Source organism: Streptacidiphilus sp. ASG 303 (genome assembly GCF_020991365.1).
Lineage (GTDB): Bacteria > Actinomycetota > Actinomycetes > Streptomycetales > Streptomycetaceae > Peterkaempfera.
The window spans coordinates 92,154-204,066 of sequence record NZ_JAJLRA010000011.1 but is presented as its reverse complement, the minus strand read 5'-3'; the positions used below and the strand labels follow the sequence as shown (position 1 = coordinate 204,066).

The window sequence follows — 111,913 nt, the reverse complement described above, 5'->3', positions numbered from 1 at the left end:
GCGCCAACGACCTGGGCGGCACCCTCATGGAGGAGACCATCTCCCGGATGGCGGGCTCCGCCTACGGCTCCCACCGGTCCGTCCGCGACCTGGAGGCCATCGCGCAGGCCGCCGGCCGCCCGGCCCGGCAGCGCACCACCCTCTACGGCGAGGTGCCCGCCGAGCGCCGCGCCGCAGCCCTCGCCTCCGACGGGCACCTGCCGGAGCTGCTGCCGCTGCTGGAGGGCTGAACCGCCGGTCCGCGGCCCGGCCCCGCGCGCCCGGAGCCGGCCGCCGTCCGCATGCGTAGACCTGTACGGCCCCCGCACCGCTCTTCGCATACAGTTCCGCGGGGGCGGCGGCCGCCGGCGGGCCGCGCTGGACGAGGAGGCATCCGACCGTGCAGGCACTCTGGTCGCGCGCGCAGGAGCAGGACTTCCGCAGCAGGGTGCGCGGATGCCTGCTCGGCGGTGCGGTCGGCGACGCCCTGGGCGCGGGGATCGAGTTCGAGTCGCTGGCCGCGATCCGCGCGGCGCACGGCCCGGCGGGCGTCACCGGCTACGTGCCCGCCTACGGGCGGCGCGGCGCGGTCACCGACGACACCCAGATGAGCCTGTTCACCGTCGACGGCCTGATCCGGGCGCACGTGCGGCGCGACAGCGGGGTGTGGCACCCGCCGACCGACGTCCACCGGGCGTACCTGCGCTGGGCCGCCACCCAGCGCGACTGGGGGCCCGACGAGCGCCGCCCCGACCTGGGCTGGCTGGCCCGCGAGGAGTGGCTGTACGCGCGGCGGGCGCCCGGCCAGGCCTGCCTGTCGGGCCTGGAGGACGGCCGGATGGGCACCCTCCAGGACCCCCGCAACCCGCACTCCAAGGGCTGCGGCACGGTGATGCGCTCCGCGCCGTTCGGGCTGCTGGTCGGCTGGGACCCGGTCCTCGTCCTCCAGCTCGCCATGGAGTGCGCCGCCCTCACCCACGGCCACCCCACCGGCTACCTGTCGGCGGGCGCCCTCGCCGTCGTCGTCCACACGGCGGTGCGCGGCGGCACCCTGGAGGAGGGCGTCCACCTGGCGCTGGCGCTGCTCTCGGAGCGGCCCGGCCACGAGGAGACCACGGCGGCGCTGCGCGGCGCGCTGGACGCGGTGCGGGCCGGGCCGCCGTCGGCGGAGCGGGTGGAGTCGCTGGGGGAGGGCTGGGTCGCCGAGGAGGCGCTGGCGATCGCCCTGTACTGCGCCCTGGTGGCGGAGGACGTCCGCTCCGGCCTGCTGCTGGCGGTGAACCACTCCGGGGACAGCGACTCCACCGGGGCGGTCTGCGGCAACCTGCTGGGGGTGCTGCACGGGGAGACGGCGCTGCCGCCGGAGTGGCTGGGGGAGCTGGAGGGCCGCGGGACCCTGCTCACGCTGGCGGACGACTTCGCCCTGGAGATGACCCACGGGCCGGAGCTGCACGGGCCCGGCGGCGCGGACGGCTCCTGGGCGCGGCGGTACCCGGCGGCCTGAGCGCCCGGCCGGTGCGGCGGCGGGGCCCCGGGGGCCCCGGAGCCCTCACGCATAGCGGTGCTGCAGCGACTCCCGCTCGCTCTGCCGCACGTCCTCCAGCGTCAGCCCCGGCACGTCCAGCTGGGCCAGCGTCACCTCCGCGGAGCTCGGCGCCGCGTCCGCCGGCAGCCACTGCTCCGGCTTCCACGCCGCGCCCCGCAGGAAGGCCTTCGGGCAGTGCGGGTAGACCTCCTCCGCCTCCACCACGATCGCGCTGCGCGGCGGCTTCCCGACGGGGGTGAGCGCCGCGAGCAGCTCCGGGTCGGCGGAGACGCAGGCGCGGCCGTTGAGCCGCAGGGTGGTGTCGCGGCCGGGGACGACGAAGAGGAGGCCGGCGCGGCCGGTCCGCACGATGTTCTGCAGGGAGTCGATGCGCTTGTTCCCGGTGGCGTCGGGGATCGCGACGGTGCGCGCGTCGAGGACGGAGACGAAGCCGGGCGGGCCGCCCCGGGGGCTGACGTCGCAGCGGCCCTCGGCGTCGGCCGTCGCCACCAGGACCAGGGAGGCGCAGCCGACCAGCCGCCGGGCCGCGTCGGTGAGGAAGGAGGTCTCCTTGCGCCGGGCGGCGTCGCCGGGGGCCTCGTAGAGGGCGCGGAGGCCGTCGGCGTCCCGTACGGCACCCGCCTGCAACGCTTCGAAGGAGCCGCCGGACTCCGGTGTGATCGTCATGCCGGAGAACCTACCGGTGGGTGCGGACCCCTGACGCCCCGGCAGCAGTCAGCCCCTCCGGCCGCGGTCCGCTGCGGCCGGAGGGGCGTGCCGGCCCCGGTTGCTCAGGCGGCGTCGAAGGAGCCGCGGCCGACCGCCGCGACGAAGGCGGACCAGGCCTCGGGGGAGAAGGCCAGCGACGGTCCCTCGGGGTCCTTGGAGTCGCGTACGGCCACCGTGGAGACCTGCGGGACCGCGACCTCCACGCACTGGCCGTTGGCGCCGCTGTAGCTGCTCTTGCGCCACACCGGAGCGCTGCTGTTATCCGCGTTCATCTTGTGCGTACTCCCTCGCGTACCTGGCTATCAGCGACCGGGTATCCGTGACGCCGAGCGCCGCGGCCATCAGGTGGTCGTAGAGACCGGTATAGCGACGGACGTCGGCCTCCTTCTCCAGGTAGAGGTCGCTTGTCACTCCTTCGAGGTAAACAACAGCCGTATCTGCTGACTCAGGGAACTCAAGGATGGAGAATGCCCCGGTCATTCCGGGGTGGGCCCCCTTGGCGAACGGGATCACCTGCAGGTTGACGTGCGGCTCCTCGCACAGCTCGGCCAGCCGCTCCATCTGGGCGGCCATCACCTCCCGGCTGCCGACCACCCGGGCCAGGGCGGCCTCGTCGACCACCGCCCAGAAGTTGTCCAGCCGGTCCGGCCCCTGCACCCGCCGCTGACGCTCCATCCGCACCTCGACCCGGCGGCGCACCGCCTCGGCGTCGGTGTCCGGCTGGATCCCGGTCACCACCGCCTGGGCGTACTCCCGCGTCTGGAGCAGGCCGGGCACGAAGGACGACTCGTAGTTGCGGACCGCCGAGGCCTCCGCCTCCAGGCCGATGTAGACGCTGTAGGGGATGTCGCCGAAGGCGTGCCACCACCCCCGCTGCCGGGACTCCCGCGCCATCGCCATCAGGGACTCGCGCATCCGCTCGTCCTCGACCCCGTACACCTCGCACAGGTCGCGGACGTCGCGCTGGCTGATGCTGCGCCGCCCGTTCTCGAGCCGGCTGATCTTCGACTGGGAGACCATCAGCCGGCCCGCCACCTCCTCGGCGGTCATGCCCTTCTGCTCGCGGAGGCGGCGCAGCTCGGCGCCGAGCCTGCGGCGGCGCACGGTCGGATTGATGCTGGCGGACACGGCGACCTCCGGTGGGTCTCGGATTCGTTCCAACCACCTCGACGGGACGAGCATGCCACCGTGGATCATCCGGTGCCGGGGAATCGGTCCGGCTCATCGGATCGGGTGCGCCGCGGACATGCCGGAGGGCGGCCGACCGGCACACCGCACGCCGATCGGCCGCCCTCCGGACCGCTCCGGCCGTCCCGTTCCGGGACCGGCTCCCGCGGACGCCCCTTCCGGCGGGGCCCCGCCGCGCTAGCGCGCCACCGCGTGCGCCATGCCGGGGCCGACGGCGGCCGCCGCCCCGCGCCCGGGCCGCCCGACGGCCGTCCGCGACCCCGGGCGGCTCGGCCCGCCGGCACCGCGCTGCGCCTGCGCCGGAAGGCCGTTCTGCACGTCCATCACCGCGTGGGCCACCATCCCGCCCAGGGGGTCGTACCGGATCAGGTCGCGCAGCCGCGACCTGGACGACCGGCCCTCGTTGCCCGGGTAGAGGTGCTTGCCCAGGCCCACGGCGTGCGCCAGCGCGGCCAGCGCGGCCGTCCGCGGGTCCGGTGGCACGCCCGTCCTGATGGCCGTGTCCAGACGCTGCTTGATCGCACCGTTCGTGCACTCGTCGGACGCCTGGTAGCGCGTCGTCGGCAGCACCCCGCACACCTGGCCCGGCACCGCCGTCACCATGCCGCACCGTTCCAGGTGCGCCAGGTACGTCTGACGCAGCCCCAGCCGGGGCCCGCCGATCCAGTGCACGGCACGCACCGCGCTGCCGCGCCTGCGCAGCAGCTCCAGCGCGTGGTCCAGGGTCGGGTCACCCGTCGGCCGCGGCAGCACCACGGCGATACGATCTCCGTCCGGGACTATCCGTCCGGCCAGGGCCAGCTCGACGAGCTGTGCCCCGGCGAGTCCGAGGTCAAGGGTCTGCGGCTGCGCCGTGGTACCCGTGGCCGGGTCCAAAGCGAGCAGCAGCAGTTCCTCGGGAATTGTTCTGCGGCTCCTGCCCATCCAAGCCTCCCCGCGTGGATGAATGACAGAGTGACGCCTCTCACACCCTGCTGTCGAGACCGCCTCTGAATCGTGACCCGGGAACCGGTGTCCGCCCGGGGCTCGTCACCCACGTGTCCGGGGTGTCGGACCCGGGAGAAACGCCGGTCGGACGGGGCTTGGACGGGCGACATCATGTTCGTGGCGGAGACTGTCCGCTGTGGGGCGGGACGCCGGTGCGCAGGGCGTTCCGCCAGGTGTGTGAGGAGGTTGGGTCACGTGGGCGAGTCCCCCGGCACGGTCGAGCGCGACGAGGAGCGGCGGCGCGCCGATCCGGACGGTGAGTCTCCGGGCGGTTCCGCCGAGGGCGGTGCGTCACCGGCGGCGGACGCCCGGGACGGCGCCGGCGCGGAGCAGCAGGCGGACGGCGGGACGGCCGTCCGGGCCGAGTCCACCGTGCAGCTGCGGGTGCGGGGCACGGACAGCCCCACCACCATGCTGCGGCTTCCGGTCGACAGCCCCACCCGGACGCTGCGCCTCCCCGCCGGTGCGACGGCCGTCCCGGACCGGGAGGAGCCCGCGGAGGGTGCGGAGCCCGCCGAGGGCGCGGATCCCGCCGGGGGCGCCGCGGACGATGCCGGGGCCGGGACCGCGGGCGGCACTGCGGTGCCGGACGACCCGCGCCTCGCCCTGCGGGCCGGCGGGGCGCCGTCCCGTGCCGGCCGGTCGTCCGGTGCCGCCACCGCGAAGGGCGGGACCGGGAAGGCGGGATTCGGGAAGGCCGGCGCCGGGAAGGACGAGGAGGCCGGAACCGGAGCGGAGGCGCCGGAGGAGGCCGGAAAGGCCGAACGGCGCGTCGGCAGTGCCGTGGTGACGGCCGATCCGGAGGCCGGGACGGAAGAGGCGGGGACAGAGGCAGGAGCAGAGGCAGAGGCAGAGGCGGAAGAGGGGAGGACCGGCACCGGGACGGAGGTCGGCGCTGCACCTGCGGCCGCAGCCGCCGCGGGGACGGCGGACCGGCCCGCGACCCCGGCCGGACGGAAGGCCGCGGCCGGTGCCGAGGCGGACGGGGGCACCCCCGCACCCGGCGACGCACCCGGGACCGGGGACGCCCCGGTGACCGAGGTGCCGCTGCCGAAGGTTCCTCAGGCCGCCGCCGCCGGGACCACCCCCACCGTGACCGCCGCCACGGCCGCCGCCGGAGCCACGGCCGCCGGTGCCGTGCCCGCCGGCGCCACCGCCGCCGGTGCCGCACCCGCACCTGCACCCGCACCCGGGTCCGCGCCCTCCGCGCCCGTCTCCGGCGCCTCCGCGTCCTCCGCCGTCCGGCCGGTCTCCCGGCCCGTGACCCGGCCGCAGCCGCACCCCGTCTCCGCGTCCGGGCCCGGGCAGGGGCCGGACGGGGAGCCGGAGCCGCCGCGGACCCCGGAGACCACCTCCGAGGCCATGGAGGTCCTGGCCTCGCTCAGTGCGCGCCCCATGACGCCGCTGCGCCGCGCGGTCCGGCGGATCACGGTCTGGAGCGTCTTCCTGGCCTTCGTCCTCGCCGTCGTCTGCGTCGTCCAGCTGCTGCGTCCGCTGCCCGGTCCCGAGGTGAGGTCCACCGGACCGGCCTCCTACGCGTTCCCCGGGAGCAGGCCGGACCTGCCGTGGCCGACCGGCGGCCAGGCCGTGGCCGAGGTCTACGGCCTGGGCGGCCTCGGCGGGTCCGGGGCGGCCACCCCCGCGCCGATGGCGAGCGTCACGAAGGTGATGACCGCGTACGTGGTGCTCCAGGACCACCCCCTCAAGCCCGGCGAGGACGGCCCCGTGCTCACCGCCGACAAGCAGGCGGCGTCCGACTACTCCAAGGGCGTCACCGAGGGCGAGTCGGTGGTGAAGGTGACGGAGGGGCAGAAGATCAGCGAGTACGAGGCGCTGCAGATGCTGCTGATCCCGTCGGCGAACAACATCGCCCGGCTCCTCGGCCGCTGGGACGCGGGTTCCCAGGAGGCGTTCGTCAGGAGGATGAACGACACCGCGAAGCGCCTCGGCATGACGAGGACCGTCTACACCGACCCCAGCGGCCTGGAGGCGTCGACGAAGTCCACCGCTGCGGACCAGCTGAAGCTGGCGGAGCGGGTGATGCAGGACGAGGTCTTCCGGCAGGTCGTGAGCACGCAGAACGTGGTGCTGAGCGACGGCCAGCGGATCTTCAACAACAACCAGCTGCTCGCCACCGGCGACCACGTCATCGGCGTGAAGACCGGTTCCAGCACCCCCGCCGGCGGCTGCCTGATGTGGGCGGCCGAGAAGCAGGTCGGCGGCACCACCCAGCTGATCATCGGCGTGGTGATGGGCCAGCAGGGCGCGGGCATCCTGCAGAAGGCGCTGGACGTCAGCGGCGGCATCATCGCCGCCGCGCAGAAGAGCCTCACCGACCACACCGTGCTGCGGAAGGGCGACGTCGTCGGCTACGTGGACGACGGCCTGGGCGGCCGGGTCCCGGCGGTCGTCTCCCGGGACGTCACGGTCGTCGGCTGGTCCGGCCTGAAGGTGGGCATCGGCCTCGACCCGGTCGGCTCCCTCCCGCACACCGCCGGGGCGGGCACCCGGGTGGGCACCGTCACCGTCGGCAGCGGCCAGGGCGAGGTGAAGGTCCCGGTCGTGCTGCGGGACGCCCTCGCGCCGCCGTCGATCGGCTCGCGCCTGACGCGCCTGCTGTAGGGGCGGGGGCGCCCGGGCCGGAGCGCACGGGGCCGGACGGCACTGCCGTCCGGCCCCGTTTCTGTCTACATTCATGTAGTAGGTTGCCCGGGACCGGCCGCCAGGACCGGCTCACTCCCCGGAAGGACCGTCCCGTGAGTCTCGAGATCATCAACGGGCTGCCCGCCCACGTGCTCTTCGTGCACGCCGTCATCGTGCTCGTCCCGCTGACCGCGCTCGTCCTCGTCGTCGCCGCGCTGCTTCCCCGCGCCGCCCGCCGCATAGGCGTCGCGCTGCCCGTGCTCGCGCTGGTCACCCTGGGCTTCGTCCCGCTGTCCACCCACGCCGGAGAGTGGCTGGAGCGGCACGTCGACAGCGACCCGCTGGTCCGCCGCCACGCGGAGCTCGGCGACGGGATGCTCCCCTGGGCGGCCGGCCTCGTCGTCCTCGCGGCCGCCGTGTGGTGGACGACCCGCCGCTACGCCGCCGGTACCGCCGCCGCCCCGGCCGCCGGCGACGCCGCGGCCCGTCCCCGCACGGCCCCCGTCGCCCTGCGCGCTGTCGTCGCCGTGCTCTGCCTGGCGGTCGGCGCCGGCGCCGTGGTGGACGTCTACCGGATCGGCGACTCCGGGGCCAAGGCCGCATGGCACGACGGCTTCTCCCAGAAGGCCGCCAAGGGCGGCGAGGACGGGGAGGGCTGACGCCGCCGGCCGGCCGTGCCCGCGGCACGGCCGGCCTCTCCCGCCGCCCTCGCCTCCGGCGGAGGCGTCACAGGCGCCTGCGGCGCATCGCCCGGCGGGCCAGCAGCAGCGCCACCAGGATCGCCGCGAGCACCAGGACCAGCACGACCACGAGGACGACACCCGAGAAGAAGCCGTGGCTCCGGCGGCTGCGGTGCCGCTTCCTGATCTTCACCTTGGCGGGCAGGGCCGCCCGGACCGCCTGCGGGGCCCGGTCCGTCCGCACCGCGCCCGTCGGCACCGTGCCCGTCCGCGCCGCCGGGTCCGCGCCCGCGGCCGCCCCGCCCCCCGGCGCGGCGCTGCCGGCCACCGCCGCCCGGGCCGGCGCCGGCGCGGCGGAGGCGGCGGTCCCGGCCGCGACCCCTCCCGCGGCCAGCGCCAGCGACAGCAGGACTCCCGTGACAGCCGATCTCATGCTGCTCCCCCTCCGGCCGAGCCGCCCCCGGAACCTCCGGCGGGCGAACGGCTCCTGCCCGCCCTCTCCCGCCGCCGAAACCCGGGCGTCCGTTCCCGGCCACCGCCCGCGTACGCCCGCGGACGCCCGCCCTGCCTGTCCGCATCGCGGACGCCCCCTGGTCCACTCTGCGGACAGCCGCCACCATGGGCGCATGGCACACGTCCACGAGGGGATCGGCGAACGCCTGCGGGCCTTCGTCGAGGAGCAGTCCGTCTTCTTCGTCGGCACCGCCCCGCTGGCGCCGGACGGGCACGTGAACATCTCCCCCAAGGGCGCCAGGGGGTCGCTCGCCGTCCTCGACGAGCACACGGTGGCCTACCTGGACTTCACCGGCAGCGGCGCGGAGTCCCTCGCGCACCTGCGGGAGAACGGCCGGATCACCCTCATGTGGTGCTCGTTCGGCGCGACGCCCGACGTGGTGCGGGTCCACGGCCGCGGGGAGCCGGTGTTCCGCGACGACCCCCGGTGGGACGGTCTGATCGGGCACTTCCCGCAGGTGTCGGGGCACCCGGGGGCCCGCGCCGTGGTGCTCGTCCACGCCCTGCGCGTCAGCGACTCCTGCGGGTACGCCGTGCCGTTCCTGGAGTACCGCGGCGAGCGCGACCTCCTCGTCCGGTACTTCGGGCGCCGGGACGAGGCGTTCCACGCCGACTACGTGGAGCGGAAGAACGCGGTCTCCATCGACGGCCTGCCCGCGGTGCCGCTCCCGCTCCCCCCGCGCACCTCCTGACGCCACGTCCGGCCCGCGCCCGGCCCCGCGCCCGTGCCGCACGGTCCCTGCGCATCCTCCGGCCCCTCCGGGCCGCCCTCAGCGGACGCGGTGCAGCAGCGCCCGCTCGTCCATGCTCTCCGCCGCCGCGCGGCGGGGCGTGGCCGGCCCCTGGGGGCCGTAGCCGACGCGGACCAGCATCTGCGGGCTGCACACCGCGGCACCGGGGTCGCGGAGCAGCCAGCGCAGGTCCGGCCACTCCAGCGCCTGGTGCAGCAGGGAGGCGCGCAGGCCGTGGGCGGTCAGCAGCAGCAGGACGTGCTCCAGCGCCTGGCCGGCCCGGAGCCAGTCCACGGGGCGGTCCTGACGGGTGGTCAGCACCGTGAGGTGCGGGTGGGACTCGAAGTCGGCGGTGGGCAGGTGCCGCCGCAGCGGCCGCCCGGAGAAGTCCCGCATCGGCACCCGGGCCTCCGCGTCCTGCGGGCCCAGCGCCGTGGCGGGGATGCCGTACGGCCCCCCGTCCGGGCCGGTGATCCAGGAGCGGCTCTCCACCCGGCGGGCGGGCTCGCCGGTGTTGCGCTGCTCCGCCTCGGTGGTCAGCGCGAGCAGCCGCACCGACTCCTCCGCGCCGGGGAAGCGCAGGTCCGCGCCCTCGGTGCGGGCGGCGGCGGTCAGCGCCTCCGGCAGCCCCTCCGGCAGCGGCCGGTCGCTGAACGGCATCCGGCTGGAGTGCCGCTGCCAGATCGCCTCGTACAGGCCCTCCCAGCGGGGCCGCGCCGCGTCCGCGGGGCGGGCGGCCCGCGGCGGGCCGGCCAGTCGGACCGCGGCCAGCAGGGCCGGGTCGGCCGGGCGGGGCAGCAGGGCGAGGACCGGCTCCCAGCCGAAGTGGGCGGCGGCCACCCGCAGGTTGAACACCGCCCCGCCCACCGAGACGTGCAGCGCCCGCCCGGTGGGGTCGGCCAGCCGCAGCGCCCGCTCCGGCGCCGCGTACACCTCGACGGCACGGGAGGCGGGGTCCAGGCGGAACCGCCAGGGCTGGGTGTTGTGGATGGAGGGGGCGGCGACCGCGGCCGCGACCAGCGTCTCCAGGGTTCCGGCGTCGAGTACCGGCGTGGTCATGGCCATCCCCTCCTCGGGGCTGTCCGCGGCATCAGGTCACGCCACCAGCGTGCCTCCGGCCCCTCGCGCGGCGCAGGGCCCGGCGGTCCCGGGCGCCAGGGCCGAACGTCACCCCGGCGCCGCCGGCCGGTCGCACCCCGCCGGGCTGCGGACTGTCGGCCGGCGGGCGCGGGGCGCGGCGGACCGCGGGCCGGCGGGCGTACGGGGCGGCCTCCCCGGTCCCGGGCGGAGCGCCGCGCGTCCGGCGGCGGGCCGGTCCCCCGATTGCACTACGCAGTGACGTGACTACTCGAAGTTGTCGGTGCCGCGTGCCATCGTGATCCGGTCGGACCGCTGTCGACCGCGAGGGAGTGTCCCGGTGACCACGACGGACAGAGCGGGCCGCGTCGGCGCGGAACCACCGCGCGCGGAGCGGACCAGTACCGGAAAGGTGATCGTCAAGTGGGTGACGACCACCGACCACAAGACCATCGGCACGCTGTACCTCTTCACCTCGTTCGGCGCCTTCCTGATCGCCGGGGTCCTGGCCCTGGTGATGCGGGCCGAGCTGGCCCGTCCGGGCACCCAGATCCTCTCCAACGAGCAGTACAACCAGGCGTTCACGCTGCACGGCGGCGCCATGCTGCTGATCTTCGCCACGCCGCTCTTCGCGGGCTTCGCCAACTGGATCATGCCGCTGCAGATCGGCGCGCCCGACGTGGCGTTCCCTCGGCTGAACATGTTCGCCTACTGGCTCTACGTCTTCGGGTCGCTCATCGTCATCTGCAGCCTGCTCACCTCCCAGGGCGCGCCCGACTTCGGCTGGTTCTCCTACACGCCGCTGTCGGACGGCGTCCGCTCGCCGGGCGTCGGCGCCGACATGTGGATCATGGGCCTGGCCCTCTCCGGCTTCGGCACGATCCTCGGCTCGGTCAACTTCATCACCACGATCATCTGCATGCGCGCCCCCGGCATGACGCTCTTCCGGATGCCCATCTTCACCTGGAACGTGCTGCTCACCGCGGTGCTGGTCATCATGGTGTTCCCGGTGCTGGCGGCCATCTTCTTCGCGCTGGAGGCGGACCGGAAGTTCGGCGCCCACGTCTTCGACGCCGCCAACGGCGGGCCCATCCTGTGGCAGCACCTCTTCTGGTTCTTCGGCCACCCCGAGGTGTACATCATCGCGCTGCCGTTCTTCGGCATCATCACCGAGATCATCCCGGTCTTCGCCCGCAAGCCGATCTTCGGCTACTCCGGCCTGGTGGGCGCCACCATCGCCATCGCGGGCCTCTCCGCGACCGTCTGGGCGCACCACATGTTCGTCACCGGCCAGGTGCTGCTGCCGTTCTTCTCCTTCATGACCTTCCTCATCGCGATCCCGACGGGGGTGAAGTTCTTCAACTGGATCGGGACGATGTGGAGGGGCTCGCTGAGCTTCGAGACGCCCATGCTCTGGGTGGTGGGCTTCCTGGTCACCTTCCTCTTCGGCGGTCTGACCGGCGTGCTGCTGGCCTCCCCGCCGATCGACTTCCACGTCTCGGACTCCTACTTCGTGGTGGCCCACTTCCACTACGTGGTCTTCGGCACCGTCGTCTTCGCGATGTTCGCCGGCTTCCACTTCTGGTGGCCGAAGTTCACCGGCCGGATGCTCGACGAGCGCCTCGGCAAGATCACCTTCTGGACGCTCTTCGTCGGCTTCCACACCACCTTCCTGGTGCAGCACTGGCTCGGCGCCGAGGGCATGCCCCGCCGCTACGCCGACTACCTGGCCTCCGACGGCTTCACGACCCTGAACACCGTCTCGACCATCGGCTCGTTCCTGCTCGGCCTGTCGATCCTGCCGTTCCTCTACAACGTCTGGCACACCGCCCGGTACGGCGAGAGGGTCACCGTCGACGACCCGTGGGGCTACGGCCGCTCGCTGGAGTGGGCGACCTCCTGCCCGCCGCCGCGGCACAACTTCCTCACCCTGCCGCGGATCCGCTCCGAGTCCCCGGCGTTCGACCTGCACCACCCCGACATCGCCGCCCGGTCCTACTTCGCCGAGCACGGCCTGCCCCTGGAGACGGTCGGCAGCCGGCGGACGATCGGCGAGACGGAGGGCCCGGACCGGTGAGGCGGCCCGGTCCGCGGGGGGAGAGCGACCGGGGGATCCACCAGCTGGAGGGCTACCTGCTCTGGCAGGGCGAGACCGCGGCGGCCCGGGAGCAGGCGGAGGCCTTCGCCGACCGGCTGCCCTGGCTGACCGGGCCGCAGCGCGAGGACGTGGTGCGGGTCTACACGGCCGACCGGCTGGAGGTCTCCCGCGCCACCGTGCGCCGGATCGCCGACCGGGCCCGGGAGCTGCGGCACGAGTACACCGCCCGGTACCGGGCGCTGCGGCTCAGGCTGCTGGCGCTCTCCCTCCTCGGGGTCGCCTGCGCCGCCGGGGCCGCGGCCCTGCTGGGCCTCCTCGGAGACCCGGGCTGACCCGCGCGGCGGCCCGGGGCGCGGGGCGCCGTGCCGGGGTTCTGCCGCCCGACGCCGCCCGGCGTCACTCGGCGTCGGTCAGCAGCACGGCCAGGACGGCGGCCTGGCTGTGCTCGACGTCGCGGGTCGCCGTCAGCAGGGTCAGCCCGTCGTGCTCGGCGATCTCCCGCAGGTGCTCCAGGGCCTGCCGCCGCTCCGGGTCGCGCAGCTCGGCCTGGTAGCGGCGGCGGAACTCGGCGAAGCGGTCCGGCCGGTGGGCGTACCAGTGGCGCAGGTCCGCCGAGGGGGCCACGTCCTGCAGCCACTCGTCGAGGCGGGCGTCCTCCCGGCGCACCCCGCGCGGCCAGATCCGGTCCACCAGCACCCGCACCCCGTCGCCGGGCGCGGCCTCCTCGTAGATCCTCCGGCAGGTGATGCTCTTGGCCATGGCAGCGCTCCTCGGGCCGCCGGACATCGGACCCGTCCATCGTACGTTCGGCGGCCCGCCGGGGCTCAGCGGGACCACGGCGGTCCGGGGCCGCCGCAGGCCGCCCGGCGGGACGGGGGCGCCGCCCGCCCGGCCCCCGCCGTCCCGCCTGCCCGACCCCCGCGCTGCCCGACCCCCGCCGTCCCGCCCCGTACAGCCCCGCATGACCGGACCGTCCGCGGGTACCCCCGGCCCGCACGGCCCGCACGGGGGTGCCCGTACGGCCCTGGCGGCCCCGCCCGCGGACCACCAGGCTCGAGGCGGCGGCTGCCCCCGCGGGCGCCGACGAGCGACGCACTGCGACCGGTCCAGCGACCCCGCGAAGGAGCAGCCATGCACGACGTCCGACCCCCCGCCGGCCCCCCCGTCCTCGCCGACGAGGAACTGGCGGCCCTGGACGCCCACTGGCGCGCGGCGAACTACCTCTCCGCCGGCCAGATCTACCTGATGGCCAACCCCCTGCTCACCGAACCCCTCCGCCCCGAGCACGTGAAACCCCGCCTGCTCGGCCACTGGGGCACCTCGCCCGGCCTCAACCTGGTCCACACCCACCTCAACCGGGTGATCTCCGCCCGCGGCCTGGACGCCGTCTGCATCTGGGGCCCGGGCCACGGCGGCCCCGCGGTCGTGGCCAACTCCTGGCTGGAGGGCAGTTACACCGAGACGTACCCGGACGTCACCCGGGACGCCGAGGGCATGGCCCGGCTGTTCCGGCAGTTCTCGTTCCCCGGCGGCATCCCCAGCCACGTCGCGCCCGAGACACCGGGCTCCATCCACGAGGGCGGCGAGCTCGGCTACTCCCTCTCCCACGCCTACGGCGCCGCCTTCGACAACCCCGGCCTGCTGGTCGCCTGCGTCGTCGGCGACGGCGAGGCCGAGACCGGGCCGCTGGCGGCCTCCTGGCACTCGAACAAGTTCCTCGACCCGGTCCGCGACGGCGCGGTCCTGCCGATCCTCCACCTCAACGGCTACAAGATCGCCAACCCCGCCGTCCTCGCCCGCATCCCCGAGCGCGAGCTCGACGAGCTGCTGCGCGGCTACGGGCACCACCCGATCTACGTCACCGGCGACGACCCCGCCCAGGTGCACCGCGCCATGGCCCACGCCATGGACACCGCCCTCGACCACATCGCCGTCATCCAGCGCACCGCCCGTGAGGAGGGCATCCCCGACCGGCCCCGCTGGCCCGTGATCGTGCTCCGCACCCCCAAGGGCTGGACCGGCCCCGCCGAGGTCGACGGCGTGCCGGTGGAGGGCACCTGGCGGGCCCACCAGGTCCCGCTCGCCGAGGTCCGCACCGACCCCGGCCACCTGCGGCAGCTGGAGCAGTGGCTGCGCTCGTACCGGCCGGAGGAGCTCTTCGACGCGCAGGGCCGCCCCCGCCCGCAGGTCCTCGCCGGCATCCCCGAGGGCCCGCGCCGCCTGGGCGCCAACCCGCACGCCAACGGCGGCCTGCTGCTGCGCGAGCTGCCCCTGCCGCCGCTGGAGCGGCACGCCGTCCCGGTCGACAAGCCCGGCGGCTCCGTCCACGAGCCGACCCGCGTCCTCGGCGACCTGCTGCGGGACGTCATGGAGGCCACCTCCGACCGCCGCGACTTCCGCCTGGTGGGCCCGGACGAGACCGCCTCCAACCGGCTCCAGGCCGTCTACGACGTCACGGACAAGGCGTGGGAGGCCGACACCCTCCCCACCGACGAGCACCTGGCCCGCGGCGGCCGCGTGCTGGAGATCCTCTCCGAGCACACCTGCCAGGGCTGGCTGGAGGGCTACCTCCTCACCGGCCGGCACGGGCTGTTCTCCTGCTACGAGGCGTTCGTCCACATCGTCGACTCGATGGCCAACCAGCACATCAAGTGGCTGCGCACCTCCCGCCGGCTGGGATGGCGGGCGCCGATCGCCTCCCTCAACTACCTGCTGACCTCGCACGTCTGGCGCCAGGACCACAACGGCTTCTCCCACCAGGACCCGGGCTTCGTCGACCACGTCCTCAACAAGAGCCCCGAGGCCGTCCGGGTCTACCTGCCGCCGGACGCCAACACCCTCCTCGCCGTCGCCGACCACGTGCTCCGCAGCCGCGACTACGTCAACGTCGTCGTCGCCGGCAAGCAGCCCTGCTTCGACTGGCTCGACCTGGAGCAGGCCCGGGCCCACTGCGCACGCGGCGCCGGGATCTGGGAGTGGGCGTCCACCGACGGCGACGGCGAGCCGGACGTGGTGCTCGCCTGCGCCGGCGACGTGCCCACCCTGGAGGTGCTGGCCGCCGCCGACCTGCTCCACCGCCACCTGCCCGACCTGCGGGTACGGGTGGTCAACGTGGTGGACATCGCCCGGCTGATGCCGCAGGAGGAGCACCCGCACGGCATGCCGGACCACGAGTACGACGCGCTGTTCACCCGGGACAGGCCGGTGGTCTTCGCCTACCACGGCTACCCGTGGCTGATCCACCGCCTCACCTACCGGCGGGCCGATCACCCGCATCTGCACGTCCGCGGGTACAAGGAGGAGGGCACCACCACCACGCCGTTCGACATGGTGCTCCGCAACGACCTGGACCGCTACCGGCTGGTCATGGACGTCATCGACCGGGTGCCGGGGCTGGCGGTGCGCGCGGCGCACGTGCGGCAGGCCATGGCCGACGTCCGCTTCCGCCACCACGGCTGGATCCGGGAGCACGGCACCGACCTGCCCGAGGTCGCCGACTGGTCCTGGACCCGCTGACGCCGGCCGGCCCGCGCCGTACGCCGCACCCCGCCCCCGGGCGGCCCGGACCCCGGGCCGCCCGGGGGCGGGCCCCGCACTCCCGCCCATGGCCGTGCCCGGGTCCGTGCCTGTGCCCGGGTCCGTGACCGTGGCCGACCGCCGGCTCCCCGTCCGGATCAGGCGGCGCGGGCCGCCAGCGGGACCCGCCACACCAGGCGGGTGCCACCGCCGCGCGGCGTCTCCACCAGCAGGGCGCCGCCCAGCTCCTCGGCGCTGCGCGCGAGGTCCCGCAGGCCGCCCCGGCCGTCCCCGGGACCCCCGCCGTCCCCGGGACCCCCGCCGTCCCCGGGACCCCCGCCCTCGCCGGCGCTCCCGCCGACACCCTCTCCCGCGGGCAGTCCCGCGCCGTCGTCCTCGACGGTGAGGGTCACCAGGCCGGCGCCGGCCTCCAGGACGACGTCCACCCGGCGGGCCCGGGCGTGGCGGGCCGCGTTCGCCAGCGCCTCGGCCAGGGCCGCCGCCGCCGCCTCGGCCGCGGCCGGCGGCACGGCGGTGTCCAGCAGCCCCTCCATGCGCAGCCGGGGGGCGAAGCCCAGCGCCGACGCGGCCTCGTCCACCAGCCGGGCCGCACGGGCGCGCAGGCCCCGGCCGGAGCCGCGCTCCCGCGCCCGCAGTCCGAAGATCGCCGACCGGATGATCCTGATGGTCTCGTCGAGGTCGTCGACGGCGCGCATGACGCGGTCGGCGGCCTCGGGGTGGTCGATGAAGCGGCCCGCGCTCTGCAGGGTCATGCCGGTGGCGAAGAGCCGCTGGATGGCGAGGTCGTGCAGGTCCCGGGCGATGCGGTCGCGGTCCTCCAGGATCGCGAGCTGCTCGGCGTCCCGCCGGTGCGCCGCCAGCTCCAGCGCCAGCGCCGCCTGGCCCGCGAACCCCAGCAGCGGCCGCACCTCCTCCTCGGTGAACGGCTGCTCACCGGGGCGGCGCGCCAGCATCAGCACCCCCCGGGTGCGCCCCGCCGTGGTCCCCATCGGCACGGCCACCGCCGGGCCCAGACCGGAGCCGCCCGGCGGACCGGCGGTGAGCCGCGGATCGCTGCGCACGTCGGGGCTGCTCACCGGGGCGGCGCCGGTCAGGGCGGCTCCGGTGAGGGTGCCCTCCAGGGGCAGCACCAGCCCCTCGCGGCCCGCCGCCCCCTCCCCGGCCGCCAGCTCCACGACCAGGTCCCCGGTGCCGGGGAGCGGCACGGCCACGTCGGCGACGGCGGCGCCGGTGATCTCCCGGGCCCGCTCCGCGATCAGGCCCAGGACCTGCCCGTGCGGGCTGCCGGACAGCAGACTGCCGATGACCTCGCCCCCGGCCTGCAGCCACGCCTGGCGGCGCCGGGCCTCCTCGTACAGGCGCGCGTTGTCGACCGCCACGCCCGCCGCCACCGCCAGGGTGGCCAGCACCACCTCGTCCTCGGCGTCGAACTCGCCGCCGCACCGCTTCTCCGCCAGGTAGAGGGTGCCGAACACCTCGCCGCGGACCCGGATCGGCACGCCCAGGAAGGTCCGCATCGGCGGGTGCCCCTCCGGCAGCCCGTACGCGGCCGGGTGGGCGGACATGTCGGCCAGCCGCAGCGGCCCGGGGTTGCGGATCAGCTCCCCCAGCAGGCCCCGGCCCGAGGGCGGCGGGCCGAGGGCGGCCGCCTCCTCGCCGCCGATCCCGACGGTCAGGAAGCGCGACAGGGTGCACCCGTCGGGTCCGACCACGCCGAGCGCGGCGTAGCGGGCGTCGACCAGGGCGGCGCCGGCCTCCACGACGCGGCGCAGGGCCTGGTCGAGCTCCAGCTCCCGGCCGACCGACAGGACCGCCTCGAAGAGGCCGTGGATCCGGGTGCGGGTGACCCTGGCCGCGTCGACGCGGGCCTGGAGCTCGTCCAGCAGCTCGTCCAGCCGCGACTGCTCGCGGGACCGCGCGGAACGGCCGGGGGTCCGTTGCGGGGGAGCGGTGTCCATGGCTGCCTCGGGGTGGGTACGGGCCGTCCGCACGTGGGGCGGCGTGGCGGGCGCCGTCGCGGCCTCCGCGGGACCCGCGGCGCGGCGACGGCCCGGCACCGCGGGACCGCGGGCGAGTGGCCCGGGCGGTTCCGCGGCGGCCCTGCCATTCCACCGGCGGCGCGGCCGTCCCGCTGGGGCCGAAGGGCCCCGGCCGCCCCTCCGCAGGTCCTTCGCCCGTCCGGTATCGGGTCGTCCGCCGGTCCGGGTACCTTGGGAGCGCAGGCGGCCCCACGGCCGCCCGGGACCGAGGAGGACCAACGTGGGCCGCGACGCCGGCGCCGCCCGGCTGCCGCAGATGCGCCTGGACGAGCTCCTCGAGGAGCTCCAGGCCCGCATCGACGCGGCCAGGGGCACCCGTGACCGGGTGCACAGCCTGCTGGAGGCCGTGCTGTCGGTCGGCCGCGAGCTGGACCTCACCCAGGTGCTGCGCACCATCGTGGAGGCCGGCGCGACGCTGGTCGACGCCCGCTACGCCGCGCTCGGCGTGATCGGCCCGGACGGCCGCACCCTGTCGCAGTTCCTCACGGTGGGGCTGTCGCAGGGCGAGGTCGACCGCATCGGCCCGCTGCCGTCCGGGCACGGCCTGCTGGGCGAGCTGATCCGGCACCCCGAGTCGCTGCGGATCGAGGAGCTGTCCCGGCACCCCGCCTCCTACGGATTCCCGTCCGGCCACCCGCCGATGCGGACCTTCCTGGGCGTGCCGATCCGGGTCCGCGGCGAGGTGTTCGGCAACCTCTACCTGACCGACAAGCAGAGCGGCGCCCGGTTCGACGCCGAGGACGAGGCGGTGATCTCCACCCTGGCGGTGGCCGCGGGCGTGGCGATCGACAACGCGCGCCTGTACGAAGAGGCGCAGCGCCGCCAGGCGTGGCTGCGGGCCAGCTCCGAGATCACCAGCAACCTGCTGTCGGGCGGCTCGCAGGAGCAGGTCCTGGAGCTCATCGCCGAGCGGACCCGCGAGTTCACGGCGTCCCAGCTGGTCGACATCGCGATGCCCGGCGCCCCGGGCGAGCTGGCCGTGCGGTTCTCCGCGGGGGAGCACGCCGAGCACCGCCGCGGCATGGTGCTGCCGTTCGAGGGGACCCTCTCCGGCGCCGCGTACACCACCGGCGAGCCCGCCTTCAGCGCCGACATCGGCCACGACCCGCGGGTGACGGCCGGTCCGCCGCGCTTCGCGGGCCTCGGCCCGGCGGTGGCCGTGCCGATGGGCACCGCGGAGAAGGAGGTCCGGGGCGTGGTCCTGCTGGCCCGGGGCAAGGACGAGCAGCCGTTCACCGAGGAGGAGGTGCGGCCGCTGCTGGGGTTCGCGGGCCAGGCGGCGCTGGCGCTGGAGCTGGCGGCGCACCGGCGGGACGCGGAGCAGCTCGCGATCCTGGAGGACCGCGACCGCATCGCCCGGGACCTGCACGACCTGGCCATCCAGCGGCTCTTCGCCACCGGCATGACCCTGCAGAGCGCGGGCCGCTTCATCGACCACCCCGAGGCCGCCGACCGCGTCATGCGCGCCGTCGACGACCTCGACGAGACGATCAAGATCATCCGGTCGACCATCTTCGGGCTGCGCGCCCGCGACTCCGCGGGCGAGGCCAGCCTGCGCGCCCGGGCCGCCCGGGCCGCGGAGGAGGCGGCCGCGGCGCTGGGCTTCGCCCCCCGCCTCAGCATGGAGGGGCTGCTGGACACCGACGTGCCCCCCGCCACCGCCGACCACGTGGTGGCCGTGCTCCGCGAGGCGCTCAGCAACGCGGCCCGCCACGCCCGGGCCCGCCGGGTGGAGGCCGACCTGCGCGCCACCGACTCCGAGGTGGTCCTGACGGTGACCGACGACGGGGTGGGCATACCCGGCGACGGACGCCGCAGCGGCCTGCGCAACCTGGCCGAGCGTGCGGAGCAGCTGGGCGGCACCCTGCTGCTGGAGGTCCCCCAGGGCGGGGGCACCCGGCTGGTCTGGCGGGCCCCGCTGCAGCGCGACTGACCGGGGACGGCACCGGCCCGGACCGTGCGCCGCCCCGGCGGCACCGGTCCGGGCCGGTGTGCGTTCCGTCTGCTCCGTGCGTTCCGGGCGCCCCCGCGGCACCCGCCGCCGGCGTCCGGCTCAGCGCCGGGTGCGCCCCGGCGCCCCGGCGCGGTCCTCCGCGGCCCCGGACGCCGCCTGCGTGGCGATCACCGCGGCCTGGACCCGGCGCTCCACGCCGAGCTTCGCCAGCAGCCGCGAGATGTGGTTCTTGACCGTCTTCTCCGCCAGGTAGAGGCGCTGGCCGATCTGACGGTTCGTCATGCCCTCGCCGATCAGGGCGAGGATCTGCCGCTCACGCTCCGTCAGCCCGGACAGCAGCTCCTCCTCCGGCTCCGGGTGCTTCTCGTCCCGCAGCCGCGCCATCAGGCGGGTGGTCGCGCCGGGGTCCAGCATCGACTGGCCGGACGCCACCGTGCGCACCGCCGTCACCAGGTCGGTGCCCTTGATCTGCTTCAGGACGTACCCGGCCGCACCGGCCATGATGGCGTCCAGCAGGGCCTCCTCGTCGTCGAAGGAGGTCAGCATCAGGCAGGCCAGTTCCGGCATCTGCGAGCGCAGCTCCCGGCAGACGCTCACCCCGTCGCCGTCCGGCAGCCGCACGTCCAGCACCGCGACCTGGGGGCGCAGCGCGGGGACGCGGGCGAGCGCCTGCGCCGCGGTGGCGGCCTCGCCCACCACCGTCAGGTCGGGCTCGGCGTCCAGCAGGTCGTGCACCCCGCGCCGGACCACCTCGTGGTCGTCCAGGAGGAAGACCCTGATCGGTCCGGACCCGGCGGGACCGCCGTTCTCCGCCATCGCATGCTCCGCCTTCGCCTCGTCCCTGTCCGGCGCACGCCGCGCGGACCCCACGGGGGCATCCTGCCCGCCGGTACGCCCGGCAACCAGGGCCGACCGGCCCCACCGCACCGGGACCGGGGGCCCGCGGAGGAGCGCCCGGAGCGCGGGGCGCGGCGCCGGGGCGCGCGGACACGGCCGGCGGGCCGCCCCCGCGCCGGGTCCCGCGCCGGACCGCTGCTCGGGCGTCCGGCCCGGGCTCGAGACTCGGGGGTGCGGCTCAGGGATACGGCTCGGGTGTCAGGCTCAGACGTCCGGCTCGGGGGTGCGGCTCAGGCGTCCGGCTCAGGGGTGCGGCACCACCGCGACCGGGCACCGTGCGTGGTGCAGCACCGCGTGCGCCGCCGGACCCACGTGCATGCCCAGCGGCGAGGAGCGCACCCGCCGGCCCACCACCACCAGCGACGCCTCCCGCGAGGCCTCCGCCAGCACCTCCCCGGCCGAGCCCAGCAGCACCTCCTCCACCGCCTCCACCTGCGGGTACTTCTCCCGCCACGGCCGCAGCACCGCCGCCAGCCCCTGTGCGGCGTCGGCCGACAGGCTCGCGGTCAGGTCGACGCCGAGGGGCGCCGCCGCGTAGCCGTACGTCGACGGCAGGCTCCAGGTGTGCACCGCCCGGACCCGCGCGGAGCGCCGGGCGGCGGTCCTGAACGCGAACTCGACGACCTCCTCGCACGGCCGGTCCAGCTCCACGCCGACCACGACCTCCCGCGGGTCGCCCGCCCCCCGGGCCTCGACCCCCTCCCCGGCCCGCACCAGCACCACCGGGCAGGCCGCGCGCGCCAGGACCTGCAGTCCCACTGACCCCACCAGGAACCCGGCCAGCGCCCCCAGCCCCCGCGACCCCAGTACCAGCAGCCCGGCCTCCCCCGCGGCGGCCACCAGCACCTCCGCCGGGTGGTCGGCGATCCGCTCCGAGGTGATCCCCAGGCCCGGGTGCCCCTCCCGCAGGCCCGACTCGACCTCCTGCAGCATCTCCTGCGCGAGGCCCGTGTCGGAGTCCTCGACCTTCGGCGGCGCGTTGAACAGCCAGGGCCACGCGAGGACCAGCCGCAGCGGCGCCCCGCGCAGCTCGGCCTCGCCGGCCGCCCACTCGGCGGCGGACAGGCTCTCCGGGGAGCCGTCGACGCCGACGGTGACACTGCGCTCCATGCTGACCTCCGAGGACGAGGGGGTGACGGGGGGCGGCCCGGGCTGACGGGTGTGCCGGGGCGGGCCTGCCGGGGACGGCCCCGGCCGCGGTGCGTGCGGGGCCGCCGGCGGGCACGCACCCGGTCCAGCCTGCCGCCTTCCCGGCCGGCGCGCCAGGGACACCCGGCCCCGTCCGCACGACCCGCCGGCCCCTTACGCCGGGCGGCCGGAAGTTGAAGACTTGTGCACATTCGGAGATCCTGAACATCCGGAAGGACGGGAGGGCCGATGGGTGCCTTCGACGAGGAACTGCGCCGGCAGATCGACGACGCCCGGCGCGAGCTCGCCGCGGCCCGCGCCGCCGGCGACGACGACGGCGTCCAGGCCTACGTCGGACGGGTGGCCGGACTGCTGCGGCTCGCCGCCGTCCACGGCGTCAGGGTCCCCCACGAACCGGAGGAAGAAGGAGAGGGCTGACGTGCCCGTCCCGCTGTACCAGGCCAAGGCGGAGTTCTTCCGCACGCTCGGCCACCCGGTCCGCATCCGTGTGCTGGAACTGCTCCAGGAGGGGCCGCGGCCCGTCCGCGACCTCCTCGCCGACCTCGACGTCGAGGCCTCCAGCCTCTCCCAGCAGCTCGCCGTGCTGCGCCGGGCCGGCCTGGTCGGCGCCACCCGGGAGGGCAACACCGTCGTGTACGCGCTGAGCACCCCCGACGTCGCCGAACTGCTGCGCGCCGCCCGCCGCATCCTCACCGAGATGATCACCGACCAGGGCGGCCTCCTCGCCGAACTGCGCGGGTCCGGAGCCCGCGCCGGCTCCCGGACGGCACCGGTATGAGCGGCCCCGGCACCCCCGCCGGGGCACCGCGCGCCACCCCGCCCCGCGGGCCCGGTGCGGCCGGTGCGGCCGGTGCGGCCCTCACCCCCGACGCCTCCGCCGAGCGGAGCCGCAGGCGCGGCACCGCCGTCCGCGTCTTCGTCTACGTGGCCGTCACGCACCTGTGGGCCGCCCTGCTGATCGCGATGTTCGCCGTCGGCCGCCGCTGACCCCGCCGCCGACCCCGGCGCCGGCCCGCCGCCGGCGCCCGCACCCCGGCCCCCGCCCCCGGGCGCCCGAACCGCCCCGGGGCCGCACCGCGGAGGAGTGGTCCCGTTGCCGCAGTCCACCTGGGAGTACGAGGGCTGTGACCCGGCGCAGGAGCGGCTGCGCGAGGCCCTGTGCGCCCTCGGCAACGGCCGCTTCGCCACCCGCGCCGCCGCCCCCGAGGCCGCCCCCGGCCCGCTCCACTACCCCGGCACGTACGCCGCGGGCGTCTACAACCGGCTGGAGTCCACCGCCGCCGGGCGGCAGATCACCAACGAGGACCTCGTCAACCTCCCCAACTGGCTGCCGCTGCGCTACCGTGTCCGCCCCGACGGCGCCCCCCACGGCCGCTGGCTCGTCCCCGGCGGCCCCGGCACCCGTGCGCACCGGCTCGTCCTCGACCCGGAGGAGGGCGTCCTGACCCGCACCACCCGGTACGCCGACGACCGCGGCCGAGGCCTGCTCGTGGTCCACCGCGTCCTCGTCCACATGGGCGACCCCCACCTGGCGCTGCTGCGCACCGAGTTCACCGCCGACGGCTGGAGCGGCACGGTCGAGGTCCAGTCCGCCCTCGACGGCCGCATCGCCAACACCGGCGTCGAGCGCTACCGCGCCCTCGCCGGACAGCACCTCACCCACCTCCACACCGGCACCGCCGACGGCGACCCCGGCACCGTCTGGCTGCGCTGCCGCACCACGGCCTCCGACATCCGCGTCGCCCTCGCCGCCCGCACCCGCACCCGCCCCGACCCGGCCGCCGCCGACACCTCCCTCACCGGCCGCCGCGCCGCCCGCCTGCTCACCCTCCCCCTCGCCCCCGGCCGCCCCGCCGTCGTCGAGAAGACCGTCGCGCTCTGCACCTCCCGCGACCCCGCCATCTCCGACCCCCTGCACAGCGCCCTCGACCGCGTCCGGCAGGCACCGGACGCCGACGCCCTCCTCGACTCCCACCGCACCGCCTGGCGGCACCTGTGGCGGCGCGCCGAGCTCGACGTCCCCGGCGAGGCCGGGCGCATCCTGCGCCTCCACCTCTTCCACGTGCTGCAGACCCTCTCCCCGCACACCGCCGACCTCGACGTCGGCGTCCCCGCCCGCGGCCTGCACGGCGAGGCGTACCGCGGCCACGTCTTCTGGGACGAGCTGTTCGTGCTGCCCTACCTGAACCTGCACTTCCCCGAGGTCTCCCGCGGCCTGCTGACGTACCGCCACCGGCGGCTCCCGCAGGCCTGCCTGAACGCCCGTGCGGCCGGGCTCCGGGGCGCCCTCTACCCGTGGCAGAGCGGCAGCGACGGCCGCGAGGAGACCCAGGAGCTCCACCTCAACCCGCGCTCCGGCCGCTGGCTCCCCGACCGCTCCCGGCTCCAGCACCACGTCGGCTCCGCCGTCGCCTACGACGTGTGGCAGTACTGCCAGGCCAGCGGCGACACGGAGTTCCTGCACACCCGGGGCGCCGAGATGCTGCTCCAGATCGCCCGGTTCTGGGCCGACCGCGCCGTCCCCGACCCCGCCACCGGCCGGTACCGCATCCTCGGCGTCGTCGGCCCCGACGAGTACCACGACGCCTACCCCGGCGCCGACCGGCCCGGCGTCGACGACAACGCCTACACCAACGTCACCGCCGCCTGGGTGCTCTGCCGCGCCCTGGAACTCGTCCGCTCCCTGCCGCCGTTCCGCCACGACGAGCTGCTGGACCGGACCGCGCTGCACCGGCCCGAACTGGAACGCTGGGAGGACGTCTCCCGCCGCCTCACGGTGCCGTTCCACGACGACGTGATCAGCCAGTTCGACGGCTACGGCGACCTGCAGGAACTCGACTGGGACGGCTACCGCGCCCGCTACGGCGACATCCGCCGCCTCGACCGCATCCTGGAGGCCGAGGGCGACAGCACCAACCGCTACCAGGCGTCCAAGCAGGCCGACGTCCTCATGCTCGGCTACCTCTTCTCGCCCGCCGAACTCGCCGCCCTGCTGCGCCGCCTCGGGTACGACCTCGACGACCACACCTGGAACCGCACCGTCGACCACTACCTGCGCCGCACCAGCCACGGCTCCACCCTCAGCGGACTCGTCCACGGCTGGGTCCTCGCCCGCGCCCGCCGCGCCGACGCCTGGCGGTACTGCCAGGAGGCGCTGACCGAGGACGTCGCCGACATCCAGGGCGGCACCACGGGGGAGGGGGTCCACCTCGGCGCCATGGCCGGCACCCTCGACCTCGTGCAGCGCGGCCTCACCGGACTGGAGACCCGCGAGGACGCCCTCTGGCTCGACCCCGTGCCGCTGCCCCCGCTCTCCCGCTTCGGCTTCCGCGTCCGCTACCGCGGGCACTGGGGCGTGCGGGTGCGGATGCACCCCGGGCAGCTGCGCATCGGCGTGCCCGACTCGGACGAGTCGCCGATCCGGGTGGAGATCGGCGGCCGGTCCGCCCTCGTCCACCCGGGGGAGGAGCGGCGCTTCACCGTGCCCCCGGGCCGCTGAGGGCCGCCGGCCCGGGACGCTGAGGGCCGCCGGCCCGGGCCGCGCGCCCCGCCCGCCGTCCCCTCCCGCCCTCTCCCGTGCCCTCCCCGCCGCTGATCCGTGCCCTCCCCGCCTCCGGACCCGCCCGCCGGGACGTGTTTCCGCGCCCGCCCCCGGGGCAGCGGTCCCGGCATGGCGGACATCGTGGCGTACGGCGTGCTCACCGACGAGCGCCCCCTGCTGGAGAAGGCCTTCGCCGGGCAGCACGACCTGCGCTGCCTCGACCTGATGCTCAACCGCGACACCGCGCCCACCGCCGCCGGGTACGGGATCGTCTGCAGCAGCGTCAACGACGTCCTCGACGCCGAAGTGCTGCGCACCCTCGCCGCCGGGGGCACCCGGACGACCGCCCAGCGGTCCACCGGCTGCAACAACATCGACCTCGACGAGGCCCGCCTGCTGGGCCTGACCGTCGCCCGGGTCTCCTGGTACTCCCCGTACTCCGTCGCCGAGTTCGCCTGGGCGCTCGCCCTCGCCGCCGACCGCCGGGTCGTCCGCGCCGTGGGCCGCACCCGCGAGTTCGACTTCCGCCTCACCGGGCTCCTCGGCCGGGACTTCCACGGCCGCACCGCCGGGATCCTCGGCACCGGCCGGATCGGCACCGCCTTCGCCCGGATCGCGGCGGGCTTCGGCATGCGCCTCCTCGGCTGGGACCCCGCCGAGAACACCCCCGTCCCGCCGCCCGGTGCCGGGAGCCCCCCGTGACCCCCGCGACCCCCGCCGCCAACCCCGAACCCGTGAGCGCGGTCGTCACCTGGCGGGTGCTGCCCGGCCGCGAGGACGCCTTCGAGGAGTGGGCCCGCGACATCACCCGCGCCGCCTCCCGCTCCTGCGCCGCGACCGGGGCGTCACCTGGCTCCGCCCCCAGGACGGCACGCACCACTACCACGCGGTCCTGCACTTCCGCGACGCCCGCCGGCTCGCCGCCTGGATGGAATCGCCCGAACGCGCCGCCTGGCACGCCCGCGTCGCCGACATCGCCGTCCCCGCCGACGAGCAGCGGCGGCACACCGGACTCGACACGTGGTTCCCGCTGCCGCCCGGCTCCGAGGAGCAGACGCCCCGCTGGAAGATGTGCGTCGTCACCTTCTGCGGCGCCTACCCCTTCTCCCTGCTCTTCCAGGGCCTCGCCGCCCCGCACACCGTCGGCTGGCCCCTCGCCCTGCGCGCCGCCGCCTTCCCCCTGCTCCTCGTCCCGCTCCTCACGTACCTGGTCCTGCCGGCCCTCAACCGCCTCCTCCGCCGCTGGCTCTACCCCCTCCACCCGCGCCGCACCCGCCGGGATCCGCCCGCCCCGTCCCCGCACCGCCCCGGCGACCCGGTGCGGCGGGACCTGCCGTCCGCCGGCCACGCGGAGGAGGCCCCGCCGGACGGCGGGGCCTCCTCCACGGACGCGCGGGGAGCCTAGGAGCAGGTGCCGGCGAACGAGCCGCGGGTCACCACGTCGGTGGAGGCGGCGGTGGTGTCCAGCCACACCGTGCGCTGCCCGTCACCGAGCGAGGGCGCCAGCTGGTAGCCGGAGCTGCAGGAGACCCGGGTGTACACCGGGGTCCCGGCGACCACGTCGGCGACGGGTGCGGCCCAGACCTTCCCGACCTTGCCGGTCCAGCTGCCCAGCGACCCGTAGGCGTCGTACGTCGAGTACACGAAGTAGTCCTCGTTGACCGAGAACTGGGCGCCGTGCAACGAGTACGGGGACGGCTGGGAGATCACCCGGAAGTGCGCCGGGTCGTCCAGCGGGGCCGAGTAGAAGTAGCTGCCCGGGAAGATGAAGCCCCCGGACTCCCGCCAGAAGACGCGGTCCCCGGTGATCTGGATGTCGGTGATCGAGTTCAGCAGGAAGAACTGGATCTTGGTGCTCCGGGCGGTGCCGGTGGCCGTGTCGTAGACGTGGAGGTAGCGGCCCTTGCCGTCCCGCCAGGCGAGCCGGCCGTGCTTCATCGCCAGGTTGCCGGCGGCGGTGCCGGCCTCCGGGGTGAGGTCGGTGGTCGTGCCGTCCGGGGTGCGCAGGTACACGTCCCGCTCGCCGTCGGCGGAGACGCCGATCCAGGCGAGGCTCCCGTGGTCGGTGACCGGCTCGATCTCGTCGTCCGGACCGTCCACCAGCTTCTTCACCGCGCCCTGGCCCTTGTCGTCGGCGGTGTAGACGCCCACGCCGTCCGGGGCGATGCGGGTGAAGACGACGCGGTCGTCGTCGAGCGACGGGTCGACCAGGTAGGCGCCGTCCTCGGCGAGCTCGTGGTCGGACTCGCCGGCCTGCTTGCCGAACCGGCCGACGGTGATGCCGAAGGCGGCGCCGCCCCGGCTCCAGGCGACGGCGTCGCCGTGGCCGACGGCGTACACGTCGCCGTCGACCTGGGCCGCCTGCTCGTCCACGCCGGAGGTCAGCTCGTAGGCGGGGACGACGCCGGCGGCCAGGGCGGTGCCGTCGTGCACGCCGCCGAGCTGCTCCCAGCCGTCGACGATGCCGTGGGCGTCGAAGGCGTCGCCGATGGCCTGCAGGTCGTCCTTGGAGGCCTTCAGCGCCTTGGCGGCCAGGGTGACCGCGTGGCGCATGTCGGTGAAGCCGGAGAGCGGGGTCAGGTAGTCCTGGGCGGCCAGGTACATGATCCGGTCGGCGAGCCCGTGGTCGAGCCGCTTGCGGACGTCCCACATCGCGCCGGAGACGACGGTGGAGTTGTCGTGCACCCCGCCGTTGTCGACGTCCAGGGTGGCCGGGATGTAGTCCTTCTGCGCGCTGCGGCCGTCGTTCATGTCGCGCAGGGCGCAGGCCCGCAGCGTCTTGGTGCCGTTGCAGAGGTACTCGCCGACCAGGCCCGAGTCCGGGTCGTCCATGGCGATGCCCTTGTCCGCGGTCTCCATGGCGTTGCCGAAGTAGTCGGAGACCGCCTCGTTGAGGGCGCCCGACTGGTTGAGGTACACCAGGCCCGCTGCGTGCTCGGTGACGCCGTGGGTCATCTCGTGGCCGACGACGTCCAGGGCGACGGACAGCGGGATGCCCTTGTTCGACCCGTAGACCATCTTGGAGCCGTCCCAGAAGGCGTTGTAGAAGTCCTTGCCCTTGCTGGAGACGTTGACCACCGAGTCGATCGTGCCGCCCTTGCCGTCGAGCCCGTCGCGGCCGATCTCCTGCAGGTAGTACTGGTAGACCTTGGCCGCGTTGACGTGGGCGTCGACCGCGCCGGAGGCGGTCTGCGCGCCGTCGAACCGGGTGCTCGCCGAGGAGGCCGGCGGGATGCCGTCCGGGACCCCGCCCCCCGTGACCGCGTTGTAGTCCAGGCGCTGCGCGTCGAAGGTCCGGATCTGGCCGCGGGCCGTCGCGTACATCGGACGCGTGGAGTCGACCAGCGTGTACGAGCCGTCGGCCTCCCGGTTGGCCGCGACCGGGGTCTCGGAGCCGTCGAAGCGCACGCCGGTGCCCTGCACGGGTGAGGCGGTCCCGGCGTCCAGCGTCTCGACGTTGTCGTACGAGAGCGCGATCCCGCCGACCCGGGCGTCGACGAAGACCTCCTGGCGCACCGGCCCGCCGTCCGGCGCGGCTCCGGTCACGGTGAAGTGCCAGGCGAGGCGTCCGCCGTCGGCGCCGGGCAGCACGGTCAGGCCGTGGTCGGCGGTCCTGGCGTCCTCGACGTCGGCCAGCCGCCGGTCCAGGACGAACGCCCGGCGGCGGGCGGTGTCCCGGTCGACCAGGGGGGTGGTGGGGACCGTCAGCGCCGTGTACAGGGTGCCCGTGGTCGACTCGACCCGCTGCCCGCCGTCCACCTTCTCCGTCTGCACCGCGTACTGCGCGCCGAAGACCGGGACGCCGTGGTGGAGCTGCTGGAAGCGCACCGCGGCGTGCCCCCCGCCCCCGGTCGTCCCGAGCGTCCGCAGGTCGGAGTCGGCTATCCGGTACACGTCCTGGTGGTCCCTCAGGTGGGACCGGGCGGCGTCGGCCGGGGAGCCGCCACGGACGGTGCGGTCCAGACCCTCCGTCACGGTGGGCGCGACCGGCACCGCGGTCCGGCCGGGCGGGCGCGGCGCGGTGTCCGCCCCGTCCGCCCACGCGGGCGGGACCAGCAGTGCGGAACCGGTGGCCGCAACGACGGCGGCGGCCACGATGACGCCCCGGATCCTGGTTCTCCTCAAGAAAGCCTCCTGGGACACGAACGTGCGGACGCCGTCCGGCCTCCGCCCCGTTGACGGACCGATGGTTCCGAGCCGGATCCCTGCGATCAAGGGACCGCCGGGGGCGTGAACGCGCCCCGGCGTGAATGCGCCTCGCACGCCTCGCACGCCTCGCCGGCGGCCGGGGGCCGGCCGCCCCCGCCGGAGGCCGTCTCCTCGATCCAGCCGCTCTCGGCCGCGTACCAGCCGAGCTGGAAGCGGGTCGCGGCACCGGCGAGGCCCATCAGCGCCTGCAGCCGCCGCTGCACCGTGCGGTAGCCCATGCCCAGGTGGCGGGCGATCGCCGAGTCGTTCAGCCCGATGTGCAGCAGGGCGAGGATCCGCCGGTCCACCGCGTCGATCCGCGGCTCCCGGCCGTCCCCGGGCGCGACGCCCCCGGAGGCGTGCGACCGCAGCCGCCGCCCCCGTGCGAAGTACTGCTCGAAGAGCGAGGCCATGGCGACGACCAGGCCGGTGCGGTGGACGACGAGGGCGGCCGGCTCCGCGTCCTCGCGGTCCGGGTCCAGCGGCAGCAGGGCGACCCTCCGGTCCACGACCACGAGCTTGATCGGCAGATCGTCGACCACCGAGATCTGCTGGCCCTGGGCGACCATGCCGGTAAGGGCCTCCGCCGTCCCGGGCCGCTCCAGCCAGCCGCGCGCCACGACGCTCCGGATGGCCACGCCCCGCTGCCGGAGGTCGTGCTCGGCCGCCTCCGCGTTGTCCGCGAAGGTGATCACCTGGGTCCGGATCGCCGGGACCATCGAGCACACCTCGTCGACCGCGTCCTGCTGCATCGACAGCAGGCGGCCACGGATGGCGGCGGCCCCGGTCAGCACCTCGACGGGGGCGCCCGAGACCCTCGACTGGGCGAGCCGGTGCCGCTCGGCGAGGTCGCTGACCAGGGACTCCGTCCGGTGCAGCTCGGCACGCCGGGCCTCCACCCGCGACGCCAGGGCCAGCAGCGGGGGCGCGGCCCGGTAGCGTGCGGTGCCGTCGCCCACGTCCGCGCCGGCCAGGCCGGCGGCGACCAGGGACTCCAGGGCGCGGGTCACGGCCGCGACCCCGTCCGGCCCGGCGGCGAGCTCCTCCGGTGTGCTGCCGGGCCGGTCCACCAGCAGCCGGTAGACCCTGTCCTCCTCCGGACCCAGGCCGAGGCCCGTGAGGGAGGAGCCCGGCCCCGTCGCGGCCGGTGTCCCCGGGGCGGCCTCCGACGCGTCCACTCCTCCTGCCTCCCTGTTCTGCCGGTCTGCCGACGGGTTCCGCCGGTGTGCCGACGGCCGGTCGGACGACGGGATTTCGGGGGCATGCTACGCAGGGCGGCCATGCCTCCGCGGCCATGCCTCCGCGGCCGACGCCGGGCGGCCGGGCCGCGGCAGGCGGCGAGGGGTGCACGGCGGCTCCCGGCGACCGGGCCGCGCCGGACACGTTCCGATCGCGGGCCTGCACCCCACCCGGTGCGGGTCCGCTACGCTGTCCCCAGGTCCGAACCCTCGGCCGTCCGACGTCGGCATCTGCCTGCCTGCCCGCAGCGCATGTGCCCTCGCCCGAGGCAGGGGAAGGGCTCCGGACGGTTTGCGTTCACGGCCGAGGCTCCCCCGCGGGGTCCTCTCCGGAGATCTCGACACGTCCGCGCCTCAGTAGCTCAGGGGATAGAGCACCGCTCTCCTAAAGCGGGTGTCGCAGGTTCGAATCCTGCCTGGGGCACACAGCACGACCAGCGCGAACGCCCCGGAGCCAGAAGGCCCGGGGCGTTGTCGTGCCGGATGACATCACCGGATGACATCAACATGGGAGATTTTCGGGAGACGAGGGCGGCCCACCAGCCGGGCGGCGCCGCTGGAGCAGCCGGCCCATATGGCTGATCGCCTCCCGCTGGGTGTCCTGCACCACGTGCGTGTAGACATCCATGGTGATGCTGATCTGACTGTGCCCGAGGATCTCCATCACCACGCGCGGCGCCACCCCGGCCGCGGTCAGCAGCGTCGCGCAGCCGTGCCGGGCGTCGTGCAGCCGGATCACTCGCAGGCCGGCCCTTTGAGCGACCCGCGTGAACGACCGGTACAGGTTGCGCGGCTCGACCGGCCGTCCGGTGCGGGTGGGCCCCGGCCGGGTGGCCGGGGCCGTCTGTGGTGCGGATGGTGTGCAGGCCGACGTGCAGGGATGGAGTGTCAGTCGGCGAGTGGCGCGCCGAAGCCGGTGGCGCCGGCCGGGGGGCCGAAGTAGGCGGAGCCGGTGCTGGTGAGGTTGTTGGCGGTGCCGGGGAAGGCCCAGACCGTTCCGGTCCCGTTCTCGCCGGAGGCGGTGGCTGCCAGGTCCGCCCGGCCGTCGTGGTTGAAGTCGCCGAGCTGGAGTCGGGATCCGAAGCGGTCGCCGGGTTCGGCGTGCCCGGGGACGCCGGTGCTGTCCTGGTTGAAGGTCTGGGTGCGGGCGGTGTTGATGCCTTGGGCTGAGCCGTGCAGCAGGGTGATGGTGCCTGCGTTCTGGATGGAGGCGTCGGCGCCAAGGCGCTCGGTCGGGTTGCCGACCAGCAGGTCGGCGTAGGTGTCGCCGTCGACGTCGCCGAAGGCGAGGGCTGCGCCGAAGCTGTCCCACGCGTCGTTGTCGCCGGCGACACCCGGGGTCGCCTCGGAGATGGTGACGGGCTTGCGGGTGGCGCCCAGGGAGCCTGCTTCGCCGTAGTAGACGCTGACACCGCCGCTCGTGGTGAAGGCCAGATCGGCGCGGCCGTCGTGGTCGATGTCCCCGGCGGCGAGGGACATTCTGCTGTACAGCGGGTTCGGGAGCGGCAGGGCGCCGTCGGCCACCAGCCCGCTGGACGTGCTGTGCAGGTACTGGAGTCCGTAGGCGCCGTGGTCGGTTTCCATCTCCGGCACAGCATCCTCGTTGTAGACCACGTCGCTGCGGCCGTCGCCGTCGAAGTCACCAACGGTGAATTCGCCGATCCAGGTGCCCTCCGCGACCGGCGAGACCATCGAGACGGCCCCGGTGCCCCCGGCCCGGGTGATCGGGCCGAGTACCACCCGCAGCGCCCCGTTGACGGTGAAGGCCAGGTCGGTGCGGCCGTCGTGGTTGAAGTCGCCGGTGCCGACCTGCCTGGCGGCGGACCCTTCCGGTGTGCCGGACTGGAGGCCGCCCGGCAGGGAGGTGCCGCCGGTGAGGCCCCCGCTCCCACCCCACAGCACGACGAGGTCCCCCTGCGGGAACTCGCCGTTCCCGATCCTCTCGCCCGGTACGCCCACGACGAGGTCGCTGTATCCGTCGTGGTCCATGTCCCCGACCGCCAGCGCGGCGCCGAACTCGTCGCCGGTCTCGTTGCTGCCCGGCACACCCGGTGAGTTCTGGTGGATGGTGACGCGCCTGCCGTCGGGCAGCCCCTTGGCGGAGCCGTAGATCACGGTGACCCGTCCGGCGCCGCCGCCGGATCCCATGGCGAGGTCGCGGTAGCCGTCCCCGTTGAAGTCGCCCTGGAGGCCGGAGCCCGTAGCCGACGCCGATTCGGGGAGCAGACTCAGAGCACCGATCGCCAGCGCGCCGGTGGCGACGACGGCAAGCAGGGAGGACATAGGTTTGCGCATGCGGGGTCGTCCTGTCGGATGTCGGAGGCTGTGCTCGTGTGACGCGCGGGGGGCGGTGTCGGTTGCGTTCCGTACGGTGTGAAGGCGTGCCGGTTGTCGAACGCTGAAGCCGGGTTGGGCCCACCGGGTTGATCCGCTGTCTGCTGGGCGTCCGAGCCGGCCACGGCCCGGCGCCGGCAGGACACCTGCCGAAGATCGCGTCAACGCCCGCGACGGCTCACCGAGGTCGGGAGATCCACCAAGCGGGCAACAGGGCCGTCGGGCTACCAAGCCCATCCATGACCGACGAGGATCCTGAGGACGTCGGACACCTGGCTCAGTCTGCGGTGACTCCCCAATACACCATTTCCACTGGTTTGCCATCGTCGTAAAGGACGGTGCACCTTCCAGACCCGCGCCCCGGGTAGAACTCCAGCTCGTCCAGTGCCTTGGACCACTCGGCGTACGTCGGTCTGCCGCCTGGCGCCCACTCCCGTACCTCTTGCTCGGTCAGCGGCCGCATGGTGCCGAACTCCTCCTCCGCATCCGGAGCAATCAGTGCGTACTGGTCCACGACCGAGCCGGTGCCGCCGGTGCCGATGTATTCCCACCACTCCGGATCCATCCAGAGATCATCGATGCTCCGGCCCTCGAATCCGTCTCCCTGATTCACCAGAGATTCCTCCTGCGCCCGGCGAAACGCAGCCGACAGATCCTCGTGGTACGGACCGGTCTGGAACCAGCCATTGCCACCCATGATGCCGTCCTCCCTCATTCGACTCGGCGAGAGCATAGGCGGTGCCACGGACAACCGAGACGGCCTCCGTCCTTCCCCGCCGAAGCTGCTGCCTCGGCCTGTCCGGGGGCCGTCCCCGGGCGGCCGACGATGACGGATGCCGACCGAGGACGCCCCCTCGACCCCTTGTGCGGCCTGGGGCGGGTACCGGTATCCGCGGCACTGGAACAACCACGCCTGCACCCGGAGATCAGCCATGACTACGCCGGCCTGACTGGCTACGGTGTACCGGTGCGGGGCGATGATGGCGGCCTGGCCGCCTGGCTGGAGTCAAAGAGGCTGCTCGTGAGCCCCGAGCGCCACATCGATACGTTGCGCCACCTCCTCACCGAGGACGACGACCCGCTTTTGGTTTGCGACTACGACCTGATCAGCGATCCGCAGGCAGTCGCCATCGTGGAAGCCCAACAGCGTGCAGCAGGGCAACGCCATCGCAGGCCAAGGCGACTGGCGGCGCGTAAGCGCTCTGCGAAGTGACATCACCAGGTGACATCAACGTCGCCGGAGGCCGGCGGATCTGTCCATCCGGGCAGGGACCAGGCAATGGGCCCGAGCACGGATTCCGGCAAGCCGCGCGAAGCCCGGCTCGAACTCCTAAAGCGGGTGTCGCAGGTTCGAATCCTGCCTGTGGCACACAGCACGACCAGCACGAACGCCCCGGAGCCGAGAAGGCCCGGGGCGTTTTGGCGGCAGCGCCCCCCGGGTGGTCGTTCCGCGACGCCGTGCGAGTGATGGCCGGATCCTTGGGTGGCGACGGCCACGCGGGGTCCGACCTCATGCGACCGGTGCACCCGACCCGGGTGGCGTGCGCTCCGGGCTCCGGCGGTGCCGGCTCCGGCCCGGCGCAGGGACCCGGAACCGCTGAACCGGTGGGCGGCGGGGATGTCGGCGGTGGAGTGCGGGTGCTCTGGATCGGTGGGCATGCGGAGGCCGAACTCGAAGGGTCCAACAGGCCGCACGGACCCCTGCCGTGCACCGGCACCGCGCCACAGGGAGCGCATGTGAGGTGTGCGAGGCGCGCCCGGCTGGTCCGGCGGTCCCTGCAGAGAGGGCCGGGACCATCGGAAGACCGGCCGGCCGAGGCGCCCCAGTAGCATCCGGGCATGAACAGCAAGGGGTGGGGAGCCCTCTACGGGCTGTGCTTCGCTGTGGCGTTCGGCTGGGGTGTGACCGGGGTCGTCGAGGGGGGGTGCGACTGGGTTTACGACAGCCGGGGTGCGGCGTGCGAGGCGCCGGACGGCTACGGCTGGTACACCGTCGTCGCCGTCGTCGCGGTCCTTTCGCTCCCGCCGCTGGGCTGGACGGTGATCCGTACCGACGACTGGCGTCCGTCGTTGGGTTTCTCCGTCGGTGCCGCCGTTGCCCTGGGGATCACCCTGTCCGCGGGTGTCACCCGCGGATTCTTGATCCTGGCTGCGGTCGAGGCGGCCTTGGCCGTGGGAGTGCCCTTTGTCCTCTGGGGCGTCGGGTGCACGAGGACGCGGGCGGAGAAGACGGGCAGGACCTCCACGCCCACATGAAAGGCGCGGCGTCGCCGGCCGGGGCGCCGGGGCCGGGCGGGACGCCCAGCGGTGCGCCGCGGTGGTCCGGCACCGGGCACGTCCGGCTGCCGGCGGAGGCCGTGCCTGCAGGCGTGCGCTGTCCCGGGCGGCTCCTTCGCCCCCGTCTGCCCGGCCTCGTCCTCGAAGGCGGTCCAGGCCCCGCGGGCACCCGGCGACGACCAACGCTGACGACCGTTGACCACTCGGTCGCAGGTCACAGCGTTGATCGTCCAGGCGACCCCGGAGCAGCAGGCCCTCACGTCACTCTGCCGGCGCCCGGGGTGTGATCAGAGGAACCAGGGGTGGTCTGCCCGCGGACGAAGCTGGTGCGCCGACTTCCGACGCTGCCGTCGACGACGGCGGACGACCCCGGATCGGGACGGCTGCCAGGACACCCGGGTCCAGCAGCGACCACGTGGTTCCCGCACGTGCCCCGGGGCCCGGATCGAACGTACGCGGCGGGGGACGCCGGACGCCGTGACCACCGCCGGCTCCCTCCACGTCGTCGGCCCGGGGCGGCAGCCCGCCGCGGCCGTGCAACCTTCCCGCCGTCCCACGGGTCTTCGCGCTGTACGTCCCTGCCCGCACAAGCGCGAAAGGCCCCCGTGCACCAGAAGAGATCCGTCGCCGTCCTGACCGGCGGCGCTCTGTCCGCCGTCGCCCTCGGCGGTCTGCTGGCCGCCGCCGCCCCGCAGGCGGCGGCCGCCGCCGCCTGCTCGGCCAACGTCTACCAGCGGACGTTCTACAAGAACACCGCGTTCTCCGGCTCCGCGGTGCGCACCGACTGCGACGACGTCATCAGCCAGAGCTGGTCCGGCAGCCCGGCCACCGGTGTGCCGTCGGACAACTTCGGTGTCCGCTGGTCGGTGACGCGCGACTTCGGCTCCGGCGGCCCCTTCACGTTCACCGCCTCCGCCACCGACGGCGTCCGCGTCTACCTGGACGGCGTCCGCAGGATCGACCTGTGGACGGGCACCGGCGACACCGCCCGCTCCAAGGGCGTCAACCTCACCGTCCCCTCCGGCAGGCACACCCTGCGCGTCGACTACGTGAACTGGAGCGGCGCCGCCAAGGTCGCGTTCACGTACACGCCCCGGACGTCGGCCGCGTACGACAGCACGAAGCCGCTCGCCCCCACCGGTGTGAGGACCGCCTACGACACCAGGACCCGCAGGACGACCGTCTCCTGGTCCGCCAACAAGGAGATGGACCTGGCGGGCTACTCGCTCCACCGGCGGCCCGTCGGCTCCGGCACCTGGACGACGGTCGCCACGACCGCCGCCCGCAGCTACACCGACCCCCTGGTCAACCCGGACGACCGCACGCCCTACTCCTACGAGGTGCGCGCCAGGGACAAGGCGGGCAACACCTCGTCGGGCAGCGTGGACACCATCGTCCGCCCCCTGCCCGTGGTGACCTCCCTGACCGGCACGTACGACAGGGCGACCGGCAAGGTCGCCCTGACGTGGCCGCTCAACACGGAGCCGCACTTCGACCACTACACGGTCCTCAGCAACGACAAGGTGGACGGCTCCTACAGGTGGGTCCCGCTCGGCACCACCCGGGGCAGCACCTGGACCGCCGGCCCCGTCGCCGCCGACGGCGAGACCCGCCACTACCGCGTCCTCGTCACCAACGACGGCGGCACCACCACCTACAACCCCGACTGGCTCGACGCCACCGCCGCCAACGAGCTCTGGCTCGGCATCCCCGACGGCATCGCCCCGGCCCGGGCCCCCGAGCTGTCCCTGGGCTCCTGCACGGGCGGCATCCGGGCGACCGCGACCGACGACACGCCGTCCCCGATCCGCGACTTCGCCGGATTCGAGATCGAACGCCGCGAGGCCGGGACGGACACCCGGTCGGTGGTCCTGCACAAGGCGTACGACCCGCGCCTCGACCCCGCCACCGTCACCGTCTGCGACCCGCTGCCCGCCGACGGGCGCACCTACGAGTACCGGGCCCGTACCTATGACGCGGCCGGCAACTACTCGCCGTACAGCGAGATCCGGGCGTCGACCGCCGGCTGACGGCCAAAGGGGGCGGTGCGGCCGGACGGGCCCGGAGGTGATCACGGCACCGCCGGGGCCCCGGTCCGCGCCTCCCGCCCGTTCCCGCGGGTCTCCCGGCCCCCGCCGGGCACGTCACGGGGACGGAGGACCGGGGAGACCCGTCGCGGGACCGCGGCAGTGCACGCCGTCGGTCCGCGACGGGTCTTCCCGGCTGCCCGGCCGGAGGGTCCCGCGTCCGCCGGGCGGGGAGCCGCAGGACCGCACCGTGCCGTCCGGCCGGCTGCCCGTCCTGCACGAAGGGCCCGGGCGTCCCGCTCCGACGCGCTCGTACGGATCGGGGCGGGCGCCGACCGCCGGGGCCGTGCGCCGGCGGTCCTACGGCCGGGCGCCCCGGCCGGCCGGCCCGCTCCTGGGGCGCCATCCGGGCGGCGGGTCCTCGCCGACCCGTCCGTCCACGGCCTCGCGGAGCAGATCGGCGTGCCCGGTGTGCCGGCCGTACTCCTCGATCAGGTCGCAGACGAGCCGGCGCAGGCCGGCACGGCGGCCGTCGGGCCAGGTCAGGTGGACGAGCTGGTCGAGCCCGCCGTCGGCCAGGGCCGCGTCGAGCCGCGCGCGGGACCGCTCGACGGCGCCGTCCCACAGCGCGTAGAGCTGCTCGGGGGTGTCGTCGGCGGCGGAGGCGAACGTGAACTCCCAGTCGCCGCTGCCGTCCCAGCCCATGGCGTCCCACGGCGCCCCGATCGGCTCCCCGCTCAGCCGGATGGTGAAGAGGTGGTCCTCCGCGGCGGCGAGGTGCTTGAGCAGGCCGCCGAGGGTCAGCGAGGAGGACCCGACACGGGCCCGCAGCCCGGCCGCGTCGAGGTCGTCGGCCTTCCAGCGGAAGGTCGTGCGCAGCCGGTCGAGCGCACCGGTGAGGTGCTCGACCTCGCTGCCGGCCAGGGGCGGTTCCCACGGGCGGTCGCTGTCGGTCATGCGTGCCACCGTAGACCCGGCCACCGACATCCGGCCCCGGAAACCGTACGACGGGGGCACGGCGGCGAGGACGCCGACGGCGACGGAGCCGTACCGGCGGGGACCCCGGCGTCTCCCGGTCCGGCGTCTCCCGGTCCGGCGGCTCCCGTGCTCCCCGGACAGGCGCCGCGCGTCCCCCCGGCGCCGCGCGTCCCCCCGGCGTCGCGGGAGCCGGGCCGTCGGCGGGGGAGGCGGCGGAACCGGGGCCCGGCCCGCCGCCGTCGGCGGGCCCGCCCGCCGCGCACGCACCCGAGGCCGCGCGGTCGGCCCGGAAGCGGGTGAGAATGAGGAGCGGACCGGCGGAGGCGCCGGCCGCCGCAGCCGCGGGACTGTGGAGGTCTCATCGTGCCTGGGCCGGGGTCGTACGGCGCGCTGGTGGAGGAGGCGTTCTCCCAGTGCCACCTCCCGGTGGCGATCTACGACCGGGACCTGCGCACCCTGCGGGCCAGCCTCGGCATGGCCCGGGTGCTGGGCGTCCGCGAGGACGGGATGCTCGGCAGGCGGCTCAGCGAGATCATGCCCGGCCCGCTGTGCGAGGGCGCGGAGCAGGCCATGACCGGGGTCCTCGCCTCGGGGGCGCCGACGACGCTGCGGGTGCTGGGGGCCGCCCGCTCCGGCGGCCGGCCCCGGGTCTGGTCGGTGACCCTGTCGCCGCTGCGCGACGGGAGCGGGCGCACGTGCTGGGTGCAGCTGACCGCGCTGGACACCACCGACCAGTACTGGGCCCGGGAGCGCCTCGCCCTGCTGAACGAGGTCAGCGCCCGCGTGGGCACCACGCTGGACGTCGTGCGGACCGCCCAGGAGATGGCCGACGTCGTCACGGGCGGCCTCGCGGACTTCGTCACCGTCGACCTGCTGGAACCGCTCTTCCACGGCGGGGAGCCGGACACCCGGTCCCCCGGTACCGGCCTGGTGCTGCGCCGGGCCGCCCACCAGTCCGTCCTGCCCGGCGTGCCCGAGACGGTGACCCGGGTGGGCGAGGTCGACCACTACCCGGAGTGCTCGCCGCCCGCCCGCTGCCTGGCCACCGGCAAGGCGTCGCTGCACCCCGTCCTCGACCGGGAGATCCGGGACTGGGCCGCGGGCGATCCGGCCCGGGGCAAGCTGATGCGCACCCACGGGGTCCACTCGGTCATGGTCGTCCCGCTGGCCGCCCGCGGCACGGCGCTCGGCGTCGCCGTCCTGGCCCGCCACCGGCGCGCGGAGCCCTTCGACGAGGACGACCTGCTGCTCGCCGAGGAGGTCGGGGCACGCGCCGCCGTGGCCGTGGACAACGCCCGTCGCTACGCCCGCGAGCACGCCACCGCCTTCGCCCTGCAGCGCAGCCTGCTGCCGCACCGCCTCCCCGCCAACCAGGCGGTGCAGGCGGCCTCCCACTACCTGCCGGCGCGGAGCAGGGCCGGCGTCGGCGGCGACTGGTTCGACGTCATCCCGCTCTCCGGGGCCCGGGTCGCCCTGGTCGTCGGGGACGTCGTGGGCCACGGGCTGGGCGCGTCGGCGACCATGGGCCGGCTGCGCAGCGCCGTGCGCGCCCTCGCCGACGTCGACCTGCCGCCCGACGAGCTGCTGGTCCACCTCGACGACCTGGTCACCCACCTGGCCGAGGAGGACGCCGAGGCCGACACCGGTCCCGAACCCGGCATCGTCGCCACCTGCCTGTACGTGGTCTACGACCCCGTCTCCTGCCGCTGCACCGCCGCCAGCGCCGGGCATCCGCCCCCCGTCGTGGTCGGACCCGGCGCGGCCGCCGAACTGCTCGACCTGACGCCCGGACCGCCGCTCGGCGTGGGCGGCCTGCCGTTCGAGACCACGGAGCGGGAGCTCGACCCGGGCAGTCTGGTGGTCCTCTACACCGACGGGCTGATCACCGCCGGCGGGCGCCAGGTCGACACCGGGCTCGACCGGCTCCGCGCGGTCCTGGACCGCCCCGCCGCCACCCCGGAGGAGGGCTGCGACGCGATCCTCGCCGACCTGCTCGCCGAGCAGCCCACCGACGACGTGGCCCTGCTCGTCGCCCGCACCCGCGCCCTGGCCGCCGACCAGGTCGCCACCTGGGACCTGCCCTCGGACCCGGCGGCCGTCGCCCCGGCCCGCGCCCGGGTGGCGGACCGGCTGGCCGCCTGGGGGCTGGAGGAGCTCGTCTTCACGGCCGAGCTGGTGGTGAGCGAACTGGTCACCAACGCGGTCCGGTACGGGGGCCCGCCCGTCCGGCTGCGCCTGATCCGCGACGCGACGCTCATCTGCGAGGTCTCCGACAGCAGCAGCACCTCCCCGCACCTGCGGCGCGCCCGCACCCACGACGAGGGCGGCCGCGGCCTGCTGCTGGTCGCCCAGCTCTCCGCACGCTGGGGCACCCGGCACACCCCGTCCGGCAAGACCATCTGGGCGGAGATCGCCCTGCCCGGCGGGGATCCCGTGTGACGGCGGCGCGGTCCGGCCCGCGGAGGACCTCCGGCGAACGGCGGCGCCGGCCCGTCCCGGGCGGCGGCGGTCAGATGCCGCCGGCCACCCGGAGGACCGCGCCGGTGGCGTAGGAGGCGTCGTCGGAGAGCAGCCAGGAGACCGCCCCGGCGATCTCCTCGGCCTGCCCGGGGCGGCCCAGCGGGATGGTGCCGGCGAGCTTGGCGGGCCGCTCGGGGTCCTGGTGGAACCCGGTCCGGATGATGCCGGGCGCCACGCAGTTGACCCGGATGCCGTCGGCGGCGACCTCCTTGGCGAGGCCGACGGTCATGGCGTCCACGGCGGCCTTGGTGGCGGCGTAGTGCACGTACTGGCCGGGGCTGCCGAGGGTGGCGGCGGCGGAGGAGACGTTGACGACGGCGCCGCCGCCGGTCCGCGCCATGGCGCGGACGGCGCGGCGCGCGCAGAGCAGGTAGCCGGTCACGTTGACGTCCACCGCCCGCCGCATCCCCTCGGCGTCCGCGTCGGCGAGGCGGCCGTTGGGACCGCTGACGCCGGCGTTGTTGACCAGGCCGGTGACGGGGCCGAGCTCCGCCGCGGCGGTGGCGAAGAGGCGGTCCACGGCGGCCTCGTCGGCGGTGTCCACGGCCACGGTCACGCAGCGCCGGCCGGCGGCGCGGACGGCCTCGGCCACGGCCTCGGCGGCGTCCGCGTCGGCGCGGTAGCCGACGGCGACGTCGTGCCCGTCGGCGGCCAGCCGCACGCAGACCGCCGCGCCGATGCCGCGGCTGCCTCCCGTGACGACCGTGACACGCTGCCGCTGCTGCTCCATGGGTGCCTCCTGTCAGGGACGGGTCGCCCGTAGCCTGCCACGCGGCGGCGAGGGAGGGGCGTGCGGCCGCCGCACGGCGGGCGCCGGCGGTCCCCCGTCGTCACGGGCGGGACCCCGGCACGTGCGGACCCGGCGCGGCCGCATCCCTGACGGCCGCATCCCTGACGGCCGCATCCCTGACGGCCGCATCCCTCACGGGCGGACCCGTCACGGGCGGACCTGGACGACGGCATGGCGGCCGCTCGTGCGCCACCGGGGGTCGGCGGCCTCCAGGCGGTGGGCGACGGCGGGGTCGAGGCCCGCCGCCACGTCGGACTTCAGGGTGCGCAGGGCCGCCACCGGCGCCGGGAAGTGGGCGGTGAGGCCGGCGAACGAGGCCGTGGCCGGCCAGTGGCGGTCGCCCACCAGGCGCCGGTAGTTGAGGTCGCCCTTGACCACCGCCACCACCGCCTCGGCGAGCTCGGCCCGCAGGTCGTCCGGCATGGCCTCGAAGGGCAGCGGCGCGCAGAGGAAGGGGTGGGTGCGGATCTCCAGCCGGCCCCCGGTCAGCGCCTGCCGCAGGCGGCGGCCGACCGATCCGGCGGCGCCGGGCGCGGCGAGCAGCCGGCCGGCGGCGGCGAGCACGTCGGCCGTGGTGGCGTCGGAGACGAAGGTGGGCTGCGGCTTGACGTACAGGCGGGCCGAGGCGGCGCGGCCGGTGTGCAGCAGGTGGTCGAGGAGGACCAGGTCGGGCAGCAGCTCCCGGCCCGCGTTGTCGGCGAGCAGGGCGACCGTGCCGGGGGGCCCGGCGGCGAGGAGCGCCCGGAACCGGGCGCCGTCGTCGTGGACGAGGCCCCCGTCGTCCTCCGCCGTGCCCTCCCCGCCGGGGGTGAGGCGGAAGGAGAGGTCGGCGCGGTTGCCCCACAGGGCGGAGCGCAGCAGGGCGTCGTCGCGCCGCTCCCCGTCGAGGCGGGCGAGTCCGTCCAGGGCCGCCAGCTCCCCGTCCACCGCCGCGCTGCCCAGCTCGGCGGCCTTGACCGGCCCGAACGGGTCGACGCCCTGCCACGGCCCCGGCCCGAACCAGCCGACCGCGGCGAGCAGCCGCCGGTAGAAGTAGCCCTCCGCCCAGAGGAACGGCAGGTCCGTCCAGCGCTCGCCGAGGTGGCCGGGCAGTCCCCAGGCGTCCCATGCCGCGGCGTCGGGCGCCCCGTCCTCCAGGGGGCCGACCACCCCGTCGGTGCTCTCCTCCAGCAGCCGCTGCACGGCGGTCCGCTGCGCGGGCCCGTACGGGAGGCCGTCCAGGACCTGCCGCAGCAGCACGGGGTGGCGCTCGTGGAAGACCCGCCACGGGAACGAACCCGGGCCGCCGACCGTGATCACCGGCGGCCGGGCCGCCTGCGCTGGGGGCATGGGGTGCGACTCCTCGGGGTGGACTGCGTGCGGCCGCCGTCTGCATGGTGCCACGGGCCCCGCCGGGCCGGTGCCGCGGCGCGTCCCGGCACCGGCCCGGCAGGCCGCACCGGCCGCACCGCCGCACCGGCCGCGTCCGTCCGGCCGGCGGCCCGGCCCGGCGGTTCAGCCCAGCGGGTCGGCCAGGCGGCGGCCCTCGGCGACCAGCGCGTCGACCGCCTGCAGGGCGCGGAGCAGCCGGGCGTCCCGGCCGCCGCGCACCTCCAGCCACGGCGTGCCGGACGCGGCCAGGACCTCCCGGAACCGCCCGGTCATCCAGGGGCGCAGGTGCTCCCCGTCGCGCAGCCCGTCGTCGTGGAACGGCACGCCGGCGTCGTCGGTGAGCAGGTACAGGGAGCGCGGCGGCATCCGGTCGGCGGCGGCGCGGACGGCGGGCGTGGACCGCCCGCGGTAGCGCTCCTGCCAGACGGTTGTGGCGAGCGCGTCGGTGTCGCAGACCAGCACCGGCCCGCCGGCCCGGGCGGCGGCCTCCTCGTCGGCGCACTGGCGGCGGGCGACGGACTCGAAGTCGGCGTCGTCCCAGTCCAGGTCGGAGACGGCCGGTTCGGGCGCCCCGGCGAGGGCGGCCCGGGCGCGGGCGACGGCGAGCTTGGCGACGGTGAGTTCGCGCCCGTACTCGGGGACCCAGCGGGTGAGGGCGTGCGGGCCGCCCCGGGAGCGCAGCGCCGCGGCCAGGTCGCGGGAGAGCGTGGTGGTGCCGGTGGACTCGGCCCCGACCACGACCACCCGCAGTGCGAACCAGGCCCGGACCGGCGGCTCCAGCGCGTCCCAGAAGGCGGCCGGGTCGGCGCGGACCGCGGTGCCGGAGACGGCGAAGGTGTCCCGTCCCGGGTCGAGCCGCACGTCGGCGGCGCCGAACCGGCGGGCGAGCTCGGCGCCGTAGGGCTCGGAGGTGAAGACGGCGTCCACGGGCCGGGCGCGGTGCGGCCCGGCGGCGACGGCCTCGCGCATCAGGGCCGTGTGCCCGTCCCAGGCCGCGCCGCTGCCGTAGTCCACCGCGAGGTTGTCGGTGACGCCGGTGACGGCGACGTGGGGGCGGTCGGCGTACGCCTCGCGCAGCCAGGCGACCCGGTCGGCGAGCGGCACCGACTCCACGTCGGCGGCCATGGCGACGACGGTGACCCGGCGGCAGGTGTCGGCGGCGGTGCGGATGAGGAAGTGGTGCCCGGCGTGCGGCGGGTAGAACTTGCCGATGACCAGGCCGTGGTCGAAGTCCCGCCCGGGTCCGGTGCCGGTCCCGGGCGAGGGGACGGGCGCGGGGGCGGGGACGGGCGCGGCGGCGGACGCGGCGGCGGGGGCGGGGACGGGGGTGCCGCTCATGCGCGCACCGCCGTGGGGGCGGCCGCGGCCCGGTCCGGCTGCCGCCGCCACGCGCGCAGGCCGGCCGCGCACATGCCGAGGAAGACGACGTACACGGCCGAGGTGAGGACGAGGTCCTTGGCGAGGTAGAGCGGGATGTAGACCAGGTCGGCGGCGATCCAGAACCACCAGTTCTCGTACGCCTTGGTGTTGAGCAGCCACTGCGCGGCGAGGGAGAGCGCGGTGGTGAGCGCGTCCCAGAAGGGGGCGGTGTCGTGGGCGCGGGCGAGCACCGCGGTCAGCGCCCAGGTGGCGGGGACGAGGAGCAGCAGCAGGACGGCCAGGGTCCGCGGGGTGGCCCGCCCCGTCGGGCGGGCGGTGCGGTGCTCGCCGCCGTGCAGCCAGGTCCACCAGCCGGCGGCGGCCAGCAGCAGGTAGACGACCTGGAGCAGGGCGTCCGCGTACAGGCGGGCGCTCCAGAACAGGACGAGGAAGAAGAGGTTGTTGGCGATGCCGACGGGGAAGTTCGCGACCTTCGCCCTGACGGTGAGCCAGACGCAGGCGGCGCCGGTGCCGAAGCCGAGCAGCTCGGCCCAGGTGACGGCGTCCGCGCCGGCATGGAACAGCACGGTGTTGAGGGGTGCGACGAGGTCGGCCAGCGCGTCGCTGACGGCCATGGCGGGCTCCTTGCTCGGTAAACGTCAGTTTGACGATAACTGGTCGGCCGATCCCTGCCAAGACCCGCGTGTCAGCCCCGGGCGCCGGGCGGACGCGGCGGGACCGGCCTAGGGTTGCGGGCATGAGCGGACACTTCGACGTCGTCGTCCTCGGTGCCGGTCCCGGCGGGTACACCGCCGCCGTGCGCTGCGCCCAACTCGGCCTCAGCGCCGCCGTCGTGGAGGAGCGCTACTGGGGCGGGGTCTGCCTCAACGTGGGCTGCATCCCCTCCAAGGCGCTGCTCCGCAACGCCGAGCTCGCCCACATCGTCACCCACGAGGCCAAGACCTTCGGCATGCGGGTCGAGGGCCGGGTCACCTTCGACTACGGCGAGGCGTACGCGCGCAGCCGCCGGGTGGCCGACGGCCGCGTCAAGGGCGTGCACTACCTGATGAAGAAGAACGGCATCCGGGAGTACCACGGCACCGGCCGCTTCACCGACGACCGCACGCTCACCGTGACCGGCGCCGACGGCTCCACCGAGACCGTCACCTTCGACCACTGCATCCTCGCCACCGGCGCCTCCACCCGGCTGCTGCCGGGCACCTCGCTCAGCGAGCGGGTCGTGACCTACGAGGAGCAGATCCTCAGCGACCGGCTGCCCGGGTCGATCGTGATCGCCGGGGCGGGCGCGATCGGCGTCGAGTTCGCCTACGTGCTCCACAACTACGGCGTGCGGGTGACCCTGGTGGAGTTCCTGGACCGCCTGCTGCCGCTGGAGGACGAGGAGGTCTCCGCCGAGCTGGCCCGCCGCTTCCGCAAGCTCGGCGTGGACGTCCTCACCTCCACCCGGGTCGAGTCCGTCGACGACTCCGGCGGGACGGTGAAGGTGCACGTCTCGACCGGCGGGCAGCGGCAGACCCTGGAGGCCGACAAGGTCATGCAGGCCATCGGCTTCCAGCCGCGGGTCACCGGCTACGGGCTGGAGAACACCGGGGTGCGGCTGACGGAGCGCGGGGCGGTGGAGGTCGACGGCCGCGGGCGCACCAGCGTGCCGCACATCTTCGCCATCGGCGACGTCACGGCGAAGCTCATGCTGGCGCACGCCGCCGAGGCCATGGGGATCGTCGCCGCCGAGACCATCGCGGGGGCGGAGACGATGGAGCTCGACTTCGTGATGATCCCGCGGGCGACCTACTGCCAGCCGCAGGTCGCCAGCTTCGGCTGGACGGAGGCGCAGGCCCGGGAGAAGGGCTTCGACGTCCGGGTCCAGAAGTTCCCCTTCACGGCGAACGGCAAGGCGCACGGCCTCGGCGACCCGTCCGGCTTCGTCAAGGTCCTGAGCGACGGGCGGCACGGGGAGCTGCTCGGCGCGCACCTGATCGGGCCCGAGGTGACGGAGCTGCTGCCCGAGCTCACCCTGGCCCAGCAGTGGGACCTCACCGTCCACGAGGTCGCCCGCAACGTCCACGCCCACCCGACGCTCGGCGAGGCGGTCAAGGAGGCCGTCCACGGGCTCGCCGGACACATGATCAACATGTAGCGGGCCGGCCGGCGGCCGTGTGGGATGCCCCACAGGGCGCCCTTCCGGGGCGTCCTGTCCGCCTATGTTGGGCTTTGGGCGTTCAGCCCGGAATGCGCGTCCGCGCGTTCGCACGTCCGACGGAAGGCGGTCCCGCCCATGGGTGAGCATGTCCACGTACGCGTCAACCGCGGCCTCTCCGTGACCGAGGACGGGCAGCTGGTCGAGCTGTCCCGGTGCCCCTGCGGCGAGTCGTGGACCAGGTCCTACCGGCCCGACGAGGGCGCCCCCGAGCGCTGAGCCGCAGGTCCGGCGCGGCCGGCCCGGACCCCCCGTCCGGCCGGAGCGGCCGTGCGGGCCCGGCCTGCCGCCTCAGGACCAGTCCACCACCAGCCGGCCGTCCTCGGCCGCCACGGCGGTCCCGAACTCCGAGCACGCCCGCGCGAACCGGTCGTGCACCCACTCCCACGCCTCGCCCCGGGCGGCCTCCGTGCGGCCGGTCCCCAGCACCAGCGGCAGCGCCTCCAGCCGCACCGGGCGCGTCCGGCCCCCCGGCGCCCGGCCCGGCGCGGCGCCCTCGGCCGGTGCGCCCTCGGCCGGTGCGCCCCCGGCCAGCGTGACCAGGAACAGCAGCCCCAGGTCGTTGCGGAGCACGGGGTGGACGGCGTAGTCGTCGGCGAAGTCGCCCATGTCGTGCAGCACGCCGTGCGCCACCCCGTGGAAGACGTGTGCCGAGTGGCCCGCGACCAGGGCGGCGCCCGCGTCCAGCAGCCCGCAGGCGGCCCGCCGCACGTACCGGGGCGGGCGGGCGGTCATGTTGGGCCCCCAGTGCGGCGTCACCAGCACCGCGTCGGCCGCCGCCGCGGCGCGCCCCACCTCGGCCTCCAGCCACTCGGGCACCCCGGACCGCAGGTCGGCGAGGGCGGTGCCCGGCCGGTCCGGCGCGGCGGCGAAGTCCGGCGGGTGGTCCGCGACCCCGACCACGGCCAGCCGCACCCCGCCCGCCTCCAGCACCTCGAACCGGCGTGCCGCCTCCAGGCCGGCGCCCGCGCCCACCGTGCGGATCCCGGCGGCGGCCAGGTGCGCGAGGGTGTCGGCGAGGGCGTCGAAGCCGTAGTCCAGCGCGTGGTTGTTGGCCAGGGTCACGCAGTCCACGCCCAGCTCCGCCAGGATCCCGGCCGCGGCCGGAGGGGTGCGGAAGAAGAACAGCTTGCCCGGCTCCGGCCACGGCTCTCCCCGGTCCGAGACGCAGCACTCCAGGTTGAGCACGAACAGGTCCGCCGACGCGGCGGCGGCCCGCACCTCCGGCCCGAACAGCTCCCGGGCCCGGCCGCCCGCCCCGATGCGGGCGGCGACGCCCCGCCCCAGCATGGTGTCCCCTGCCAGTGCCACGGTGACGGCCATCACCGGTCACCCCGTCCCGTTCCCGCCGCTCGCCCCACCTTCCAGCATGCGGCCCGCGGCGCCCGCCGTCACGCGGCGGCCCGCCGCCGCCGCGCCGCCCCCTCGCCGCCTGCCTCCGGCCGGCGCTGCGGGCGGCCGGGGCGCCCCGGGGATACGTTGTCCGGGAACGGCCGTCCAGGAGGCGAGGTGGCGGGGCGCATGGTCCGCAGGCGTGTGGTCGTGACCGGCCTGGTGCAGGGCGTCTTCTTCCGGGACGCCTGCCGCAGGACGGCCGTCGGGCACGGCGTGGCCGGGTGGGTGCGCAACCGCGCCGACGGGGGCGTGGAGGCGGTCTTCGAGGGGCCCGCCGAGCGCGTGGAGCAGCTGCTCGCCTGGGTGCGCCACGGGCCGCCCGCCGCCCGGGTGGACCGGGTCGAGGTGGCGGAGGAGGAGCCGGCCGGAGCCGTCGGCTTCGCCGTGCTGCCCACCCGCTGAGGCCGGCGCCCGGGCCGCCGTGCGCCGGTGCGCCCGCCCGCGGGTGGTGCGCGCGCCGGGACCGGCGCACCCTGGAAGGGTCAGTGCTCGGAGGTGATTGCCGTGCAGACGCGGACGCAGACCAGGGACCCGGCGCAGACGATCGTCGGGTGGCACGTCGAGATGGAGTTCCGCGAGGAGGGCGCCCGGACCCGGGCGGCGGCCCTGCTCCGGTTGCAGGACGGGTCGGAGCTGAGGGCCCACGGGCACGCGACCCGGCACCCCGACGACCCGGAGCAGCAGCGGGTCGGCGAGGAGGTGGCCGCGGCCCGTGCGCTGGGCGACCTGTCCAGGCAGCTGCTGGCCAAGGCGGGAGGCGAGATCGAGGAGACCACCCACATGCGGGCCTATCTGGCCATGTGAGGCCGGGGCCGGGACGCGGGGTGCGTGCGGGCCGTGCCGTGCCGTGCGGTGTGCGCGGGCCGGGTGGCGCCGTCCGGGGCGCCGGTACGGACGCCGGTGCCCCACGGCCCGCGCCGGACGGCCGGTACGACGATGTGACCGGGGTCACGCAGAAAAGTCGTCAGGGGCATGTAACCCGGCACCCGCCGAGCTGCGTAGAGGGGGCAAGTCACCAGCCCACGCCCCTGGAGCCGAGCCCCCCATGCGCGCTGCAACCCGCACCCCGAAGCACCTCGCCGTCCTCGCGATCGCCGGTGCCGCGGCCCTGAGCCTCTCCGCCTGCAAGTCCGGCACGCCCGCCGCCGCCGGCCTGCCGACCCCGGCGGGTGCGGCCGCCGCCCTGCCCTCGCCCTCGGTGAGCGTCCCCGCCGGCCTGCCCTCCCTCCCGGCCGGGCGCGGCGTGAGGCTTCCCTCGGGCGCGGCCTCGCTGCCGGCCTCCGTCGACGCCGGCAAGGCCGTCGGCACGGTGGGCGGCGTCGCCGGCTCCGCCGCGGGCAGCGTCAAGGGCGCCGCCGGCCGTGCGGTCGGCAGCGCGGTCGGCACCGCCGGCGACGCCGTCGGCTCGGTCTGCGCCCTGAAGGACCTCAAGGGCTCCGTCGTGGCTCCCGCCGCCACCTCCGGCATCGACGTGGGCAACCTGCCCCCCGGCGTCGTCACCACCGTCGTGAAGCTGGTCAACACCACCACCTCGTCCTGCGTGCTCGACGGCTGGACCGGCATCACCCCCCTCTCCGTGGGCGGCCCGCTGGAGGGCGTGAAGCAGACCCGTGTCGGCACCGCCCCCGGCCAGGTCACCGTCGCCGCCGGCGGCAGCGTCTACGTCGGCGTCCGGTTCGTCACCGGCACCGCCTGCCCCGCGCTGGACGGCCTCGACGTCGGCATCCCCGGCCAGAGCGGCCTGCTCCGCCTCCCGGTGCACACCTCCACCGGCGCCGACAGGCCGCTCAACGTCTGCCCGGGCATCCTCCGCACCGGCCCGGTCTCGACCGACACCCAGAAGGCGCTGAAGGTGCTGAAGGCCGCCGGCTGACGCCGGCGCACCCGAACTCCTCCCGGCGGACGCCTCCCGGCCGGGAGTGAGCACCCTCCCCCGGTCCGGCCGCGGCGCCGTCCCCCCGATGCCGCGGCCGGGCCGGGGGAGGGCCCCGCCCGATCCGGCCCCGCCGCTCCCCCCTGGCGCGGGACCGGGCCGGGCGGGGCACAGGCCGCGGGGGAGGACCGGGACCGGAGCCGGCGGGGACAGGGCCGCCGGCCCGGCCCCCGGACCGCCCCCGCGGCACACGCACCGGGCCGCCGCCGGCCGGGGCCCCCGCCCGTCCCGGGCGGGGCGCGGACCGGCCGGCGGCGTGCCGGGCGGGGGACGTACCGGGCAGGGGGACGTACCGGGCAGGGACAGGAAGACGTGGCGGATAGAGTGCGGCACCGGTGCCGCCCCTCGCGGGGCGGCGGCCGCCCCGTGCGCCGGACCCCGGGCGCGCCGGGGCGCGGCGGCGCGCGCGTCGTCCGGAGGAGGCCGCACCGGCCGGAGCAAGGAGCGGGGACGCTTGGCGCCTGACGAGTTCGACGCCTTCTACAGCAGGAGCTGGCCGCGCCTCGTCGGCCAGCTCTACGCCATGACCGGGAACCTGGCCGACGCGCAGGACGTCGTCCAGGAGGCCTTCGTGCGCGCCTGGGACCGGCGCGAGGAGCTCTCCTCCGCCCACGCGCCCGAGGCCTGGGTCCGCACCGTCGCCTGGCGGCTCGCCGTCAGCCGGTGGCGCCGGGCCCGCAGCACCCTCATGGCCTGGTTCCGCCACGGCGCCCCCGGCGACGTCCGCGAACCCGGACCGGAGCACGCCGCCCTGGTGGCGGCGCTGCGGAGGATACCCGAGGAGCAGCGACGAGCGGTGGTGCTCCATTACCTGTGCGACCTGCCGGTCGCCGAGGTCGCCGCGGAGACCGGTTCGCCGGTCGGCACCGTGAAGGTCCGGCTCTCCCGGGCCCGCGCGACCCTCGCCCGACACCTGTCCGACGACCTCCTGGGAATCTCCGCGCGATGAACGGTTGGGATCAGCAGTTCCGGGACGCCCTGCAGGGGCTCGCCGAGTCGGCGGAGCGCGACGCCGCGCCGCCGCTGCACCCCGCACGGCTGCGCCGCCGCACCGAGCAGCGGCGCCGCAGGCGGATCGTCCTCGTGCCGTCGGCGGCCCTCGCGGGCCTGCTGGCGGGCGGCACCGCGTACGGCCTGGCCGGGGGATTCCACGGTGCGCAGGCGCCTCCCGCCCCCGGGCCCGTCCGCCCGGCGGCCACCGCACCGGCGGTGCCCGCACCCGCGGACACCCGCCCCGGCGCCCCGGCGCCCGGCCGGACGTCCGGGCCCGCCGCCACCGGGTCCGCCTCCACGGGCCCGTCCCGCGGCACGGGCGCGCCCGCCCCGACGGCCGGGTCCCCGACGGCCGGAGGGCCGGCCGGCACCGCGACGGCTCTGCCGCTGCCGCTGCCCACGGCGCAGGCCTCCTGTGCGGCGGCGGGCGCCCGCACGGTGCTGATGCGGGTCCGGGGGATCACCCTGCGCCAGGACCCGCTGCGTGGGCTCGCCGCGGCGGTCGAGGCGGTCCCGCTCTCCTGTGCGGCCGACCCGTCGGCCCCCGGCGGCACCACCCTGGCGCCGTCCGGAGCGGTCCGCCGGATCGCCGTCGCGCCCACGGCGGCGGTCACCACCACCGCCCCGCTCAGCACCGGCAGCCGGCCGGCCGTCGCCTCGCTCGCCGAGCTGGCCGCCGGGCTGGCCCGCCACCCCGGCCTGCTCTTCGCGGTCCGGCAGGACGCCGGGGGCCGCGTGGTGCGGATGGACCAGGTGTACGAGCCCTGAGGCGCACGGACCCCGCGCCCCGGACCCCGGGCGTGCGGGGTCCGGGGCGCGGGGTCCCACAGCAGGACCGCCCGGGCGGGGCCGCAGCCGCCCGGGCGGTCCGCCCGGCCTTGCGGCCGGGCCGCCCCGGGGGACCGACCGGCACGGCCGCCGGTCCGGGGGCGACGACGCCGGCCGCGCACCGCCGTCGGGGGACGGCGTGTGCGCGGCCGGTGCGACGGGCCGGCCGCCCCGCGGGGCGCCCGGCCCGTCGTCTCACTCGACGACGAGCTCCACGGGGATGTTGCCGCGGGTCGCGTTGGAGTAGGGGCACACCTCGTGCGCCTTCTTGACCAGCAGTTCGCCGGTCTCGCCGTGCAGCTCCTCCGGCAGCTCCACCCGGAGGACGACGGCCAGGCCGAAGCCCTCGCCGACCTTGCCGATGGAGACCTCGGCGGTCACGGAGGCGTCCTTGGTGTCGACCTTGGCCTGCCGGCCGACCAGGCCGAGGGCGCTGGCGAAGCAGGCGGCGTAGCCGGCCGCGAAGAGCTGCTCGGGGTTGGTGCCCTGTCCGCTGCCGCCGAGCGCCGGGGGCGGGGAGAGGGGCAGGTCCAGCTGGCCGTCCGAACTGACGGCCCGGCCCTCGCGGCCGTTGGCGGTGGCGACAGCGGTGTACAGCGCGTCCATCGTGCGCGTCCTTCCCGTCCTGGATCCCGTGTTTCCGGGATCCCGCATCTCTGGGGTCCTGCATGTCCGGTGTTCCTGCGTACGGACATAACTGAAGCACGCAATTGAGTTGTGCGCAACTCGATGGCGCGCTGCAGGCCGTTACCCTGGAGGCATGAGGACCAAGCACGAGGAAGCCCTGCGGCTCGACAACCAGGTCTGCTTCGCCCTGAACGCCGCCGACCGCGCCTTCGGCGCCGTCTACCGCGTCCTGCTCAGGGACCTCGGCCTCACCTATTCCCAGTACCTGGTGATGATGGTGCTCTGGGAGCACGGCGGGACCACCGTCAAGGGCCTCGGCGAGGCCCTCCGGCTGGACTCGGGAACCCTCTCGCCGCTGCTCAAGCGGCTGGAGGCGGCCGGCCTCGTGGAGCGCCGCCGCAGCCCGGAGGACGAGCGGTCCGTCACGGTCACCCCCACCGCGGCGGGGGACGCCCTGCGCGACCGGGCCTGCGAGGTGCCGCTGCGGATCGCCTCCGCCACCGGGATGAGCCTCGAGGAGATCGCCGACCTGCGGACGCGCCTCGACGCGCTCACCCGCGGGCTGGACGCCGCCGCGCTGGCCGTCGGGGCGGAGACCGGGCCGAGGACAGGGAAGGCGGCCCGGGCGGGGACGGCGGCCGGTGCCGGGACGGCGGCCCGGACGGACAGGGCGGCCCGGACGGACGGGGCGGCCCGGACGGCCGCCCCCGACGAGGCCGCCGAGCCGCCCGGGGAGGGCTGACACCGCCCGAGGGGGCCGATGCCGCGCCCGGCCGGGGCCGGACGCGGCGCGGGGACGGGCCCCGGTGCCGTCAGAGCAGCTCGAGGACGGTGGCGTTGGCCATCCCGCCGCCCTCGCACATGGTCTGCAGGCCGTAGCGCACGCCGTTGTCCCGCATGTGGTGCACCAGGGTCGTCATCAGCCGGGCGCCGGAGCCGCCCAGCGGGTGCCCCAGGGCGATCGCGCCGCCGTGCGGGTTGAGCAGTGCCGGGTCCGCCCCGGTCTCCTTCCGCCACGCGAGCGCCACCGAGGCGAACGCCTCGTTGACCTCGAACGCCCCGATGTCGCCCAGCGACAGCCCCGCCCGCTTGAGGACCTTCGCGGTCGCCGGTATTGGCCCCTTGAGCATCGTCACCGGGTCGGTGCCGACCACCGTCGCCGTGTGCACCCGCGCGATCGGCCGCCAGCCGTGGCGGGCCGCGATCTCACCCGTGGTGACCAGCAGCGCGGCCGCGCCGTCGGAGATCTGCGAGGCGTTCCCGGCCGAGACCACCCCGTCCGCGCGGAACGGGGTCCTCAACCCGGCCAGCTGCTCCGGGGTGGAGCCGCGCCGCACGCCCTCGTCGGTGGTGAAGAGGCGCTCCTCGCCGTCCGGGCCGGCGACCGGCACGGGCGCGGTCTGGTCCCGGAAGAACCCCTCGTCGATCGCACGGGCGGCCCGGGCGTGCGACTCCAGGGCGTACGCGTCCAGCTCGGCGCGGCCCAGCCCGTACTCCTCGGCGATCATCTCGGCGCCGACGCCCTGGTTGAACTCGACGCCCCCGTACCGGGCCCGTGCCAGCGGCCCGTACGGCTCCCCGACGGCGCCGCCGCCCCAGGAGGAGCCCATCGGCACCCGGGTCATCGACTCCACGCCGCCGGCGACCGCGATGTCGTACTGGCCGGAGACCACCCCGGCCGCCGCCTGGTGCACCGCCTGCTGCGAGGAGCCGCACTGCCGGTCCACGGTGACGCCCGGCACCTCCTCCGGCCAGCCGGCGGCGAGCACCGCGTACCGGCCGATGCAGGCCGTCTGCTCGCCGACCTGGGAGACGCAGCCCCAGACCACGTCGTCGACCAGTGCCGGGTCGAGCCCGGTGCGGGCGGCGAGGGCGTTCAGCACGTGGGCCGAGAGGTCGGCGGGGTGGATCCCGGCCAGGGCGCCGCCGCGCCGGCCGACCGGGGTGCGCACGGCGTCGACGATCACTGCGTCGCGCATCAGGGGTCCTCCTCGTGGGTTCCCCGCGGCCTACAGGCCGAGGGACTTGGCGATGACGGTCTTCATGACCTCGCTGGTGCCGCCGTAGATGCGGGTCACCCGGGCGTCCGTGTATAGCCGCGCGATGGGGTACTCCAGGATGTAGCCGTACCCGCCGTGCAGCTGCAGGCACTTGTCGACCACCCGCGCGGACACCTCGGTGCAGAACAGCTTCAGCTTGGCGGCGTCGGCCGGGGTCAGCTCGCCGGTCTCGTGCAGCTCCAGGGCGCGGTCGACCATCGACTGGGCGGCCTCGACCTCGGCGGCGCACTCGGCCAGCACGAACTTGGTGTTCTGGAACTCGGCCACCGTGCGGCCGAAGACCTGCCGGTCCTTGACGTACTGCACGGCGAAGCCGACCGCGGCCTGCGCCGAGGCGTAGCCGCCCACCGCGATGGCCAGCCGCTCCTGGACCAGGTTGCGGGTGAGGTAGGAGAAGGCGCGGCCCTCCTCGCCCAGCAGGTTCTCCACCGGGACGCGGACGTCGGTGAAGGACAGCTCCGCGGTGTCGGAGGTCCGCAGGCCGATCTTCTCCAGCTTGCGGCCCACCGCGTAGCCGGGGGACCTCGTGTCCACGCAGAGGATCGACAGGCCGCCGCGCCGGTCCTCGGGGCCGGCGGGGGAGGTGCGGCAGACCACCAGCATCAGGTCGGCCTGCACGCCGCCGGTGATGAAGGTCTTGGCGCCGTTGAGGACGTAGTGGGTGCCGTCGGCGGAGAGCTCGGCGCGGGTGGTGATGCCCGCGAGGTCCGAGCCGGTCCCGGGCTCGGTCATGGCGATGGCGGTCATGATCTCGCCGGAGACGAAGCCGGGCAGCCAGCGCTTCTTCTGGTCCTCGCTGCCGTACTCCAGGATGTAGGGCAGCACCAGGCCGGTGTGGACGCCCGCGCTGCCGAGGCTCACCCCGGCGCGCATCGTCTCCTCGGTGACCACGGCCTGGTACTTGAAGCCGCCCATGCCCGCGCCGCCGTACTCCTCCGGCACCTCGATGCCGAAGACGCCGAGCTCGCCCAGCCTGCGGTAGAAGTCGCGCGGCGCGTGGCCGGCCTTCTCCCACTCCGGGTAGACCGGCACGACCTCCTTGGCGATGAACTCGCGGACGGTCGCCCGGAAAGCCTCGTGGTCCTCGCTGAAAACGGTGCGGCGCACGACGTGGTCCCTTCTGGTGGTCGAACGCTTGTTAAGCTAACCATCGGTCCTGGGGCTGTCCAGAGCCCTCCCTGCCCTCTTCTCGCCTAGAATGCTGAACGTTCGATCAGCTGTCGACCTCGGGGACGGGAAGCGCCCATGGACCTCGACACCCTGCGGCCCGCGGGCCACCGGGCCCTGCTGGAGGCCGCCCGCCAGGAGTTCGCAGAGCGCGGGTACGGCTCCACCTCCATCCGCGACATCGCCCAGCGCGCCGGGGTCAGCCTCTCCGCGCTGTACCACTATTACGGCGGCAAGCAGGAACTGCTCCACGCGCTGCTCGACGAGGGCATGGACCGCTACCGCCGCGCCTGCGACACGGCCCTCGCCGGGGCGGGCGACGACCCGGCCGAGCGGCTGGAGGCGCTGGTCGAGGCCACCGTCCGCTTCCGGGCCGGCCAGCGCGACCGCAGCGCCGTCGAGCTGACCGAGGACCGCAGCCTCAACGACGAGCAGCGGGCGCACTTCCACCGCAGGCGGGCCGAGGCCACCCGGATGTTCCAGGACGTGGTCGAGGACGGACGGGCCCGCGCGCTCTTCCTCACCCCGTACCCCGACGACGCCCGCCGGGCGGTCATCGCCATGTGCAACGCCGTCGCCCAGTGGTACCGGCCCGACGGCGAGCTGACCGTCGACGACCTCGTCGAGCGGTACGTCTCCCTCGCCCTCACCCTGGTCGAGTACCGCCCGCGCCGCGCCCGGCGGTCCGGCCCGGACGGCCGGACCGCCTGACCGGCCGCGCCGACTGTCCGCCTGACCGGCCGCGCCGCCGGCCCGACTGTCCGCCGACCCGCCTGTCCGCGTGCGCCGCCTGCCCGCGCCGCCCGACCGCCCCCGCCGTGACCCCGCCGCGACCCCGGCCGGAGCGGCGGACGTCCCGCGGTGCATGGACCGTCCGGTGCCGGTGCCGGTGCCGGTGCCGGTGCCGGGGCCGTGCGGTGCCGTGCGGCGGCCCCCGCGCGGGTAGGCTCGGCCCGTGGCTGAGGCAGCGGGCAGCGGGCAGGGCTTCGAGTACGGCATGGACGGTCCCAAGACCATCCTGGCCGGGGTGGACGGTTCCGACTCCTCCTGGCGCGCCGCCGCCTACGCCGCGGGCCTGGCCCGCCGGCAGGGGGCGCTGCTGGCCCTGGTCTACGTCCAGCCGGTGGCGTCCGCGGTGGCCGCGGGCGTGGGCGGCCCGCTCCTGGAGGCCGGCCGGCAGGTCGCCGACGACCTGCTGCAGTACATCCGGCAGGCGGTGGCGCGCTTCGGCGACCCCGACCACTTCCGCTGGGAGTTCCACACCTTCCCGGGCGACCCCTACACCGGCATCGTGGCGACGGCCGACCGGCTGAAGGCGGACGCCGTGGTCGTCGGCGCCTCCGAGCGGGCCGGGCACCGCATCGTCGGCTCGGTGGCGGTGCGACTGGTCAAGGCCGGGCGCTGGCCGGTCACCGTCGTCCCCTGAGCCGCCCCCCGCCGCCGGGCTTGCCCCGCCCGGCGGAGAAGCCCCCTCCGTCCCTACGGGGTCCGGGGCAGCGGCAGGTAGGCTCACACCGATCACCATTGCCGCACGAGGAGCTCGCGACCCATGAGCCTGCGCCTGAGCACCATCAGCCGCGAGGAGCACCTGGCCTACATCCAGAGCCTGCCCTCCGCCAGCCACATGCAGGTGCCCGCGTGGGGCGGCGTGAAGGCCGAGTGGCGTCCTGAGTCCATCGGCTGGTTCGACGAGCAGAACCGCCTCGTCGGCGTCGGCCTGGTGCTGTACCGGCAGCTGCCGAAGCTCAAGCGCTTCCTGGCCTACCTGCCCGAGGGCCCGGTGATCAACTGGTTCGACCCGGACCTGGAGCGCTGGCTGCAGCCGATGCTGGCGCACCTGAAGGCGCAGGGGGCCTTCTCGGTCAAGATGGGACCGCCGGTGGTCATCCGCCGCTGGAACGCCGAGACCATCAAGCAGGCCATCGCGGGCAAGACCGCCAAGCGGCTGCGCGACGTCGAGGCCAGCGCGTACGAACCGCGCGCCTTCGAGGTCGTCGACCGGCTGCGCCGCATGGGCTGGCTGCAGAACGACGACGAGGACGGCGGCGGCTTCTCCGCCGGCCAGCCGCGCTACGTCTTCCAGGTCCCGATGGCCGGCCGCAGCATGGACGACGTGCTCAAGGGCATGAACCAGCAGTGGCGCCGCAACATCAAGAAGAGCGAGAAGGCCGGCGTCCAGGTCCACCTGGGCCGCTTCGAGGACCTGCCGCTCTTCCACGAGCTCTACCGGGAGACCGGCGAGCGGGACCACTTCATCCCGCGCCCGCTGTCGTACTTCCAGGGCATGTGGAAGGCCATGAACAGCGAGACCCCCGACAGCATGAGGCTCTACCTCGCCTCGCACGAGGGGGAGGTGCTGGCGGCCACCACCATGCTGCGCACCGGCAGCCACGTCTGGTACTCCTACGGCGCCTCGACCAGCCGCAAGCGCGAGGTCCAGCCGAGCAACGCCGTCCAGTGGCAGATGATGCGCGACGCGCACGCCATGGGCGCCCACGTCTACGACCTGCGGGGCATCAGCGACACCCTGGACGAGGACGACCACCTCTTCGGCCTGATCCGCTTCAAGGTGGGTACGGGCGGCCAGGCGGCGGAGTACCTCGGCGAGTGGGACTTCCCGCTGAGCAAGGTCTTGCAGAAGGCCTTCGACATGTATATGACGAGTCGAGCAGTCGCCCGCTGACGGCCGGCGGTCCCGCACCCCGTCTCCCCGCACCCCGTCTCCACCGCAGGAAGGCACACCAGGATGGCGCTCTCGCTCTACGTGGAAACCGCCCGCTGGCGCGCCCACCAGCAGTCCGTGCTGCAGGCGTTCCCCGGCCTCGTGCCGGTGGCCAAGGGCAACGGCTACGGCTTCGGCAACCGCCGGCTGGCCGAGGAGGCCACCCTGCTCGGCGCCCCGATGCTGGCGGTCGGCACCGCCTACGAGGCGGCCGAGGCCGTGGAGTACTTCGGCGGCGACGTCCTGGTGCTCACGCCCTACCGGATCGGTGAGGACCCGGTGCCGCTGCCCGGCCGCGTGGTGCGGACCGTCGGCAGTGTCGCCGGGGTGCGGGCGCTGGTCGGCCGCCGGGCCGTGGTGGAGTGCATGACCAGCATGCGCCGCCACGGCATCGGCGAGGACGACGTGGCCAAGCTGGCCACCGCCCTGGACGACGTGCGGCTGGAGGGCTTCGCCCTGCACCTGCCGCTGGACCGTCCCGACGACTACGACCCCGTGCAGGAGTGCTCGGACTGGGTCACGCGGCTCTCCGCCGCCGGACTGCCGATCCCCGCCGTCTACGTCAGCCACCTGTCCGCCGACGAGATCGGCCGGCTGCGCGGACTCCACCCGGGCCTGGACTTCCGTCCCCGTATCGGCACCCGGCTCTGGCTGGGCGACCACGACGCGCTGGACTGCCGCGGCACCGTGCTGGACGTCACCCCGCTGGCCAAGGGCGACCGCTACGGCTACCGCCAGCTCAAGGCGCCGGTCGACGGCCACCTGGTGGTCGTGGCTGGCGGCACCGCCCACGGCGTGGGGCTGGAGGCGCCGAAGTACATGCAGGGTGTCACTCCGCGGGCCAAGAACCTCGCCCGCGCGGGGCTCGCCACCGTGAACCGCACCCCGTCGCCCTTCACCTGGGCCGGCCGCAAGGCGGCCTTCGCCGAGCCGCCGCACATGCAGGTCAGCCTCCTCTTCGTGCCCGGCGAGACCGCCCCGCCGACCGTCGGCGAGGAGCTGCGGGCCACCCTGCGCCACACCACGACGCACTTCGACCGCATCGTCGACCGCTGACACCCCGGCCGCCGGCCCCCCGGCCACCGGCCCCCCGGCTGCCGGGCACCCGGCGGGCCGGGAGCCGGCCGCCGGTTCCCACGCCGCCGGTTCCCCGGCTGCAGGCATGCCGACCGCCGACGGCGGGCAGCCGCTCGGACCGCCACGCAGACCGGACCGCCGCTGCGGCGGTCCGCAGGAGGAGAGGTGGGGGAGCCCATGCCCGGACTGGTCCTGGGGCCGCTGCTGCGGTACGTCGACCGCGACTCGGCCACCGTGTGGGTGGAGACCGCGGGGCCCTGCGAGGTCGCCGTCCGCACGGACGGGGCGGCCGGGCCCGGGGAGGGCCCCGGGGCCGGGGGAGCGGCGGGACCGGAGGGGACGGCGGGACCGGAGGAGGCGGCCGGGCAGCGGGCGCGGACCGGCGGCGCGGCCGCCGGAGCCGTGACCGCGACCGCCCGCACCTGGGAGGTCGCCGGCCACCACTACGCCCTCGCCGTGCTCCGGGGCCTGCGCCCCGGCACCACCAGCACCTACCGGGTCGAGCTGGACGGCGTGCAGGTCTGGCCGCCGGAGGACTCCGCCCTGCCTCCCAGCCGGATCCGCACCCTGCCGCCCGAGGGCGCCGACCGCCCGCTCCGCCTCTCCTTCGGCTCCTGCCGCTGGGCCTCCCCGCCGAGCACGGACGGCTCCCGGCTCGACCCCGACGCGCTGGACACCCTGGCGCAGCGCCTCGCCGCCCGTCCGGACACCGCGGACTGGCCCGACGGCCTGCTGCTCCTCGGCGACCAGGTGTACGCCGACGAGACCTCCGAGCCCACCCAGGCGTGGCTGGCGGGCCGCCGCGACCTGGCGAAGCCCCCGCACGGCCAGGTGGCGGACTTCGAGGAGTACACCCACCTCTACTACGAGAGCTGGCTCGACCCGGACATCCGGTGGCTGCTCTCCACCGTCCCCAGCTGCATGATCTTCGACGACCACGACATCGTCGACGACTGGAACACCTCCGCCTCCTGGCGCCGCGACATGGCCGCCACCGACTGGTGGGCGGAGCGGGTGACCAGCGGCCTGGCTTCGTACTGGATCTACCAGCACCTGGGCAACCTCGCCCCGGACGACCTGGAGGCCGACGAGCTGTACGCCGCCGTCCGCTCCCACACGGGCGACTGCGCGGAGCTGGTGCGCGCCCACGCCCGCCGGGCGGACGGCGAGGCGGACCTGCCCGACGAGGAGGGGGCCAAGGGCCGGGTGCGGTGGAGCTACCGGCGGGACTTCGGACGCACCCGGCTGCTGATGATCGACTCCAGGGCGGGCCGGGTGCTCACCGAGGGCGACCGCGGCATGGTCGGCCGGGAGGAGCTGGACTGGATCGCCGAGCAGGCCGCCGACGGGGAGTGCGACCACCTGCTGGTCGGCGCCTCCCTGCCCTGGCTGCTGCCGCCCGCGGTCCACGACGTCGAGTCGTGGAACGAGGCCCTGTGCGCGGGCGTCCGCGGACCGTGGTGGGCGGCCCGGTCCGAGCCGCTGCGGCGCGCGGGGGACCTGGAGCACTGGGCGGCCTTCCGGCGCTCCTTCGACGCCCTCGCCGACCTGCTCCTCGAACGGGCCGACGCCCCCGACGGGCCGGCGAGCGTCTGCGTGCTCTCCGGGGACGTGCACCACGCCTACCTCGCCGAGGCGTTCCCCCGGAGCGGCCCGGCGCCCCGGGCCCGGCTCCTGCAGCTCACCTGCTCGCCGGTGCACAACAGCGTCCCGACCCCGATCCGGCTGGCCTTCCGCTTCGGCTGGAGCCGCACCGCCCGCCGCATCGGCGCGCTGCTGGCCCGGCACGGCCGGCTCGCCCCCACCCCGGTCCGCTGGGACCGCCTGGCCGGGCCCTACTTCGGCAACCAGGTGATGACCCTGTCCCTGCGGGGCCGCAGCGGAAGGCTGCTGCTGGAACGGGCCCGGCGGGGAGAGGGCGGCGAGCCCCGCCTGGAGCGGGTGACGGCCGCCGACATCGGAGAGCCGATCGGCGGTCCGGAGCCGGACGGCGGTCGGGGGGCGGACGGCGGCCGGTAGCCGGACGGGGGCGGGGACCGGGCCGGCCCCGGGGAACCCGGGGACGGCGCCCGGAGTTGCGCAGAGACCGGCCCCCGCACCCCGCCGACGGGCCCCGACCCCGCAGGGGGAGACGTGCTGCTCGCCGAGGCCCGCGCCCAGGTCGTCCGCCATGCCCGGCGGCTGCGGCCCGACGGCCTGGTCGTCGGCACGGCCGGGAACCTCTCGGTCCGCGAGGGCGGACTGCTGGCGGTCACCCCCAGCGGCGTGGACTACGACGACCTGACCCCCGAACTTGTCGGCGTCCACCGGCTCGACGGGAGCCCCGTGGAGGCGCCGCTGCCGCCCAGCAGTGAGCTCCCCTTCCACCTGGCCGCCTACGACGCCACCGGCGCCGGGGCGGTCGTCCACACCCACTCGCCGGCGGCCACCGCCGCCGCCTGCCTCGACGGGCTCTCGCAGCTGCCGCCGGTGCACTACTACACCGCGATGTTCGGCGGCCCGCTGCGGATCGCCCCCTACGCGGTCTACGGCAGCCCCGAACTCGCCGCCGGGGTGGCCGCGGCGCTGGCGGGCGGGCGCCGCGGCTGCCTGCTGGCCAACCACGGCGCCGTGACCGCGGCGGCCGGCCTCCCCGAGGCGTACGGGCTCGCGCTCCAGCTGGAGTGGCTCTGCGACGTGTACCTGCGCACCCGCGCCGCGGGACTGCCCCGCACCCTGGACGCCGGGCAGTTGGAGGAGGCGGCCGCGAAGCTGGCGGACTACGGCCGCGACCCGTCCGGAAGCTGACGTGCGGTGAGGGCGCCGGGGGTAGGCGCCCTGCGCGGGACGGAACCGGTCGACCGATCGTGAGCAGAAGGTGACTCCGCGTCCACCTTTCCGGGGAGGATCGGCAGGGTACTGCATCTCCCCGGGGAATCGGGAACGTTGGGAATGATGTCCGGATTCTGCTCGTTGAATCGTTACGTCGACGCGGGGCCGGGACCGGTCCGCGCCGTCACAGGAAGGCAAGCAGGCACCGGAAGCAAGGGAGTACGCATGGCCACCCGTGCCGTCGTTCGCGACAAGGCCGACCGGGCGCGCACCGCCCGCCCGGCCAACAGTGAGGCCGACCGCGATCTCGTCGGCATGTACCTCGACGAGATCGCCCGGACCCCCCTGCTCGACGCCGCCCAGGAGGTCGAGCTGTCCCTGCGCATCGAGGCCGGCGTCTACGCCGAGCACCTGCTCGACGCGGGCGTCCTGCCGGAGGGCGTCGGGGAGGACGAACTGCGGGCGATAGCCGAGGACGGCGACCGCGCCAAGGACGTCTTCATCCGCTCCAACCTGCGCCTGGTCGTCGCGGTCGCCCGACGCTACCCCCGCAGCGGCCTGCCCCTGCTGGACCTCATCCAGGAGGGCAACGCCGGCCTGGTCCGGGCGGTCGAGAAGTTCGATTACGCCAAGGGCTACAAGTTCTCCACCTACGCGACGTGGTGGATCCGCCAGGCCATCACCCGCTCCATCGCCGACCAGTCCCGCACCATCCGGCTGCCCGTCCACCTGGTGGAGGAGCTCGGCCGGATCCGCCGGGTCCAGCGGGAGAAGTCCAAGGAGCTGGGCCGCGAGGCGGAGCCCGCCGAGGTGGCCGCCGAGCTGGGCTCCACCGAGGAGCGCGTCAAGGACGTGCTGGACTGGGCCCGCGACCCGGTCAGCCTCAACATGTCGGTCGACGACGAGGGCGAGACGCAGTTCGGCGACCTCGTCGAGGACACGGCGGCCGTCTCCCCGGAGGACGCCGTCCTGGTGATGCTGCGCCGGGAGGAGCTGGACGACCTCATCGGCCGCCTCGACGACCGGACCGCGTCCATCATCCGCTCCCGCTACGGCATGGAGGACGGCCGTGAACGCACCCTCACCGAGGTGGGCAAGCAGCACGGCCTCACCCGCGAGCGCATCCGGCAGATCGAGAAGCACGCCCTCGCCGAGCTCAAGCGGATGGCCCACCACTCGGGCTTCGAGGCAGCCTGACCGCCCTGCGGAGAGCCCCGGTGCGCGCCCCGCGCACCGGGGCTCCGCGCTGTCCGGGGCGAGGGGACGCCTAGGCTGGGGAGCGGAGGGGCCGGGGTGCCCGCGGCCCGCACCGGCGGCCCGGCCCCTGCGGGCGGCGACGGCGGTACGGACGGCACGAACGGCATGGACGACACGAACGGGACCGGCAGCATGAGCGACGACCGCGGCGGGGACGGACAGCAGGGGCAGGAGGAGGCGCGGGCGCGCCGGGAGGACCGGTCGCGGCCCCGCCCCCCGGCCGGCCTGGTCTTCGACGACCCGCTGGACCGGCAGACCTCCGACGACACGGACGCGGGTTGGGGCGAGTCGGCCCCGCGCGCCTCCGGCGGCCGCGACCTGGAGTGGTACCTGAGCCAGAAGCCTCCGCACCACGGCGGCTGACCCAGCCCCCGCCACCCGGAGGGCCCGGACCGCACGCCCGGCCGCACCACCCGCCGGCCTCACCGGCGGCCGCCGTCGTGGACGGCCCCCGGCGCGGGGGCGCAGGGGGTTCCGCCGTCCGGCGCCGCCGCCCCGGACGGGGCGCCGGACGCCAGGGCCGCCGCCGTGGCGAGCAGGCCGGCCGCCAGCGGCGCGGGACTGCGGCGCACGGCCCGCCCCAGCCGGTACAGCCCGCCGCAGCCCGCCCGGACCGGCGGGAAGCGCGGTACGGGGCGGCGGGGAGGCACCTCGGACGGGGGCCCGGGCACCCCGCTGCGGACGCCCGCGTGGCGCGGGGACGCGGGGAACGTGCCGTGGAACGCGGTCATGGGCCGTCACACCACCTGTTCGCGGGAGGAGCCGGTCCGGGCGGCCGGACCGGGCGGCCGGTGACGACCGCCCCGCCACGGTGGCCCCGATCGGCGGCCCCCGCATCCCCGCCCCCGGAGCCTGTGGACAGACCCGGGGTGTGGACGACCCGCCTCACCCCGGGGGGTGAGGTGTGGGCCTTCCGCTTGACAGGCGTCCCCCCGAAGGGGAGGCCGGGAGGCCCCGCCGTCCGCCCCGGACCCGGAGCCCCGGTCCCAGCCGCGAGCCGCCGGTCCGGGCCCCGAGCCGCCGGTCCGAGCCCCGCTCCCGGACCCCCGGGTTCAGAGCCCCAGGCCGGTCTCCAGCCCGTCCAGCGCGTGGGCGCAGATGCAGTCCCGCTCCGACGGCAGGCCCCTGACCACCTCGGCGAGCACCGTCCGCAGCCGCCCGAGGTTCTCCGCGAAGACGGCCAGCACCTCCTCGTGGGTGACGCCCTCCCCGGTCTCCACCCCGGCGTCGAGGTCGGTGACCAGGGCGATCGAGGTGTAGCAGAGGCCCAGCTCACGGGCGAGCACGGCCTCCGGGTGCCCGGTCATGCCGATCACCGACCAGCCCTGTGCCGCGTACCAGCGCGACTCGGCGCGGGTGGAGAAGCGCGGCCCCTCGATGACGACCAGGGTGCCGCCGTCCACCGGCTCCCAGTCCGAGGCGCGGGCCGCCGCGAGCGCGGCCGCCCGGCCGGCGGGGCAGTAGGGGTCGGCGCAGGAGACGTGGACCACCCGCGGGACGGTGCCGTCGGGCAGCGGCACGCCGTCGTAGAAGGTCTGCAGCCGGCCCGAGGTGCGGTCCACGAACTGGTCGGGGACGACGAGCGTCCCGGGGCCGTACTCGGGGCGGAGGCCGCCCACCGCGCAGGGGCCCAGGATCTGCCGTGCGCCCAGGGAGCGCAGCGCCCACAGGTTGGCGCGGTAGTTGATGCGGTGCGGCGGCAGGTGGTGGCCGCGCCCGTGGCGGGGGACGAACGCCACCCGGCGCCCGGCCAGCTCGCCCACGAAGAGGGAGTCGCTGGGCGGTCCGTAGGGGGTGTCGACGACCACCTCGGTGACCTCGTCGAGGAACGCGTAGAAGCCGGAGCCGCCGAGGACGCCCACCTCGACGGGGGCGATGTCCGCGGGGCCCGCCGCGGCCGTGGGGGTGCTGCTGGTGTCCGCCATGGCGGGAAGCCTATCCGGACGCACCAGGGGCCCCGCACCGCCCCGGAGGGGGTGCGGGGCCTCGGAGTGCCTGCCGCGCGTGCGGCCCCCGGGCGTGCCGGGACCGCCGTGCCGTGCCGCCGCTCAGGCGGCGGAGGTGCTGCCCGCGGAGGAGGCGCCGGACGCCGGGGTGCTGCTCGCGGCGGGCTTGGCCGCAGCCTTGCCGGAACCGCCGGAGTCGCCGGAGGAGGCCGGCGTCGAGGTGGACGCGGAGCCCACCGAGGAGCTCGACGACGAGCGGCTGTCCGTGCGGTAGAAGCCGGAGCCCTTGAAGACCACGCCCACGGCGGAGAAGACCTTCCGAAGGCGGCCCTGGCACTGGGGGCACTCGGTCAGCGCGTCGTCGGTGAACTTCTGCACCGCCTCCAGGCCGCTGCCGCACTCGGTGCACTGGTACTGGTACGTCGGCACTTGCTTCCTCCTGGCACTCTTACCTGGTGAGTGCTAACGACCCTCAATGATGCGGCATTCCCGGCGATCAGTCCAGCGCGGCAGGTGTGAGCTGCGTCGTGCCGGTGCCCGCGGCCCCGGCGCCCGCCCTGCCGGCCGGCCGTCCCCCGGCACCCGTCCCGCGGGCCACCGTGCGGCCCGGCGCCGGTCCCGGCTCCAGCAGCCCGCGCAGCACCAGCAGCACCGCCAGGGCCGCCCCGGTGCCGGCCACCGGCACCAGGAACCCGGCCCGGGCGCCCACCGCGTCGACCAGCTGCCCGGCCGCCGTCGACCCGGCCGCCAGGCCGAGCCCGATGGCGCCGGTCAGCCAGGTGAAGGCCTCCGTCTTGGCGCCGGCCGGCACCAGCGACTCCACCAGCGTGTAGCCGGTGATGAGGTTCGGGGCGACCGTCAGCCCGCAGACCAGGACGCCCGCCGCGAGCGCGGTGAGGTCCGGCAGCGCCCACAGCGCCGAGCAGCCCAGCACCATCGCCAGGTAGGCGGCCGGCATCCGCCGGTGCGGCGGCCGCCGCCACGGCACGGCCCCGTAGAGGACCCCCGCCAGCATGCTGCCGACCGCGAAGACGCCGTAGACGGTCCCGCTCATGCCGGGCCGCCCCGCCTCGCCCGCCGAGGCCGTCACCGACACCTGCACGGCGCCGAAGACCGACCCCACGCCGAGGAAGGCCAGGACCAGCAGCCGCACCCCGGGGACCGCGAGCGCGGAGGCCCGCCGGCCGCCGCCCGCCGGACGCGGGTGCCGGGCGGGCGCGGAGCGGCGCAGCGCGGCGAAGGCGAGGCCGCCCGCGACGGTGAGGGCCGCCTCGGCGGCGAGCCCGGCGGCCGGGGCGACGCCGGTGCACAGCGCGGTGGCCAGCACCGGGCCGACGACGAAGGTGAACTCGTCCGTCACCGACTCGAAGGCGAAGGCGGTGCCCAGCAGCGGGCCGCCGTCCAGCCGCGCCACCCAGCGGGCCCGCACCATGGCGCCGATCTGCGGCACGGTCGCGCCCGCGGGGGCGGCGGCGGCGAAGAGCGCCCACACCGGCGCGCGGCCGAGGGCCAGCGCGGTCAGCGCGGCGGTGGACGCGGCGTGCAGCAGCACCCCGGGGACCAGCACCGCGGCCTGCCCGTACCGGTCGGCCAGCCGCCCGGTCTGCGGCCCGGCCAGGGCCTGGGCGACGGCGGCGGCCGCGGCGACGCCGCCCGCGGTCCCGTAGGAGCCGTGCGTGCGGTGCACCAGCAGCACGACGCCCATGGTGAGCATCGCGTAGGGGAGCCGGGCGGCGAACGCGGGGACGAGGAACGCCCAGGCGCCGGGGGTGCGCAGCAGCGCGCCGTAGCCCGTCCTGCCCATGCCGTCCGGGGTGCCCGTGCCGTCCGGGGTGCCCGCGCCGTCCGGGGTGCCCGTGCCGCCCGCAGGGCCCGCGCCGCCCGTCCTGTCGACCGTTCGGCGAACCGTCACGGTCGGTCCTTCCTGCCGCCTGGTAGTACGCCCCGGACCCGCGCACGGCGAACCCCCGGGGCGCACCGAGAGCCGTCCTCAGGTGCGTCGACCGGGGTAGATACCGGATCCGTCGAGCGGACCGCGGCCGCCGGGCGGTCGCGCCGGCTCTGCATCAGGCGGATGTTGCAGAGTCCAGTCGTGGTCGTACGTCGGGCCATGGTAACGAACCGCCCGGCCGGGCCCGGCCGCCGGTGAGCTGCGGAAGCCGGTGAGCTGCGGACGCCGGTCAGGTACGGACGCCGAGCCAGCCCGCCAGCTTGCCGCCCCGGTCCACGGCCCGCAGCCGCCGCTCGGCGGCGTCGCGGACCTGGTCGGTGGTGACCACGAGCAGTTCGTCCCGGGGGGCCAGCACGGTGGTGCGGCCGGGGACGAAGCTCTGCCCGCCCCGGACGACGAGGGTGACGGCCGCCCCGGTCGGCAGCCGCAGCTCGCCGATCTCGACGCCGACCATGCGGGACCCCTCGGGCAGGGCCACCGACAGCAGGTGGCCGTGCAGCTTCTCCAGCGGTGCGGACTCGATGCCGAGGTCGCGGCCGAGGGTGTCGTCGGAGATCCGCAGCCGTGCGGCGACCCAGGGCAGCGTCGGCCCCTGGAGCAGGGTGAAGACGACGACCAGGATGAAGACGACGTTGAACACCCGCCGAGCGCCGGGCACGTCCGCCACCAGCGGGATGGTGGCCAGCACGATGGGCACCGCGCCCCGCAGCCCGGCCCAGCTGAGCAGCGCCTGCTCGCGCCAGGGCGTGCGGAACGGCGCGGTGGACAGCACGACGGACAGCGGCCGGGCGGCGAAGACCAGCACCAGGCCCACCACGAGGGCGGGCACCACCGCGTCGCGCATGGTGTGCGGGGTGACGAGCAGTCCGAGCAGGACGAACATGCCGATCTGGGCGACCCACGCCAGCCCGTCGGCGAAGCCGCGGACCGCGGGGCCGTGCGGCAGCCGGGAGTTGCCGAGGACCACCGCGGCGACGTACACGGCGAGGAAGCCGGAGCCGTGCAGCAGGGCGCCGCCCGCGTACGCGAGGACGACCAGGGCCAGCACCGCGATGGGGTAGAGGCCGGAGGCGGGCAGGGCGACGTGCCGCAGCCCGAGGGCGCCGAGCCGGCCGACGGCGAGGCCGACGGCGAGGCCGATCGCCAGCTCGGCGGCCATGGTGCCGAGCAGGACGTACCAGGGCTCCAGGGGCTCGGTGGTGGCGAAGGCGACGACCAGGATGACCACGGGGGCGTCGTTGAAGCCGGACTCCGCCTCCAGCAGGCCGGTGACCCGCCGGGGGAGCGGGATGCGCCGCAGCACGGAGAAGACCGCCGCGGCGTCGGTGGAGGAGACCACCGCGCCGATGAGCAGCGCGAGCCGCCAGTCCAGGCCGACCAGCCAGTGCGCGCCCGCCGCCGTCACGAGGACGCTGACGCCGACGCCCGCCGTGGCGAGGACGCCGGCGGCGGGCAGGCTGGGGCGTATCGCCTGCCAGGTGGTGCCGAGGCCGCCCTCCGCCAGGATCACCACCAGCGCGGCGTAGCCCAGGACCTGGGTGAGCGCGGCGTCGTCGAAGCGCACGCCCAGTCCGTCCTGCCCCATCGCGACGCCGATGCCGAGGTAGAGCAGCAGGCTGGGCAGGCCGGTGCGGGTGGCCAGCCGGACGGCCGCCATCGCGACGATCATGATGGCCGCGAAGACCAGGAGCAGCAGGTTGAGGCGGTCGACGGTCACGCAGTGGCACCCCGCTGGTTGTCGTGGGTGTGGGCGGAAGGGCACGCCTGGGAAGAGGATCGTTATACAGCCTAACAGTTTACCTTTCCTTGGTGAAGGGTGGAGTGGTCACGCGGGCCCGGTAGCCTCCCTCTGACCCCGCGTGCGTACCGGTCCGACCGCCCCGCCTAGGGTGGCCCCTGTCCGGCACGCCCGGACGGTACGCCGAAGAGGACCTCTGCCAAGGACACAGATGCCCCGCTCGAAGAAGTTCCGGCGCGCCCGCCTGATCGTGATCGTGCTGGTCCTGCTGCTCGTCGCCGGACTCGGCGCCGGCGGCTGGTTCGGCGTGCGGACCGTCCGCGCCTCGTACCCGCAGGTCTCCGGCAGCGTGCCGGTCCCCGGCCTGTCCGGCCCGGTCGACGTGGAGCGCGACGCCCACGGCATCCCCCAGCTCTACGCCGACAGCCCCGAGGACCTCTTCCGCGCCCAGGGCTACGTCCACGCCCAGGACCGCTTCTGGGAGATGGACGTCCGGCGCCACATCACCTCCGGCCGCCTGTCCGAGATGTTCGGCAAGGGCCAGGTGGACACCGACGCCTTCCTGCGCACCATGGGCTGGGCCCGGGTCGCGAGGGCCGAGTACGACACCAAGCTGTCGGCGACGACCAAGAAGTACCTCCAGGCCTATGCGGACGGGGTGAACGCCTGGCTGGCGAAGCACCCCGGCGGTTCCTCCGCCTCCCTGGAGTACACCCTGCTGGGCGCGGTCAACGGCAGCTACACGCCGGAGAAGTGGACGCCGGTGGACTCGGTCGCCTGGCTCAAGGCGATGGCCTGGGACCTCAGCGGCAACATGCAGGACGAGATCGACCGCTCGCTGCTCAGCCAGGACTTCACGGCGGACCAGATCAAGCAGCTGTACCCGGACTACCCGTACCAGCGCAACGGCACCATCCTGAAGACCGGCACCGTCTCCGCCGACGGCCGGTACCTGCCGCCGGGCACCGCCGCCGGGACGGGGACCGGGACCGGGACCGGGAGCGCCACCGGGTCGGCCGGCACCGCCCCGGGCGCCGCGCCGACCGGCACCGCCGGGCAGGGCGCCTCCGGGCCGGGCACCTCCGCGACCGGCACCTCCGCCTCCGGCGCCGCGTCCCGCACCCCCCGGACCCGCACCACTCAGGCCCGCGCCGAGGTCTCCGGCCTGCTCACCTCGCTCTCCGGCACCGCCGACCGCCTGCCGCAGCTCCTCGGCCCCGCCGGCCAGGGCATCGGCTCCAACTCCTGGGTGGTCTCCGGGAAGAGGACCACCACCGGCAAGCCGCTGATGGCCAACGACCCGCACCTCGGCCCCGGCATGCCGTCCGTCTGGTACCAGATGGGCCTGCACTGCCGCTCGGTGGACGCCTCCTGCCCCTTCGACACCGCCGGCTTCACCTTCTCCGGCATGCCCGGCGTCGTGATCGGTCACAACCAGAGCATCTCCTGGGGCTTCACCAACCTCGGACCCGACGTCACCGACCTCTACCTGGAGAAGATCACCGGCCCCGGCACCTACCTCTACGACGGCAGGGACAGGCCCTTCACCGTCCGCAGGGAGGTCATCAAGGTCGCCGGCGGCAAGGACGTCGAGATCACCGTCCGGGAGACCAACAACGGCCCGCTGATCTCGGACCAGAGCGAGTCCGACCAGAAGGTCGGCAAGTACGCCCCCGTCGGCGACGCGGCCCCCGACCGCGGCGTCACCGGCTACGGCGTCGCCCTGAAGTGGACGGCCCTCACCCCCTCCAACACCATGGACGCCGTCTTCGAGCTGGACCGGGCGCAGGACTTCGCCCAGTTCCGCGCCGCGGCGAAGGACTTCGCCGTCCCCGCGCAGAACCTGGTCTACGCCGACACCCGGGGCAACATCGGCTACCAGGCGCCGGGCCTCGTCCCGATCCGCGCCAAGGGCTTCGACGGCACCTACCCCGCCCCGGGCTGGGACCCGGCCTACAGCTGGAAGAAGGACGCCCGGCAGCAGGACGCCTGGATCCCCTTCTCCGCCCTGCCGTGGGCGGAGAACCCGCCGGAGGGCTACATCGTCACCGCCAACCAGGCCGTGGTCGACCCGACGTACCGGTACCGGCTCACCGAGGACTGGGAGTACGGCACCCGCGCCCGGCAGATCACCGACCTGATCGACGGGAAGCTGAGGAACGGCGGCCGGATCTCCCCGGACGACATGCAGGACATGCAGCTGGACAACACCAGCGTCATGGCCCGCACCCTCGTGCCCTACCTGCTGCGGACCCGCGTCGGCGACTCCTACGTCCGCGAGGCCCAGGACCTGCTCAAGGACTGGAACTACCACCAGGACGCCGGTTCGGCCGCCGCCGCCTTCTACAACGGCGTCTGGCGCAACCTGCTGCTGCGCGCCTTCGGCGACAAGTTCCCCGCCGACCTGCGGGCCGAGGGCGACTGCCAGCTCGTCGAGCAGAAGTCCGACCAGAACCTCCCCGACGACGCCGTGGGCGGCAAGCCCAAGCTCGTCCAGGAGTGCGGCACCCGCGAGCCCTCGCAGGCGCAGCCCGACGGCGGCGACCGCTGGACGGAGGTGGTCCGGCAGCAGCTGAAGAACCCGGACAGCCCCTGGTGGGACTACACCGACGTCTACGGCCGGGTCCACCACGGCCGGGACGCGCTGCTGCTCCAGGCCATGACCGACGCCCGCCAGGAGCTCACCTCCAAGCTCAGCAAGGACGTCTCCACCTGGAGCTGGGGCCGCCTGCACACGCTGACCCTCAAGGAGCAGACCCTGGGCAGCGACGACTCCTCCGTCGCCTCCGGGCTGGTGCACCGGCTGCTCAACCGCGGCCCGTACGAGCTGTCCGGCGGCTCCGCCGCGGTGGACGCGGCCGGCTGGAACGCCGCCGCCGGCTACCAGGTGGACTGGATCCCCTCCATGCGGATGGTGGTCGACCTCAGCAACCTCGACGCCTCCCGCTGGATCAACGTCGGGGGCGCCTCCGGCCACGCCTTCCACCCGCACTACAACGACCAGACCGAGCTGTGGAAGGACGGGCAGCTGCTGCCCTGGGCCTTCTCCGCGGACGCGGTGAAGAAGGCCGCCAAGGACCGCCTGGTCCTCACCCGGGGCTGACGGCCCGCCCGCCCGACCCGCCCGACGCCCGTGGGGGCCCTCCGCCGGAGGGCCCCCACGGGCGTCCCCGCCCGGTCCCGGGTCAGCCGAAGGCGTGCACGCCCGACGGCGTCACCGCCGCGTCCACCGCCCGGTCGTGCGGTTCGGCCGGCACCTCGTCCAGCACCTCGCCGTCGTACAGCAGCACCACCGCCCGCGCCCGCGACCCGGACGCCGCCAGCCGGGCCAGCACCCGGTCGTAGCTGCCCCCGCCGCGGCCCAGCCGCAGGCCCCGGCGGTCCACCGCCAGCCCCGGCAGCAGGACGGCCCCGGCCCCGCACACGGCCTCCGGGCCCAGCCGCGGCCCGGCGGGCTCCACCAGGCCGCGCCCCGCCGGGAGCAGCCCGTCCGGTCCGTCGTACAGCGCCCAGTCCAGGTCGTCGTCGGGCAGCAGCACGGGCAGCAGCACCCGCATCCCCCGGCCGCGCAGTGCCTCCAGCAGCAGCCGGGTGCCGGGCTCCGTCCCCGCCGAGGCGTAGGCCGCCACCGTCGGCCGCCTTCCTGTCCCCGCCGTCCCCCCGCCCGCGGCGTCCGCCGCGGCCAGCAGCTCCGGCACCCGCTCGGCGAACGCCCGCGCCGCCGCGCCCCGCTCCGCCGCGGGGATTGTGCGGCGGCGCGCCAGCAGCCGTGACCTCAGGGCGGTCTTCTCGTTGTCCATGGATGGTCCGGTGCTCCTCACCGACGTCCGGGCGTCGTCCGGGCCCAGTCTGCCGCGCCGGCCCGTACGCGGGTCCGTGCGCCGGACGGTCGGCCGGTCGGCCGGCCGACGGGTCTGCCGTTTCGGCGGTACGGCTGCGAAGACGGGGTAGGGGCATCACTCTGGTATGAGCACGACAAGATAGGGCGACCCCGGGAGGCGGCGGTATGAGCACGGCAGTGCTGGTCCAGGCCCTGGCGGCGCTCAGCGTGCCCGCGTGCGCCGCCTCCGCCGCCCTCGCCGGGACCGCGCTGCGGCTGCGCCGCGGTCAGCGCCGGGCCGCCGCCCGCGCCGCCGAGCTCGGGCGCCGGGTGCTGGACCTGGAGTCCGCCCGCGCCGCACTGGAGCGCAGTGCCGCCACCGACCCCCTCACCGGCGTGGGGAACTACCGCCACCTGCAGCTCACCCTCGACCGCGAGATCGACCGCCACCTGCGCAGCGGCCGTCCGATGGCGCTGGTCCTGCTGGAGGTGGGCGGCTTCGGGGCGATCAGCGAGGCCCACGGCCACCCCCGCGCCCACGCCGCGCTGCGCGACCTCGCCCAGCGCCTCGCCGTGGAGGTCCGCCGCACCGACACCCTGGGCCGCTACGGCGGCGAGGAGTTCCTGGTGCTGCTGCCGGACACCGGCAGGGAGGGGGCCGCCCAGGTCGCCGAGCGCCTCTGCTGGACGGTGCGCCGCCACCGGCTCCCCCTCCCCGGCGGCCCCGACGGCGGCGGGGCCCCGGGGGCGGCCCCCGTCCGGACCGCCGACGGCCCCCCGGGCCGGGCCGGCGGCCTGTCCGGCGACGGCCTGTCCGGCGACGGCCCCGCCGGCCGCTCCCGGCTGGGCGGCAGCGGCCTCACCGCCGTCGCCGGCGTCGCGGTGCTGCCGGGTGACGGAGATCACGCCGCGACCCTGCTGCGCGCCGCCGACCGGTCCCTCGCCGGGGCCAGGCGTGCCCCCGGCAGTCGCAGGCGGCCCCTGCCGCCCACCCCGGCGCCGTCCCGGGGAGGCCTCACGACCACGGACGGGCACACTCTCATCACAAAATCAGACCATGCTCATCTGGGTGTTTCCGCACCTCAGTAGAGTCTCCGCATGACCAACGCCCGCCCTCACATCACCAAGGCCGTGGTGCCCGCCGCCGGAATGGGTACCCGCTTCCTCCCCGCCACCAAGGCGACCCCGAAGGAGATGCTGCCGGTCGTCGACAAACCGGCCATCCAGTACGTGGTCGAGGAGGCGGCGGCCGCCGGCCTCTCCGACGTCCTCATGATCACCGGTCGCAACAAGCGCGCCCTCGAGGACCACTTCGACCGCAACTACGAGCTCGAGGAGCAGCTCACCCGCAAGGGCGACGAGGCCAAACTGGAGCGCGTCCGCGAGTCCAGCACCCTCGCCACCATGCACTACGTCCGCCAGGGCGACCCCAAGGGCCTCGGCCACGCGGTCCTCTGCGCGGAGCAGCACGTGGCGGGCCAGCCCTTCGCCGTCCTGCTCGGCGACGACCTCATCGACCCGCGCGACCCGCTGCTCTCCCGCATGATCGAGGTGCAGCAGGCCCTCGGCGGCTCCGTCGTCGCCCTGATCGAGGTCGACCCCGAGCAGATCCACCTCTACGGCTGCGCCGCGGTCGAGCCCATAGGGTGGCAGGGCTCCGGCGAGGACGGCGAGGTCGTCCGGGTCACCGACCTCGTCGAGAAGCCCGACACCGCCGACGCCCCCTCCGGCTACGCCGTGATCGGCCGCTACGTCCTCGACCCGGCCGTCTTCGAGGTGCTGCGCGAGACCGAGCCCGGCCGCGGCGGCGAGATCCAGCTCACCGACGCCCTGCGCACCCTCGCCGCCCGCAGCGCGGACACGGGCGGAGCGGTCCACGGCGTGCTCTTCAAGGGCCGCCGCTACGACACGGGCGACCGCGCCGACTACCTCCGTGCCATCGTCCGGCTGGCGTGCGAGCGTGAGGACCTGGGCCCCGACTTCCGCGCCTGGCTCCAGGAGTTCGCCTCCACCGAGCTGCAGGCGTGACGGGCCCGGTCCGGCCCACGGTGCGGGGCGGGGCGCGGGGCGCGGCAGGTCCGCGCGGGACGAGGACGAAGGCATGACGGGCGGCGGGAGCGGCGAGGCGATGACAGGGTCCACGGACGGAACGGCAGGCGCGGCGCACGACGGCCCACGGGGCGGGCGGCAGGCGCGGCGGGACCGGACCGGCGGACAGGACCAGGCCCCGCCCGCCGCCCCCGCCGCCCGCATGTGGTCGGTGGACGAGCACCTCGCCGACGTCCTCGCGTCCGTGCGGCCGCTGCCGCCCGTCGAGCTGCCGCTGCTCGACGCCCAGGGCTGCCGGCTCGCCGAGGACGTGGTGGCGGCGGGCGACCTGCCGCCGTTCGACAACAGCTCCATGGACGGCTACGCGGTCCGCAGCGCCGACACCGACGGCGCCACCGACCGCTACCCGTCCGTGCTCTCCGTCGTCGGCGACGTCGCGGCCGGGACCGGGGAGCTCCCGGTGGTCTCCTCCGGCCGGACCGTCCGGATCATGACCGGTGCGCCCCTGCCGCCCGGCGCGGAGGGCGTGGCCCCCGTGGAGTGGACCGACGGCGGCAGCGGCGGCCCGGAGGCCGCCGACCGCATGGCGGCCGGCCTCTCGGCCGAGGTCCAGGTCTTCCGCCCGGTGCCGCCGGGAGCCCATGTGCGCCGCCGCGGCAGCGACGTGGCGGCGGGCGAGACCGTCCTCACCGCGGGCACCGTGCTCGGCCCCACCGGGATCGGCCTGCTGGCCGCCGTGGGCCGCGCCACGGTCCGCGTCTGCCCGCGGCCCCGGGTCGCGGTGCTGTCCACCGGCAGCGAGCTGGTGCCGCCCGGCGAGCCCGTCGGCCCCGGGCAGATCTCCGAGTCCAACAGCTACGCCCTCACCGCCGCCGCCCGCGAGGCCGGCGCGGACGCCCGCCGTGTGGGCGCCGTCCCCGACGACCCCGCCGCGCTGCGGGCGGTCCTGGAGGAGCTGGCGGGCAGCGCCGACCTGGTCGTCACCAGCGGCGGGGTCAGCGTCGGGGCGTACGACGTGGTCAAGCAGGTCCTCGCCGAGTACGGCGAGGTCGACTTCCGGCGGCTGCGGATGCAGCCCGGCAAGCCGCAGGGGTTCGGCCGGATCGGCCCCGGCGCGGGCGTGCCGCTGCTGGCGCTGCCCGGCAACCCGGTGAGCGCCTACGTCTCCTTCGAGCTCTTCGTCCGGCCGGCCATCCGCACCCTCATGGGCGCCGGCCGGGTGCACCGGCCGGTCGTGCGGGCCGTGACCACGGCCGCGCTGCGCTCGCCCGCCGGCCGCCGGCAGTTCCTGCGCGGCAGCTACCGGCCCCCGGCCGACGGCAGCGGCCGGCCGGGCACCGTGACGCCGGTCGGCGGCGCCGGGTCGCACCTGGTGGGCGCCCTCGCGCGGGCCGACTGCCTGATCGTGCTGGACGAGGGGACCACCTCCGCCGAGGCGGGCTCCCTGCTGGACGTGGTCCTGCTGGAGGAGCCCGCTGATTCCGGCGCCGGAGGCCGGGTACGGTAGCGCCCGCACCCCGCGCGGCCCCGCGCGGGGCAGGACAGGCGCCCCACCCCGCAACCGGAGAACCCGTGACCGCGAACCCGCCCGACGGCCGCCCGGCCGACCGCCTCACCCACGTCGACGACGCGGGGGCGGCCCGCATGGTCGACGTCTCGGAGAAGGCCGCCACCGTGCGGACCGCCCGGGCGTCCGGCCGCGTGCTGGTCTCGCCGCGCGTGGTCGAGCTGCTGCGCGGCGAGGGCGTGCCCAAGGGCGACGCCCTCTCGGTGGCGCGGATCGCCGGGATCATGGGCGCCAAGCGCACCCCCGACCTCGTCCCGCTCTGCCACCCCATCGCCGTCTCCGGCGTGGAGGTGGACCTCGCGGTCGCCGACGACGCGGTGGAGATCACCGCCACCGTCCGCACCGCGGACCGCACCGGGGTCGAGATGGAGGCCCTCACCGCGGTCGCGGTGGCCGGGCTCACCGTGGTCGACATGGTCAAGGCCGTCGACCGGGAGGCCGTCATCGACGCGGTCCGCGTCGAGTCCAAGACCGGCGGCCGCAGCGGCGACTGGCACCGCGGCGGCAGCCGGTGAGCGCCGGGCCGGCGGGTACCGGGCCGGGCGCCGGGGGGCCCGCGGGCGAGGCGCGGGGGACCGCCGGACGGGCCCTCGCCGTCACCGTCTCCAACCGGGCCTCGGCGGGCGTCTACGCGGACCGGGGCGGCCCGCTGCTCGTCGAGGGACTCACCGCGATGGGCTTCGCGGCCGACGGCCCCCGGGTCGTCCCCGACGGCGAGCCCGTGGAGGCCGTGCTGCGGGAGGCCGTGGCGGCCGGGTACGACGTGGTGCTCACCACCGGCGGCACCGGCATCTCGCCCACCGACCTCACCCCCGAGATGACGGCCCGGGTGATCGACCGGCCCGTCCCCGGCATCGCCGAGGCGGTCCGGGCGTACGGGCGCGAGAAGGTCCCGACGTCGGTCCTGTCGCGTGGCCTGTCCGGACTGGCCGGACGTACGCTGATCGTCAACCTGCCGGGGTCGACCGGCGGCGTGCGCGACGGCCTGGCCGTCCTCGCGCCGCTCCTCGCGCACGCCGTGGACCAGGTGCGCGGGGGCGACCACCCCCGCCCCGACCAGGACGGGCGGCACCGGCACCACTCCCAGCCCAGGAGCACCCCCTGAACCCCGTCTGGCCCGTGACCCTCGACGAGGGGGACGTCGGCCTGCGGCCGATAAGGGTCCGGGACCAGAAGGCCTGGCGCGAGGTCAGCAGCCGCAACCGGGACTGGCTGCGGCGCTGGGAGGCCACCACGCCGCCGCCCCCGCCCGGCCGGCTCGCCGGGCCCCGGCCGACCTTCCGGCAGATGGTCCGCTACCTGAAGGCGGAGGCCACGGCGGGCCGGATGCTGCCGTTCGTGGTCACGTACCGCGGCCGGCTGGTCGGCCAGCTGACCGTCGGCGGCATCACGTGGGGTTCCATGTGCTCCGCCAACATCGGCTACTGGATCGACCAGGCGGTCGCCGGCCGGGGCATCACGCCCACCGCCGTCGCGCTCGCCGCCGACCACTGCTTCGGCGCCCTCGGACTGCACCGCATCGAGATCTGCATCCGCCCCGAGAACACGCCGAGCCGGCGCGTCGTGGAGAAACTCGGATTCCGCGAGGAGGGGCTCCGCCCCCGCTACCTCCACATCGACGGCGACTGGCGCGACCACTTGGTCTACGCGCTGACCTCGGAGGAGGTGCCGGAGGGCCTGCTGGGCCGCTGGCGGGCCTCCCGGGCGGGCCGACCGGCGAATTGAATAAGCGTTCGAAATCGATCCCGAAGGCTCGCAAAGGGAACGTCATTCCGTCATGCGAGCCCACAAAATAGTCGGAGAATCAGCTTGATCATGCGACACACCGGCAGTAAACGGCGACAGGCGCCGCTTCCCACCCCTACGGTGTGACACGTGAGCAGTAGTGGCCTCATCTACGCGGCGATCGTAGGGGCCTGGGCTGCCTACCTGGTGCCGATGTGGCTCCGCAGGCAGGACGAGCTCAACGAGGCGCGCCCGACGGAACGCTTCAGCACCGCCATCCGCCTCCTGTCGGGGCGGGCGGCGATGGAGCGTCGCATCACCCGGTCCCTGGACGGTCGGAACGACGACACCGGCGCCCCCGGCGCCGACGCTCCCGACGACGGTGCCCCCGGCGCGGACGGCCCCGGCGCCGACGCCGCGGCGGACGGCGCGCCCGCCGCGACCCGTGCGTCCGCACACGACCGGATGCCCGCCCCCCGCACCCCGGCGCCCGCGCCGCGGCCCACCCGCGCCGAGCGCGAGGCCCGCGCCGGAGCCCGCCGCCGGGCCCGGCTCCTCGCCCGCCGCCGCCGCATCGTCACGGCCCTCTTCGCGGCCTTCACCCTCGGCACGATCGCCGCCGCCGTGGGCGGCCTGTCCCTGCTCTGGGCGCCGGCGGCCCCCGCCGTGCTGCTCTCCCTCTACATCGGGCGCCTGCGCCGCCAGGAGCGCCTGCGCTACGAGGTGAAGCTCGACCGCCGCCGCGCCGCCGAGGCCGCACAGCGGCTGCGCGAGCGCCAGGGCCACCAGGGTCACCAGGGGCACCGGGGCCACCACCGGTCCGAGGCCCGCCCCGCGGCGCCCCAGGCCACCGCCCGCCACCCGCAGCCGGGCCCGGCCCGCCGCCCCGCGGCGCCGGACCGCCCCGCCGCACCCGGCCACCGGGACGGCGCGGGCCACCGGGACGACGCGGGCACCGCGGCGGACGCGGGCCACCGGGCCGGGGCCGACCGGGAGCACCCGGGGGCCGACCCCGCCGCCGAGCGGCCGGCCCTCGTCGAGGCCACCGAGGCCACCGACCACGAGGAGTGGGTCGACGGGCTGCGCGAGCGCTCCGCCGAGGCCGACCCCGACTCCTGGGAGCCCGTGCCCGTCCCGCTCCCCACCTACGTCACGGCCCCGGTCGCCCCCCGCAGCACCGGCAGCCTCGACCTCGGCGCACCCGACGCCTGGAGCGCCGGCCGGGCCGCCGCGCCCCCGGCCGCCGAGGAGCCGCGCGGGCGCACGCCGCTCTTCGACCAGTACGCCGCACCCCAACACCCCGCCCCGGACATCGCCGCCGAGCAGCCCCGGCCCCGCGCCGCCAACGAGTGACGCCCGGCGGATAACCGCCGGTCCCGGCGCCGGGGCGTGCGCGAGCACCCTCCCAAGGATGCTAGAGTTCTTTCTCGTTGGGGCTGTGGCGCAGTCCGGTAGCGCACCTCGTTCGCATCGAGGGGGTCAGGGGTTCGAATCCCCTCAGCTCCACCCAACAGAGGCCCTGCCCGGGAAACCGGGCAGGGCCTCCGGCGTTGTGCGGGGCGGCGGGGCGCCGCAGCCAGGGCGGACCTCCCCGGCCTCCCCCACGCCCTGCGGACCGCCCCTGACCCGCTCCCGGACAGGCGTCGGCCACGTTCTCCTCGGCCGGCCGGACGCCCCGAGCGAGGTGAAGGTGAGGGCGAGGCAGTCGCGGGCGGCGCCGGGGGAGGCCGTGGGGGCCCGCGCGCACACGGTCTCCCCGGCCGTGTGCGCGAACACGATGCCGACCGTGCCCTTCCCGGCTGCGAAGGCCTCGGTCGTGACCGGCTGCCCTGTCAGCTTGAGCGGGAAGGAGCCGGCCGCCTGGCCGGACGTCAGGCAGCCGTGGTCGTCGGGGCCCGCCGAGGCGTCGGCGTGCGGGGCGGACGCGCCCCGCCGGAGCGGCCGGTGGGCAGGAGGAGCGTGCCGAGCGGGGCGGCGGTCGCGCGGGAGGCGGCGTGCACGGGTGGTCCCTTCCGGGGACGGTGTGCGGATGGGGTCCTCCGCGTTCGCCAGGGCAGGCAGAGAACGGCCGCAGCACCCTCCCGTGACCGGGCGTCACACGGTCGGCCTCCGGGTGCCCGGGTGCCCGGGTGCCCGGGTGTCCGGGCGGCCTGCGGGCTGCCCCGAGGCGCGCCGCCGCGGTCGCGCCGGCCGCCGCGCCCGGAGGGGTGCGCCTCGGAGACGTGTCTCCGCAATCGCAGTCGCAGCCGGGGCCCGCGGTCGAGGGGCGGCCGGTTCCCCGGCGGGCGGCCGCCCGGTTGACGGGTGCGGCCGGACGTGGCCACGGTGGAGGGGGGACGTCGCAGGGAGCAGGTCCATGAGCTGGTTCAACGTCCTGTACTACGTGGTGATGATCCTGGCCTTCCTGGGGTGCCTGGGGATGGCGCTCAGGTCGCGGAGGGAGCCCCTGAAGGCGACCGTCTGGGCGGCCTCCTCGCCGGTCGTCGCCTTCGCCGCCCCGATCGGCATCGTCTTCGCGCTCATCGCCGGCGCGGTGTGGCTGCTCTTCGTGGCCGCTCCGCACCTGGTCTCCGGCCACCGGGCGGCCGGCCGGGCCGAGGTGCTCCCGGTCGGACCGCGTCCGGCCGGGGTGTGACCGGCCGGGGGGCGACCGGACGGCAAGGGTCCGCGGCCTGGCGGGCCGCCTGCCCGGCGGGGTGCGGGCGGGGGGATCGCGAGGCGCCCGGAGGGCGGGCGCCGGTGCGGTGGTGCGCCCGCGCGCCCGGGGGAGGACGGCCGTCCGGCGCGTGACGCCGCAGGTCGGAAGGCCCCTGCCGCCGGGCCGCCGTGGTTCCGCGGCGTGCGTTCGGCGGCTGCGGGACGCGTCCGGTAGCGGATTGTTCGTCACATCCGCATGCTTTACTTACGGTGAGTGATGACATCCTGTGTCGGGAGGGGGTGGCCCGTGCCGTTCGCCGCTGCGCGCACGACCGTGCGGACGGCCGTCGTCCTCCTGCTGGCGGCCCTGCTCGCCCTCGCCGGTACGGGCCCGGCCGCTGCGCAGGACGCCGGGCCGACCGCCCCGGCCGTGCAGCCGTCGCTCGTGCAGCAGCCGCCGGGGGAGGAGGAACCGCTCCCGCAGGGCGCCGGGCGGTCCGAGTCCCCTCCGACCCGCCGCGGCCCGGCCCCCGGCGGTCCCGTGTCCGGCCGCTCCACGGGATGCCGGACGCCCCTGCCGGACCCTCCGGCCGGACCCGGTACCGGCGGACGCCGCGCCGCCGGGCGCCCGGCGGCAGCCGCACCACCGGCCGCACCCGATCCCGTCCGTCTGCGTGTTCTCCTCTGCTGACGCCTGACGCCTGACGCCTGACGCCTGACGCCCGCGGCCCCTGCCGCCGCCCGGCGGTCCCGCCCGGCCCCGGGGCGGCCTCCAGCGCCCCCGGAGCGGCGCGGCCGCCTGCCCGCAGTCCTGTTCCACCCGTCCCGGACATCCGTCCGCGAGCACTCCCAGTGAGGACCTGATGACTCGTCGTCCCGCCCTCCGTCCTGCCCTCCTCCGGTCCGCGCTCCTCCGGCCCGCCGTCCTCCGCCGCGACCTCGCCGCCTCCCTGGTGGTCTTCCTGGTCGCCCTCCCCCTCTGCGTCGGCATCGCCGTCGCCAGCGGCGCCCCCGCCGAACTGGGCCTGGTCACCGGCATCGTGGGCGGCCTGGTCGCCGGCGTGCTGCCCGGCAGCAGCCTCCAGGTGTCCGGACCGGCGGCGGGCCTGACGGTCCTGGTGCACCAGGCCGTCACCGACCACGGCCTGCCCGCGCTGGGCGTGGTCGTCCTCGCCGCCGGACTGCTGCAGACGGCCATGGGGGCGCTGCGGCTCGGCCGCTGGTTCCGCGCCGTCTCCGTCTCCGTCGTCCACGGCATGCTGGCCGGCATCGGGCTGGTCCTGGTCGCGGGCCAGCTGTACCCGATGCTCGGTGCCAAGGGGCACGGCAACGGCCCGGCCGACCTGGCCGGCCTGCCCGCCCTGGCGGCCGCCACCGCCGGCTCGCCGCAGGCCCTCACCACGGCCGCGGTCGGCGGCGGCACCCTGCTGCTGCTCCTGCTGTGGCCGCGTCTGCCGTACCGGGTGCGCACCGCCGTGCCGGGCCCGCTGGCGGCGGTCGCCGCAGCCACCGCCGTGACCGTCCTCGCCGGGGTGGACACGCCCAGGGTCGAGGTCCGCGGCCTGCTGGAGGCCGTGCGGCCGCCCGGCCTGTCCGACCTGGCGGGACTGGCCGGGGCGGGGCTGCTCGGCACCGCCGTCGCCTTCGCCCTGGTCGCCTCCGCCGAGTCGCTGTTCTGCGCGGCTGCGGTGGACCGCCTGCACGACGGCCCGCGCACGCACTACGACCGGGAACTGGTGGCGCAGGGCGTCGGCAACACCGTGTGCGGGCTGCTCGGGGCGCTGCCCATGACGGCGGTGATCGTGCGCAGCGCCGCCAACGTCCAGGCGGGCGCGCGGACCAGGGCGTCCCGGGTGCTGCACGGCTGCTGGCTGCTGCTGTTCGCCGCGCTGCTCCCGGGGGCCCTCGGCGTGATCCCGCTGGCGGCGCTGGCCGCCGTCCTCGTGCACGCGGGGGCCAAGCTGGTACCGGTCTCCACCCTCCCGCCGCTGTGGCGGGCGCATCGCGGGGAGGCCGTCGTCCTGCTGGCGACGGCGGTGGCGGTCGTGGCGGCCAACCTGCTGGAGGGGGTGCTGCTGGGGCTGCTGCTGGCGGTCCTCAAGAGCGCCTGGGAGATCTCCCACCTCCAGGTGGAGGTCGTCGACCCGGCGCCCGCGGCCGACGGGTGCGGGGAGGGCGGTGCGGACGGGCCGGACGTGCTCGCGCCGGACGTGCTCGCGCCGGACGTGCTCGCGCCGGACGTGCTCGGGGCGGGCGCGCCGGTGCTCGTGCGGCTCTCCGGCAACGCCACCTTCCTGCGGCTGCCCAGGCTGCTGGCCGCCCTGGAGGCCCTGCCGCAGGACCGTCCGGCCACCCTGGACACGTCCGGCCTGCGCCACCTGGACCACGCCTGCCGCACCGCGCTGGAGGACTGGACCGCCCGGCACGGCGGCCAGGGCCTGCACGGCGGCGAGGGGGCGGAGCAGGTCCGGGTGCCCGCCTGACCTCCGGCGGGCGTCCGGCGCCGCGGGCGGCGGACGCCCGCGGCGCGGCCCCGGCGGCCCCGGCGGGTCACGGAGGACGGACGGCGGCGGTCACGCCCCCACGGCCGGGACCGGCACCCGGGCCGGCGCGAAGGGACGGATCTCGTAGCGGCCGTGCTCGACGACCGCGTAACTGGACTCGGGCACCTCGTTCCAGGCCCCCGGGACGTCGCCCAGCGGCTCGGAGACGACCAGCCTGGCCTCCTCCGAGGCCCTCCGGACCAGCGGGCTGTCGGGGTACAGCTCCTTCAGGCCCTCGATGTCCGTGCTGTGGAAGAGCGACCGCGACCGGTGCTCCGTGGAGTACCGGAACGCCCACATCCGCGTGCCGTCGCAGACCGCGACGGTCATCTGCACGGGGTGCTCGACACCGTGCCGCCACCCCACCTCCTCCACCAGCCCGGCCATCCGCGCCACCGCGCCGGGCGGGTCCTCGGCGAGGCCCAGGCCCAGCGCGAGGAAGAACATCACCTCGGAGTCGGTGGACCCCTCGATCGAGGGGAAGAGCGCGGGGGCGACGGCGAGGGCCAGCTCCCGCCTGATCGCGGAGAAGCCGTCGATCATGCCGTTGTGCATCCACAGCCAGCGCCCGTACCGGAAGGGATGGCAGTTGGTCTGCTGGGTGGCCGAGCCGGTCGAGGCGCGGATGTGGGCGAAGAACATCCGGGAGCGGATGTGGCTGGTGAGCTCCCGCAGGTTGCGGTTGCTCCAGGCCGGGCCCACGTCGCGGAAGACCGCCGGGGTGGAGCGGTGGCCGTACCAGCCGATGCCGAACCCGTCGCCGTTGGTGGTCTCCACGCCCAGCTTGGCGTGCAGGCTCTGCTCGATCAGCGAGTGGGAGGGCTTGTAGACGATGTCCTCGAGCAGGATCGGCGAACCCGAGTAGGCGAGCCATCGGCACATGCGCTCTGCTCCCCTCGTGGCGGCTGGGGCTGCGGCGGGAGGCACCCACCGCCAGTATGGGCACACTCCGGCCCAGGTTTCTCTGCGGGGCGCTCCCTCGCGGGGCGTCCCCCGCAGCGCGTTCCGCCGCGAGCCGCCCCGGGGCCCGTCTCCGGGGCCCGCCTCCGGGGCCCCGCGGCCCCGGCCGCCGAGGGGCCAGGGCCCGGTACGGCGGCCGGGGAGGAAACGCCCCCCGGCCGCCGTGCCGGGTCAGCCGGCGGAGGGCCGGCGGCGCGGGTGCCGGGTGAGGCTGTACCCGGCCACGCCCAGCAGGGCGGCGAGCACGCCGCCGCCGGCCGTCCAGATCCAGCGCGAGGAGATCCCGGAGAACCACCCGCGGGCCCTCTCGACGGGCCGGGCCGCGGAGGGCCCGGACGGAGCCGGGGGCGCCGCCGACGGGACGGCACCCGGGGCGAGGGTGGCGCCGGGGTGGACGGCCGGGACCAGCGGCGCCCGCAGGCCGCCGCCCTCGGGCTCGGCGTCGCCGTCCTCGGACGTCACCCGCGCCTCCACCCGGACCGGCAGGCCCAGGTCGGGCTCGGGCAGGTCGGTGGCCGAGAGCCGGACGTAGTACGTCCCGGGCAGCGGGTCGCCGGACCACGGTTCGGCCCAGGACCGCACCTGCCGCAGCGTGCAGTCCAGGGACACGGTCGCGGCGTCGGCCGCGGCGGCGGCCGTCTGCGTCCCGGCCGTGCACGCCTGGCGGCGGCGCAGCCCGTCGAAGACGTCGACGGTCCAGGTGGCGGCGCCGTGGCGGTTCGCCGCGGGCGGCAGGGAGACGGTCACGCCGACGGTGGCGGTCTGCCCGGCGGCCGCCCCGAACGCCCAGTACAGGTAGTCGCCGGTGGAGGCGGACAGCTGGACCGGGGCGCCCCGGCCCAGGGCGGCGGCGGTGAGGAAGGACGTCCCCGCCGTGCCGGGGACGGCGGAGCCGGACGCCCCGGGCGACGCGGTGCCGGTGTCGGCCGGTGCGGCGGACGCGGGCGCGGACGCCCCGGCCAGCAGGGCCGCCCCGGCGGCGGTCAGGCCGGCGGCGGTGCGCAGGAGGTGTGCCGTACGCATGTCAGTTCTCCCTCCAGACGGCGATCCGCCAGCGGGCGAGCCAGCCCGCGACCAGACCGGTGAGCAGGCCGGCGAGGGCCAGGACGCCGAGCAGCACCCAGCCGCGGCCGAGGTCCGGGCCGCCGGGGGCGGGGGAGGCGTCGACCACGTCGACGGTCAGCTCGACCGGCATGCCCGGGGCGCGCCGGACGGCCGCCGGCACGGCGAAGGAGTTGCTGACGACCAGGCAGACGCTCTCCGCGGCCTGCGCGGTGCCGTCCGTCCCGGTGCCCGTCCCGCCGTCCGCGGCCGTGGCGGGCGCCGACGCACCGTCGCCCTGCGCCGGGGACCAGCGCAGGCCGGTCGAGAGCACGTCGGTGCGGCCGCTGCCCGCGTCGCTGCCGCGGACCAGCTCCTGCCCGTCCGTGGACAGGGCCCGCAGCAGCACGCCGCGGTCCCGGCCGAGGGGCCGGTCGAGGGCGACGCTGACGGAGGCCCGCAGCTCCTGGCCCGGCCGGACCGGCACCCGGTAGGCCCGGTGCTCCTCGACCTGCTCGCGGTCGCTGTAGACGCCCGGCGAGAGCAGCGGCGCGGTCGCGCACTCGGCGGCGCCGGAGATCCGCTGCGGGGTCTGGTCGTAGGTGTCGCCGGCCCGTTTGACCAGCTGCTTGATGCGGCCGGTCAGCTCGTTGCCGCTCTGCACGGCCGTGTAGGTGCCGCCCGTGGCGGAGGCGATGCAGGTGAGCTGGCGGCGCACCCTGTCGTCCAGGGTCAGGCCGAGGGTGTCGACGACCAGGTGGGTGCCCTGGGCCGCGAGCTCGCGGGCGACCTCGCAGGGGTCGGGCGGGGCGCAGGTGTCCTCGCCGTCGGTGATGAGGACGATCCGCCGGGTGGTCTCGCCGGTGCCCAGGTCCTTCGCGGCCTCGCGCAGGGCGAGGCCGACCGGGGTGAAGCCGGTGGGGCGCAGGGTCGCGATGGCGGTCTTGGCCTCGGTGCGGTCGGGGTGGCCGACCGGCACGATCTGCTGGGTGTCCTTGCAGCCCAGCCGCTTGTCGTTGCCCGGGTAGGAGGCCCCGAGCACGCGTATGCCGAGCTCGGTCTCGGCCGGGAGCGAGTCCACCACCTCCCGGAAGGACTGCTGGGCGACCGAGATGCGGCTGCGGCCGCCGAGGTCGGTGGCACGCATCGAGCCGCTGACGTCGAGCACCAGCTCGACCTTGGGCGGTTCCTTCGCGGGGGTGGTCTCGTCGGCGGCGGCCGGTGGCGCGCCGAGTGTCGTCAGGGCGGCGAGCACGCCGAGCAGGACCGCCGCCGACCGTCGTCTGGTGATCACCCGCAGATCCTAGTGATCGTCAGACTGTCCGATCGTCAGGGGAGGGGCGGCCGCGGTCCCGGCCCGGGAACGGTCAGGCCTCTCCCGGGCCGGGAACGCCCAACCGGGCGCGGTCGGCGGCCTCGGTGCCGTGCTCCCACCCCGCCAGGTCGCGGCCGCGCAGACGGTGCCGGACGGTGCCGGGGAACATCCGCTCCGCCGCGTCCTCCACCGCGACCTCCCGGGCGGCGAGCACCGGGAGCAGCGGAGGGCGCGCAGCGGTGCCGGACGCCCCCGCGGCCGCCTCCGCCTCGGCCTCCCGCGCCGCCTCGCCGGCCGCGTCGGCCAGCCGGGTGCGGATGCGCCCGGCGAAGGCGACCAGGAAGGTCTGCCGGAAGTCGCGGGTGCGCCGCGAGCGGCCGCTGCGGTGGTGCCGGTCGGCGGCCCGGTTCATCCCGCCGGTGGCCTGGGCCAGCAGGGAGGCGTGCAGCAGCTCGACGGCGTCCAGGTCGGGCCCGTACCCGACGACCGTGGAGAAGCCGAGGTCGGACGACCAGACGCTGCGGCAGCGGTTCGCGGCCGCCACGGCGTCGAGCAGCACCGCCTTCGCCGCGGCGTACGGCTCCTCCACCCCGATCCGGCGGGCCTCCGGGCCGCCCGCCGGGTGCGCCGGGTCGGCGTCGAGCAGGGCCTCGTCGATGCTGTACCGGGCGGCCAGCTGCTGCGCCTTGGCGGTGAAGGCGTCGGCCTCCTCGGCGTACGGGGTCGCCTCGGCCTTGGCGAGCAGCGCCCGCACCCGGGCGAGCATCCGGGGCGCCGCAGCCGCCGGTGCGGAGCCCGGCCGCGGGAAGCGGCTGCCGGGGGGCGGGGCGACCGGCGTGATCCGGGGGAGCCGGACCAGCAGGCGCAGCAGCTCCAGCCAGGCCACGACCGCGCCGAAGCGGTCCAGGCGCCACTGTGCGGCGAAGGCCGCGAGGTGGGCGCCGCCGCCGTCCCACCGGACGGCCGCGTCCAGGTCGGACAGCTGGGCGGCCCAGCGCGGCGGCAGCTCGCCGTCGCCGTAGCGGAGGCCCTCGGCGGCGACCGCGTCCACGGCGAGGGCGGCGTGGTGCGGGGCGAGGTCGCGGCGCACGACCCGGACCAGGTCGGCGGGCTGCCAGCCGTTCTCCCAGGCCCGGCGCACCGCCCGTCCGGCGGCGGCGAGCAGGGCCGTGCCCACCGCGTCCGCCCCGTCCCGCGGCTTTGCCCCGTTCCGGCCGTCCGCCCCGGCCCGCCCCCGGGCCCGGTCCGCCGCCGGGGCGCCCGCGGCGGCGGCGAGGGCGGACGCGGCCGCGTCCACGGCGTCCTCCGCGGCGTCCGCCGGGGCTCCGACGGCGCCGCCGATCAGCTGGTCCAGTTCCTGCTCGCGGGTCACGGCCGCCACGGTAGCCGCCGCGGGTGCGCCGCCGGCCGGGCGGGGCCCGCCCGCGGCTCCGACCCGGCCCGGCCCACCCCACCCCCGTCCGCCGCCGCTGCCGCTGCCGCCCGAGTGGACCAGCACACCGGGCGGGAACGGCCCGCCTCGCCGAGGATGGCCCGTGGGGCAGGGCCGCCCGCCCCCCCGGAAGGAGCAACTCCCGTGAGCAACCTGTTCGCCATCTCCTACCCCGACCTCCCCACCGCCCAGCAGGTCCGCACCGAGCTGGGGAACCTGCAGAAGCAGAAGCTCATCGACATCGAGGACGCCGTCGTCGTCGAGCGCCGCCAGGACGGCCGCATCAAGCTGCACCAGGCGGTCAGCACCACCGGCATGGGCGCCGCCTCCGGCGCGCTGTGGGGCGGGGTGATCGGCCTCCTCTTCTTCATGCCCTTCCTCGGCGCCGCCATCGGCGGTGCGACCGGTGCGGCGGTCGGCGCCGCCACCGAGGTGGGCGTGGACGACGACTTCATGCGCAAGGTCGGGCAGAAGCTGCAGCCCGGCAGCGCCGCCCTCTTCGTGCTGGTCCGCCAGGCCACCCCGGACAAGGTGCTGCCGGAGATCGCCCGCTTCGGCGGCGAGATCATCCAGACCTCGCTCTCGGCCGAGGCCGAGGAGCACCTGCGGGAGACCCTGAAGGCCACGAAGGTGGCGCACCCCGCGTAGCGACGGGCGGGTTCCGCAGAGGGACGGACGGGCAGCGGCCCGTCCGTCCCGCTGTCCGTCCCCGGGGCGCCTCCGCCCCGGGGCGCTCCCCGTTCCCGGGCGGCAGCCGCCCCGTCCGGGCGCTCCTCTCCGGGCGCCTCCGTCCGGGCGTCCCCGTCCGGACGGCCGTCCGGACCGTCCCTCCGCCGCGCCCCCTCCGCCGAGAGGACGGACCTGCCCATGGCCCCACCGCCCGCCGTCCGCGTCCCCACCGGGCGCACCACCGAACTGCTGCTGCTCGCCGCCGCGGTCGGGGTGTCCGTCCTCGGGTACGTCGCGGTCGGCGCGGCCATCGACGGGGGCGTGCCGGCCGGCGCGGGCGGCTACGGCGCGGCGCTCGGCGTCCTGGCCCTGCTGGCGCACGCGACCGTGCGCTGGCGCGCCCCCTACGCCGACCCGCTGCTGCTGCCGATCGCGCTGCTGCTCAACGGCATCGGACTGGTGGTGATCTACCGGCTCGACCGGGCGACGCCCGGCGACCAGGCCGCCCCCACCCAGCTCCTGTGGTCGGCGACCGGCGTCGCCCTCTTCGTCACCGTGCTGCTCGCGGTGCGCGACCACCGGGTGCTGCGCCGGTACGCCTGGATCAGCGCCCTGGCGGCGCTGGTCCTGCTGGTCCTGCCGGTCTTCTTCCCGGCGGTGTACGGGGCGCACATCTGGATCACGGTGGGCTCCTTCTCCATCCAGCCCGGCGAGTTCGCCAAGGTGCTGCTGGCGGTCTTCTTCGCGGCCTACCTCGCGGCGTTCCGCGACGCGCTGGCGCTCACCGGACGGCGGATCTGGCGCTGGCAGCTGCCCCGGGGGCGGGTGCTGGGGCCGGTCCTGGTGGTGTGGGCGGTCTTCGTCGGCGTGCTGGTGCTGGAGACCGACCTGGGGACCTCGCTGCTCTTCTTCGGCCTCTTCGTGATCCTGCTGTACGTCGCCACCGCCCGCAGCGGCTGGATCGCGATCGGGCTGCTGCTGTCGGCGGCGGCCGCGGTGGCGGTGGGGCTGCTGGAGCCGCACGTGCACGGCCGCGTCGAGGACTGGCTGCACCCGACGGCGTCCATCGACGCGGGGCGGGGTGCGGGACAGCTGGCGCAGTCGCTCTTCGCGTTCGCCGCGGGCGGCCTGCTGGGGACGGGCCTGGGCCGCGGCCACTCGATCCTGATCGGCTTCGCCGCCAAGTCCGACTTCGTCCTGGCCACCGTCGGCGAGGAACTGGGCCTGGCCGGCCTCACCGCGCTGCTGCTGCTCTACGCGGTGCTGGTGGGCCGGGGCTTCAAGACCGGCATCGCGCTGCGCGACCCGTTCGGCAGGCTGCTCGCCATCGGGCTCGCCGGGATCGTCGCCCTCCAGGTCTTCGTGGTGGCCGGCGGCGTGCTCGACCTCATCCCGCTCACCGGGATGACCATGCCGTTCCTGGCCCAGGGCGGCTCGTCGGTGGTCACCAACTGGGTGATGGTGGCGCTCCTGGTGCGGATGAGCGACGCCGCGCGGCGCCCGGCGGTGCCCCGGTGAGCCGGCCGGGCATCTCCGTCACGGGCCGGCGGGCCGGCACCTTCTGCCTGCTGCTGATCGTGGCGCTGCTCGTGCAGGCCACCCGGGTGCAGGTGCTCCGGGCGCAGCGGTACGACGACAACCCGGCCAACCGGCGCGCGGCGATCGCCCGCTACGCGCAGCCGCGGGGGGACATCCTGGTCGACGGCCGCCCCGTCACCGGCTCGCGGGCGGACGGCCGCATGTTCCGGTACGAGCGCACCTACCGCGACGGCCCCGTCTACGCGGCGGCGACCGGCTACTCCTCCCAGATCTACGGCAACACCCTGCTGGAGGGCGTGGAGGACGACGTCCTCGCCGGGACCGACCCCCGTCTGGCGGTCTTCGCGCCCTGGGACGCGGTCACCCGCACCCCGCAGCGCGGCGGTGACGTGGTGACCACCCTCGACGGGGCGGTGCAGCAGGCCGCGTACCGGGCGATGGACCGCAAGCGCGGCGCGGTCGTCGCCGTCGAGCCGGCGACGGGCCGCATCCTCGCCCTCGTCAGCACGCCGTCGTACGACCCGGGGAGCCTCGCGGGGTCGTCGGCAGCCGTCCGCCGGGCGTGGGCCGCGCTCCAGGCCGACCCGCTGCAGCCGATGCTGGACCGGGCGCTGCGGCAGACGTACCCGCCGGGCTCCACCTTCAAGGTGGTCACGGCCGCGGCGGCGCTGACGGCCGGCGCCGACCCCGACGTGCCCACCGACAGCCCGGAGCCGCTGCGGCTGCCGGACACCGACCGGGAGCTCACCAACGAGGCCCCCGGCTGCCTCGACGCCACCCTGCGGCTGGCCCTGGCCCGGTCCTGCAACACCGTCTACGCCAAGCTCGGCGTCGACCTCGGCCTGGACCGCATGGTGGCCGCGGCGGAGGCGTTCGGCTTCAACGACCCCCGGCTGCGGGTGCCGGTCGCGGTCTCCCGGAGCGTCTTCGACACCCGCATGGACCCGGCCCGCCTGGCCCTCTCCTCCATCGGCCAGTACGACACCCGGGCCACCCCGCTGCAGATGGCCATGGTCGCCGCCGGGATCGCGAACGGCGGCCGGATCATGGCGCCCCGCCTGGTCGACCGGCTCACCCGGGCCGACGGGACCGCCGTCGCCATCGAGTCGGAGCGGACGTACCGGCAGGCCGTCGACCCGCGGGTCGCCGCCGAGCTGCGCTCGATGATGGAGGACGTGGTCACCGAGGGCACCGGCACCAGGGCGCAGATCCCGGGGGCCGTGGTCGGCGGCAAGACCGGCACCGCGCAGAACGGCGTGGCCAACCGGGGCACCCCCTACGCCTGGTTCATCGGGTACGCGGGCCGGGAGGGGGCGGCGCCGCGGGTCGCCGTCGCGGTGGTGGTCGAGGACAGCGACGCCCGGCGCGCCGACATCAGCGGCGGCGGGCTCGCCGCGCCCATCGCCCGGGACGTGATGCAGGCGGTCCTGCGGGTCCGCTGACGCGGGGTCACCCGCCGTCGGCCGCAGCCGTTCCCGTGCGGCGCCCGGGCCCGTCCGCCGTCCCGGTGCGGCAATTCCGGGAATTCCGCCGCGGCGTCACCCGGGCCTCCTGCAAAGGGAATTCCCGGATTCCCCCGCGCCGTTCCGGACGCCGCCTCCCCCGGAATTCCGGGAGGCCGCGGGAAAGGGGGCCGCGCCCTCCCGCGGGCCCGCTGCGGCGGCCGGGGCGTCCGCCCGGGCACGGACCCCGGCGCACCGTCCCCCGGTCCCCGTCCCGCCCGGTCCCCGTCCCGCCCGGGACCGGCGCCCGGACCCCGGCGCCCGCGCCCGGGCCGGCTCACCCCCGGAAGAGGTTCCTCCCCACGTCCGGCGGGACGACGTCCCGCACCGGCCCGCCGGAGGCGGGGTCCCGCATGCCGGGGATGGGCTCGGTCCTCGTCCGGCGGAGCAGGACGACGCCGTCCCCGCTCCACACCGTCTCGTACCCGTGGGCCAGCAGCAGGCGGATCCGCTCCTGCTGCTGCCCGACGTCGGCGAACGGGAAGGCCCGCACCCCGCTGCGGATCACCACGTACTCCCGGCCGTGCGGCACGGCGTCGACGAGGACGACGTCGGTGCGCGGGGTCAGGTGGGGGGCGACGTTGTTGTCCGCCTCCACCGAGGCGCCGTCGGGGATGAGCGCCGCCGCCCGGACGAGGGCGCTGCGGTCCGGCCGCGGCTTCCAGATCCGCGGGTTGGCCAGCCCGTACAGGCCCATGCAGCAGGTGGCGGCGAGGTTGCAGGCGACCGCACCGGCCGCGAGCGCGCGGCCCGCGCGCCGCAGCCGCGGCCGTCCGGCGCCGGCCAGCCGCCCGAGCACCTCCACCGAGGCGACCAGCAGGATCGGCCAGACGAAGGCGTCGTAGTGGTGGGTCGCCGGCCAGTGGTTGGGGTTGTCGGAGAGGACCCGCTCGGCCAGCAGCGGCACGGCCAGCAGGGCGGTCGCGGAGCCCAGCGGCAGGAGCAGCAGCGTGCCGAGCAGCCACAGCAGCAGGGCCGGCTTGATCAGCGGCGTGGTGGCGGTGTGCAGGAGGACGCCGGGGTCGGCGAGGATCCGGGCGAGCGCCGAACCGCCGTCGGGCCCCAGGCTCCCGTAGCTCCAGTAGTAGTCGGGACGGCCGCCGAAGGCCGGGACCGCCCAGCGGATGGCGGCGGCCGAGCAGAGCGGGCCCGCGGCGAGGAGGACCGCCCCGGTGGCGGTGCCGCGCCGGTCCGCGCGCCGGTGCGCCCGCGCCGCCAGCACCAGGCCGTACACGCCGACGACCAGTCCCAGGTCCTCCTTGGTGCACGCCAGCAGCGCGGCGCAGAGCAGGACGGACCGGTACCGCCGGGCCAGGCCGCGCTCCAGGAGCAGGAGGGTGAGCGGGACGGCGAAGGCCACCTCGTGGAAGCCGACGCTCGCGGCCGTGCACAGCGGCCAGCCCAGCGCGTAGACCAGCCCGGTCGTGTCGGCGGCCGCGGACACCGCCCCCGGCCGCGCCGCCAGGCAGTGCGCCGCGATGCGCCGCACCACCGGGACGCCGGCGGCGAAGAGCGCGGACTGGGCGAGGACCAGCATGCGCGGGTCGTCCCAGACCCAGTACAGCGGGGCGAGCAGCGCCAGGACGGGGGAGAAGTGGTCGCCGAGGAGGGAGAAGCCGGCCGGGAACCCGTGGTGGACGTTCTTGATCGCCGAGTGCGGCAGCTGCAGGTGCGCGTAGCTGCGGACGCCTTGGTCGAAGATGCCGAGGTCGAAGCCGCCGACCCGGCCGGTCAGCCAGGACTGCAGGCCGATCGCCGCGGTCAGGGCGAAGCAGAGCGCCGCCGTGGCGGCGGCCCGCCGGGCCGACGGCGCCGGTGCGGGCCCGGGCCCGGGCGCGGGCCGCGCCGTTGTCCGGGGCTCGGGGCCCGCCTGCCGCGGCAGGCGTACCGCGGTGCGGCCGGGCACGGTGCTCTCAGCAGGCAGGGACATGCCGTCCCCCGCCCGAGCCCGCGCCGTTCCCGCCCCGCACGTTCCGCTCGCCCATGCTCCGGTGCCTTCTCCCCGCAGGTGGCTGCCCCATCGGCCTCAGTAACCTAGCAGCCGCCTTTTCCGGCTTTCCCCGTCTCCCGGGGTCTCCCGGGCGCCCGGCGGGGGAGCCCTGCGCGGGCCGCCGTGTTTTCATGCAATGATTCGTATAATAAAAACATCTGCACTGTTCATGGACGACAGTGCCGATTTCTCCGGGTACCGCCCCCGCGACCCGGCCGGCCCCGCCCCCCGTGCGAAGGAAACACGTCGTGCCCAGGACCACCCCCCTCGGCGAGCGCATGCTGCGCAGGAAGCCCGTCTCCGCACTCGTCGCCGAGGGCGGCGTCACCACCGGGGGCAGCCTGCGCCGCTCCATCGGGCTGTGGCAGCTCACCTCCATCGGCATCGGCGCCACCGTCGGCACCGGCATCTTCTTCGTGCTCGGCTCGGCGGTGCCCGAGGCCGGGCCCGCCGTCGTGCTCTCCTTCGTCATCGCGGCGGTCACCGCGGGCCTCACCGCGCTCTGCTACGCCGAGCTGGCCTCCGCGATCCCCGTCTCCGGCTCGTCCTACTCCTACGCCTACGCGACCCTCGGCGAGGCCGCCGCGTTCGGCGTCGGCGCCTGCCTGCTGCTGGAGTACGGCGTCTCCGCCTCGGCGATCACGGTCACGTGGGGGCAGTACCTCAACGAGTTCCTCCACGACGTCCTCGGCGTCACCCTGCCCGACGCGGTCGCCCAGCCGCCCGGCCACGGCGGCTACGTCAACCTGCCCGCCGTGGTCCTGGTCGCCCTGTGCTGCGTGCTGCTGGTCCGCGGCGCCCGGGAGTCCGCCCGCGTCAACGCCGCCATGGTCGCCGTCAAGCTGGCCATCCTGGTGCTCTTCGTCTGCATCGGCCTGACCGGCTTCCACTCCGGCAACCTCAGCGACTTCGCGCCGCTGGGCATCGGCGGCATCGGCGCCGCCGCCTCGTCGATCTTCTTCTCCTTCATCGGCCTGGACGCGGTCTCCACCGCCGGCGAGGAGGTCAAGGACCCCCGGCGCACCATGCCGCTGGCGATCCTCATCTCGCTGGGCGTCGTCACCCTGCTGTACGTCGGCGTCGCCCTCACCGCCGTCGCCGCGCAGCCCTGGCAGCGGTTCGAGGGCCAGGAGGCGGGCCTCGCCCAGATCCTGCGCGACGTCACCGGCAGCACCTGGCCCTCCACCATGTTCGCCCTCGGCGCCATCGTGTCGATCTTCAGCATCACCCTGGTCGTCCTCTACGGCCAGACCCGGATCCTGTACTCCATGGGCCGCGACGGCATGCTCCCCGCCCGCTTCGCCCGGGTCTCCCCCCGCACCGGCACCCCCGTGTGGAACACCGTCGTCGTCGGCGCCGGCGTCGCCCTGCTCGGCGCCTTCGTCCCGCTGGACGTCCTCGCCGACCTCACCAGCATGGGCACCCTGGTCGCCTTCGCCGTCGTCTCCGTCGGCGTGATGGTGCTCCGCCGTACCGCCCCCGACCTCGACCGCGGCTTCAAGGTCCCCGGCTACCCCGTCGTGCCGCTGCTCAGCGTCGCCTTCTGCGCGTACCTGATCTACGGGCTGCACGGCCTCACCTTCACCCTCTTCGGGGTCTGGCTGGCCGGTGCCGCCCTGCTCTACTTCGGCTACGGCATCCGGCACTCCCGCCTCGCCCGCCGCGAGGCGGCCCCCGCCGCGCCCGCCCCGGCGCCCCGCCGCTGAACCCCCTCCCGCACCCGGACCCCGCGCGCCCGGGGCGCCCCCCGCGGCCGCCCCGGGCCCTACGCTGACCCCACCATGGACACCACCAGCGCAGCCCCCCGCCCGCCGCACGCCCGCGCCCTGCGGCGGGCGGCCCGCGTGCTCGACCTGGTCCGGCAGGCCGCCTGGTCCGCCCCGGACCGGCCGATGCGGCTGGCCGGGCCCGCCTTCCCGTTCTGGCGCAAGGCCCTCTCGGTGCCCGCCGCCGCCGGCGTCCTCCTCCTCGCCGTCGCCGCCGCCGCCCAGCTCTCCACCCTGGTGCCGCCCGGCCTCGCCTGGGCCCTGTGCAGCCTGCAGGTCCTGCCGCTGCTCGTCGCCCCCGTACGGCCGCTCACCGCCTGGCGGATCGCCACCGCCGGGATGCTGCTCACCGTCCTCGCCGAGTCGCCCCGCATCCCCGAGCCGTTCTGGCCGTGGCCCGCGGCCGGCTGCGCCGCCTACCTGATGCTGGTCTTCGGCTGCGCCATCACCTACGGCCGCCGCATCTCCCTCGGCGCGATCGCCGTGGTCCTCCTCGTCGTCCTGCTGCCCGCCGTGCCGCTCACCGGCCTCTCCTGGCTGGTGCTGGCCGTCGCCGTCTTCATCACCACGCTCGTCCTGCTCCTCGGCGAGGCCATCCACTCCCGCCGCGAGGCCGAGCGCAGCCTCGTCCAGGCCGAGGAGCAGCGCCGCCGCGACCTCGCCCGCCAGGCCGTGCTGGAGGAGCGCTCCCGCATCGCCCGCGAACTGCACGACGTCGTCGCCCACCACATGTCGATGGTCGCCATCCAGGCCGAGGCCGCCCCCTACAAGACGCCGGGCCTGCCGCCGCAGGCGCTGCGCAGCTTCACCGCCATCCGGGAGGCGTCCACCACCGCCCTCACCGAGATGCGCCGGGTCATCGGGCTGCTGCGCGAGGAGGACGAGGACCTGGAGCTGGCCCCGCAGCCCGGCATCGGGCAGATCCCCGACATGGTGCAGACCGCCCGCACCGCCGGCATGCAGGTCGACCTCTCCCTCACCCTCGCCTCCGGCACCCCGCCCGCCGGGGTCGACGTCTCTGCCTACCGCATCGTGCAGGAGGCGCTGTCCAACGCGGGCCGCCACGCCCCCGGCGCCCGGGTCGAGGTCGAGGTCGTCCAGCGCGGCGACGCGGTGGTGGTGCGGGTCAGCGACGACGGGCGCGGCCACGGCCGCCCGCCCGTCCCCGACGCCGCCTGGGGCGGCCACGGCCTGGTCGGCATGCGGGAGCGGGTCGCCATGCTCGGCGGCACCCTGCGCGCCGGGCCGCGCGGCGGCGCCGACGGCGGTTTCGAGGTGCGGGCCGAGCTGCCCGTCGACCTGGCCGCCGTGCGCCGCCACGGCCCGCTGCCCCGGCGCCCGCCGCGGCCCGAGCCCCGCGAGCAGACGGGCCTCCCCGGGGAGGGAGACTGAGAGCCGCAGGAAGCGGACCGCAGCAGGAGGACCCCGTGGGGCAGACGATCAGAGTGGTGCTCGCCGACGACCAGGAGATGGTGCGCGACGGCCTCGGGGCACTCCTCTCCTCCGCCCCCGACATCGAGCTCGTCGGCGAGGCCGGCGACGGCCTCCAGGCCGTCGAGGCCGCCGCCCGCCTGCGGCCGGACGTCGTCGTGATGGACATCCGCATGCCCGGCATGGACGGCCTCACCGCCACCGGCCGCATCATCGGCGACCAGACCGACCCCGGCGCCCCGCGCATCCTCATCCTCACCACCTTCGACCTCGACGAGTACGTCTACGAGGCGCTCGCCCTCGGCGCCAGCGGGTTCCTCCTCAAGGACGCCCCCGCCCGCGACCTCATCGACGCGGTGCGGGTGGTCGCCCGCGGCGAGGCCCTGCTCGCCCCCTCCGTCACCCGCCGCCTGATCGCCGACTTCGCCCGCCGCCGCCGGTACGGGGCGCTGCGCCCCGAGGCCGCCGCCGCGCTCACCCAGCGCGAGCTGGACGTGCTCCGCGAGGTCTCCCGCGGCCTGTCCAACGCCGAGATAGCCGAACGGCTGGTGCTCTCCGAGCAGACCGTGAAGACCCACGTGGGCCGCATCCTCGCCAAGCTCGGCCTGCGCGACCGCACCCAGGCGGTGGTCTTCGCGTACGAGAACGGCCTCACCCCGCCCCCGGGCGGCGAGGGCTGAGCCGACCGCCGCGGCCGGGCGGGGCGCGCCGGGACCCGCCGAGGTCCGCCGGGCCGGGACGCGCCGGGACGCGGGCCGGGCGCAGGCCGCCGGGAGGGGCGGCGCCGTCACGCGGCGCGACGGCGGGCGGACGCACCGGCACGGAACCGGACGCACCGGGTCCGGTGGGGCGCCCCGGGTCAACCCGTAGGGGTACACCCGATACCCCCTCCAGCGGGACGACGCCGCGGCCGCCCCCTGCATAGCGTGACCGGCTATGGTGACCACCCGACTGCCAGGCCGCCTGCACGCCGCCGCCCTCCGCAGGCCCGGGACCGGCCGCACCCCGCACCCCGCGCCCCTCGAAGCGCTCGCGGCCCTCACGGCCGCCCGCACCGCACCGCCGCGCCGGATGCCCGGCCCCTGGCTCCCGGGGCCCGCGCCGGTGGTCCCCTCCCCCCGCGCCGCCGGCGGCGGCCTGCCCGGCCCGGCCCGGCCCGCCCCGCGGACCGTGCCCGCCCCGGCCGCCGCACGGGCGCTGCCCGCCGCCCTGCGGGCCCTGGCCGCCGTGCGGGCCCTGCCCCTCCCGCGGACCCCGGCCGTGCGGGCCGCGTCCCCCGCGGTCCGCTCCGCGCTCGCCGCCTGCACCCGGGCGGCCGGCAGCCGCCGCGCCCGCGTCCTCGCCTGCCTGGCCGCCGCGGCCTGGGCCGCCGCCTTCCCCCTGACCTCCCGCCTGGCCAACCAGCGCACCTGGGGCCTGCTCGCGGCGGCCGCCTACCTGGCCGCCGCGCTCGCCGTCGGCCTGCTGCCCCGCGCCCGCGGAGCCCGCACCGCCGCCCGGACCGCGTTCGCCGGCGCCGTCGTCCTGCCCCTCGCCGTGCTGGCGCTCCAGGGGCACCGGCAGTCCGAGGTCGGGGTCGTCGAGCGGTCGGCCCAGCTGCTCCTCCACACCGGCAGCCCCTATCTGGCGGACCCCGCCGTGGTCACCGACTACAACCCCTACCTGCCCGCGATGGCCCTCTTCGGCCTGCCCCGGGCCCTGCTCGGCGGAGGGGACGCCACCACCGACGTCACGGCGGGCGACGGCGGCCTGACCGGCCTGCTCGGCGACGCCCGGCTCTGGTTCGCCGCCGCCTTCCTCCTCTGCGCCGCCGCCGCCTGGCGGCTGCTGCGGCCGCACGGCACCCCGGCCGTCCCGGCCGGCGCCCCGCGCCCCGCCTCGCCCCTGCTCGTCCTCACCGCCTCCCCGCTGGTCGCCCTCCCGCTCGCGGTCGGCGGCGTCGACCTGCCCCTGACCGGGTTCTGCGTCCTCGCCCTCGCCCTGGCGGCCCGCGGCCGCGCCGCCGCCGCAGGCCTGGCCCTCGCCCTGGCCTGCGCCCTGAAGTGGACCGCGTGGCCGGCCCTGCCGGTCGCGGCCGTCCTGCTGCTGGCCGCCCACGGCCGCCGGGCCGCGCTGCGCTGCGCCGCGATCGCGGTGGCGGGGGCGGCGGCGACCGTGCTGCCGACGGCGCTGACCCACCCCGGCGCGATGCTGGAGCAGGTGGTCCGCTTCCCGCTGGGCCTCACCGCCGTCCGCACCCCCGCCGCCAGCCCGCTGCCGGGCCGGCTGATCGCCGCGTACGCCCCCGGCGGCAGCGCGACCTGCCTGGTGCTGCTCTGCCTGGGCGGCGGCGCGGTCGCGGCCCGGCTGCTGCTGCGGCCCCCGCTCACCGCCGTGCAGGCGGCCGACCAGCTCGCCGTCGGCCTGGCCACCGCCTTCCTGCTGGCCCCCGCCGGCCGCTTCGGCTACCTGGCGCTGCCCGCGCTCATCGCCCTGTGGCCGCGCCTGGCGGCCCGCGCCGCACGGCGGGCCGCCGTGGACCTGGCCGTCCCCGAGCGGCCAGTCCCCGACCGGGCCGTCCCCGGGCGGGCCGCCGCGGAGGACGCGGCGGCGGTGGTCCCGGTGCCGCGCCCGCCGCTGGACCTGCGCGCCCCCGCCGCCCCGTAGCCCCGCAGCCCCGACCGGTCCGCCCGGCGCGCGGCTCCCGCCGTCGCGCCCGGCATCCGGCGCAACCGTGACCCGCAGGGGTGACGTCGCGGGGCCCGCGGGGCACGTCCTGTCCGACCCGGTGCGACGGTGTCCCGGGAGGCCCCCGCGGGCGGACACGGAAGGCGGCAGCGGCGGTGGACGGACGAGCGGAGAACGGACGGGCGGCGGACGGGCCGGCGGGGAACGGACCGACGGCGGACGGGCCGACGGCGGACGGACCGGCGGCGGACGGGCCGGCGGGGAACGGACGGCACGACGACGGCGGCGACGCCCCCCGCGCGGCGGACCGCCGCCGCTTCCTCGGCCTGGCGGCCGGAGCGGGCCTCGCCGCCGCGGGCTGCTCGGCCGGCGGCGGCGACGCGCACCCCGCCCGCACCCCGGCGGGCCGCCCGGCACCGGCCGCCCCCGCCGAGAGCGCCCGCCCCGGCGACCGCGACTGGCGGATCACCCGCCGCGGCGCGCCGTCGGCGATCGAGGGCTACACCGACCGGGTGAGCGTCCTGCCGGGCGAGGAGTTCGGCCTGCACGTCTCCACCACCGCCCCCGGCTTCACCGTCCGCGCCTACCGGATGGGCTGGTACGGCGGCGCCCGCGCCCGCCTGGTCTGGGAGTCCGGCCGCGTCCGGGGCCGCCGGCAGCGCGCCCCCCGCCTGGACGCGGCGACCCGCACCGTCCACGCCGACTGGGAGCGCAGCCTCACCGTCGCCGCCCGCGGCTGGCCCGAGGGCTGCTACCTGCTGCGGCTGGACGCCGACGGGCGCACCGCCCAGCGGTACGTCCCGCTCACCGTCCGCTCGGCCCGCACCGCCGGGCGGACCGTGCTGGTCAACGCCCCGGCGACCTGGCAGGCGTACAACGAGTGGGGCGGGCGCAGCCTCTACAACGGCCCGGACGGCGCCTTCCGCACCCGCTCCCTCGCCGTCTCCTTCGACCGGCCGTACGCCAAGGACGGCGCCGGGAAGTTCCTGGTCTACGAACTGCCCCTGGTCTGCCTCGCCGAGCGCCTGGGCCTCCCGCTGGCGTACACCACCGGGATCGACGTCGCGACCCGGCCGGACGGGCTGGCGGGCGCCGCGTCCGTCGTCCTGCTCGGCCACGACGAGTACTGGACCCCCGAGCAGCGGGCCCGCACCGCCCGCGCGCGCGACGCCGGGGCGAACCTCGCGGTGCTGGGCGCCAACACCTGCTTCCGCCGCATCCGCCTGGAGCCCACCGCCGCGGGCCCGCACCGCCTGGCCGTCTGCTACAAGGCCGACTACCGGCAGGACCCGGCCTACGCCCGCGGCGACCACGCCCTGGTCACCAACGACTTCCGCCGCGACCCGGCGCCCGACCCGGAGAGCTCGCTCACCGGCGTCCTCTACGAGGGCTACCCGGTGGAGGCCCCGTACGTGGTCTCCCGCCCGGACCACTGGGTGTTCGAGGGCACCGGCGTGCGCGCCGGGGACTCCTTCCGGGCGCTGGTCGGCGTCGAGTACGACCGGGTGACGCCGCAGGCGCCGACGCCGCGCCCGCTGGAGGTGCTCGCGCACTCCCCGCTGGTCTGCAACGGCACCCGCAGCCACAGCGACTCCGCGTACGGCGCCCGGCCGGGCGGCTCCGGCCTCTTCGCGACCGGCACCATGCGGTGGGTGGAGTCGCTGGACGCCTCCGGGCCGGGCGTGCCCGGGGTGCGGCACGGCCTGGACGGGCGCACCGGCGCCTTCACCACCCGGGTCACCGCCAACGTGCTGCGGGCCTTCGCCGCCGGACCGGCCGGCCGCACCCATCCGGCCGCCGACAACCTGCACGAGGTCTACGGCGCCTGACCGCGGCGGCTGGCCTCTCGGGCCGGCCCCTCGGGCCGGCCTCCCGGCCGGTTCAGCGGGACGCCGCCAGGACGGCGCGCACCGCCGGGCCCGCCGCGGCCGAGCCGTGGCCGCCGCCCTGCACCATGGCCGCCGCGGCCACGCCGTCCCGGTAGGCCGTGAACCAGCTGTCGGTGGCCCGGCCCACCTCGGCGGTGCCGGTCTTGGCGCCGACGGTCCCGCCGAGGCCGGCCATCACCCCGGCGGCGGTGCCGCGCACGGCGGTGGCCCGCATCATGCCGCGCAGCTGCGCGGCCACGCGGGCGGGCAGCGGCCGGGCGGCCGGCTGCTGGGGGAGGTCCGGCAGCAGGACCGGCTCGCGGAAGACGCCGGAGCGGACGGTGGCCGCGACCGACGCCATGGCCAGCGGGTTCATCTGGACCCGGCCCTGGCCGATCATGTCGGCGGCCTTCTCCACCTCGTCGCCGCCGGTGGGGGGGACCTGCCCGTCCCGGTTGGGCACGCCGGTGTGCCAGGTCATGCCGAGGCCGAAGACGTCGCGGGCCTCGGCGGCGAGGTCGCCGTCGCCGAGCCGGTCGCGCAGGGCGATGAAGCCGGTGTTGCAGGAGGCGGCGAAGTCGTCCCGCAGGGTGGCCCCGGGGATGGCGCTGCCCTCGACGTTGTGGAACTCCTTGCCGTCCACGTACAGGTGCGCCCTGCAGGGGGCGGCGGCGCCGGGGGAGACGCCGTGCTCCAGCAGCGCGGCCGCGGTGACGATCTTCATCGTGGAGCCGGGGGCGGTGGCGCCCTGGAAGGCGGCGTTGAAGGGCTGGGAGTTGGCCACCGCGAGGATGCGCCCGGTGGAGGCCTCGACGGCCACGAGGGAGGCGAGCCGGCTGCCGCCGCGGCCCTGCTCGGCGACCGCGCGCTCGGCCGCGGCCTGCAGGCGGCCGTCGACGGTGAGCCGCAGCCCCCGGCCGGGCCTCGACCTCCGGAAGGTGTGCAGGACCGCCAGGGTGTCGCCGCTCTCGGCGCCCGCGATCACCACCCCCTTACCGGGGGTGCCGTCGTCGGGCCGCGCACGGAGCGCCTCCTGCAGGTCGCCCGCGAGGGCCTTCAGCGAGGGGTAGGCGTCGACCGGCCTCCCGTCGCGGTCGGTGATCCGCGGCGGGGCGGGCGGCAGGTCCCGGGCCCGCAGGGCGGTCTGGCCGGTCAGGCGGGGGTGGAGCACCGAGGGCGACCAGTGCACCTTCGCCCCGCCGTCGGTGGTCCGCACCACCCGCACCGTCCCGTCGTACGCCCAGGTGCCGAGGCCGGACAGCCGGGCCCCGGCGTGGAAGCCGACCGCGACCGAGCCCGGCAGCGGGGGGTCGTGCGGGGTGGCGGCGGGGGTTCCGGCCGTGGGGGCGAGGGTGAGGGAGTCCAGGTGCAGGTCGTCGTGGTAGCCGGCCAGGCCGTCCGCGGCGGCGGCGGGGTCGTCGGTCAGTCCGGCGGCGTCCGCGGTGTCGCCCTTCGCCCAGGCGGCGAGGAAGGACTGCGCGGCCTGCCGGGCCTGGCCGGCCGAGGGCGCCTCGCCGGACGCGGCCTGCCGGCCGTCGCCCGTGGCCGTCGCCCGGGCGGCGGGAGCGCTCCCGCGGTGGCCTCCGGTCAGCGCCCCCGCGATGTTCGCGACCCCGTACCCGGCGACCGAGAGCATCCCGGCGCACACCGCCCCGACCGTGACCTTCGCCGCTCTGCCCACGACTGCTCCCCCTGCGAACCAACGGTGACCCGGCGATCGTAGGCGTGTTCGTCCGTGGGCGCAGCAGTTCCCTTGAACGCGTTCAACGGGCCCGCCCGCGAAACCGTGCGAACCCCTGCGGACCTCCGCAGACCCCGGCGGACCCGTGCGGACCCGTGCGGACCCGGCCGCCGGGTCCGCACGGGTCAGATCCAGGCGTTGAACCACATCCGGTCGCGCCAGTCGTCCATCGGGAGGGTCTGCCCGGTGAAGATCGGATAGAAGTACAGGAAGTTCCACACGATCGCCAGGACCAGCAGTCCGGCCACCACACCGCCGGCCATCCGCCGCTCCCGGCTGGCCCGCGGCGGCCCGACCATCGCGCCGATCATCATGGTGAGCGCCAGCACCAGGAACGGCACGAAGATCACCGCGTAGAAGAGGAAGATCGTGCGGTCCTGGTACAGGAACCACGGCAGGTAGCCCGCGGCCAGCCCGCACAGCACCGCACCCGCCCGCCAGTCGCGCCGCAGCGCCCACCGGTAGAGGCAGTACACCAGCGCGACCAGCCCCGCCCACCACAGCAGCGGCGTGCCGATCCCCAGCACCTCGCGCGCGCACTCCTGGACGCGGCAGCCCGCCTCGCCGCGCTTCGGCGACTCGTAGAAGAACGAGACCGGCCGCCCCAGCACCAGCCAGCTCCACGGGTTGGACTGGTAGGTGTGCGGCGAGTGCAGGTTGACGTGGAAGCCGTACACCTCGGAGTGGTAGTGCCACAGGCTCCGCAGCGGGCCCGGCACCCAGGTCGCGCCGCCCGGGTGCTGCGACGCCCAGTCCCGGTAGTAGCCGCCCTTCCCCGGCGCCGCGCTGCTCGCGAACCAGCCCGCCCACGAGGCGAGGTACACCCCCACCGTCACCACGACCAGCGAGGCGAACGCCGGCAGCGCGTCCCGGCGCAGCACGGACAGCAGCGGGCGGCGGGCTCCGGCCGTGCGGCGCGCGCCCAGGTCCCAGAGCACCGCCATGACGCCGAACGCCGCCACCACGTACAGGCCGCTCCACTTGGTGGCGCAGGCCAGGCCCAGGCTCACCCCGGCCAGCAGCCGGTACGGGCGCCACCCCAGGTTCAGCCGGGCGGCGACCGCCGCGTCGGGGTCGGCGTCCGGGTGGTCCGCGGTGGCGCCCAGCGCGTCGGCCATCCTGGCCCGCGTCCGGTCGCGGTCCACCAGCAGCAGGCCGAACGCCGCCAGCACCCAGAACATCGCCACCAGGTCCAGCAGCGCGGTGCGGCTCATCACGAAGTGGAGGCCGTCCACCGCCAGCAGCAGCCCCGCCGTGCAGCCCAGCAGCGTGGACCGCAGCAGCCGCCGGGCGATGCGGGCGATCATCAGCACCGACAGGGTGCCCAGCACCGCCGTCGCGAACCGCCAGCCGAAGGGGTGCAGGCCGAAGGCCCACTCGCCCAGCGCGATCACCCACTTGCCGACCGGCGGGTGCACCACGTACGCGGCCTGGGAGGAGAGCGGGACGGTCTGCGGCGAGGCGATGATGTCCTTGTTGGCGTCCTCCGGCCAGTTCGCCTCGTAGCCCAGGTGCAGCAGCGACCAGGCGTCCTTGGCGTAGTACGTCTCGTCGAAGATCACCGCGTTGGGGCTGCCCAGGTCCGCGAAGCGCAGGACCCCCGCGAACAGCGCCACCGCCAGCGGCCCCAGCCAGCCCGACCAGCGGCACAGCCACAGCCACAGCCCCGGCGGGATCCGGGCCGCGAGCAGCGCCGCGCCGGAGGAGGGGAGCACGGCCGCGTCCCCGGCGGGCGCGCCGCCGGGCATCGGCGGCACCAGCCGGTGCCGCAGCGGGACGCGGTCCGGCCCGGAGTACCCGTACCGGGCCAGGGCCCGCCGCCAGGCCGTCCCCGGCCCCCCGCCGTCCCCGGGCCCGCCGTCCGTGCCGTGCCCGCCGTCCGCGCCGGGCGCGCCGGCCCCGCCGGACCGCTCGCCGGTGAGCAGCGCGCCGCCGGGCGCGCCGCCGCCGGACGCGGCCCGGCCGTCCGCCGGGAGTGCGCCCGGCGTGCCCGCGCCGCCGCCGGTGGGGTCACCGCCCGCTGGGGCTCCTGTCGCCTTGTCACCGCTCACCCGCACATCGTAGGGGTGGGCCGCCGCGGGCGGGCCGGTCCGGTGCGCACGGAGTCCCGCCCCGGCCCGGCCCGGGGCGCCGCGCCGCCCCGGGCCCGCCGCCGGGCTGCGAGGATGGGGCGGTGACAGGTCTACTCGTACTGGCAGGAACCCCCATCGGCGACGTGGACGACGCGCCGCCCCGCCTCGCCCGGGAGCTCGCCGCCGCCGACGTCGTCGCCGCGGAGGACACCCGGCGGCTGCGCCGCCTCACCCAGGCCCTCGGGGTGGCCCCGGCCGGCCGGGTGGTCTCCTACTTCGAGGGCAACGAGGCGGCCCGCACCGGCGAGCTCGTGGAGGCGCTGACCGGCGGCTCCCGGGTGCTGCTGGTCACCGACGCCGGCATGCCGTCCGTCTCCGACCCCGGCTACCGGCTCGTCGCGGCGGCCGTCGAGGCCGGGGTGCCGGTCACGGCCGTGCCCGGCCCGTCGGCGGTCCTCACCGCGCTGGCCGTCTCGGGGCTGCCGGTGGACCGGTTCTGCTTCGAGGGCTTCCTGCCGCGCAAGGCGGGGGAGCGGGCCGGACGGCTGCGCGAGGTGGCGGCCGAGCCCCGCACCCTGGTCTTCTTCGAGGCCCCGCACCGCCTCGCCGAGGCGCTGGCCGCGATGGCGGAGGCGTTCGGCGCGGACCGGCCCGCCGCGGTCTGCCGGGAGCTGACCAAGACCTACGAGGAGGTCCGCCGCGGACCCCTGGCCGACCTCGCCGCCTGGGCGGCGGACGGCGTGCGCGGCGAGATCACCGTGGTCGTGGCCGGCGCGCCCCCCGCCGCGCCCGAGCAGCTCGACCCGGCGGAGCTGGCCCGCCGGGTGGCGGTCCGGGAGGAGGCGGGGGAGCGGCGCAAGGAGGCCATCGCGGCGGTGGCGGCCCAGGCCGGGATCCCCAAGCGGGAGGTGTTCGACGCGGTCGTGGCGGCCAAGCACGCGCCGTCCGCGGAGCCGGGCCGGGGCTGAACCGGGCGGGGGCCCGACCGGGGGCCGGACCGGGCCGGGAGCGGCCCGGCACGGGACCGGCCCGGCGCAGGTCCGGGCCGGTGCGGGCGCCTGCCGGGCGTGCCCCGTCCGCCCTGCCGCGCCGCCCCGGGGCGGCGTACGGTGGACGGACAGGGCGCCCCGCGCGGGCGCCACCGGCGCGCCGCGCCGGCGCACCGCCGCCGGTCCGCGCGCGGGCGGTGGCGACCGGGCGCGCGCAAGGTAAAGCGGAGACCTGGAAGGCCAAGGAGCGACGGGGACCGCGCCGCGGTCCGTACAGGAATCCCCAACAGCGGGCCAAGACTCGGCAACCCGGGAGTCCGCAGGCCCGCCCCGGGAATTCCCTGGAGAGGAAAGACCCGTACCGGACGGACGTCCGGAGGGCACCGGGAGACCGTCATGAGCGAGACCATCGGTAACCCTGTGAGCAGGCCGGGCACGGACCCGTCGTCGGCGACCGCCACCGCCGGGAACCCGGCCCCGGCCGTCCACGAGGCCTACTCCTTCGCCTGCCTCAGCTGCGGGTACGGCTGGGAGCAGGACTACGCCATCGAGCACCACACCGACCGGGACGGCCGCACCGTCTGCCAGTACCGGGCGAACGGCGTGCGCGTCCCCTCGCCGCTGCTCAAGCCCACCTGCCCCGGCTGCGGCGGCCACACCGTCCGCATCATGCGCGCCGGGCGCGTCGCCGCCGTCGGCCGCTCCTGGACCCGCAACCCCGGCGCGCCGGGCCCCCACCCGGCCGGGACGGAGCCGGAGCGCCACGAGGCCGGACACCACGAGCCCGGGCATCACGAGCCCGAACCCCGCGCCGCCGCCCCCCGCCGCGACGAGTACGCCGGACGGAAGCGCCCCCGCCGCCGCCTCCACCTCCCCTTCCACCTCCACCTGCGCCGCCGGCACGGCGGTCCGCAGGACTGACACCGCCCGCTCCCGGGCGGCCGCCCCTCCCGTGCGGCGGTGAGGGGCGGCCGCGCAGGCGGCCCGGGCGCGCCGGGGCAGCCCCGCCCGGCGGATAGGATTCCTGCATGGCGGCCACTGGAACCAACAGCAACGGGGCGTCGGCGTACTACGTCACCACGCCGATCTACTACGTCAACGATCGCCCCCACCTGGGCCACGCCTACACGACCGTCGCAGGCGACGTGCTCACCCGCTGGCACCGCCAGCGCGGCGAGAAGGTGTGGTACCTCACCGGCACGGACGAGCACGGCCAGAAGATCATGCGCACCGCCGACGCCAACGGCGTCACCCCCCAGCAGTGGTGCGACAAGCTCGTCGAGGAGGCGTGGAAGCCCCTCTGGGAGCACCTGGAGATCGCCAACGACGACTTCATCCGCACCACGCAGGAGCGGCACACCCACCGGGTGCAGGAGTTCGTCCAGGACCTGTACGACAAGGGCGAGGTCTACCAGGGCGGCTACGAGGGCCCGTACTGCGTCGGCTGCGAGGAGTACAAGAGCCCCGGCGACCTGCTGGACGGCGAGGACGGCGCCAAGCTGTGCCCCATCCACAAGCGGCCCGTGGAGATGCTGAAGGAGGAGAACTACTTCTTCAAGCTCTCCGCCTACGGCCCGAGGCTGCTGGAGTTCTACGAGGCCAACCCCGGCTTCATCCAGCCCGAGTCGGCCCGCAACGAGGTGCTGCAGTTCGTCCGCCAGGGCCTGCAGGACCTCTCCATCTCCCGCTCCACCTTCGACTGGGGCATCCCGATCCCCTGGGACCCCAAGCACGTCATCTACGTCTGGGTCGACGCGCTCCTCAACTACGCCACCGCCGTCGGCTACGGCGCGGACCCGGCGAAGTTCGACGCGACCTTCCCCGCCGACGTGCACCTCGTCGGCAAGGACATCCTCCGCTTCCACGCGGTCATCTGGCCCGCCATGCTCATGGCCCAGGGCCTGCCGCTGCCGAGGAAGGTCGTCGCCAACGGCTGGCTGATGGTCGGCGGCGAGAAGATGAGCAAGTCCAACCTCACCGGCATCGCCCCGCAGGACCTCACCTCGCACTTCGGCGTCGACGCCTACCGCTGGTACTTCCTGCGCGCCATCCAGTTCGGCCAGGACGGCTCCTTCTCCTGGGAGGACTTCACGGCCCGCTACACCTCCGAGCTGGCCAACGACTTCGGCAACCTCGCCTCCCGCGTCGCCGCCATGGTCGGCAGGTACTTCGACGGCAAGCTGCCCGCCGCCGAGGCCCCCGGGGACGCCGAGCAGGCGGTCGCCGACGGCCTCGCCCGGGCCGTCGCCGAGGCCGACCGCAGGATCGGCGACGAGGTCGACTTCTCCGGCGGCATCGCCGCGGTCTTCGACTTCATCAAGCAGGTCAACGGCTACCTCACGGAGCAGGAGCCGTGGAAGGTCGCCAAGGACGGCTCCGCGGAGAGCCGGGCCCGGCTCGCCACGATCCTGTACACCGCCGCCGAGTCGCTGCGCGCCGTCGCCGTCCTGCTCAACCCGGTGATGCCGGCCGCCGCCGCCAAGCTGTGGGACTCCCTCGGCGCCGAGGCGTCCCTCGGCGCCCTCGCCGACCAGCGCGTCGGCGAGGCCGCCGACTGGGGGCGCCTGCCGGCCGGCTCCACCGTCACCAAGGGCGACATCCTCTTCCCCCGCCTGGAAGAGAAGAAGGACGCCTGACCTCCATGAGCAGCGGAAAGTCCGGACCGCCGCCACTGCCGGAGCCCCTGGCGGTGGCGGTGGCCGACTCCCACACCCACCTGGACATGCAGGACGGCACCCCGGAGGAGGGCCTCGCCAGGGCCGCCGCCGTCGGGGTCACCACCGTCGTCCAGGTCGGCTGCGACCTGCCCGGCTCCCGCTGGGCCGCCGACCTCGCCGCCGCCCACGAGCCGGTGTGGGCCGCCGTCGCCCTCCACCCCAACGAGGCGCCCCGCATCGTCCTCGGCGACCCCGACGGCTGGAGCGGGCAGCGCCGCGCCCCTGGCGGCCTGCCCGCCCTGGAGGACGCCCTCGCGGAGATCGACGCGCTCGCCGCCCGGCCCGAGGTCCGCGCCGTCGGCGAGACCGGCCTGGACCACTTCCGGACCGGCCCCGAGGGCGCCGAGGTCCAGGAGAAGTCCTTCCGCCGCCACATCGCCATCGCCAAGCGGCACGGCAAGGCCCTGGTCATCCACGACCGCGAGGCCCACGACGACGTCCTGCGCGTGCTGGAGGAGGAGGGCGCGCCCGAGCGCACCGTCTTCCACTGCTACTCCGGCGACGCCGCCATGGCGAAGGTGTGCGCCGAGCGCGGCTACTACATGTCCTTCGCCGGCAACGTCACCTTCAAGTCCGCCCAGCCGCTGCGCGACGCCCTCGCCGTCGCCCCCCTGGACCTGGTGCTGGTCGAGACCGACGCGCCGTTCCTCACCCCCGCCCCCTACCGGGGACGCCCCAACGCCCCCTACCTGATCCCGGTCACCCTCCGGGCCATGGCGCAGGCCAAGGGCGTCACCGAGGACGAGCTCGCCGCCGCCGTCGCCGCCAACACCGCCCGCGCCTTCGACTACTGAGCCCCGCCCGCTGCCGGGCCCCGCCCGGCGGCGAGGTGTGCGTCACACGCGCGGGGCCGGTGCGGCCGGGCCCCCGCGGGCCCCTAGGATCGGCGGTGCTCGACGGCTGATCACCACGGGGGAGTCCAGGACCGGCATGAGCAGTGACTTCGCACGCCTGATGGCGCAGGACTTCGGCGACCTGGAGGCCGCGGCCAAGGCGTGGACCCGGGTCTCCGGGGAGATGGACGAGGCAGCCGGGCGCCACCGCGGCCGCGTGACCGGACCGCTCCGGCACGGCTGGAAGGGGGAGGACGCCGACGCCGCCTTCTTCTACCTGGGGGACGTCGAGGCCAGGATGGACGTCGTCCGGACCGAGGCCATGACCATCGGCAGCGTCCTGGAGACCACCCGGTTCTGGATGGAGCAGGCCCGCACCGACCTGCGCAACGCGGTCCGCCGCGCCGAGGACGACGGCTACGCCGTCGGCCACGACGGCACCGTCACCGACCCGCAGAGCGCGTCGCTGCCGCACAACGACCCCGACGCCCAGCAGATCGCACGCGAACGCGGCGGGCGGCGCCTCGAGTTCCAGGAGCGGATCGACGCCGCCCTGCGCGACGCCCGCAAGGCCGACGCCGACGGGGTGCGGGCCCTGTCCTCGCTGGACGGCATGGTCATGGACCGCTTCAACGACGCCGCGTCCGCCGAGTCGGCCCACGACGTGCGGGACGCCGTGAAGGCGATCGGACAGCAGGGACCGCAGATCCCCGACGACCCCCGGGACGCCGCCGCGTGGTGGAAGGCCCTCGGCCCCGAGGACCGCGCCGAGTACGCGGCCCTCTACCCCGCCCGGATCGGCGGCACCGACGGCCTGCCCAGCGACGTCCGCGACCACGCCAACCGGCTCGCCATGGAGCAGGAGCTCAACGACCTGGAGTTCGGCGGGCCCGAGGACTTCACGGACATCTCCCAGGACGAGCGGAACAAGCGGCTGCAGAACCTCCACGTCCTCCAGGACCGCCTCGACCAGGGGGCCGGGGCCCCGCGCGGCAAGGAGCTCTACCTCCTGGACTACGACCCCGCGGGCGACGGCCAGGCCGTCATCGCCATGGGCAACCCCGACACCGCCGCCCACACCGGCGTCCTCGTCCCGGGCACCAACACCACCATGGACTCGGTCGACGGCCAGCTCGACCGGATCGGCAGGCTCCAGAACGCCGCGACGAAGCAGAGCCGAGGGGAGGACGTCGCGATGGTGATGTGGCTGGGCTACGACGCGCCCGAGGCGTCCGGCGGCGACCTCGACGCGGGCGTGGCCGGCCAGGGCCGGGCCCAGGACGCCGCCCCCGACCTGCGGCACTTCATCGCCGGGACCCGCGCGGCCCAGGGCGACCGCCACGGGCACATCACCGTGATCGGGCACAGCTACGGCTCCACCGCCGTCGGTGCGGCCGCAGCGGGCGGCCACGGCCTCGGCGCCGACGACATCGCGGTCGTCGGCAGCCCGGGCATGACGGTCGACCACGCCCGCGACCTCCACATGGACCCCTCGCACGTCTGGGTGGGGGCGGCCTCCGACGACGCCGTCATCGACGACTTCTCCGACCTCAGCCTCGGGGACAACCCCGCCGAGGAGCCCTTCGGCGGGCGGAACTTCGAGGTCGACACCCACGGCCACAGCGGCTACTGGGACCAGGGGAGCCAGAGCCTCGCCAACCAGGGGCGGATCATCGCGGGGAGGCCCCCCACGGAAGTCCCCAAGCAGGACAACGACGTTCCCCTGTTCCCCGGGTGACCCCCCTCGCCCTGACCACCGGGAGTCCCCATGGCCGACGCCAGGTCCGCCCGGTGCGCGCTCGGCGTCACCCTTCTCCTCCTCACGGCGGGAGCCTGCGTGCCCGACGACGGGAAGAACGACCCGCTGCCGCGCCTGAGCCGGGAGCGTGCGACGCGGTGGGCCGAGGAGCACACCGCGCGCATGGCCGAGGCGGCCGGGGTCGAACTCGACCGGAAGAGCGCGGAGTC

Annotated in this window: 92 protein-coding genes, 2 tRNA genes and 4 pseudogenes; 61 read left to right on the top strand and 37 right to left on the bottom strand. The window is 76.1% G+C overall.

Features of this window, described 5'->3' with window-relative positions; genetic code table 11:
• A partial coding sequence (locus LO771_RS16975) for a hypothetical protein (protein WP_230653236.1) occupies positions 1–230 on the top strand: 230 nt, incomplete at its 5' end.
• A 149-nt stretch (positions 231–379) separates the two neighbouring features.
• The gene (locus tag LO771_RS16970) at positions 380–1,483 is read left to right on the top strand and encodes an ADP-ribosylglycohydrolase family protein (RefSeq protein ID WP_230653234.1); all 1,104 of its coding nucleotides are present in this window, start codon (positions 380–382) and stop codon (positions 1,481–1,483) included.
• A 45-nt stretch (positions 1,484–1,528) separates the two neighbouring features.
• Here the strand turns inward: LO771_RS16970 and LO771_RS16965 are convergent, their stop codons facing one another.
• From LO771_RS16965 to LO771_RS16950, 4 genes are all read right to left on the bottom strand, one after another.
• Positions 1,529–2,191, bottom strand: a complete 663-nt coding sequence (locus LO771_RS16965) for an MSMEG_1061 family FMN-dependent PPOX-type flavoprotein (protein ID WP_230653232.1) — start codon at positions 2,189–2,191, stop codon at positions 1,529–1,531.
• Positions 2,192–2,295: 104 nt separating this feature from the next.
• Positions 2,296–2,505, bottom strand: coding sequence for a DUF397 domain-containing protein (locus tag LO771_RS16960; RefSeq protein ID WP_230653230.1), 210 nt, complete (start codon positions 2,503–2,505; stop codon positions 2,296–2,298).
• Positions 2,492–3,361 carry a helix-turn-helix transcriptional regulator gene (locus LO771_RS16955; RefSeq protein WP_230653228.1) on the bottom strand — a complete coding sequence of 290 codons (870 nt, stop codon included), beginning with the start codon at positions 3,359–3,361 and terminating at the stop codon, positions 2,492–2,494. The genes LO771_RS16960 and LO771_RS16955 overlap by 14 nt, the downstream gene beginning before the upstream one ends.
• Before the next feature lie 237 nt (positions 3,362–3,598).
• The gene (locus LO771_RS16950) at positions 3,599–4,345 is read right to left on the bottom strand and encodes a GPP34 family phosphoprotein (protein ID WP_230653226.1); all 747 of its coding nucleotides are present in this window, start codon (positions 4,343–4,345) and stop codon (positions 3,599–3,601) included.
• Between the two features lie 258 nt (positions 4,346–4,603).
• Here LO771_RS16950 and LO771_RS31360 point away from each other — a divergent pair, with 258 nt between their 5' ends.
• Both LO771_RS31360 and LO771_RS16940 read left to right on the top strand, forming a co-directional pair.
• Positions 4,604–7,030, top strand: a complete 2,427-nt coding sequence (locus LO771_RS31360; RefSeq protein WP_230653224.1) for a D-alanyl-D-alanine carboxypeptidase — start codon at positions 4,604–4,606, stop codon at positions 7,028–7,030.
• Positions 7,031–7,164: 134 nt separating this feature from the next.
• Positions 7,165–7,710 (top strand): DUF2231 domain-containing protein, encoded by a 546-nt coding sequence (locus LO771_RS16940; protein WP_230653222.1) that lies wholly within the window; start codon positions 7,165–7,167, stop codon positions 7,708–7,710.
• Between the two features lie 67 nt (positions 7,711–7,777).
• Here LO771_RS16940 and LO771_RS16935 read toward each other — a convergent pair whose 3' ends face one another.
• A complete protein-coding gene (locus LO771_RS16935; protein ID WP_230653220.1) occupies positions 7,778–8,164 on the bottom strand; it encodes a hypothetical protein in 387 nt (128 codons plus the stop codon).
• Between the two features lie 193 nt (positions 8,165–8,357).
• Here LO771_RS16935 and LO771_RS16930 point away from each other — a divergent pair, with 193 nt between their 5' ends.
• Entirely contained in the window at positions 8,358–8,936 is a 579-nt protein-coding gene (locus tag LO771_RS16930) for a pyridoxamine 5'-phosphate oxidase family protein (RefSeq protein ID WP_230653218.1), read from the top strand.
• Positions 8,937–9,014: 78 nt separating this feature from the next.
• Here LO771_RS16930 and LO771_RS16925 read toward each other — a convergent pair whose 3' ends face one another.
• Entirely contained in the window at positions 9,015–10,034 is a 1,020-nt protein-coding gene (locus LO771_RS16925) for a hypothetical protein (protein ID WP_230653216.1), read from the bottom strand.
• A 358-nt stretch (positions 10,035–10,392) separates the two neighbouring features.
• Here LO771_RS16925 and ctaD point away from each other — a divergent pair, with 358 nt between their 5' ends.
• Both ctaD and LO771_RS16915 read left to right on the top strand, forming a co-directional pair.
• A complete protein-coding gene (gene ctaD / locus LO771_RS16920) occupies positions 10,393–12,129 on the top strand; it encodes a cytochrome c oxidase subunit I (RefSeq protein ID WP_230653214.1) in 1,737 nt (578 codons plus the stop codon).
• On the top strand, positions 12,126–12,482 hold the full coding sequence (locus LO771_RS16915; RefSeq protein ID WP_230653212.1) for a hypothetical protein: 357 nt from the start codon (positions 12,126–12,128) through the stop codon (positions 12,480–12,482). Before ctaD ends, LO771_RS16915 begins: the two co-directional genes overlap by 4 nt.
• 64 nt (positions 12,483–12,546) lie before the next feature.
• Here the strand turns inward: LO771_RS16915 and LO771_RS16910 are convergent, their stop codons facing one another.
• Positions 12,547–12,909 (bottom strand): DUF488 domain-containing protein, encoded by a 363-nt coding sequence (locus LO771_RS16910; RefSeq protein ID WP_230653210.1) that lies wholly within the window; start codon positions 12,907–12,909, stop codon positions 12,547–12,549.
• 372 nt (positions 12,910–13,281) lie between these two features.
• Here LO771_RS16910 and LO771_RS16905 point away from each other — a divergent pair, with 372 nt between their 5' ends.
• The gene (locus tag LO771_RS16905) at positions 13,282–15,666 is read left to right on the top strand and encodes a phosphoketolase (RefSeq protein WP_230653208.1); all 2,385 of its coding nucleotides are present in this window, start codon (positions 13,282–13,284) and stop codon (positions 15,664–15,666) included.
• A gap of 158 nt (positions 15,667–15,824) precedes the next feature.
• On the opposite strand, the gene LO771_RS16900 is transcribed toward LO771_RS16905, so the two are convergent.
• On the bottom strand, positions 15,825–17,645 hold the full coding sequence (locus LO771_RS16900) for a GAF domain-containing protein (protein WP_230653206.1): 1,821 nt from the start codon (positions 17,643–17,645) through the stop codon (positions 15,825–15,827).
• A gap of 337 nt (positions 17,646–17,982) precedes the next feature.
• On the opposite strand from LO771_RS16900, the gene LO771_RS16895 reads away from it, so the two are divergent.
• The gene (locus tag LO771_RS16895) at positions 17,983–19,659 is read left to right on the top strand and encodes a GAF domain-containing protein (RefSeq protein WP_230653286.1); all 1,677 of its coding nucleotides are present in this window, start codon (positions 17,983–17,985) and stop codon (positions 19,657–19,659) included.
• A gap of 120 nt (positions 19,660–19,779) precedes the next feature.
• On the opposite strand, the gene LO771_RS16890 is transcribed toward LO771_RS16895, so the two are convergent.
• Both LO771_RS16890 and LO771_RS16885 read right to left on the bottom strand, forming a co-directional pair.
• Positions 19,780–20,496, bottom strand: a complete 717-nt coding sequence (locus LO771_RS16890; protein WP_230653204.1) for a response regulator transcription factor — start codon at positions 20,494–20,496, stop codon at positions 19,780–19,782.
• A 324-nt stretch (positions 20,497–20,820) separates the two neighbouring features.
• Positions 20,821–21,687: a universal stress protein gene (locus LO771_RS16885; RefSeq protein WP_230653202.1), complete on the bottom strand. Its 867-nt coding sequence runs from the start codon at positions 21,685–21,687 to the stop codon at positions 20,821–20,823.
• Between the two features lie 267 nt (positions 21,688–21,954).
• Here LO771_RS16885 and LO771_RS16880 point away from each other — a divergent pair, with 267 nt between their 5' ends.
• From LO771_RS16880 to LO771_RS16855, 6 genes and pseudogenes are all read left to right on the top strand, one after another.
• The gene (locus LO771_RS16880) at positions 21,955–22,143 is read left to right on the top strand and encodes a hypothetical protein (protein WP_230653200.1); all 189 of its coding nucleotides are present in this window, start codon (positions 21,955–21,957) and stop codon (positions 22,141–22,143) included.
• Position 22,144: 1 nt separating this feature from the next.
• Complete coding sequence (locus LO771_RS16875) at positions 22,145–22,504, top strand: helix-turn-helix transcriptional regulator (protein WP_230653198.1); 360 nt, start codon at positions 22,145–22,147, stop codon at positions 22,502–22,504.
• Entirely contained in the window at positions 22,501–22,713 is a 213-nt protein-coding gene (locus LO771_RS16870; protein WP_230653196.1) for a DUF6126 family protein, read from the top strand. Before LO771_RS16875 ends, LO771_RS16870 begins: the two co-directional genes overlap by 4 nt.
• Positions 22,714–22,819: 106 nt before the next feature.
• Positions 22,820–25,225, top strand: coding sequence for a glycoside hydrolase family 65 protein (locus LO771_RS16865; RefSeq protein ID WP_230653194.1), 2,406 nt, complete (start codon positions 22,820–22,822; stop codon positions 25,223–25,225).
• A 171-nt stretch (positions 25,226–25,396) separates the two neighbouring features.
• Positions 25,397–25,930: pseudogene (locus LO771_RS16860) on the top strand (NAD(P)-dependent oxidoreductase); the annotation flags it as partial.
• A 127-nt stretch (positions 25,931–26,057) separates the two neighbouring features.
• A complete protein-coding gene (locus LO771_RS16855; RefSeq protein ID WP_230653192.1) occupies positions 26,058–26,672 on the top strand; it encodes an antibiotic biosynthesis monooxygenase in 615 nt (204 codons plus the stop codon).
• On the opposite strand, the gene LO771_RS16850 is transcribed toward LO771_RS16855, so the two are convergent.
• Positions 26,669–29,392 carry a M4 family metallopeptidase gene (locus LO771_RS16850; protein WP_230653190.1) on the bottom strand — a complete coding sequence of 908 codons (2,724 nt, stop codon included), beginning with the start codon at positions 29,390–29,392 and terminating at the stop codon, positions 26,669–26,671. The genes LO771_RS16855 and LO771_RS16850 overlap by 4 nt on opposite strands.
• Before the next feature lie 86 nt (positions 29,393–29,478).
• Positions 29,479–30,633, bottom strand: coding sequence for a helix-turn-helix domain-containing protein (locus LO771_RS16845; RefSeq protein WP_230653188.1), 1,155 nt, complete (start codon positions 30,631–30,633; stop codon positions 29,479–29,481).
• 411 nt (positions 30,634–31,044) lie between these two features.
• Here LO771_RS16845 and LO771_RS16840 point away from each other — a divergent pair.
• Positions 31,045–31,117 (top strand) — tRNA-Arg (locus tag LO771_RS16840).
• A gap of 78 nt (positions 31,118–31,195) precedes the next feature.
• Here the strand turns inward: LO771_RS16840 and LO771_RS16835 are convergent.
• The 3 genes and pseudogenes from LO771_RS16835 to LO771_RS16825 all read right to left on the bottom strand — a co-directional run.
• A pseudogene (locus LO771_RS16835) lies at positions 31,196–31,510 on the bottom strand (tyrosine-type recombinase/integrase); the annotation flags it as partial.
• Positions 31,511–31,581: 71 nt separating this feature from the next.
• Positions 31,582–32,988 carry an FG-GAP-like repeat-containing protein gene (locus tag LO771_RS16830; protein WP_230653186.1) on the bottom strand — a complete coding sequence of 469 codons (1,407 nt, stop codon included), beginning with the start codon at positions 32,986–32,988 and terminating at the stop codon, positions 31,582–31,584.
• A 316-nt stretch (positions 32,989–33,304) separates the two neighbouring features.
• A complete protein-coding gene (locus tag LO771_RS16825) occupies positions 33,305–33,742 on the bottom strand; it encodes a hypothetical protein (protein WP_230653184.1) in 438 nt (145 codons plus the stop codon).
• Positions 33,743–33,853: 111 nt separating this feature from the next.
• Here LO771_RS16825 and LO771_RS16820 point away from each other — a divergent pair, with 111 nt between their 5' ends.
• The 3 genes from LO771_RS16820 to LO771_RS16810 all read left to right on the top strand — a co-directional run bounded on the left by LO771_RS16820 (position 33,854) and on the right by LO771_RS16810 (position 37,334).
• A complete protein-coding gene (locus LO771_RS16820) occupies positions 33,854–34,240 on the top strand; it encodes a hypothetical protein (protein WP_230653182.1) in 387 nt (128 codons plus the stop codon).
• A gap of 626 nt (positions 34,241–34,866) precedes the next feature.
• Entirely contained in the window at positions 34,867–35,283 is a 417-nt protein-coding gene (locus tag LO771_RS16815; RefSeq protein ID WP_230653180.1) for a hypothetical protein, read from the top strand.
• A 626-nt stretch (positions 35,284–35,909) separates the two neighbouring features.
• A complete protein-coding gene (locus LO771_RS16810) occupies positions 35,910–37,334 on the top strand; it encodes a PA14 domain-containing protein (protein WP_230653178.1) in 1,425 nt (474 codons plus the stop codon).
• A gap of 357 nt (positions 37,335–37,691) precedes the next feature.
• Here LO771_RS16810 and LO771_RS16805 read toward each other — a convergent pair whose 3' ends face one another.
• Positions 37,692–38,288, bottom strand: a complete 597-nt coding sequence (locus LO771_RS16805; RefSeq protein ID WP_230653176.1) for a DUF664 domain-containing protein — start codon at positions 38,286–38,288, stop codon at positions 37,692–37,694.
• A 384-nt stretch (positions 38,289–38,672) separates the two neighbouring features.
• On the opposite strand from LO771_RS16805, the gene LO771_RS16800 reads away from it, so the two are divergent.
• Positions 38,673–40,748 carry a SpoIIE family protein phosphatase gene (locus LO771_RS16800; RefSeq protein ID WP_230653174.1) on the top strand — a complete coding sequence of 692 codons (2,076 nt, stop codon included), beginning with the start codon at positions 38,673–38,675 and terminating at the stop codon, positions 40,746–40,748.
• A 70-nt stretch (positions 40,749–40,818) separates the two neighbouring features.
• On the opposite strand, the gene LO771_RS16795 is transcribed toward LO771_RS16800, so the two are convergent.
• From LO771_RS16795 to pnuC, 4 genes are all read right to left on the bottom strand, one after another.
• Positions 40,819–41,559 carry an SDR family NAD(P)-dependent oxidoreductase gene (locus tag LO771_RS16795; protein WP_230653173.1) on the bottom strand — a complete coding sequence of 247 codons (741 nt, stop codon included), beginning with the start codon at positions 41,557–41,559 and terminating at the stop codon, positions 40,819–40,821.
• A gap of 207 nt (positions 41,560–41,766) precedes the next feature.
• The gene (locus LO771_RS16790) at positions 41,767–42,948 is read right to left on the bottom strand and encodes a damage-control phosphatase ARMT1 family protein (RefSeq protein WP_230653171.1); all 1,182 of its coding nucleotides are present in this window, start codon (positions 42,946–42,948) and stop codon (positions 41,767–41,769) included.
• 165 nt (positions 42,949–43,113) lie between these two features.
• The gene (locus tag LO771_RS16785) at positions 43,114–44,328 is read right to left on the bottom strand and encodes an AAA family ATPase (RefSeq protein WP_230653169.1); all 1,215 of its coding nucleotides are present in this window, start codon (positions 44,326–44,328) and stop codon (positions 43,114–43,116) included.
• The gene (gene pnuC / locus LO771_RS16780) at positions 44,325–44,984 is read right to left on the bottom strand and encodes a nicotinamide riboside transporter PnuC (protein WP_230653167.1); all 660 of its coding nucleotides are present in this window, start codon (positions 44,982–44,984) and stop codon (positions 44,325–44,327) included. Before pnuC ends, LO771_RS16785 begins: the two co-directional genes overlap by 4 nt.
• A 122-nt stretch (positions 44,985–45,106) precedes the next feature.
• Here pnuC and lpdA point away from each other — a divergent pair, with 122 nt between their 5' ends.
• Both lpdA and LO771_RS16770 read left to right on the top strand, forming a co-directional pair.
• The gene (lpdA, locus tag LO771_RS16775; protein ID WP_230653165.1) at positions 45,107–46,507 is read left to right on the top strand and encodes a dihydrolipoyl dehydrogenase; all 1,401 of its coding nucleotides are present in this window, start codon (positions 45,107–45,109) and stop codon (positions 46,505–46,507) included.
• Positions 46,508–46,645: 138 nt separating this feature from the next.
• Positions 46,646–46,786 carry a hypothetical protein gene (locus tag LO771_RS16770; protein WP_230653163.1) on the top strand — a complete coding sequence of 47 codons (141 nt, stop codon included), beginning with the start codon at positions 46,646–46,648 and terminating at the stop codon, positions 46,784–46,786.
• A gap of 72 nt (positions 46,787–46,858) precedes the next feature.
• On the opposite strand, the gene LO771_RS16765 is transcribed toward LO771_RS16770, so the two are convergent.
• Positions 46,859–47,890: a CapA family protein gene (locus tag LO771_RS16765; RefSeq protein ID WP_230653161.1), complete on the bottom strand. Its 1,032-nt coding sequence runs from the start codon at positions 47,888–47,890 to the stop codon at positions 46,859–46,861.
• Positions 47,891–48,088: 198 nt separating this feature from the next.
• Here LO771_RS16765 and LO771_RS16760 point away from each other — a divergent pair, with 198 nt between their 5' ends.
• From LO771_RS16760 to LO771_RS16740, 5 genes are all read left to right on the top strand, one after another.
• Entirely contained in the window at positions 48,089–48,364 is a 276-nt protein-coding gene (locus tag LO771_RS16760; RefSeq protein ID WP_230653159.1) for an acylphosphatase, read from the top strand.
• 102 nt (positions 48,365–48,466) lie between these two features.
• Entirely contained in the window at positions 48,467–48,766 is a 300-nt protein-coding gene (locus LO771_RS16755; protein WP_308188927.1) for a DUF1876 domain-containing protein, read from the top strand.
• 241 nt (positions 48,767–49,007) lie between these two features.
• The gene (locus tag LO771_RS16750) at positions 49,008–49,835 is read left to right on the top strand and encodes a DUF4232 domain-containing protein (protein ID WP_230653157.1); all 828 of its coding nucleotides are present in this window, start codon (positions 49,008–49,010) and stop codon (positions 49,833–49,835) included.
• A gap of 514 nt (positions 49,836–50,349) precedes the next feature.
• Positions 50,350–50,844, top strand: a complete 495-nt coding sequence (locus tag LO771_RS16745) for a SigE family RNA polymerase sigma factor (protein ID WP_230653155.1) — start codon at positions 50,350–50,352, stop codon at positions 50,842–50,844.
• Positions 50,841–51,656 (top strand): hypothetical protein, encoded by an 816-nt coding sequence (locus LO771_RS16740; protein WP_230653153.1) that lies wholly within the window; start codon positions 50,841–50,843, stop codon positions 51,654–51,656. The genes LO771_RS16745 and LO771_RS16740 overlap by 4 nt, the downstream gene beginning before the upstream one ends.
• A gap of 255 nt (positions 51,657–51,911) precedes the next feature.
• Here the strand turns inward: LO771_RS16740 and LO771_RS16735 are convergent, their stop codons facing one another.
• On the bottom strand, positions 51,912–52,322 hold the full coding sequence (locus LO771_RS16735; protein ID WP_230653151.1) for an organic hydroperoxide resistance protein: 411 nt from the start codon (positions 52,320–52,322) through the stop codon (positions 51,912–51,914).
• Positions 52,323–52,476: 154 nt separating this feature from the next.
• Between LO771_RS16735 and LO771_RS16730 the strand changes: the two are divergent.
• A pseudogene (locus LO771_RS16730) lies at positions 52,477–52,941 on the top strand (MarR family winged helix-turn-helix transcriptional regulator); the annotation flags it as partial.
• A 214-nt stretch (positions 52,942–53,155) separates the two neighbouring features.
• Here LO771_RS16730 and LO771_RS16725 read toward each other — a convergent pair.
• Positions 53,156–54,322 (bottom strand): thiolase family protein, encoded by a 1,167-nt coding sequence (locus LO771_RS16725; protein ID WP_230653149.1) that lies wholly within the window; start codon positions 54,320–54,322, stop codon positions 53,156–53,158.
• 30 nt (positions 54,323–54,352) lie between these two features.
• Positions 54,353–55,510: an acyl-CoA dehydrogenase family protein gene (locus LO771_RS16720; RefSeq protein ID WP_230653147.1), complete on the bottom strand. Its 1,158-nt coding sequence runs from the start codon at positions 55,508–55,510 to the stop codon at positions 54,353–54,355.
• A 138-nt stretch (positions 55,511–55,648) separates the two neighbouring features.
• On the opposite strand from LO771_RS16720, the gene LO771_RS16715 reads away from it, so the two are divergent.
• From LO771_RS16715 to LO771_RS16680, 8 genes are all read left to right on the top strand, one after another.
• Positions 55,649–56,281 (top strand): TetR family transcriptional regulator, encoded by a 633-nt coding sequence (locus LO771_RS16715; RefSeq protein ID WP_230653145.1) that lies wholly within the window; start codon positions 55,649–55,651, stop codon positions 56,279–56,281.
• 286 nt (positions 56,282–56,567) lie between these two features.
• Positions 56,568–56,996, top strand: coding sequence for a universal stress protein (locus tag LO771_RS16710; protein ID WP_230653282.1), 429 nt, complete (start codon positions 56,568–56,570; stop codon positions 56,994–56,996).
• 123 nt (positions 56,997–57,119) lie between these two features.
• Positions 57,120–58,253, top strand: coding sequence for a peptidoglycan bridge formation glycyltransferase FemA/FemB family protein (locus tag LO771_RS16705; protein WP_230653143.1), 1,134 nt, complete (start codon positions 57,120–57,122; stop codon positions 58,251–58,253).
• 63 nt (positions 58,254–58,316) lie between these two features.
• Complete coding sequence (locus LO771_RS16700) at positions 58,317–59,348, top strand: alanine racemase (protein WP_230653141.1); 1,032 nt, start codon at positions 58,317–58,319, stop codon at positions 59,346–59,348.
• 198 nt (positions 59,349–59,546) lie between these two features.
• On the top strand, positions 59,547–61,388 hold the full coding sequence (locus LO771_RS16695) for an alkaline phosphatase D family protein (protein ID WP_230653140.1): 1,842 nt from the start codon (positions 59,547–59,549) through the stop codon (positions 61,386–61,388).
• 114 nt (positions 61,389–61,502) lie between these two features.
• Complete coding sequence (locus tag LO771_RS16690) at positions 61,503–62,156, top strand: class II aldolase/adducin family protein (RefSeq protein WP_230653138.1); 654 nt, start codon at positions 61,503–61,505, stop codon at positions 62,154–62,156.
• A 249-nt stretch (positions 62,157–62,405) separates the two neighbouring features.
• A complete protein-coding gene (locus tag LO771_RS16685; RefSeq protein WP_230653135.1) occupies positions 62,406–63,377 on the top strand; it encodes a sigma-70 family RNA polymerase sigma factor in 972 nt (323 codons plus the stop codon).
• A gap of 165 nt (positions 63,378–63,542) precedes the next feature.
• Positions 63,543–63,800: a hypothetical protein gene (locus LO771_RS16680; protein WP_230653133.1), complete on the top strand. Its 258-nt coding sequence runs from the start codon at positions 63,543–63,545 to the stop codon at positions 63,798–63,800.
• A 59-nt stretch (positions 63,801–63,859) separates the two neighbouring features.
• On the opposite strand, the gene LO771_RS16675 is transcribed toward LO771_RS16680, so the two are convergent.
• The 5 genes from LO771_RS16675 to LO771_RS16655 all read right to left on the bottom strand — a co-directional run bounded on the left by LO771_RS16675 (position 63,860) and on the right by LO771_RS16655 (position 69,051).
• A complete protein-coding gene (locus LO771_RS16675; RefSeq protein ID WP_230653131.1) occupies positions 63,860–64,168 on the bottom strand; it encodes a hypothetical protein in 309 nt (102 codons plus the stop codon).
• A 321-nt stretch (positions 64,169–64,489) separates the two neighbouring features.
• On the bottom strand, positions 64,490–65,362 hold the full coding sequence (locus LO771_RS16670; RefSeq protein WP_230653130.1) for an S-methyl-5'-thioadenosine phosphorylase: 873 nt from the start codon (positions 65,360–65,362) through the stop codon (positions 64,490–64,492).
• A 123-nt stretch (positions 65,363–65,485) separates the two neighbouring features.
• Positions 65,486–65,812: an FmdB family zinc ribbon protein gene (locus tag LO771_RS16665; RefSeq protein ID WP_230653128.1), complete on the bottom strand. Its 327-nt coding sequence runs from the start codon at positions 65,810–65,812 to the stop codon at positions 65,486–65,488.
• A gap of 67 nt (positions 65,813–65,879) precedes the next feature.
• A complete protein-coding gene (locus LO771_RS16660; RefSeq protein ID WP_230653280.1) occupies positions 65,880–67,187 on the bottom strand; it encodes an MFS transporter in 1,308 nt (435 codons plus the stop codon).
• Between the two features lie 376 nt (positions 67,188–67,563).
• Positions 67,564–69,051 carry a potassium/proton antiporter gene (locus LO771_RS16655; RefSeq protein ID WP_308188926.1) on the bottom strand — a complete coding sequence of 496 codons (1,488 nt, stop codon included), beginning with the start codon at positions 69,049–69,051 and terminating at the stop codon, positions 67,564–67,566.
• 232 nt (positions 69,052–69,283) lie between these two features.
• Between LO771_RS16655 and LO771_RS16650 the strand changes: the two genes are divergently transcribed.
• Complete coding sequence (locus LO771_RS16650; RefSeq protein ID WP_230653126.1) at positions 69,284–72,175, top strand: penicillin acylase family protein; 2,892 nt, start codon at positions 69,284–69,286, stop codon at positions 72,173–72,175.
• Positions 72,176–72,257: 82 nt separating this feature from the next.
• Here the strand turns inward: LO771_RS16650 and LO771_RS16645 are convergent, their stop codons facing one another.
• On the bottom strand, positions 72,258–72,872 hold the full coding sequence (locus LO771_RS16645; RefSeq protein WP_230653124.1) for a 5-formyltetrahydrofolate cyclo-ligase: 615 nt from the start codon (positions 72,870–72,872) through the stop codon (positions 72,258–72,260).
• A gap of 206 nt (positions 72,873–73,078) precedes the next feature.
• Between LO771_RS16645 and LO771_RS31095 the strand changes: the two genes are divergently transcribed.
• The 10 genes from LO771_RS31095 (at position 73,079) to LO771_RS16590 (ending at position 83,353) form a co-directional block, all read left to right on the top strand.
• A complete protein-coding gene (locus LO771_RS31095; RefSeq protein ID WP_304944827.1) occupies positions 73,079–73,981 on the top strand; it encodes a GGDEF domain-containing protein in 903 nt (300 codons plus the stop codon).
• Positions 73,982–73,990: 9 nt separating this feature from the next.
• Positions 73,991–74,920 (top strand): UTP--glucose-1-phosphate uridylyltransferase, encoded by a 930-nt coding sequence (locus LO771_RS16630; RefSeq protein ID WP_230653122.1) that lies wholly within the window; start codon positions 73,991–73,993, stop codon positions 74,918–74,920.
• A gap of 100 nt (positions 74,921–75,020) precedes the next feature.
• Positions 75,021–76,448, top strand: coding sequence for a gephyrin-like molybdotransferase Glp (gene glp, locus LO771_RS16625; RefSeq protein WP_374228185.1), 1,428 nt, complete (start codon positions 75,021–75,023; stop codon positions 76,446–76,448).
• Positions 76,449–76,585: 137 nt separating this feature from the next.
• Complete coding sequence (moaC, locus tag LO771_RS16620; protein WP_230653274.1) at positions 76,586–77,023, top strand: cyclic pyranopterin monophosphate synthase MoaC; 438 nt, start codon at positions 76,586–76,588, stop codon at positions 77,021–77,023.
• Positions 77,020–77,613 carry a molybdenum cofactor biosynthesis protein B gene (locus LO771_RS16615; protein WP_230653120.1) on the top strand — a complete coding sequence of 198 codons (594 nt, stop codon included), beginning with the start codon at positions 77,020–77,022 and terminating at the stop codon, positions 77,611–77,613. Before moaC ends, LO771_RS16615 begins: the two co-directional genes overlap by 4 nt.
• 14 nt (positions 77,614–77,627) lie before the next feature.
• A complete protein-coding gene (locus LO771_RS16610; RefSeq protein WP_374228184.1) occupies positions 77,628–78,233 on the top strand; it encodes a GNAT family N-acetyltransferase in 606 nt (201 codons plus the stop codon).
• Positions 78,234–78,383: 150 nt separating this feature from the next.
• Entirely contained in the window at positions 78,384–79,586 is a 1,203-nt protein-coding gene (locus LO771_RS16605; RefSeq protein ID WP_230653118.1) for a hypothetical protein, read from the top strand.
• Between the two features lie 79 nt (positions 79,587–79,665).
• Positions 79,666–79,739: transfer RNA gene (locus tag LO771_RS16600), tRNA-Ala, on the top strand.
• 850 nt (positions 79,740–80,589) lie between these two features.
• Positions 80,590–80,868 carry a hypothetical protein gene (locus LO771_RS16595; RefSeq protein WP_230653116.1) on the top strand — a complete coding sequence of 93 codons (279 nt, stop codon included), beginning with the start codon at positions 80,590–80,592 and terminating at the stop codon, positions 80,866–80,868.
• An 865-nt stretch (positions 80,869–81,733) separates the two neighbouring features.
• The gene (locus LO771_RS16590; RefSeq protein ID WP_230653114.1) at positions 81,734–83,353 is read left to right on the top strand and encodes a SulP family inorganic anion transporter; all 1,620 of its coding nucleotides are present in this window, start codon (positions 81,734–81,736) and stop codon (positions 83,351–83,353) included.
• A 90-nt stretch (positions 83,354–83,443) separates the two neighbouring features.
• Here LO771_RS16590 and LO771_RS16585 read toward each other — a convergent pair whose 3' ends face one another.
• From LO771_RS16585 to LO771_RS16570, 4 genes are all read right to left on the bottom strand, one after another.
• Positions 83,444–84,295 carry a class II glutamine amidotransferase gene (locus LO771_RS16585; protein WP_230653113.1) on the bottom strand — a complete coding sequence of 284 codons (852 nt, stop codon included), beginning with the start codon at positions 84,293–84,295 and terminating at the stop codon, positions 83,444–83,446.
• Positions 84,296–84,544: 249 nt separating this feature from the next.
• Complete coding sequence (locus LO771_RS16580; protein ID WP_230653111.1) at positions 84,545–85,396, bottom strand: peptidase; 852 nt, start codon at positions 85,394–85,396, stop codon at positions 84,545–84,547.
• 1 nt (position 85,397) lies between these two features.
• Positions 85,398–86,708: a VWA domain-containing protein gene (locus LO771_RS16575; protein WP_230653109.1), complete on the bottom strand. Its 1,311-nt coding sequence runs from the start codon at positions 86,706–86,708 to the stop codon at positions 85,398–85,400.
• Between the two features lie 73 nt (positions 86,709–86,781).
• Positions 86,782–88,101 carry a DUF2786 domain-containing protein gene (locus LO771_RS16570; protein WP_230653107.1) on the bottom strand — a complete coding sequence of 440 codons (1,320 nt, stop codon included), beginning with the start codon at positions 88,099–88,101 and terminating at the stop codon, positions 86,782–86,784.
• Positions 88,102–88,305: 204 nt separating this feature from the next.
• Between LO771_RS16570 and LO771_RS16565 the strand changes: the two genes are divergently transcribed.
• From LO771_RS16565 to LO771_RS16555, 3 genes are all read left to right on the top strand, one after another.
• Positions 88,306–88,809: a DUF1269 domain-containing protein gene (locus LO771_RS16565; protein ID WP_230653105.1), complete on the top strand. Its 504-nt coding sequence runs from the start codon at positions 88,306–88,308 to the stop codon at positions 88,807–88,809.
• 219 nt (positions 88,810–89,028) lie between these two features.
• Positions 89,029–90,348, top strand: a complete 1,320-nt coding sequence (locus LO771_RS16560) for an FtsW/RodA/SpoVE family cell cycle protein (RefSeq protein WP_230653103.1) — start codon at positions 89,029–89,031, stop codon at positions 90,346–90,348.
• On the top strand, positions 90,345–91,811 hold the full coding sequence (locus tag LO771_RS16555) for a penicillin-binding transpeptidase domain-containing protein (protein ID WP_230653101.1): 1,467 nt from the start codon (positions 90,345–90,347) through the stop codon (positions 91,809–91,811). The genes LO771_RS16560 and LO771_RS16555 overlap by 4 nt, the downstream gene beginning before the upstream one ends.
• Before the next feature lie 337 nt (positions 91,812–92,148).
• Here LO771_RS16555 and LO771_RS16550 read toward each other — a convergent pair whose 3' ends face one another.
• Positions 92,149–93,801, bottom strand: coding sequence for a DUF2079 domain-containing protein (locus LO771_RS16550; protein WP_230653099.1), 1,653 nt, complete (start codon positions 93,799–93,801; stop codon positions 92,149–92,151).
• Positions 93,802–94,139: 338 nt separating this feature from the next.
• Here LO771_RS16550 and LO771_RS16545 point away from each other — a divergent pair, with 338 nt between their 5' ends.
• The 5 genes from LO771_RS16545 (at position 94,140) to LO771_RS16525 (ending at position 101,554) form a co-directional block, all read left to right on the top strand.
• Positions 94,140–95,567 carry an amino acid permease gene (locus LO771_RS16545; RefSeq protein ID WP_230653270.1) on the top strand — a complete coding sequence of 476 codons (1,428 nt, stop codon included), beginning with the start codon at positions 94,140–94,142 and terminating at the stop codon, positions 95,565–95,567.
• Positions 95,568–95,642: 75 nt separating this feature from the next.
• Positions 95,643–97,019: a sensor histidine kinase gene (locus LO771_RS16540; protein WP_230653097.1), complete on the top strand. Its 1,377-nt coding sequence runs from the start codon at positions 95,643–95,645 to the stop codon at positions 97,017–97,019.
• 35 nt (positions 97,020–97,054) lie between these two features.
• On the top strand, positions 97,055–97,738 hold the full coding sequence (locus LO771_RS16535; RefSeq protein WP_308188924.1) for a response regulator transcription factor: 684 nt from the start codon (positions 97,055–97,057) through the stop codon (positions 97,736–97,738).
• 256 nt (positions 97,739–97,994) lie between these two features.
• Positions 97,995–99,704 (top strand): glycosyltransferase 87 family protein, encoded by a 1,710-nt coding sequence (locus LO771_RS16530; RefSeq protein ID WP_230653095.1) that lies wholly within the window; start codon positions 97,995–97,997, stop codon positions 99,702–99,704.
• Between the two features lie 176 nt (positions 99,705–99,880).
• A complete protein-coding gene (locus LO771_RS16525; RefSeq protein WP_230653093.1) occupies positions 99,881–101,554 on the top strand; it encodes a N,N-dimethylformamidase beta subunit family domain-containing protein in 1,674 nt (557 codons plus the stop codon).
• A 52-nt stretch (positions 101,555–101,606) separates the two neighbouring features.
• On the opposite strand, the gene LO771_RS16520 is transcribed toward LO771_RS16525, so the two are convergent.
• Entirely contained in the window at positions 101,607–103,274 is a 1,668-nt protein-coding gene (locus LO771_RS16520) for a penicillin-binding transpeptidase domain-containing protein (protein WP_230653091.1), read from the bottom strand.
• Between the two features lie 185 nt (positions 103,275–103,459).
• The gene (locus tag LO771_RS16515; protein WP_374228186.1) at positions 103,460–105,259 is read right to left on the bottom strand and encodes a dolichyl-phosphate-mannose--protein mannosyltransferase; all 1,800 of its coding nucleotides are present in this window, start codon (positions 105,257–105,259) and stop codon (positions 103,460–103,462) included.
• Between the two features lie 248 nt (positions 105,260–105,507).
• On the opposite strand from LO771_RS16515, the gene rsmI reads away from it, so the two are divergent.
• The 6 genes and pseudogenes from rsmI to LO771_RS16485 form a co-directional block, all read left to right on the top strand.
• Positions 105,508–106,374, top strand: coding sequence for a 16S rRNA (cytidine(1402)-2'-O)-methyltransferase (gene rsmI, locus LO771_RS16510; RefSeq protein WP_230653089.1), 867 nt, complete (start codon positions 105,508–105,510; stop codon positions 106,372–106,374).
• A gap of 417 nt (positions 106,375–106,791) precedes the next feature.
• The gene (locus LO771_RS16505; RefSeq protein ID WP_230653087.1) at positions 106,792–107,316 is read left to right on the top strand and encodes a hypothetical protein; all 525 of its coding nucleotides are present in this window, start codon (positions 106,792–106,794) and stop codon (positions 107,314–107,316) included.
• Between the two features lie 107 nt (positions 107,317–107,423).
• The gene (gene metG, locus LO771_RS16500; protein ID WP_230653085.1) at positions 107,424–109,031 is read left to right on the top strand and encodes a methionine--tRNA ligase; all 1,608 of its coding nucleotides are present in this window, start codon (positions 107,424–107,426) and stop codon (positions 109,029–109,031) included.
• A 5-nt stretch (positions 109,032–109,036) separates the two neighbouring features.
• On the top strand, positions 109,037–109,906 hold the full coding sequence (locus tag LO771_RS16495) for a TatD family hydrolase (RefSeq protein ID WP_230653083.1): 870 nt from the start codon (positions 109,037–109,039) through the stop codon (positions 109,904–109,906).
• 136 nt (positions 109,907–110,042) lie between these two features.
• Complete coding sequence (locus LO771_RS16490) at positions 110,043–111,683, top strand: alpha/beta hydrolase (RefSeq protein ID WP_230653081.1); 1,641 nt, start codon at positions 110,043–110,045, stop codon at positions 111,681–111,683.
• A gap of 30 nt (positions 111,684–111,713) precedes the next feature.
• Positions 111,714–111,913: pseudogene (locus tag LO771_RS16485) on the top strand (hypothetical protein); the annotation flags it as partial.

Bases quoted from the DNA above. Each gene is read 5' to 3' on its own strand.
- LO771_RS16560 (WP_230653103.1), top strand. From the start codon at position 89,029: ATGGCCCCACCGCCCGCCGTCCGCGTCCCCACCGGGCGCACCACCGAA.
- LO771_RS16905 (WP_230653208.1), top strand. From the start codon at position 13,282: ATGCACGACGTCCGACCCCCCGCCGGCCCCCCCGTCCTCGCCGACGAG.
- LO771_RS16795 (WP_230653173.1), bottom strand. From the start codon at position 41,559: ATGGAGCAGCAGCGGCAGCGTGTCACGGTCGTCACGGGAGGCAGCCGC.
- LO771_RS16580 (WP_230653111.1), bottom strand. From the start codon at position 85,396: ATGCGTACGGCACACCTCCTGCGCACCGCCGCCGGCCTGACCGCCGCC.
- lpdA (WP_230653165.1), top strand. From the start codon at position 45,107: ATGAGCGGACACTTCGACGTCGTCGTCCTCGGTGCCGGTCCCGGCGGG.
- LO771_RS16885 (WP_230653202.1), bottom strand. From the start codon at position 21,687: ATGGAGCGCAGTGTCACCGTCGGCGTCGACGGCTCCCCGGAGAGCCTG.
- LO771_RS16495 (WP_230653083.1), top strand. From the start codon at position 109,037: ATGAGCAGCGGAAAGTCCGGACCGCCGCCACTGCCGGAGCCCCTGGCG.
- LO771_RS16870 (WP_230653196.1), top strand. From the start codon at position 22,501: ATGAGCGGCCCCGGCACCCCCGCCGGGGCACCGCGCGCCACCCCGCCC.
- LO771_RS31095 (WP_304944827.1), top strand. From the start codon at position 73,079: ATGAGCACGGCAGTGCTGGTCCAGGCCCTGGCGGCGCTCAGCGTGCCC.
- LO771_RS16660 (WP_230653280.1), bottom strand. From the start codon at position 67,187: ATGGGCAGGACGGGCTACGGCGCGCTGCTGCGCACCCCCGGCGCCTGG.
- LO771_RS16895 (WP_230653286.1), top strand. From the start codon at position 17,983: ATGCGCCTGGACGAGCTCCTCGAGGAGCTCCAGGCCCGCATCGACGCG.
- LO771_RS16710 (WP_230653282.1), top strand. From the start codon at position 56,568: ATGGACGGTCCCAAGACCATCCTGGCCGGGGTGGACGGTTCCGACTCC.
- LO771_RS16540 (WP_230653097.1), top strand. From the start codon at position 95,643: ATGGACACCACCAGCGCAGCCCCCCGCCCGCCGCACGCCCGCGCCCTG.
- LO771_RS16675 (WP_230653131.1), bottom strand. From the start codon at position 64,168: ATGACCGCGTTCCACGGCACGTTCCCCGCGTCCCCGCGCCACGCGGGC.
- LO771_RS16645 (WP_230653124.1), bottom strand. From the start codon at position 72,872: ATGGACAACGAGAAGACCGCCCTGAGGTCACGGCTGCTGGCGCGCCGC.
- LO771_RS16490 (WP_230653081.1), top strand. From the start codon at position 110,043: ATGAGCAGTGACTTCGCACGCCTGATGGCGCAGGACTTCGGCGACCTG.
- LO771_RS16630 (WP_230653122.1), top strand. From the start codon at position 73,991: ATGACCAACGCCCGCCCTCACATCACCAAGGCCGTGGTGCCCGCCGCC.
- LO771_RS16760 (WP_230653159.1), top strand. From the start codon at position 48,089: ATGGTCCGCAGGCGTGTGGTCGTGACCGGCCTGGTGCAGGGCGTCTTC.
- LO771_RS16705 (WP_230653143.1), top strand. From the start codon at position 57,120: ATGAGCCTGCGCCTGAGCACCATCAGCCGCGAGGAGCACCTGGCCTAC.
- LO771_RS16765 (WP_230653161.1), bottom strand. From the start codon at position 47,890: ATGGCCGTCACCGTGGCACTGGCAGGGGACACCATGCTGGGGCGGGGC.
- LO771_RS16530 (WP_230653095.1), top strand. From the start codon at position 97,995: ATGGTGACCACCCGACTGCCAGGCCGCCTGCACGCCGCCGCCCTCCGC.
- LO771_RS16680 (WP_230653133.1), top strand. From the start codon at position 63,543: ATGGACGACACGAACGGGACCGGCAGCATGAGCGACGACCGCGGCGGG.
- LO771_RS16960 (WP_230653230.1), bottom strand. From the start codon at position 2,505: ATGAACGCGGATAACAGCAGCGCTCCGGTGTGGCGCAAGAGCAGCTAC.
- LO771_RS16950 (WP_230653226.1), bottom strand. From the start codon at position 4,345: ATGGGCAGGAGCCGCAGAACAATTCCCGAGGAACTGCTGCTGCTCGCT.
- LO771_RS16685 (WP_230653135.1), top strand. From the start codon at position 62,406: ATGGCCACCCGTGCCGTCGTTCGCGACAAGGCCGACCGGGCGCGCACC.
- LO771_RS16545 (WP_230653270.1), top strand. From the start codon at position 94,140: ATGCTGCGCAGGAAGCCCGTCTCCGCACTCGTCGCCGAGGGCGGCGTC.
- LO771_RS16830 (WP_230653186.1), bottom strand. From the start codon at position 32,988: ATGCGCAAACCTATGTCCTCCCTGCTTGCCGTCGTCGCCACCGGCGCG.
- LO771_RS16880 (WP_230653200.1), top strand. From the start codon at position 21,955: ATGGGTGCCTTCGACGAGGAACTGCGCCGGCAGATCGACGACGCCCGG.
- pnuC (WP_230653167.1), bottom strand. From the start codon at position 44,984: ATGGCCGTCAGCGACGCGCTGGCCGACCTCGTCGCACCCCTCAACACC.
- LO771_RS16595 (WP_230653116.1), top strand. From the start codon at position 80,590: ATGAGCTGGTTCAACGTCCTGTACTACGTGGTGATGATCCTGGCCTTC.
- LO771_RS16825 (WP_230653184.1), bottom strand. From the start codon at position 33,742: ATGAGGGAGGACGGCATCATGGGTGGCAATGGCTGGTTCCAGACCGGT.
- LO771_RS16590 (WP_230653114.1), top strand. From the start codon at position 81,734: ATGACTCGTCGTCCCGCCCTCCGTCCTGCCCTCCTCCGGTCCGCGCTC.
- LO771_RS16650 (WP_230653126.1), top strand. From the start codon at position 69,284: ATGCCCCGCTCGAAGAAGTTCCGGCGCGCCCGCCTGATCGTGATCGTG.
- LO771_RS16935 (WP_230653220.1), bottom strand. From the start codon at position 8,164: ATGAGATCGGCTGTCACGGGAGTCCTGCTGTCGCTGGCGCTGGCCGCG.
- LO771_RS16785 (WP_230653169.1), bottom strand. From the start codon at position 44,328: ATGAGCGGCACCCCCGTCCCCGCCCCCGCCGCCGCGTCCGCCGCCGCG.
- LO771_RS16910 (WP_230653210.1), bottom strand. From the start codon at position 12,909: ATGGCCAAGAGCATCACCTGCCGGAGGATCTACGAGGAGGCCGCGCCC.
- LO771_RS16770 (WP_230653163.1), top strand. From the start codon at position 46,646: ATGGGTGAGCATGTCCACGTACGCGTCAACCGCGGCCTCTCCGTGACC.
- LO771_RS16735 (WP_230653151.1), bottom strand. From the start codon at position 52,322: ATGGACGCGCTGTACACCGCTGTCGCCACCGCCAACGGCCGCGAGGGC.
- LO771_RS16505 (WP_230653087.1), top strand. From the start codon at position 106,792: ATGAGCGAGACCATCGGTAACCCTGTGAGCAGGCCGGGCACGGACCCG.
- LO771_RS16750 (WP_230653157.1), top strand. From the start codon at position 49,008: ATGCGCGCTGCAACCCGCACCCCGAAGCACCTCGCCGTCCTCGCGATC.
- LO771_RS16550 (WP_230653099.1), bottom strand. From the start codon at position 93,801: ATGTCCCTGCCTGCTGAGAGCACCGTGCCCGGCCGCACCGCGGTACGC.
- LO771_RS16715 (WP_230653145.1), top strand. From the start codon at position 55,649: ATGGACCTCGACACCCTGCGGCCCGCGGGCCACCGGGCCCTGCTGGAG.
- metG (WP_230653085.1), top strand. From the start codon at position 107,424: ATGGCGGCCACTGGAACCAACAGCAACGGGGCGTCGGCGTACTACGTC.
- LO771_RS16740 (WP_230653153.1), top strand. From the start codon at position 50,841: ATGAACGGTTGGGATCAGCAGTTCCGGGACGCCCTGCAGGGGCTCGCC.
- LO771_RS16815 (WP_230653180.1), top strand. From the start codon at position 34,867: ATGAACAGCAAGGGGTGGGGAGCCCTCTACGGGCTGTGCTTCGCTGTG.
- LO771_RS16670 (WP_230653130.1), bottom strand. From the start codon at position 65,362: ATGGCGGACACCAGCAGCACCCCCACGGCCGCGGCGGGCCCCGCGGAC.
- LO771_RS16700 (WP_230653141.1), top strand. From the start codon at position 58,317: ATGGCGCTCTCGCTCTACGTGGAAACCGCCCGCTGGCGCGCCCACCAG.
- moaC (WP_230653274.1), top strand. From the start codon at position 76,586: ATGGTCGACGTCTCGGAGAAGGCCGCCACCGTGCGGACCGCCCGGGCG.
- LO771_RS16965 (WP_230653232.1), bottom strand. From the start codon at position 2,191: ATGACGATCACACCGGAGTCCGGCGGCTCCTTCGAAGCGTTGCAGGCG.
- LO771_RS16925 (WP_230653216.1), bottom strand. From the start codon at position 10,034: ATGACCACGCCGGTACTCGACGCCGGAACCCTGGAGACGCTGGTCGCG.
- LO771_RS16585 (WP_230653113.1), bottom strand. From the start codon at position 84,295: ATGTGCCGATGGCTCGCCTACTCGGGTTCGCCGATCCTGCTCGAGGAC.
- LO771_RS16820 (WP_230653182.1), top strand. From the start codon at position 33,854: ATGACGGATGCCGACCGAGGACGCCCCCTCGACCCCTTGTGCGGCCTG.
- LO771_RS16725 (WP_230653149.1), bottom strand. From the start codon at position 54,322: ATGCGCGACGCAGTGATCGTCGACGCCGTGCGCACCCCGGTCGGCCGG.
- LO771_RS16930 (WP_230653218.1), top strand. From the start codon at position 8,358: ATGGCACACGTCCACGAGGGGATCGGCGAACGCCTGCGGGCCTTCGTC.
- LO771_RS16805 (WP_230653176.1), bottom strand. From the start codon at position 38,288: ATGACCGACAGCGACCGCCCGTGGGAACCGCCCCTGGCCGGCAGCGAG.
- LO771_RS16790 (WP_230653171.1), bottom strand. From the start codon at position 42,948: ATGCCCCCAGCGCAGGCGGCCCGGCCGCCGGTGATCACGGTCGGCGGC.
- LO771_RS16695 (WP_230653140.1), top strand. From the start codon at position 59,547: ATGCCCGGACTGGTCCTGGGGCCGCTGCTGCGGTACGTCGACCGCGAC.
- LO771_RS16900 (WP_230653206.1), bottom strand. From the start codon at position 17,645: ATGGACACCGCTCCCCCGCAACGGACCCCCGGCCGTTCCGCGCGGTCC.
- LO771_RS16890 (WP_230653204.1), bottom strand. From the start codon at position 20,496: ATGGCGGAGAACGGCGGTCCCGCCGGGTCCGGACCGATCAGGGTCTTC.
- glp (WP_374228185.1), top strand. From the start codon at position 75,021: ATGACAGGGTCCACGGACGGAACGGCAGGCGCGGCGCACGACGGCCCA.